A 109,599-nucleotide genomic window follows, 5' to 3' on the forward strand; every position below is an offset into this window, starting at 1 on the left:
GCGCCGCCTTCGGCAACGACGCCCGCTGGCAGTCCCTGACGATCGATGAGGATACCGGCTCCGGCTATGACCGCCAGCCGACGCGCTGGCTTCACGCCTTGGCGATCAGGTCGCCGGAGCCTTGACGGAAGGTTGCGGCGGTCTACCTGTTCTGGACCATGACCCGCCGCAAACTCCTCTCCTTCGTCGGCCTCGGTGCGCTGCTGGCTTCGACCGGCGCCGCCTGGGGCGCGATCTCCCGCTCACGCAATCCCTATTACCAGGGCCCCGTCAGCGACCATTTCAACGGGCTCGTCTTCAGCGACGGCCGCCCGGTGACCAAGGGCCTCGCCGATGTGCTGCGCTGGCAGACCGGCAAGCGCGAGCGCGAGGCTTTTCCCCTCGCCTATCAGGCGCCCCCGCAGGACAAACCGTCCGCCAGCGTCGACGGCATCAGGGTCGTCCATCTCGGCCATGCCTCCTTCCTGTATCAGGTGGCCGGCCTCAACCTGCTGATCGACCCCGTCTATTCGCTACGCGCCAGCCCCTTCTCCTTCATCGGTCCGAAGCGCGTGAATGCGCCGGGCGTCGCCTTCGCCGACCTGCCGAAGATCGACGCTGTGCTGGTCACGCATAACCATTACGACCATCTCGACATCGAGACGCTGGCGCTGCTGCATGCCAGAGACCAGCCGCGCATGATCATGCCCCTCGGCAATGACGCGATCGTCCGCGCCCGCATTCCCGATGCCCGCACTGAGCCGCATGACTGGAACGACCGGCTCACACTCTCGGACAAGGTCGCGGTCACGCTGGTGCCGAGCTACCACTGGTCGGCGCGCGGCGCTTTCGACCGGCGCATGGCCTTGTGGTGCTCCTACATCTTGGAAACACCGGCCGCGAAGATCTTCCATATCGGCGATACCGGCTACCATGACGGCTCGTTGTACCGGGAACTGGGGAGCCAGCACGGGCCGTTCGACCTCGCCGTGCTGCCGATCGGCGCCTATGAGCCGCGCTGGTTCATGTCGGACAATCACATGAACCCCGACGAAGCGGTCAAGGTCATGCTGGCGCTAGGTGCCAGGCAGGCGATCGGCCATCACTGGGGCACCTTCCAGCTCACCGACGAAGGCGTCGAGCGCCCGCCTGAGGCGCTGAAGGCAGCGCTGGCAGAGGCCGGGCTGCCGGAAGAGCGCTTCCGGCCGATGCGGCCGGGTTTGAGCTGGAGCGCGTGACGGCACGCACCGCCGTCATTCTCGGGCGAAGCGCAGCGCAGACCCGAGAATCTCTTTAAAGCGAGGCGCGAGGAGCCTCCGCGGGCATGAGATGCTCAGGGCTCAAGCCCGAGCATGACGGCAGGCGACGATCTCACTTCGGCTGGACGTAGATGTTGATCTCGAGGTTAGGGTCGCCAGGGTCCCTGAGATCGCTGACATACTCTTCCAGGAAAGCGTCCTTCACGGCGATGCTCTTGGCTTCGAGATAGGCCGTGATCGTCTCGTAGGTGGAATCGATGTCGTCATAGGGAGCGACATGCTGGAAGCGCAGCGCCTTCCCAGCCGGTGACGCGCTCAGCTTCACCCCAGGCCCCAGCGCGGGAGGCGGGCCTCCGGCCGGCACCGCGACGGGCAGCATCGCCTCGAAACGAAAACCGTCATCGGTCGTCTCGACAAAGAGCGACAAAGGCCGACCGGCAACCGGCAGACCCGCCTTTTGGGCCTCGGCACGCAAGGCGTTGAAGCTCTCCGACAGCCTCTGGAAACCCTGGTCCCAGCTCGCCTGCCCCGACAGCAGCAGGACGGGCTTTGCGGCCAGCGTGACCTCCTCGATATCGCTGGAATCGCTGCGCCTGCCGGCGAGCGTCGCATTGGGGTCGGGCACGCCGGTCTGCTGCTGCACGGGCGGCAGGGGCTGGCCCGGCGGCGGCAGGGTCGGCGGCGGCTGCACAGGCTGCGGCTCGACCGGTCCGGGTAAAGTCGGCGCGGGCTGCACCGGCTGCGGCACCACCGGGTTCGGCGCCGGCGGAGCCGGCTGGACCGGTTGCGGCCCCGGCTGGGAATCCGGCACGGGCGCGGGCGGCGTCTGCGCCGGAGCGGACGGCATCTGGGCTGGACTGGCGCCGGGCGGCGGGGCAAGCGGCGCCGATTCGACGGCGGTCGGCGGTGCGATGCGCGCCTGTGCGAGGACCATTCCGCTCGGCAGGCTCGTCAAGCCGGCGAGCGCCAGAGCACAAATCCGGGAATACCGCCGAGAATCACGCATTGTCACGGCCCTGAGTTTCACGCGATTCGCGCCCTTGCGGCGCAACATAGAATGTCCACCTTGTCTCAGGAACGGGGACGAGGGTGGCTTTTTCACGTCGCCTCGGCCATAGACCCCTTATTCACGGGACGTGTGACCAAATGAACGCTCTGGCCAATCGCCGGTTCCTGAAGATGAACGGGCTCGGCAACCAGATCACGGTGCTGGACCTGCGCGGCAGCAAGCACCTCATCAGCGAAAGCGAGGCCCGCGCCATCGCCTCCGAGCCGCGCGCCCGCTTCGACCAGCTCATGGTTCTGCACGATGCTGTCACGCCCGGCACCGACGCCTTCGTGCGGATCTACAACACCGACGGCTCCGAAGCCGGCGCCTGCGGCAACGGCACGCGCTGCGTCGCCTGGGCGATGATCGCCGACCCGCAGATGGGCGATGCTACCAAGAGCCATCTCGCACTCCAGACCAAGGCCGGCCTGCTGCCGGCAGTGCGCGAGGGCGAGACCCTCTTCACCGTCGACATGGGCGCGCCCCGCCTCGCCTGGGACCAGATCCCGCTGGCCGAGCCCTTCGAGGATACCAGCCGCTTCGAATTGCAGATCGGGCCGATCGACAACCCGATCCTGCACACGCCCTGCGCCGTCAACATGGGCAATCCGCACGCGGTCTTCTTCGTCGAGGACCCCTATGCCTACAATCTCGAGCAGATCGGCTCGCTGCTTGAGAACCACCCGATCTTCCCCGATCGCGCCAATATCGAGCTCGCCGCGGTGAAGGCGCCCGACCACATCGTGCTGCGCGTCTGGGAGCGCGGCGCCGGCATCACTCAGGCTTGCGGCTCGGGTGCCTGCGCGGCGCTGGTTGCGGGCGTGCGTCGTGAACTCACCGCCCGCAAGGCCACCGTCAGCCTGCCCGGTGGCGATCTCGCCATCGAATGGCGCGAGCGCGACGGCCATGTCCTGATGACCGGCCCGGTCGAGTTCGAATGGGAAGGCACGCTCGATCCGGCCCTGTTCGATCAGGCGGCGTGATGGCCCTGGAGCATTTTCAAGCGAAGTGGCGCCGGTTCGCGTGAAGAAAATGCGACCAAACAAGAACCCAGAGCATGTCCACGTTTCTCCGAAACGTGGACATGCTCTGGAGGTCGTCACTTTCGGCTGCCGCCTCAACATCGTCGAGAGCGAGGCGCTCAGGCTCCAGGCGGAAGCCGCCGGGCTGAAGGATGCCGCGATCGTCAATTCCTGCGCCGTCACCGCCGAGGCGACCCGGCAGGCGCGGCAGGCCGTGCGCCGTCTCAAGCGCGAGCAGCCGGACAGGCCCGTGATCGTCACCGGCTGCGCCGCGCAGATCGAGCCCGCCCGCTTCGCCGATATGCCGGAGGTTGACCGCGTCCTCGGCAATGACGAGAAGCTGCGGGCCGAGAACTGGGCGGCTCTTGCCCGCTCCAACAGCCTCGGCCACCCCGACACGGCCACGGCCGACAAGCTCGATGTCGGCGACATCATGGCCCGCACCGTCCTGCGCGCGCCCGTCACCGGCCGTTTCGCCAGCCATACGCGCGGCTTCGTCCAGGTCCAGAACGGCTGCGACCACCGCTGCACCTTCTGTGTCATTCCTTTCGGACGCGGCAATTCGCGCTCGCTCGCCATCGCCGACGTCGTCGCGCAATGCCGCACGTTGCTCAAAGCGGGCGCCCGCGAGATCGTGCTGACCGGCGTCGACCTCACCAGCTATGGCCGCGATCTGGCCGACGAGCCGACGCTGGGCGCACTTGCCGGCGCGATCCTGCGTGCCCTGCCCGAGCTGCCGCGCCTGCGCCTCTCCTCGATCGACGCCGTCGAGGTCGACAATACCTTGCGCAACTTGCTCGCGACCGAAATGCGCCTGATGCCGCATCTGCATCTCTCGCTGCAGGCCGGCGACGACCTCATCCTCAAGCGCATGAAGCGCCGCCACAGCCGCGATGATGCCGTCCGCTTCTGCGCGGAGATCAGGGCCTTGCGTCCCGATATCGTCTTCGGCGCCGATCTCATCGCCGGCTTCCCGACCGAGGACGAGGCGATGTTCGCCCGCTCGCTCGATCTCGTCGCGGAATGCGGGCTCAGCTTCGTCCATGTCTTCCCTTACTCGGCCCGCCCCGGCACGCCGGCTGCGCGCATGCCGCAGCTTTCGGGAGAAATCGTCTCGGAGCGTGCTGCGCGGCTGCGTGCGACAGCGGGCGCGGCACAAGCACGCCATCTCTCGGAGCGCATCGGCCGGCCCCTCAGCGTCCTGACCGAACGCGGCAATACGGGCCGTGCAGAGGATTTCACGCTGGTTCGTTTCGCCCGCGATATCGCACCGGGCGAGATCCTGCCGGTCACCGGCCACGCGGCCGACGGCAAGGCGCTTCTCGCGGCCTGACCAACCGCGTCATTCTCGGGCGAAGCGAAGCGCAGACCCGAGAATCTCTCGCAGGATAAGGCACCTCTTCCGGCCAGAAATGCTCGGGTCAAGCCCGAGCATGACGAGCTTGTTCGACCGAGGATTGGTGGATCGGAAAAGAATAGCCGCCTCGGTCGCCGATGGGAGGAGGAGTGACCGAGGCGGCAGAGCCATGCCCGGAATGGCAGACCCACTTCTTAGACGCAGCAACCCGCCAAAAGGTTCAAAGCCTCACGCGACCACGGATCCGCGCACGCGCTGGACCTGATTGTTGCAATATCCCCGTGGGTTCCAGACCGGCTCCAGCGGCTGGACGCTGCCCTCGGCATCGCGCGCCCGCGCCATGACGACGAACGGTCCTGATGGTTCGGCGGCGACCTCCACCTCGAAGCGTCGCCAGGCAAAGCGTCCCTCGCCGGCCTGCAATTCGACATCCTGCCAGCTTTCGCCGCCGTCGCTGGAGATCGCGACCGCTTCCAGCGCAACGGCACCGCTCCAGGCGAAGCCCGCGACCTTCAATCGTTCGCCCTGCTTCGCCACGAAGCCGTCTGATGGAGCTGTGATCAGCGACTTGACCGGCATGTCGGTGATGACAGCGAAATTCTCAGGGTCGAGGGGCTGGCCGGGGTGCACCGGCCGGATCGGCATCCGATAATCCGTCCCGCGCATCTTCTCGCCGTCATGCTCGATATCGCGCAGGGTGATCCGGTCGAGCCATTTCTGCCAGGCTGATCCGGGATAGCCCGGCGCGACGATGCGCAAAGGCCCGCCATGCAGGCGCGGCAAGGGCTCATCATTCATGGCGAAGGCGATCAGCGTTTCAGGAGCCACCGCCTTGGCCATCGGCAGGCCGCGCGAGAGCGCCGCCTTCTCCGGCTTGCCGATCTGACGGTCCGGCGCGTGATGCGCGGTGTAGACCGCGCTCTGCTTCGGGCCGGCATGCTCCAGCACATCCGCCAGCCGCACGCCCGTCCAGCGCGCGCAGCCGACGGCACCGAGCCGCCATTGCAATCCATCCGTCGCGGGCGAGAAGCGCGAGCGGCCATTGCCGGCGCATTCCAGCACCGCGGTGACCGTGACGGTTTCGAAGCGCTGGCGCAGGCCCTCGACGGTCCAGACCGCCGGGCGCTCGACCTCGCCATCGATGGTCAGCGTCCACTCGGTACTGTCGTCGATCTCCGGTAGATGGCCGTTATTGCGGATGAAGAAGGAATCGACCGGCGTGATCGACTCGTCGAGCAGCGCGAGCGCCGGCTCGGCATTCAGCGCCTCCTCCTCGTAGACATGGAGGCCGGGCTTCAGGCGGCGCAGCAGCGGCAGTTCGACGAGGCGATGAGGCAAGCGGCAACGATCTCCGGTGACGCGTGGCGGTCACCCGCCCACGCGAAAGCCGACAGAGATGGCACGATGCTCGCCCGCCTGTCGACCGTCCCCCCAAGGTGAGAGCTTGCTCCTACAGCCCTCATCCTGAGGAGCCATTCTCTTGGAATGGCGTCTCGAAGGATGCTCCAGGAGGCTCCGGAAGTTCTTGGAGGCGTCAGCGCTGGGCAACGACCTCCTCGCGCAGCGCACGGCGCAGCACCTTGCCAACATTGGTCTTCGGCAGGCTCTCGCGGAAGAAGATCTGCTTGGGCACCTTGTAGCCTGTCAGGTTCTCCTTGCAGTAGGCGCGCAGCGCATCGGTCGTCAGGGTCGGGTCCTTGCGCACGACGAAGGCGGTGACCGCCTCGCCCGAATGCTCGTCCGGCAGGCCGATCACGGCCGATTCCAGCACGCCCGGATGCGAGGCCAACACGTCCTCGACCTCGTTCGGATAGACGTTGAAGCCGGAGACCAGCACCATGTCCTTCATCCGGTCGACGACCTTGACCTGCCCGTCCGGCAGCATGACGCCGACGTCGCCGCTGCGGAAATATCCGTCCGCCGTCATCGCCTTGGCGGTTTCGTCCGGGCGGTTCCAGTAGCCGGCCATCACCTGCGGCCCGCGGATGCAGATCTCGCCCGCCTCGCCCATCGGCATGTCGTTGCCTTCGGCGTCGCGGATCGCGATCTCGGTCGAGGGGATCGGATAGCCGATCGTGCCGCTGAACTCGGTCAGGTCCGGCCGGTTGATCGTGGCGATCGGCGAGGTCTCCGACAGACCGTAACCCTCGATGATCGGGCGGCCGGTCACGGCCTTCCACTGCTTGGCGACCGCGGCTTGCGTCGCCATGCCGCCGGCGACGGCGAAGCGCATCTCCGAGAAATCGACTTGCCTGATCTCGGGATGGTTGGCGAGCGCGTTGTAGAGCGTGTTGACACCGGAGAAGAGCGTGAAGCGGCTCGCCTTCAGCGTCTTGATGAAGCCCGGGATGTCGCGGGGATTGGCGATCAGCAGGCTCTTGGCGCCGATGCGCAGCATGAACATGCAGCAGCAGGTCAGAGCGAAGATGTGGTAGAGCGGCAGCGCCGTCACCATGACATGCTGGTAGTCGCTGCGGCCGAGCGGCGGCTCCAGCACCCATTCCAGCCAGAAGCCCGCCTGCTGAACATTGGACGCGACATTGCGATGCGTCAGCGTCGCGCCCTTGGCGACGCCGGTCGTGCCGCCGGTATATTGCAGGAAGGCGACATCGTCCGGGGCGACCGTCACCGGCGCCATCCGGGCGCCACCCTGCAGAACCTGCTGGAAGCCGACCGAGCCCGGCAGGTTGTAGGGCTTCACCACCTTCTTGATGCGGCGCGCGACGAAATTGACGATCTTGCCCTTGAAGCCCATCAGGTCGCCGGCCGTGGCGACGACGATGGCGTCGAGCTTCAGGTTCGGCTTCGCCTCCTCGACGACATGGGCGAAGTTCTCGATCACCACGAGCACCCGCGCCCCGGCATCGTTGACCTGATGTGTCAATTCACGCGCGGTGTAGAGCGGGTTGACGTTGACGGCGGTGAAGCCGCCGAGCAGCACGCCGAAGAGCGCCGCCGGATAGGCCAGGATGTTCGGCATCATCAGGGCGACGCGGTCGCCCTTCTTCAGTCCCTGAGCCTGAAGCCAGCCGGCGAAAGCCTCGGCCGCCTGACGGGTCTCGGCGAAGGTGATCGTCTTGCCGAAGCTCTCGAAGGCCGGGCGGCTGGCATAGGTCGAGCAGGCGGAACCGATCAGGTCCACCAGCGTGCCGACCTTGGCGTCGTCGAGTTCTGGCGGAACGGCCGGTGGATAATGCGCTAACCAAGGTCGCGAGGCATTCCTGGCCTGCGTGGCGCCGGTCGCGGTCATTCTTCCCTCCCTCTCGCCCGGTTGGCCGCCTCGCGACGGGTTCCGGTGCATTTTCATGATCGTACAGTGCGGAACAGCGGCCGGGAGCGCAAGCTCCAGCCACCATGAGCTGTCGAATGTTCACATCTAAACAGTCCGCACGGCACGAAATCAAGCCCGATCCCGGAGCCAGGGAATGGCTCCCGGAGGGAAGGCGGGCCTGAATTCCCGGTTCAGCGCGCCTGCGCGAGGGCGAGCGCCTGGGCGGAGACCACGGCCTCGGCCGGCTTGCCGGCAAGTTCCGCAAGATGGTCGAAGCGCGCGCTGAACGAGCCGACGCCAGACGTGGCCGAGCGTAGCTCGACGATCAGCCCGGTCATCTCCGCTTCCGGCACCAGCGCCTTGATCTGGTCCCAGCCGCGCCAGCCGGGGCGCGTGTCGTAGCCGAGGATCTGCCCGCGCCGGGCGGAGATCAGCGCCGAGGCCCGCGACATCGCCTCCGAGGGAATCACCACGTCGACCGAGAGGATCGGCTCCAGCAGCACCGGCTTCGCCTGCGGCATTGCCTCGTTCATGGCGAGCCGCGCCGCCTGCCGGAACGCCATGTCGGAGGAATCGACGGTGTGGTAGGAGCCGTCGGTCAGCGTCACCGCGACATCGACGATCGGGAAGCCGAGCGGTCCCTTCTCGCAGAAATCGCGCATGCCGGCCTCGACCGAGCCGATATACTGGCGCGGCACGACGCCGCCGGTGATCCGGTCGACGAACTGGATGCCCTCCCCGCGCGGCAGCGGCGCGACCTCGATCACGACGTCGCCATACTGGCCATGGCCACCGCTCTGCTTGCGATGCCTGCCGCGTGCGCCGGCCTGGCCGCGGATGGTTTCGCGATAGCCGACCTGTGGCGTCTTGTTGAGCACGGTGACGCCATAGCGTCCGGCGAGCTTCTCCAGCGCGACGCGCAGATGCATCTCGCCCTGGCCGGACAGGCGGGTCTCGCCGAGTTCCGGCACCTGCGTGACCGCCAGCGCCGTATCCTCCTCCGTCAGGCGCTGCAGCGCCGCCGCCAGCCTGACATCGTCCTTGCGCTCCTTCACCGCGATGGCGAAGGCATGCACGGCTTCGGGCGGGGCGACCGCGCTGACCACGCTCGCGCGGGTCTTGCCGAGCATAAAGGCCTCGCCCGTCGCGATGCCGTCGAGCTTGGCGAAACCCGCGACATCGCCCTCCTCCGCCGCGGGCTTGCGGCTCTGCTCGGCGCCCTTCAGGGAGACGACGCCCGCGATACGGGCCTCGACGCCGCTCGATGAGGTCACGACATCGCCTTCCGCCAGCCGGCCGCGCATCACCCGCGCCAGCGAGACCTTGCCGCCCTGGCTCGAATGCCAGGTCTTCATCACCTGCGCGAGCGGCGGGCCCTCCGGCAGGATGCCGGCCCGACCACGGGTTTCCGCCAGCCCCGGCGCCTCATGCCTGAGCGCCTTGAGCAGCCGGGTCACGCCATTGCCGCGCTCGGCCGCACCGATCAGCACCGGCACGACATGTCGATGCTGCAACTCGCGGGCCAGATCGTCGAAGACGCGGTCGCGCGGCGGCTCCATGTCGCCGAGCAATTCTTCCATCAGTTCGTCGTCGTAGTCGGCGAGCCGCTCCAGCATCGAGAACCGCGCTTCCTTCTCGCGGCCGGCTTCGTCGACGGCCAAGGGCACGATCTCGCTCGGCGCATGCTCGCGGTAGATAAAGGCCCGTTCCAGGGCGAGATCGATGAAGCCGATCGCGATGCCCTTCTGCCAGATCGGGATCTGGCGCAGCAGCAGCGGCGTGCGGGAAGCGCGCTGCAGGATGGCGAGCGTTTCGCGCACCCGGCGCGAGGCCGTGTCGATCTTGTTCAGGAACAGGAAGCGCGGGATGTCGGCTTCCTCCAGCTCGCGCAGCACGAGCTCCAGCGCCGGCGCCTTGCGGTCATCCGCCTCGCAGACCACGACAGCCGCATCGACCGCCGGCAGCACGTGGCGCATCTCGTGCAGGAACTCGACCGAACCGGGGCAATCGATGAAATGGAAGGTGTCACCGAGGAAATCGACGCTCGCGACGGTGGGCTCCGTGCTCATCTGGTGGGCGCGGGCTTCCGGCGCCGCATCGCCGACCGTGTTACCGCCCTTGACCGTGCCGGTGCGGGTCAGCGCGCCGCATCGCATCAGGATGCTCTCGAGCAGCGTCGTCTTGCCGCTCTGGAAGGGGCCGACGATCGCGATGCATCGCGGCCCCGCGCGTCGGGTGCCGTTTGCGGAGACTCCGTTCTGTGCGGATGCGGGCATGGCTTCCTCCTTCGGGACTGGCCACGATGGAGGAGAAGGTCTGGCAACCCCGGCTCCGGCGCGGCGGAAAGCCGGCGGGAACCGCGAATGCGCTCACGCCGGATGGGCGGCGGTCGCTCGGGCCCGACAGGGTCGGGCGGCCGTCGGAGAGGCAGTTGGACGGAGGTTCGCGCCGATCGGGAGCGGACGCAAGGGCTTTGTCGGCGGTCGCGATAACGAGCAGCGATATTGCTCAGTCAGGCCGTTTCGCGCCCGCGGCGGGGTTGCTTTGATGCATCGGCTGGCCGGCCGGCGCCGTCTCTCGGCCGTATTCACGATTTTGGGGCGTTTCGGCTGCGGGCGCGCCGCCGGTTACCGGGCGATTGGCGCCGGGCGCTTGCTGCGTCGCGCCGGAGCCGGTTCCCTGCTGCGGCGCCATGCCGCTCGATCCCGAGCCGCTACCGGTTCCTTCTTGGGCCGTTGAGGGCGGCGAAGGCGTCTGGGCCTCGGCCATCCCCGTCGCGGCCAGCACGGCTATTGCAACCCCTACTGCATATGATTTCATCGCTTGTCCTCCCGGCTGCCTCGCACGGAGGACCATGGCCGACCAACGCCATCGGGCCGGACACGGTTCCGGCGGGAACCCGGAAGGCCGCCAGACATTCTACGAGGCGGACGGCCGCTACGGCCGTGATGGAGCATGGAGACAGCCGATGCCCGAGAATGCCTCGCAGACGGAATTGGACGAGCGCATCGCCCTTCTCCGGCGCAACATCGCCGAACTGATGGAACAGGCGACGGGCGCCTCCGGCGCGGCCGTCGAGGAGGCCCTCGCCGATCGGCTCAGCGAACAGCAGGACATGCTCAACGAGCTGCTGAAGCAGCGCGAGGCTAAGGGCTAGCTGCCCCTACCCGTCGTCAGAGGTTGCGCCGCTCGCCGCGCAGTGTGGCGAGCCCGATACCGGCCGCATCGAAGCCGCCATCGACCGCCAGCACCTGCCCGGTGATATAGGTCGACCGGTCCGAGCAGAGGAAGAAGATCGCCTCGGCCAGCTCCTCCTCCAGCCCATAGCGGCCGAGTGGCACGGCATCGCGATAATCCGCGCGGATTTCGGGGCTGTGCACCGCCTTGGCCATAGCCGTCTCGACCGGCCCGGGCGCGACCGCGTTGACGCGGATGCCAAGCCCCGCGAGCTCGACGGCCTGCTGCTTGGTGAGATGCGCGAGCGCCGCCTTCGAGGTGCCGTAAGCGACCCGCAGCGTCGAGGCGCGCAGGCCCGAGATCGAGGTGATGTTGACGACGGCGCCACCGCCATTGTCGGCCATCGCGCGCGCAGCGAGCTGCGTCGCCAGGAACGGGCCGGTGAGATTCACCGCCATCACCCGCTGCCACTCGTCATGGCTGGTTTCCAGCAGGGGCTTGAACACCGCCGTACCGGCATTGTTGACGAGGGCGTCGAGCCGCCCGAAGCGCTTGGCCATGCCGGCGAAGGCCGATTCGAGCTGCGCCGGCATCGCTACGTCGCAGGTCAGCACCAGCACCCGCTCGGGCGTCGCGATCTCGGCCGCCGCCCGCTGGAGCCCAGCCCCGTCGATATCGAGCAGGCCGACCTGCCAGCCTTCAGCCAGGAAGCGCTTGGCCGTAGCGAGGCCGATTCCGCGCGCGGCGCCGGTCACGAGGGCGGTCTTGATAACGGGATCGGTCATGGCATCTCGTCCGATGGCGTGTCGCTTCCACACAGGCTATGCATGCCGGCAGCGTGGCCAACAAGCCGGGATTGCCGCTCGACAAACCCGCCGCGCTCCTGTATGGCCCCGCACTCAACTGAAAACAGCGAGCCGAAAGCCCGCGCTTCCGCGCGAATACGGCCATGGAGAGACCCATGAACATCATCGAACAGATCGATGCCGAGCAGATTGCCAAGCTGAGCGAAGGCAAGGCCATTCCCGCGTTCCAGCCCGGCGACACCGTGCAGGTCAACGTCAAGGTCAAGGAAGGCGAGCGTAGCCGCGTCCAGGCCTATGAAGGCGTCGTGATTGCCCGCAACGGCGGCGGCCTCAACCAGAGCTTCACCGTCCGCAAGATTTCCTATGGTGAGGGCGTCGAGCGCGTCTTCCCGCTGTTCTCGCCGAACCTCGACTCGATCAAGGTCATCCGCAAGGGCAAGGTGCGTCGCGCCAAGCTCTATTACCTGCGCGATCGTCGCGGCAAGTCGGCCCGCATCGCCGAGCGCGTCGATGCCAAGCCCGCCAAGGGCCAGAAGGGCGCCGGCAAGTAAGCCGAACCCTCAGCGCCGAAAGCATCGGCACAACGAGATTGGAACGCGGTCCTTCGGGGCCGCGTTTTTTCTTGCCTGAAGGCCAAGGACGGCACCCCGATCCACCAGCTTTTTCCGGAACCGCAGCGTCATCCCGGCTTGTCCCGGGATCCATCGAAGGGTTCCGGCGCTCTACGATGGATCCCGGATCTGCGCTGCTACGCAGCTTGTCCGGATGACGCGGCGGTTCCATCGCGCTGAAATGCAAAAATTGCATATCAGAAACATAGTTTTACGGTTGATATGCACTATAAGCACATATAAGTATGATAATCATTAGCATGCTATTTATGTTGGTGCTATGGACCTAACCCAGCTTCAGGCCGCGTTCACCGGCGAGCTTGCCGCCGTCAACCGCAAGCTGCGCGCGCTCGTCGACGACCGTGCGCGCGACATGGGCCTGACCCTCTCGCGGGCACGCCTGCTGATGGAGCTCGCCAAGGCGGACGGGCCGATCCAGTCCGATCTCGCAGGCCTGCTCGACATCGAGCAGCCGACGCTGGTCCGGCTCCTCGACGGGCTGGAGCGCAACGGCATGATCGAACGCCGCGCCGTCGAGGGCGATCGCCGCGCGCGCCGCGTCTTCCTGACCGAGACCGCCCGCGCCCAGGCGCAGGACATCCTCGACTTCCTCGCCGAGCTGCGTGCCGGCATCCTGCTGGGCATCGCGCCGGAAGAGCTGGAAGCGGCGCTTGACGTCCTGCGCCGCACCTCGCGCAATATCGCGGCAGGCCGGAGCGCCGCCCCGTGAGCACGCCTGAACCATCCGCCGCGCCCGTCGCGCCGCCTCCGCCGGCCGGACTGACGATGCCGCCGGCCCGGGCACTCGCCTATATGCTGGCCTCGGTGACGCTGGCCATGACGCAGCAGATCGGCGCGAACCTCGTCAACACCAATGTCTACCAGATCCAGGGCGAACTCGGCGCCACCCTCGCCGAGACCAACTGGCTGATCGCCGCCTATATGGCGCCGAACGTCTCTCTCTCGATCGCCTTGATCAAGATCAGGATGCAGTACGGCCTGCGCAATTTCGCCGAGATCAGCCTCGCCGGCTTCGTGCTCGCCGCCTTCCTGAACCTCACCGTCGTCCACGACCTGCCCTCGGCCGTGATCGTGCGCTTCATGAGCGGCATGGCGGCGGCGCCGATGTCCTCGCTCGCCTTCTTCTACATGATCGAGCCCTTGCCGCCGCAGAAGAAGCTCACCGTCGGCCTGTCGCTGGCGCTGACCAACACCACGCTCGGCATCCCCGTGACGCGCCTGATCTCGCCCTGGCTGCTCGATCTCGGCGGCTTCCATGGCCTGACGCTGTTCGAGATGGGCCTCGCCATGGTCGCCTTCGGCTTCGTCTATGCGCTGCCGCTGACCACACCGCCGCGCGTCAAATGCATCGGCCCGCGCGATATCATCAGCTACATCCTGATCGCGATCGGCTTCGGCTCGATCGCCGTCGCGCTCAGCCTCGGCCGGATCTACTGGTGGTTCGAAGCGCCCTGGCTGGGCTGGCTCCTCGCCTGCGCCGTCATCTGCCTGACGCTGGCGGTGATCGCGGAGCTGCACCGCGACAGCCCGCTCATCGACATCCGCTGGCTGACCAGCCCGACGACGCTGCATTTCGCCGGCGCGCTGCTGCTGATGCGCGTCGTGCTGGCCGAGCAGACCGTCGGCGCCTCCAATTTCTTCCAGGCGCTCGGCATCCAGAACGAACAGACCCTGTCGCTCTACGGCGTGATCCTCTGCGCGATCCTGGCCGGCGGCGTCACCTGCGCGCTGCTGCTGCGGCCCGGCCGGGAGAACTGGTTCTACGGCACGGCCCTCGCCTGCGTCGCGCTCGGCGCCTGGCTCGACAGCGGCGCCACCAGCCAGACCCGGCCCCACGATATCTGGCTGAGCCAGGCGCTCGTCGCCTATGGCTCCGGCCTCTTCCTGCCCGCCGCGATGGCGCAGGGCATGGGCGGCGCGATCGCGCGCGGCCCGATCTATATCCTGAGCTTCATCACCGTCTTCCTGTTCACGCAGAGCATCGGCGGGCTGCTCGGCTCGGCGGTCTTCGGCAGTTTCATCACGCTGCGCACGACGTTTCACTTCAACGTGCTGGCCGAGCATTTCGTCCTGTCCGACCCGTTCTTCGCCCAGCGCGTCAACCAGTTCGGCGGCATCTACAGCCATGTCCTGACCGACCCGACGCTGCTGCGGGCGGAGGGCGTGACGCTGCTCACCCAGCGAGCCTCCCAAGAGGCCATCGTCCTCGCCTATAACGATGCCTTCATGCTGATCTCGGCCATCGCCAGCCTCGCGCTGCTCGGCCTGCTCTCTCACCTCGCCTATCTGCAACTGCGCAAGCGTGCGGCTCCTCCCGCCGCTCAACCAACTCCCTGACCGTCCAGCCCCGCCATGTCCCGCATCCTCCGCTCCGTCTCGACCTATGTCGCGCTCGCCATCGGCCTCGTCGGCCTCGGCATCATCCTCTACGCCTGGCGGCTGCCGCCCTTCGCCAGCGCCGTCGAGATGACCGAGAACGCCTATGTGCGCGGGCAGGTCACGATCATCGCGCCGCAGCTCGCCGGCTATGTCGCGGACGTGCCGGTGCAGGATTTCGCCACGGTAAAGAAGGGTGATCTGCTTCTGCGCATCGACGACCGCATCTTCGCCCAGAAGCTGGAGCAGGCCCGCGCCGGCCTCGCCGCCCAGCGCGCCGCGCTCGCCAATTCCGATCAGTCCCGCGCCGCAGCCGAAGCGCGGCTGCGCGCGGCCGTCGCCAATGTCGCCAGCGCCGAGGCGGCGCTGCGTACCGCCGAGGCGAACTGGGGCCGCATCGAGCCATTGCGCGAGCGCGGCGTCGTCAGCCAGACCTCGACCGACCAGAGCCAGCAAGCGCTCGACCAGGCGCGCGCCGCGATCACCGCGACCAATGCCGCCGTCGATGTCGCCCGGCAGGACATCCAGACCGCCATCGTCAACCGCCAGTCGCTGGTGGCAGCGGTCGAGGGCGCCGAGGCGGCCGTCCATCTCGCCGAGATCGACCTGAGAAACACCCGCATCACCGCCCCGCAGGACGGGCGGCTGGGCGAGGTCCAGGCCCGGCTCGGCCAATATGTCTCGGCCGGTACGCAGTTGATGGCGCTGGTGCCGAACCAGGTCTGGGTCATCGCCAATTTCAAGGAGACGCAACTTGCCGGCATGCGCACCGGCCAGCCGGTGAGCTTCACCGTCGATGCGCTGCGCCACGCCCGCATGACCGGCACCATCGAGCGCTTCTCGCCGGCCGCCGGCTCCGAGTTCAGCGTGATCCGGCCGGATAACGCCACCGGCAACTTCATCAAGATCGCCCAGCGCGTGCCGGTGCGGATCGCCGTCGATCCCGGCCAGCCCCTCGCCGAGCGGCTGGCGCCCGGCATGTCCGTTGTCGTCAGCGTCGACACCTCCGCATCGCGCTGATGGCGCGGCGCGAAAGGTCAGTCGTTGGTGTCGAGGTCGGTGAACAGGAACCCGGCCGGCGTCCGCGTGAAGGTGAAGATGCTTCCGCCGCAGATGACGGAGTAGGCGTCGTTCCTGTTGCCATCGACGGCGTAGACGGGCTTTGTTCGCTGGAGGCAGGCTCGGTTCTTGGCCGTGAAGTCGCGCGGATAGGCCTTGGCGCGGAACTGCGCTGCGTCGCGAACGGTATCGTCGGCCATGAAGGGCAGTTGCGTCATGGTTGCGACGGCTCCCGCATCATTCGCCTTCAGCGCCGCGCGGAATTTCGCGATGAAGCCGTCGAATTCCTTCTGCACGGCCGGAGGCGCTTTCCCCGGAACCTGCGCGAAGGCCTGAGCAAACTGCAGAAGAACGGCCGCAACCGCGATTGCCGAAATCCTCATGCGTCCACTCCCTTTGGTCGGAAACCCCGTGAAGATGCAGGCCAGTGCGAGAGATGCTATCGCAACGTCACAGCTGGCTCCAGAGAAGGCTGTGCGCCGGCACGCACGGTCATCTCGGCGCCGCCACCCTTGCGTCACGCCAATGGCGCGGCTGCAACGGCATCGATTGTCCGTCTTGATTGGAACTGCTAAACAGTAGCCATGTCGCCGTGTGAGCATCATTTGCAGCGCTTCAGCGCCGTGCAGGGAGAGGGCCATCTGCCGCCCCTGCCGACGACGCAGGACTTTGCCGCGCTGCATGACCATGCCCGTTTGCCCTGGCGCTTTTTCGGCCGCTTTACCGCCTCCATTGCCGCAGGCCTTACCGGCGCCTGAGACCGGCCGCTTCCGCGCGGCCGGCGACAGGCGAACCGTTTTTTGCGTGCCGGCGCGAGCAAGCCGGCGCATGATCTCCAAAACCGATTTCAGAAGACCGAGACCAAGCCATGACTGCGACCAAAGGTCCCCAGACGCTCTACGACAAGATCTTCGACGACCATGTCGTCGACCGGCAGGATGACGGCACCTGCCTGCTCTATATCGACCGCCACCTCGTCCATGAGGTGACGAGCCCGCAGGCCTTCGAGGGCCTGCGCATGACCGGCCGCAAGGTCCGCGCACCTGAGAAGACGCTCGCCGTCGTCGACCACAACATCCCGACGACCGACCGCACCAAGGGCATCGCGGAAGAGGAAAGCCGCATCCAGGTCGAGGCACTCGCCAGGAACGCCCGCGACTTCGGCGTCGAGTATTTCAACGAGCTCGACAAGCGCCAGGGCATCGTCCACATCGTCGGCCCCGAACAGGGCTTCACCCTGCCCGGCACGACGATCGTCTGCGGCGACAGCCACACCTCGACGCATGGCGCCTTCGGCGCGCTGGCGCACGGCATCGGCACCTCCGAGGTCGAGCATGTGCTCGCTACCCAGACGCTGATCCAGAAGAAGGCGATGAACATGCTCGTCCAGGTGGACGGCACGCCTGCGCCCGGCGTCGGCGCCAAGGACATCACGCTCGCGATCATCGGCGAGATCGGAACCGCCGGCGGCACCGGCTCGGTCATCGAATATGCCGGCGAGGCTATTCGCGGCCTGACCATGGAAGGCCGCATGACGGTCTGCAACATGTCGATCGAGGGCGGCGCCCGCGCCGGCATGGTCGCGCCGGACGAGAAGTCCTTCGCCTATCTGAAGGGCCGCCCCAAGGCGCCGCAGGGCGCCGCCTGGGATGCAGCCGTGCGCTACTGGGAGACGCTGCGCACCGACGAGGGCGCGCATTTCGACCGCGTCGTCCGTCTCGACGCCGCCAACCTGCCGCCGATCGTGTCCTGGGGCACGAGCCCCGAGGACGTGATCTCGGTCACCGGCGCGGTGCCCGATCCCGAGCTGATCACTGATGAGGTCAAGCGCGCCTCGAAGAAGCGCGCGCTCGAATATATGGGCCTGACCGCCGGCACGAAGATCACCGACATCCCGCTCGACGTGATCTGGATCGGTTCCTGCACCAATGGCCGCATCGAGGACCTGCGCACGGTTGCGAAGATCGTCGAGGGCAAGAAGCTCCATGAGAGCCTCGACTACGGCATGATCGTTCCCGGCTCCGGCCTGGTGAAGGAACAGGCCGAGGCCGAAGGTCTCGACAAGATCTTCATCGCCGCCGGCTTCGAATGGCGCGAACCCGGCTGCTCGATGTGCCTGGGCATGAACCCCGACCAGCTCAAGCCCGGCCAGCGCGCCGCCTCGACCTCGAACCGCAATTTCGAGGGCCGTCAGGGCTATCGCGGCAGGACGCATCTCGTCTCGCCGGCGATGGCGGCGGCGGCGGCCCTCACCGGCCGCTTCGTCGACGTCCGCACGCTGGGCTGAGACGGACAGGCGGGGAACTGACCATGTCGAACGATCCCCGCGAAGCCGGCCGCGCCGCCGAATCCAAGGCGGCGCTGGACCGGGTCAAGCGCGACAGCGAAAGCCTACTCGGCTCCTCGATGGGCCGGGCAGCCGATCACTTCTCGGGCGCCGATGCGCCCGAGGGCGACAAGGTCGAGCTCTGGGGCCGGCGTATCGGCCGCTCCCTCTCGCTCCTCGGCGTCATCGTGCTGGCCTGGTGGCTCGGCCACCAACTGAAATTCTGGTGATGGGCAAGGCCGTGGACGCCAGGGTCACGACAACAGCAGAGATCGACTGGGACGGCGTGAAAGCGCCGTCGCGGGAGGCGTTCGAAATTCTGGCGCAGGCCGCCTTCGACCGCCTGCCGGAGGAATTCCGCGCGCTCTGCTCGGATGTGATCTTCAACGTCACCGAGTTTCCCGAGGACGACGTGCTGAAGGAGCTGGAGGCGGAAAGCCCGTTCGACCTGCTCGGCCTGTTCAGCGGCGTCGGCCTGCCGCAGCAGGGCTATGCTCCGCAGACCGGCCAGATGCCCAACACCATCCACCTCTATCGCCGTCCGATCCTCGACTACTGGGCCGAACATGACGAGAGCCTCGGCTCGATCGTCACCCATGTCATGATCCACGAGATCGGCCACCATTTCGGCTTCTCCGACGAGGACATGGAAGCCATCGAACAGGCAGCGGAGCGCTAGGCGATGCTGGACGAACTGATCCGCAACCTGCCCGGCCTGATGCTGGTCTACTCGGCCTTCATCCTCGCGGTCGCGAGCCCCGGTCCGAGCAATCTCCAGATCATGGCAACCTCGATGGAGCGCGGCCGCAGCGCCGGCTCCACCCTGGCGCTCGGCGTCACCGCGGGCTCCCTGACATGGGGCATCCTGGCCGCGATCGGCGTCACCGGGCTGATCGTGGCCCATCCGGGCGCGCTCTACGCCATCAAGATCGTCGGCGGCCTCTACCTGCTCTTCCTCGCCTGGCGCTCGGCCCGCTCGGCGATGCGGGCCGAGATGCCTCCAGCAAAAATAGTGGCTTCGGGGCGCCGCACCTTCCTGCGCGGCTATCTCATGCACATCACCAACCCGAAGGCGATCCTGAGCTGGACGGCGATCATCGCGCTGGCCCTGCGGCCCGATACGCCGCCGGTCGTGCTCTACGCCATCATCATAGGCTGCATGCTGATCTCGCTCGCGATCAACCAGTTCTATGCCGTGCTGTTCTCGACGGCATCGATGATCGCGGGCTACCGCCGTATCCGCCGCCGGGCCGAGGCCTGCCTCGCCGCCTTTTTCACCTTCGCCAGCTTCAAGCTGCTGACATCGCAGCTCTGAACCCCTTCACCGCCATAACCGCAAGAACATCGCCAAAAGGCCCATCGGAGCTTCCGCCATGCAGCCCTTCACCACGCTGACCTCGACCCCCGCCCCCATGAAGGTGGTCAATGTCGATACCGACATGATCATCCCCAAGCAGTACCTGAAGACGATCAAGCGCACCGGCCTCGGCACCGCGCTGTTCTCGGAGATGCGCTACAAGGACGACGGCTCGGAGAACCCCGATTTCGTGCTGAACCAGCCGGCCTATCGCAAGGCCGAGATCCTCGTCGCCGGCGACAATTTCGGCTGCGGCTCGTCGCGCGAGCACGCGCCCTGGGCTCTGCTCGATTTCGGCATCCGCTGCGTGATCTCCACCAGTTTCGCCGACATCTTCTACAATAACTGCTTCAAGAACGGCATCCTGCCGATCAAGGTCACGCCCCAGCAGCTCGACATGCTGTTCGACGATGCCGAGCGCGGCTCCAACGCGACGCTGACGATCGATCTGGCCAGCCAGACGATCAAGGGCCCGGATGGCGGCGAGATCAAGTTCGAGATCGACCCCTTCCGCAAGCACTGCCTGCTGAACGGCCTCGACGATATCGGCCTGACCATGGAGAAGGGCACGAAGATCGACGCCTACGAGGAAAAGCTGAAGCAGCGCGCCTGGGCGTGAGATCAGGCATCATTCGCTGATTTCACTCGGAAACACGCCGTCATCCCGGGCTTGACCCGGGATCCATTCCGGAACGCTTACGAGCGAGCTTCAGGCATGGATCCCGGATCTCCGCTGCGCTGCGTCCGGGATGACGATGTCTCGCTCAATTTAGTCAATCGCTAAGCAACCAGCCCCTGCACCGACCTGAGATCGCCGGTCTCCGGGAACACGGTCTCGGCCAGCACGGGGCCGGACACGCCGAAGAGTTCCGATACCACGCCCTTGGCAACCGCTCGGATATCCGTCGTCGGCTTGAGGTCGCGGTTCTGGTAGAGCTGCTCGGGCTTCAGGCCCGGCCAGTCCGCGACGATCCGGCCGCCCTTGACCCCGCCTCCGACGAGGAAGGCGACGGTGCCGGTGCCATGGTCGGTCCCCGTCGTGCCGTTGACAGCCGCGGTCCGCCCGAACTCGGTCGCGACCATCACCACCGTATCCTTCCAGACCGGACCGAGCCCCTGCTCGAAGGCGGCGAAGGCACCGTCGAGCCCGCCGAGCAGATTGGCGAGACGCCCCTTGGCGCCGCCTTCGTTCGCATGGGTGTCCCAGCCCTCGAAAGCGAGCGCCGCGATGCGCGGCCCGTCATCCGCTCCGACCAGAGCCGCCGCGCCCTCCGCGATGCGGCGCATGCCCTCGGCCGTGTCCGGCCCGCCGCCGCCCTTCTGCTCGCCGGCCATGCCGCGCCGCTGCGCCAGCCCTTCGGTCTCGATCGCCTGCGCCAGCGCGCGCGCCAGTCCTGGGTCGCGCTGGCCGTAGAGATCGGCGAGCCGCATCGTCAGGTCGCTGCCGGCGCGCGCCATCCGTGGCGGCGCCCAGCCCAGCACAGGCGCATCGCCACGCACCACCAGCGGCGGCACGACGCCGACGCCGAGCACGCCCTTGCGCGAGATGCCCTCGCCGGCCGGCAAATTCGCGATCAACCGGTTGAGCCAGCCGGTCTGGGTCGCGCCCGCCCCTGGCTGGCCGCTTTCCAGCACATCCTGACCGTCGAAATGCGAACGTTCGCGATAACCCGTCGCCGCTGCATGGACGATCGTCGCCTGCCCCTGCTTGTAGAGCCGCGCGAGGTTCGGCATCGCCGGATGCAGGTAGAAGAAGCCGTCAAGCGGCAGCGCCGCCTCCGGCCCGTCCTTGGCGAGCGCGATGCCCTCGCGCAGGCCGGCATAATCGGGATCGCCGATCGGCGGCACGGCAGAGAGCCCGTCGAGCGCGCCGCGCAAGATCACCAGCAGGAAGCGCGGATCGCGCGAGCCCGCCGCCGCATAGGCGAATTTCGGCACGAAGGACCAGGCGAAGAGAGCGCCGGCCTCACCAAGGATGGCGCGGCGCGACGGCGTCATCCGTTCGCAATCATCGTCGTCGTGATCGACCATCGGCGTCACCTCCGCTGGAATTCGGGCGACATCAGCAAGAGCGCGAGCGCCTGCGGCTTGCTCTCGGCCCGCGCCACCGCCTGCTTCGTCTCGGGCGAGAGCAGCGGCCCCAGCACGTCCTCGCAGAGCACGCGCGGATCGGCGACAGAACCCGCCACCTGCCGCCCCCATCCGGCAGCGACATCGACGCGCGTCTTCAGCCCCTCGGCCGAAGCCCAGGCCGCATTGTCGTCGGCGTAGCCATTGGGGCCGGATGGCTGCCAGAAGGGTTGCCCCATCACGCCGGCCGGTCCGATGATCTGGCCGAAGTCGGGTTTGCGGCCGAGCGCGCGGTAGGAAGCGAGCAGGAATTCCTGCGGCGAGCGGATCTTGCTGGCCGGCGCGCGCCAGGCGGCGTCATCCTCGATCAGGACGCGATAAACCGTCGGCAAGTCGCCGCCGCTCTGCCGGAATGTCAGGGCGAGCTTCTCGACCAATGCGCGCGGTGGCGCATCGGCCACGAAATGACGGACGAGCTTCATCGCGATGAACCTGGCCGTCGCCGGATGGCGCGCGAGATCGGTCAGCGCGGCGATGCCTTGCGCCTTGCCCGGCTGGTCGTAGCGGCGCCCCAGCAGGGGCGTCACGCCGGGCTCGTGCAGGCCGGCATTGAAGGCGAAGGAGCCGGGAAAGCCGAGCACGCCCTCGCGCCCGACCACCGTCCAGCCCGTGATGATCCGGGCGAGATTGGTCACGTCCGCCTGGGCATAGCCGCCGGAGACGCCGAGCGTGTGCAGCTCCAGGATCTCGCGGGCGAGGTTCTCGTTGAGGCCGCGCCCGCGACGGCGCCCGGCCGGTGAGTTCGGGCCGACCGACTGGCGGTTATCGAGGAAATCCAGCATCGCCGGATGGCTTTCCGCTGCGATCAGCATGTCCTCGAAGCGGCCGAAGACATGCGGGCGGATCGCCTCCCGCTCATAGGCGCCGGCCATGATCCGGCTCATGTTGCTCTTGGTCGCACCGATGCAGAAATGGTTCGACCAGAACATCACCAGCCGCTCGCCAAAGCCGGTCTCGGCCGCGAGCGCGAGATCGACGCGCGCCTTCACCTCGTCGCGATAGGTCCGGTACGGCAGCGCCGGCTCGTTTGCGGGCTTCGGCGCGGGCGCCATCTGATTCTGGGCTCCCACCGGAGCAGCCTGCGGCACGGCATTCGCGACCTGCATGTCTGGTGCCGGGGCGGCGACACGGCGCGCCTCACGCTCGCGCTTCTCCTGATCCTCGAAATCATAGAGCGCCTTGCCGATCTCGGCCGCGCCGGAAAAGGTCACGCCCTCAGGCTGTGCGACGCTGCCGGCCGCGATCTCGGCCAGCAGCCTGTCGCGAACCTGGGCACGCGCCGCCTCGCCCTGTCCGGGCTTCGGCCCGAGGCCGAACCGTTGCAGTGCAATCGCCCCTGCCTTCAGCTCGCCCGTTTCCGCCATCCGCGAGGCCTCCGCTGGTCGTGATGCGAGGATCGATATCGACTATGGCGAAAAGCCGGCGACTTTCATGACAATTCGGCAATGTTTGGCGAGGCTGGTCTCGAAACAGGCTTAAACAAAGCTTTTCGCTCGGGTTTTAGCGAATGGCTTCCAGCCTCAGCCTCGTTTCGAGCGTGACGTATTGAGCGCGACGGCCTCGCCAATGAGCGCCTTGAAGGCATCCGCGTCCAACGTCTCGCCCTCGCGGATATCGATAGCGCGGCGGGCATTGCCCTCCAGGCTCGAATTGAACAGGCCGGCAGGATCGGCCAGCGAAGCACCCTTCATAAAGGTCAGCTTGACCACGTTCTTGTAGGTCTCGCCGGTGCAGATGATGCCGCCATGGGACCAAACCGGCACGCCGCGCCACTTCACCTCCTCAATGACGTCGGGATCGGCCTCGCGGATCAGCGCGCGCATCCGTGCCAGCGTTGCGCCACGCCAGTCCCCGAGTGCCCCGATCTTCGCGTCGATGAGCTCGGACGCCGCCTGGTCCTGAACCTCGTCCTTCGCCATGACCGTTCCCTCGCTCCAGCGTCTAGACCACCACCGTGACCGCCTCGGCCGCGCGGGTCAGGCCGGTATAGAGCCAGCGCGCCCGGTGCTCGCGGAAGGCGAAGCTCTCGTCGAAGAGCACGACATCGTCCCATTGCGAGCCCTGTGACTTATGCACGGTCAGCGCATAGCCGAAGGTGAACTCGTCGGTATGCTTGCGCAGCTCCCACGGCACTTCATCCTCGGTGCCGTCGAAGAAGTTCGGCAGCACCGAGACCTTCACCGCCTTGCCACCGGCATCGTCCTCCGGCGTGACGCGCATGGTGATCAGCCCCTTCTTCGAGGTCTTGATCTCCTGAACGATCCAGGAGCCACCATTGAGCAGGCCCTTGCTCTTGTCGTTGCGCAGACAGACCAGCTTCTCGCCGGCGACGGGGTTGTTGTCGGTCCGGCCCATCAGCTGGCGGATGCGGGCGTTGTAATTGCGCCGCGTCTTGTTCATGCCGACCAGAACCTGATCGGCGCCCATGACGATCTCGGGATTGATCTCGCCCCGCCGGATCACGCGGCTCGGGCCGTATTCGCCGAGTTCGAGCTGCCCGCCCTCGCGCACGATCATCGACATCCGCACGATCGGGTTGTCCGCCGCCTGCCGGTGGACCTCGGTCAGCATGACATCCGGTTCCTGCTCGGTGAAGAAGCCGCCGCCCTTCACCGGGGGCAACTGGGCCGGGTCGCCCAGCACCAGAACCGGCGTGCCGAAGGAAAGCAGGTCCCGGCCCAATTCCTCGTCGACCATCGAGCATTCGTCGATGATGATCAGCTTCGCCTTGGCCGCCGCGCTGTCGCGGTTGAGCGCGAAGATCGGGCTCTCCTCGTCGACGCCGCGCGAGCGATAGATCAGCGAATGGATGGTCTGCGCGCCATGGCAGCCCTTGTTGCGCAGCACGAGCGCGGCCTTGCCGGTATAGGCGGCGAAGACGACATCGCCATCGACCGCCTCGGCGATATGGCGCGCGAGCGTGGTCTTGCCGGTGCCGGCATAGCCGAACATGCGGAAAAGCTGCGGCTCACCGGTCTGCAGCCAGCGCGCCACGGCGGTCAAAGCCATATCCTGCTGGGGCGACCAGCTCATCGCGGAACCATCATTAAAAGAGGCATGGCGCAGATGGGGCCGAGTCGGGCCGCGAGGCAAGCCCGGCGATGCCGGAACCGCTCAGGCGGCGCGCAACCGCCTGACGAAAGCCTCGGCCTCGGCCTGGAGGGCGTTGATCCGCTGGTCAAGCTCCCTTGCGCTCGCCGCGCCGGTATCGGCCTGGCCGACGGTCTGGAGATTGGCGGCGGCGATCTCGCCCATCGCCAGCGCGGCCGTGCCGGTCACATCGGATATCCGCGCCACGGTCTCGCCGAGCGAGCCGAGCAGCTCGACATGCGAACCGACCATGGTCGCGATCTCGGTGCCGGTCTGCTCAACCGCCGCGACGCTGGCCCCGATCGCCGACACAGCTTCGGCGGCATGGGACAGGGCCTCGTCGGCCTGCGCGATCCGGCTGACGATCCGCCCGGCAGCATCCGATGCCTGATTGGCGAGCGTCTTCACCTCGGCGGCGACCACGGCGAAGCCGCGGCCATGGGCCCCGGCACGCGCCGCCTCGATCGTCGCGTTGAGGGCCAGCAGGTTGGTCTGACGCGCGACCGCATCGATGATGCCCACGACATCGCGGATCTGGGCCGCGTTCTCGGTGAGACGCGTCACCAGCGCATGGGTGCCGGCCGCCTCGCGGGTCGCGTCGGTTGCCATTTCCGAGACCCGCCGGACTTCGGCATTGATCTGGCCGACGACGAAATCCAGCCGCAGGGCCGCCTCGCTGGAACGCCGCGCATCGATCCCCGCGCCATCGACGGAAGCCGCCGCCGTCTCGGTGCTCCGCGAAATCTGGTGGACGCGAACCGCCGCGTCCTGCAGCGCCATGCGCAGGACTTCGCTCGACCGGCCGATCTCGCCGAGCAGGACGCCGAGCCGCGCCTCGAACTCGTCGGCGATTCCCGCAAGCTCGGCATTGCGGAGCTGTTCCAGGCGCCGCGCATCGTCGGCCTCGCTCTCGCGCGTCACCAAGGTCGCCCTGACCTCGCTGAGCTGACGCACGACGCGGGCGAGCTGGCCGATCTCGTCGGCGCGGTCGCGATGCGGCACGTCGATGACCCGATCCGATGCCACCGCCTGCCGGATCGCCTCCATCAGATTGCGCAAGGGCCTGGTCAGCTGGCTGCGCAGCATCAACAGCGCGAGAAGCGCGCCTCCGAGCGGCAGCAGAACCGCGAAGAGAATCGTCCGGAAGCGCACGGCCTCGGCCCGCGCGGCGGCGCGCAAGGAGGCATCGCTGGCCCGCTTCGCGAGCTGATCGCGCAGCGCGGCGGTCGTCGCGACGATTTCATCGACATTGGCCCGCGCCTCCTCGGCGCCGGCCTCCAGCAAGGCGGCCTTGGCCGAGACGCGCTGGCCGATATCGACGATGCCATGCTGGAAGGCGATGAAGGTCTTGATCCGCGCATCGAGCGTCGGGTTCGCGTCGCGCAGGTTCGCCGGCAGGGCCGAGATCAGATGCGCACGCGCCGCATCGACCAGATCGATGGCGGCGTCGAGCTTGCCGAGCATCACCTCGACCTCCTGCCGGGAACTGTCCGCATCGACCCGGCTGAGTAGTGCAGCCGCCGCGATCCGGCTGGACAGAAGCGAAGCGCTGCCGGCAAGGCGGATATCCGAGAAAGCGCCGGCATCGATGCGCCGGGCCTCGTCGAAGCCGCGCAAGGCGCTGGCGAGGCCGAGCGCCCCGGCGAGACCCAGCAGCGCGAAGAAAATCATGATCTTCGCCGTCAGTCCCAGTCGCCGCATCGTAGCCTCGGTCTCGTAGTCCCTGTCCATCTGACAGAGGCGAACGAACACGAGGTTAACGCGGAGCAAGATGACGTAACGATATCAATAACTTAGCCGGATACGTAATAATCCTCCACACCGCCGCGCGAGGCCTGTCCCGGCGCGATTGCGAGGGATCGCGGGCCGGCCTAGCTTCACGCCATGAGACGCCGCGCCAAACGAATCCTCCTGCTCTGCCTCGGCTTGGCCTTCATCGGCTATGCCGCCTTCGTGCTGTCGCCCTGGCCGTCGGCGCTGCTGACGCGCCTCGCCTTCAGCTATGGAGCATCGAAGACCACGGCCGCGCTCGCCCCGCATGTCCCGGCCGGCATCCGCGAGCAGCGCGATATCCGCTACGGCGGCGCCGAGGACGAGAAGCTCGACATCTATCTTCCGCCGGGGGGCCGCATCGAACCTGGGCGCCCGACCATCGTCTGGATCCATGGCGGCGCCTTTGTCGCCGGCGACCGGCAGGACGTGGCGCCCTATCTCAAGATATTGGCCGGGCGCGGCTTCGCAGCGGTCGCGATCGGTTACACCCGTGCGCCGACGGCCCCTTATCCCGGCCCCGTGCTCCAGGCGAATGCCGCGCTCGGCTTCCTGCAGCGCGAAGGCCAGCGCCTCGGGATCGATCCCACGCGCATCGTGCTGGCGGGCGATTCGGCCGGCGCTCATATCGCCTCCCAGCTCGCCGCCGGCCTGACGGGCAAGGACTACGCGGAACTGCTCGGCCTGAAACCTGCCGTCGAGGCGGCAGCGCTACGCGGCACGGTCCTGTTCTGCGGCGCCTTCGATCCAACGGCTTTCGAGCTGACCGGCCCCTTCGGCGGCTTCATCCGTTCCGTACTTCTCGCCTATTTCGGCACGTCGAATCCCTTCGACAGCGAGCGCATCACCGAGGCTTCCATACCGCGCTATGTCACGGAAGCCTTCCCGCCGAGCTTCATCTCGGTCGGCAATGGCGACCCGCTGGCGCCGCAATCGGTGGTGATGGCGCAGGCCGTGCGCGACCGCGGCGTCAGGGTCGACACCCTATTCTTCCCGCCAGAGGCCGAGCCGAAGCTGCCGCATGAATACCAGTTCGATCTCGGCCGCCCGGAAGGGAAGCAGGCACTGGAGCGGCTGACGGCCTTCCTCAGTGGGCTCTCCCGCTGACAGCCGATTTCGCGGTCACAATACCAGCCTGAGCAGCGGTCGCCCCGGCTTCTGCCGCGCAACTTCGACGAAGCCGGCGCGCAGGAGCGTGCTTTCTGCGCCGACATAGAGCCCCTCAGCGCTGCGCCTGTCCTCATTGTCCATAGCCGCGGCCTCGATCAATCGCGCGCCGCTATCGCGCGCGAAGGCCATCGCTCCATCAAGCAGCGCACCTGTGACGCCCTTGCCGCGAAAGCCCTTGCGCACGAAGAAGCAGGAGGCCGCCCAGTTACGGGCATCCTCCGCAGGTGCATCAGGCAGCGGCGTCGAGGCGCGGCGGGGATTGTTCCATTCGGGGATGTCGGCACGCGGCCCGACCTGCAGCCAGCCGACGGCCTTGCCCTCGGCATAGGCGAGCACGCCGGGCGGCGGCCCCTTCTTCACCCGGTCCTCGAATAATTGCCGCGCCCCCTCGCCCAGCAACGGCTTGCGCAATCGCTGCGGCATGCGGAAATGATTGCACCAGCAGCCATAGCAGGGCCCCTGCGGGCCGAAGAGGTCCTCCAGATCGCCCCAGCGCTCGGGCGTCAGCGGCTCCACGACAAAGCCCGTCCGGTCCATCACTATCTCCCGATCCGCAGCAAGGCGGAGCATCTGGACAGGTCATCAAGATCGGCAGATCACTATGCGACACTGCCGGAGACCAGCGCCATGTCGCTCGAAACCTATTCCGCCTATCTCATCGCCTGCATCGTCATCATCATCGTTCCCGGGCCGACGGTCACGCTGATCGTCGCCAACAGCCTGAAGCACGGTACCCGCGCCGGCCTCCTCAACGTGGCAGGAACCCAGTTCGGGCTTGGCATCATGGTCCTCGTCGCCGGCATCGGGCTGAGTTCGGTCGTCGCCGCGCTCGGCCATGGGTTCGAATGGCTCCGGCTGGCCGGCGCCGCCTATCTGATCTGGCTGGGCTGGAAGATGTTCCGTTCGGCGGGCGCCGATCTCGACGGCACGGCTCCGACGAAGCCGCCGCGCGGCGGCTTCTTCCTGCAGGGCGCGCTGGTCGCCCTCAGCAACCCGAAGACGCTCCTGTTCTTCGGCGCCTTCTTCCCGCAGTTCCTCGATCCCGCGCGCGACCACGCCACCCAGATCGCGATCATGGGTACGACCGCGCTGGTCTTCGCTGCGCTCAGCGATGGCGCCTATGCCCTGCTCTCGGGCAAGGCCGGGCACCTGCTGTCGCGCAATCGCGTCCGGCTTTTGTCGAAGCTCAGCGGCGGCTTCCTGGTCGGCGGCGGGCTCTGGCTCGCCTCGACGCGGGCGAGCTGAGGCCGTCTGCCGTCACCAGGCGATCGCCTCGCCGGTGTAATCGCGGAAGCTGTTGGTCTGCGCCATGCCGGAGGCGTCGATGGTGCGGATCAGCCCGTTGGCACTCTCGGCCGGCGTGATGTCGGCGCCGCTGCCGCCCATGTCGGTCTGCACCCAGCCGGGATGGAACAGCATCACGCTGACATCGCGCGAGCGCACGCTGTTGCCGAACACGACCATGGCCATGTTCACTGCCGACTTGGACGAGCGGTAGATCAGCGCATTGCCCGGATTGGCCGCGATGGAGCCCATGCGGCTGGAGATCGTCGCGATCTTGCGGCCCTGCCCCGCCTCGACATTCGGCAGGAAGGCCTGCGCCACCCGGATCGGCGCGTAGACATTGACCTCGAAGACCTCGCGCCATTCGTCGAAATCGACATCGAGCCCGCTCTGCCGATCACGCGGACCGTAAAGGCCCGCGTTGTTCAGGAGCACATCGATGGGCTGCCCGGCGAGCGCCTCCTTGGCCGCCGCGACGCTGGCATCGGAGGTGACGTCGAGCTCCACCGGAATCAGCGCCGCCGGATGCTCGGCCGCGAGTTCGGCCAGCGCCCCGCCCCAGGGATTGCGCGCCGCCGCGATCACGCGATCGCCCCGGCGCAGCAACTCGATGGTGATGGCAAGTCCGATGCCTCGATTGGCGCCGGTGATCATCCAGGTCTGGGGCATGTCCGTCTCCATGGTCAGAAGACGGACCTAAACCTCAAGCCCCGGCTTTTCCATAGCCCCCGGCCGTCGGGGTGATCACGGTCACCGCCTCGCCCGCCTGGAGCAAGGTCTGGTCCGAGGGCTTCAGCTCCTCGACAGCGCCGGAAAGCCTGCGCACCAGCGTCTTGCCGAGTTCACCCGCCTCGCCGCCATCGACGCCGAAGGGACGGACCCGGCGATGCGAGGCGAGGATCGCGCAATCCATCGTCTCGCGGAAGCGGATGGTGCGCGAGGTGCCGTCGCCGGCGGTCCATTCGCCCTTGCCGCCCGAGCCCTTCCGGATGTGGAAATCCTCCAGCACGACCGGGAAACGCGTCTCCAGGATCTCCGGATCGGTCAGGCGCGAATTGGTCATGTGGACATGCACGCCCGATGTGCCATCGAAGCCGGGGCCAGCCGGCGAGCCCGAACAGATCGTCTCGTAATACTGGTACTGGTCGTTGCCGAAGGTCAGGTTGTTCATCGTGCCCTGCGAGCAGGACATCGCCTTGAGCGCGCCGAACAGCGTGTTCGTCACTGCCTGCGACACCTCGACATTGCCCGCGACGACCGCGGCCGGATAGCGCGGCGCCAGCATCGAGCCCTCCGGCACGACGATCCTGATCGGACGCAGGCAGCCTGCATTCATCGGGATCGCGTCATCGACCATGACGCGGAAGACGTAGAGCACGGCGGCGCGGGTGACGGGCGCTGGCGCGTTGAAATTGTCCGGCCGCTGCTCGGAGGTGCCGGTGAAATCGACCGTCGCCTCGCGCTTCTCGCGATCGATGGTGATCTTCACCTTGATCGCGCAGCCCTGGTCCATCGGATAGGTGAATTCGGAATCGTGCAGCTTGGTGAGCAACCGCGCCACGCTCTCGGCCGCGTTGTCCTGGACATGGCCCATATAGGCCTGCACCACGTCGAGCCCGAAGGAGCCGATCATCTTCTTCAGCTCGGCCAGGCCCTTCTCGTTGGCGGCGATCTGCGCCTTGAGGTCGTTGACGTTCTGCACGACGTTGCGGACGGGATAGCGCGCGCCGGTCAGGCGCTTGACCAGTTCCTCCTCGCAGAAGCGGCCCTGATCGACGATCTTGAAATTGTCGATATAGACGCCCTCTTCCTCGATATTGGTCGCCAGCGGCGACATCGAGCCCGGCGCCGTGCCGCCGACATCGGCATGGTGGCCGCGGCTCGCCACCCAGAACAGGATCTCCTTGTCCTCGGGGTCGAAGACCGGCGTGCAGACGGTGATATCCGGCAGATGCGTGCCGCCATTATAGGGCGCGTTCAGGCAGTAGACGTCGCCCGGCTTGATCACCGGGTTGTTGGCGATCACCGTCTCGACCGAACGGTCCATCGAGCCCAGATGCACCGGCATATGCGGGGCATTGGCGACGAGCGCGCCGGTCTGGTCGAAGACCGCGCAGGAGAAGTCGAGCCGCTCCTTGATGTTCACGGAATAGGCGGTGTTCTGCAGCGTCACGCCCATCTGCTCGGCGATCGACATGAACAGGTTGTTGAAGATCTCGAGCATCACCGGATCGGCCTTGGTGCCGATCGCCGCCTGCTGGATCAGCGCCTTGACGCGGACGAGCACGAGATGGTCGCGGGCCGTGAGCTTGGCGCTCCAGCCCTCCTCGACGACGACGGTCTGGTTCGGCTCGATGATGATCGCAGGTCCGGCGACGCTCTGGCCGGGCTTCATCGCCTCGCGACGGACGATCGCCGCATCGTGCCATTGGCCCTTAGCGAAGAAGCGCGTGCGCTCGGCCGCGACCGGCTCGCCGGCCTGCTCACCGGCCGCGGCCTCTTCGAATTTCGCACCGCCACCGACGGCCTCGACCTCGACCGCCTCGACGACCAGCGCCTTGGTCTCGTCCATGAAGCCGAAGCGCGCCTTGTGCGCGGTCTGGAAGGCCTCCTGCATCACGGCGCGCGTGCCGGCAGGGACTGCGATTGCGGTATCGGTGCCGGAATAGCGGATATGGGCGCGCACATGGATCGCGATATCGCTCTCGGCGACGCCCTGCCCTGCGACTTCTGCCTTCGCATCAGCGGCGAGCTTCGTGGCGACAGCTTCGATCGCGGCCTTGGCCTCGCCGTCGAGCGCGACGTCCAGCGCCGATGTCCGCGTCGAGCGGATTTCGGCGAGCCCCATGCCATAGGCTGAGAGCAGGCCGGAGAACGGATGCAGCAGCACCGTCTTGATGCCGAGCGCGTCCGCCACAAGGCAGGCATGCTGGCCGCCGGCGCCGCCGAAGGAGTTCAGCGCATAACGCGTGATGTCGTAGCCGCGCTGGACCGAGATCTTCTTGATCGCCTCGGCCATGTTGGCGACGGCGATCTGGATGAAGCCGTCGGCGACCTCCTCGGGCGAGCGCCCGTCGCCGACCTCAGCCGCTAGCACCGCGAACTTGTTGCGGACGATGCCGACATCGAGCGGCTCGTCCTGCTGCGGCCCGAAGATCGCCGGGAAATAGGACGGGATCAGCTTGCCGACCATGACGTTCGCGTCGGTCACCGCGAGCGGCCCACCGCGACGATAGGCGGCGGGACCAGGATTGGCGCCGGCCGAATCCGGCCCGACACGGAAGCGTCGCCCATCGAAATGCAGGATCGAGCCGCCGCCGGCCGCGACCGTATGGATCAGCATCATCGGCGCGCGCATGCGCACGCCGGCGACCTCGGTCTCGAAGGCACGCTCATACTCGCCGTCGAAATGCGCGACGTCGGTCGAGGTGCCGCCCATGTCGAAGCCGATCACCTTGTCGAACCCGGCCGAGCGGCCGGTCTCGGCAAGGCCGACCACGCCGCCGGCCGGGCCGGACAGGATCGCATCCTTGCCCTGAAACAGCTCGGCTGCCGTGAGACCGCCCGAGGACATCATGAACATCAGGCGCGCGCCGGTGCGGGCGATATCGAGCTCCTCGGAAACCTGCTGCACATAGCGGCGCAGGATGGGCGAGAGATAGGCATCGACCACGGCGGTGTCGCCGCGCCCGACCAGCTTCACCAGCGGCGAGACCTCGTGGCTGACGGAAACCTGCGGGAAGCCGATATCGCGCGCGATCCGGGCCGCGACCTGCTCATGCGCCGTGTAGCGGTAGCCATGCATGAAGACGATCGCGACGGCGCGGAATCCGGCATCGTATTGCGCCTGCAGGGCGCTGCGGATCGCCGCCTCGTCGGGCGCGCGCTCAACCGTGCCGTCGGCCAGCACGCGCTCGTCGATCTCCTCGACCGCATCATACAGCGCCTCGGGCAGGATGATCTGCTTGGCGAAAATGTCCGGCCGCGCCTGGTAGCCGATGCGCAGCGCATCGCGGAAGCCCTTGGTGGTGACCAGCAGCGTGCGATCGCCCTTCCGCTCAAGCAATGCGTTGGTAGCGACGGTGGTGCCCATGCGCACCTCGCCGATGGTCCCGGTGGGGATCGGCTCGCCTGCCTTCAGGCCGAGATGTTCGCGGATGCCCTGCACGGCCGCATCGCGATAGGCGCCCGGATTTTCCGAGAGCATCTTCCTGGCATGGAGATTGCCAGCCGGATCGCGGCCGATCACGTCGGTAAAGGTGCCGCCGCGATCGATCCAGAAGTCCCAATGAGCCGCCGACATAGACCCTCTCCCCCTTGGACAAGCCGGGATCGCCCGACACTGACAAATCATCGATAAATCGTCGATGAGTTGTTGACAAGGCGATTCTGCCGGCTACGATCCCGATTGTGGCTGGAACATGGCTGAGGGGCCGGGCCGGCGCGAAAGCGGAGGATGCGACGATGCGAGCAATCCTGGCAACCGGGCGCGAGGGTGCGCCCATCCGGTGGGAGCGCCCCACCCCATGATCCGTCGAACACTCGATGCGCTCTATCTCTGGGCCGGCTACGCCGCCGGCGTCTTCCTCGTCCTGATCTTCGTGCTGATGATGGTGATGTCGGTCGGCCGCGAGATCGGCCTCAACATCCCGGCCGGCGACGATTTCACCTCATGGTGCATGGCCGCCATGGCCTTTCTCGGCCTCGCCCACACCTTCAAGTCGGGCGACATGATCCGCGTCGGTCTATTGATCGACCGCTTCCAGGGCCGCAAGCGCTGGTGCTTCGAGGTGTTCTCGCTGATCCTCGGCCTCGGCTTCTCCGGCTTCTTCGCCTGGCACGCCGCAGTCATGACCTGGCAGTCCTGGCAATTTAACGATGTCGCCGGCGGTGTCGTGCCGATGCCGCTCTGGATTCCGCAGCTCGGCTATTCCGGCGGCCTGATCATCCTGTTCATCGCGATGCTCGACGAGTTCGTCCATGTCGTGATCCGCGGCCAGGAGCCGCGCTACGAGAAGCCCCCCGCGAAATCCGACGAGGAAATCGTCGAACGCGCCATGGCGAGCGGGGTTTGATCCGATGGCAATGATCGAAATCTCCGGCCTGCTGCTGCTCCTGCTCGCCGTTTTCCTCGCAGGCGGCGTCTGGATCGCGATCTCGCTGATGGCCTGCGGCTGGGTGGCGATGCAGTTCGTCGGCGGCGGCATTCCCGCCGGCTCCGTGCTGGCGACGACCATCTGGGGCAACAGCGCCTCCTGGACGATGGCCGCGCTGCCGCTCTTCATCTGGATGGGCGAGATCCTCTACCGCACAAGGCTCTCCGAAGAGATGTTCCGCGGGCTCGCTCCCTGGCTCAACTGGCTGCCCGGCCGCCTGATGCACGTCAACGTGCTGGCCTGCGGCATCTTCGGCTCGGTCTCCGGCTCCTCCGCCGCAACCTGTGCCACCGTTGCCAAGATCGCCCTGCCGGAGCTGAAGAAGCGCGGCTACAACGAGAAGCTCTCGCTTGGCTCGCTGGCCGGCGCCGGCACGCTCGGCATCCTGATCCCGCCCTCGATCACCATGGTGGTCTATGCGGTGGCAGCCAACGTCTCGATCATCCAGATCTTCCTCGCCGGCTTCCTGCCCGGCCTGCTCGTGATGGCGCTCTATTCCGGCTACATCATCGTCTGGCACCTGCTGCATCCCGAGCAGTCGCCGCCGCGCGAGCCGAAGATGCCGCTGCGCGAGAAGCTCAGGGAATCGGCGCAGCTCATCCCCTGCATGCTGCTGATCCTGCTGGTCTTCCTCTCACTGCTGCTCGGCTGGGCGACGGCGACGGAATGCGCCGCCTGGGGCGTGCTCGGCTCCTTCGGCATCGCCTGGTGGTCGGGCTCGCTGACCAAGGAAGCCTTCTGGCAGAGCGTGATGGGCACGACCCGGATCACCTGCATGATCATGCTGATCCTGGCCGGTGCCTCCTTCATGTCGACCTCGATGGCCTATACCGGCATCCCGACGGCCCTGGCCGCCTGGGTCGATTCGCTGCACCTCTCGCCCTACGCCCTGATCGCGGCGCTCACCGTGATGTACATCATCCTCGGCGCGGCGCTCGACGGCATCTCGATGATCGTGCTGACCACCGCCATCGTCATCCCGATGATCAAGGCGGCGGGTTTCGACCTCGTCTGGTTCGGCATCTTCCTCGTGCTGATCGTCGAGATGGCGGAGGTGTCACCGCCGGTCGGCTTCAACCTCTTCGTGCTGCAGACGATGTCCGGCAAGGACTCGAACACGGTCGCGCTGGCGGCGCTGCCGTTCTTCTTCCTGCTCGTCGCAGCCGTCGCGATCATCACGATCTTCCCGCAGATCGTGATGGTCTTGCCTCAGATGGCCTTTCCGCCTCAATGATACCGCATCAAAACCAAGGGAACGGAGCCAAGACCATGTATCGCAAGGACTTCATCAAGGGCCTCCTCGTCGCCGGCGTCGCTGCCGCCGCCCTGACGCTCAGCGCCGCTTCGGCCTCGGCCCAGACCAAGTGGAACCTGCCGGCCGCCTATCCCAACGACAATCCGCATACGGAAAACCTGGTCCTCTTCGCCAAGGACGTCGAGGCGGCCACGTCAGGCAAGCTCTCGATTACGGTCCATGGCAACGCCTCGCTGTTCAAGGCGCCCGAGATCAAGCGCGCGGTCCAGACCGGCCAGGCCCAGATGGGCGAGGTCCTGCTCTCGCTGCATGAGAATGAGCACCCGGTCTACGGTATCGACGTCGTGCCGTTCCTGGCGACGTCCTTCGCCGATTCCCGCAAGCTCTACACGGCCTCCAAGGCCGCGATCGAAAAGAAGCTCGACGCTCAGGGCATCAAGCTCCTCTTCATGGTCCCCTGGGCGCCGCAGGGCGTCTACACCAAGAAGGACATCAACACGATCGAGGACATGAAGGGGCTGAAATGGCGCGCCTACAACGTCGGTACCTCGCGCCTTGGTGAATTGCTCGGCATGCAGTCGGTCACGATCCAGGCGGCGGAACTGCCGCAGGCTCTGGCGACCGGCGTGGTCAATTCCTTCATGTCGTCGGGCGGCACGGGCTACGATTCCAAGGTCTGGGAATCGCTGACCCACTTCTACGACACGCAGGCCTGGATCCCGAAGGACGCGACCTTCGTCAACAAGGCGGCCTTCAACGCGCTCGACAAGGCGACGCAGGACGCGATCCTCAAGGCTGCCGCCGCCGCCGAGGAGCGCGGCTGGAAGATGTGGCAGGAGAAGGCCGGCTGGTACATCGAGCAGCTCAAGGCCAAGGGCATGAAGGTGCAGGCGCCCTCGCCGGCGCTCGCCACCGGCTTCAAGAAGGCCGGTGAGCAGCTCACCGCCGACTGGCTGAAGAAGGCCGGTGCCGAAGGCCAGGCCATCGTCGACGCCTACAAGAAGATGTAACGGCCGCCTTCGGCCCCAATCCAGACGGGGTTTCCCTTTCCATCAGGAGAGGGAAACCCCGAACCGCTTCCGGATCGAACCGTGCCCGCATCGCCTCCTCCACCCGACGACCTTGGCCCGATCGTCTCTTCCGGCCATCTCGCGTCGGGAGCCCTCCCGGCGCTCTCGGAATTCGAGTTCGCGCTGAGCATGACGGTGCACGCCTTCCAGCGCTGGATGATCCGCTGCATGGCGGCAGCCGGCATCGCCGATCTCTCGCCGCTCGATGTGCTCGTGCTGCACAACGTCAATCACCGCGGCAAGGCCAAGCGCCTCGCCGATATCTGCCTTGTCCTCAATATCGAGGACACGCATCTGGTGAACTACTCGCTGAAGAAGCTCGAGCGGCTGAAGCTGCTCAAGGGCGGCCGCAAGGGCAAGGAGAAGACCGTCGAGGTCACCCCGGCCGGCGAGGAAGCCTGCCGGCGCTACGCCCAGATCCGCGAGCAGCTCCTGGTCAAATCCATTCGCGCCACCGGCGCCGATCCGGCCCGGCTCTCCGAGATCGCCGCCGCGATGCGCTCGCTCTCCGGCCAGTACGACCAGGCGGCGCGGGCGGCGGCGAGCCTCTGATAAGCCTGGACCGTCAGCTCTGGCCCGGCTCGGGCAGGTCGGCATAGCGCCCGGCATAATCCGCATCGAGCGCTTCGAAACGCGACCAGAACCCGCGCCGCGGTGCGCCCGTGAGCGCGTCCTCCAGCAGGCACAGATGCATGTGCCAGCCGCCGGAGACGCTGGTCATCTCCGCCTTGCTCGGCAGCTTGCGATGCGTCAGCACCAGCAGGACCTTCTCGCCCTTCGGCAGGAGCTCGAACTCGACCTCCGATTCCGGCTCCCCGCCGCCGCCCCAGGTGAAGGCGATGAGCCGGGGCGGCTCGTAGCGCGTGATCGTCCCGGTCGAGCGCACGCCGTTCTCATGCACCTCGCGATAGGCTTCCGGCGGTGCCTCGTCGGTGATGTCAGAATGCTTGAACAACATCTCCGTGCGGCCGCCGACGCGCAAGTCGAAGGCGCCCGAAGCGAGCCACTGCCCGCGCTTCTCCGACTCGGTGAGATACGACCAGACCCGTTCCACAGGCCCCGGCAGCAGGCGCTCGAAGCGCACCGCGCCGCTTTCCAACACGACGCCATATTCGTTCATCGGGTTTCTCCCTCGCCCGGTTCGGGCTTTGCGAGTTCCTGTTCCAGGATATCGAGGTGGCGGCCCCAGAAGCGCCGGACCTTGCCGAGCCAGGCGTCGAACGCTTCGAGCCCCGCCGGATCGAGCCGATAGATCCGCTGCTGCCCCCGGACCTCCACCGTCACCAGCCCCGCCTCTCTGAGCACCTTGAGATGCTGCGAGATCGCCGGCGCGCTGGCGCTGAATCGGGCCCCGATTTCGCCTGCCGACAGCGCTCGCTCGCCCAGCATCTCGACGATGCTGCGACGTGTCGGGTCGGCAAGGGCAGCGAAGCGATCCATAGCCTATTACTTCGCCATTCACTTAATTAAGTCAATACTTAATATTTGAGGGTCATGGGGGCATGCGGAAACGCGGATTGCCACGCGCCCCGGACTCCGCCAGTGGTGACGCGCCTCTGGAACCCTTTCGCCTGCCATGACAGCCCGCAACGCCTCGCTCGTCGGCATCGCCATGATGCTGCTCGGCATCCTGCTGTTCTCGCTCAACGACGTGATGGGCAAATGGCTGGTCGCCACCTACACGGTGGGCCAGCTCCTCGTGGTGCGCAGCCTCGCGGCGCTCGTCGTCATCCTGCCCTTCGTCTTCAAGCAGGGCGTGCAGCGGACATTGCGGCCGGAGCGCCCCGGCCTGCAGGCCTTGCGCGTTCTGTTCAGCTCAGGCGAGGTCGCGCTGTTCTATCTCGCCGTCAGCTACCTGCCGCTCGCCGACACCATGACGATCTGGCTGGCCGCGCCGGTCTGGGTGGTGATCCTCGCTGCGCTCCTGCTCGGGGAACGCATCGACGGCCGGCGCTGGCTCGCCATCGCATTGGGCTTCGCCGGCGTCACCATCTCGCTCAATCCAAGCGGCGCCAGCCTGTCGATGCCCGCGCTGATCGCGCTGCTCGGCAGCTTCCTCTTCGCCGCGATGATGATCGCCGGCCGCCAGCTGCGCGGCACGCCCGATGTCACGCTGGTCGCCTGGCAGACGCTCGGCGCCCTCCTGATGGGGCTGGCCCTGCTGCCCTTCGGCTGGGTGACGCCGAGCCTGAAGGATACCGCCCTGCTCGGCCTGCTCGGCATCGTCGCGATGGGGGCCCATATCTGCGTCACCCGCTCGCTCAAGCTCGCGGAAGCCTCGGTCGTCGTGCCCTATCAGTACACCCTGATCGTCTGGGCGCTGGTCTTCGGCTGGTTCATCTTCGGCGACTGGCCGACGCCCGCCATGCTCTGCGGCGCGGCGCTGATCGTCGCGGCGGGCCTCGTCCTGCTCATCCTCGAACGCAAGGCCGCGGCGGCGCCCGCCGTGCTCGAAGCGACCGGAGCCGGCGCGCCCTGACGGGGACCCCGACCCCGCACGGCCTCAATAGAGCCGCGTGCGATAGCCTTCCTCGAGATTGCGATCGGCCTCGTCGCCATCGACCGCCTTGGTCTGGTCGGCGATGATGCGGCCAAGCGTCGGGAAGGAGTGTCGCGGCACCTGCGTCGCCGGATCCCACAGCTTCGAGCGGATCAGCGCCTTGCCGCAATGGAAATAGGCTTCCTCGACCTCGACGATCAGGCCCGTCACCGGCGCGCGCTCCTGCATCGCGGAGGGAGCCAACAGCTCCGCATCGCGCGTCGCCCGCCCCTTGCCGTTGACGCGCAGGGTCTCGGGAATTCCAGGCACCATGAAGACGAGCCCGACGCCCGGCGCCGACAAGATATTCCCGAGTGAATCGACCCGGTTGTTGCCGCGCCGGTCGGGGATCAGCAGGGTCTTGTCGTCGAGCACGCGCACGAAACCCGGCCCGTCACCACGCGGGCTGGCGTCGGCATTGCCCTGCGCGTCGCTGCTCGCCAGGACGAGGAAGGGCGAGAGCGCGATGAAGTCCTTGCAGAACTGGTCGAGCCGGCGCAGCACCTTGCCCGTCGCCAGCGGATGGACGGGCCCGATATGGCCGCGCAGGGCTTCCTCATCCTCAATGCGCGCCGCCGGATCGTCGAAGCAGTCCATGATGTCGTTTCCCCGTGTTTCTGCCGCCAATCTGTCCGATCACGGCGCCTCGCGCCAGCGCGGGAGGTTTCTGCCGGCCAGCCTTTGCCCGCATGGCGCTGCATCGCGCGCATGCGCCTTGACCGGTGACCGGCACATCGCCATCGTGCGCGGCATCTTCGCCCTCTCATACGAGGCCTGATTCCATGCGCCGCGCCCTGCTGCGAACCGCTCTTGTTTCCATCGCCTGCCTTGCGGGCTTTGCCGCCAACGCGGCAAGCGGCCGCGTGGTCCATCCGCTGGACCGCGCAGAGAACCGCACCTTCCCGATGTACGGCAACCTTCCGGGCTGCGACGATCCGGCGGTGCTCGGCGAGGTCACCAACCGCTTCAATTCGCGCGAGAGCACGTTCTGGGGTCCGCTCCAGGCTGTCTCCTATGACCGCATCGGGCAGATCGGCTTTCGCAGCTGGGGAGATGACTTCATCCCGCGGCGCTTCTGCAGCGGCCGCGTTCTGCTGAATGACGGCAAGTTCCGCCGCGTCGATTACTCCGTGCGCGAGAATCTCGGCCTCTTCGGCCTGACCTGGAACGTCAACTGGTGCGTCAACGGCCTCGATCGGCAGCGCACCCACGCACCCGACTGCAAGATGGCGCGCCCCTGATCGCAGGCTCTCCGATGTTGAAATCGCTGGCAATCGCGGCTCTGGCGCTGTTCGGCTTCGCCGGGGCCGGCCATGCGCAGGATTTCGGCCAGCGCGGCGGCACGCCGGGCGATTTCGATTTCTACGTGCTGGCCCTGTCCTGGTCGCCGGGCTTCTGCGAGCTCGACGGCGACCGCTCGCGCAACCGCGAGCAATGCGGCGAAGGCGCCGGACTGCGCTTCGTCGTGCACGGACTCTGGCCGCAGAACGAGCGCGGCTATCCCAGCGAATGCGGCCCGGCCGGCCGCACACCCTCGCGAATCGCAATGGAGCAAGCCGAAGGCCTGTTCCCGACCGAAGGCCTCGCCCGCTACCAGTGGCGCAAGCACGGCACCTGCACCGGCTCCAGTCCGAGCGACTATTTTCGTGACGTCCGCCGCGCCCGCGAGAAGGTGGTCATCCCGCCAACACTCGCCAAGGCCGAGCGCGACCAGACCTGGACCGCGATCGATCTCGAACGCGCCTTCGCCGCCGCCAATCCCGGACTGCGTCCGGACATGATGTCGGTCGCCTGCAAGCGCGGCGTGCTGCAGGAGGTGAAGATCTGCTTCACCCGTGATCTCCGCGATTTCCGTTCCTGCCAGCAGGTTGATCGCTCCGGCTGCCGCGCCCGCGAGTTCACCGTCGTCGCGCCGCGCTGATAACCGAATGTGGCAGGACTTTGCCGCTTCCGGTCGGGAGCGGCTTCCTCTACCAACGGCAGCATGAACTATCGCCATGGCTTCCACGCCGGAAACTTCGCCGATGTGCTGAAGCATGTCGTTCTGACGCGCATCCTGCTGCATCTCAACGCCAAGCCGACGCCCTACCGCATCATCGACACCCATGCCGGCAGCGGCCGCTACGATCTCGATTCGGAAGAGGCTTTGCGGACCCATGAATGGAAGGACGGCGTCGCGCGGATCGACCGTTCGCCGCTATCCCCGGCGGTCGAGGCCTTGCTCGCTCCCTATCGCGCCGCGCTGGAAGGCGCTCGCGCGCTCTATGGCACCGGCGCCTATCCCGGCTCGCCCTGGCTCTGCCGCCACGCGATGCGGCCCGATGACCGGCTGGTCGCCGCCGAGCTCCACCCCCCGACCTACAAGAAGCTCTCGGAGGCCATGGGTCGCGACAAGCGCTGCAAGCCGCTCGCCATCGACGGCTGGACGGCATTGCGGGCCAATGTGCCGCCGAAGGAGCGCCGCGGCCTTGTCCTGATCGACCCGCCCTTCGAGGAGAAGGACGAGTTCGCGATGCTCGCCGACCAGTTCATCGCGGCGCATCGCAAATGGCCGACCGGAATCTATGCGCTCTGGTATCCGATCAAAGGTAGCAGCGGCATCGGATCGCTGATGGATGCGGTGCTCGATGCCGGAATCGGCCGGCTCCTGCGCCTCGAAATGGATGTCGACCGCCCCGAAGCGGCCGGCGGCCTCAGCGCCACCGGCCTGCTGATCGCCAACCCGCCCTGGACGCTGGCCGAGGAGGCCGAAATCCTGCTTCCTGCATTGACCGAGCGGCTCGCCCAGGGGCCGCGCCCGCGCTATCACTGCGAGGCGATCCGCCCCGACGGCTGATCGACCACTTTATCGCTCCGCCTCAAGGATATCGCCGATGCTCGTCCTGCGCTCCTCACCCGCCTCCCCGTTCGGCCGCAAGGTCAAGATGGCGGCCCTCGAACTCGGGCTGATGAGCAAGATCGAGATCGTCGCGGCCGATACGACCGATCCGACGGAGGTGCTGCGCCAGCAGAACCCGCTCGGCAAGATTCCGACGCTGGTGCTGGAGGACGGCACGACGCTGTTCGATTCGCGCGTCATCGTCGATTATCTCGACCATCTCAGCGGCGGTAAGCTGATCCCGGCCGGCGAGGCCCGCTTCGTCCAGTTGCGCTTGCAGGCTCTCGCCGACGGTATCTGTGATGCGGCGCTGCTCAAGGTCTATGAAGGGCGCTTCCGTCCGGAGGAAGCCCGCAACGCCAACTGGGTCGCCCATCAGGACGGCAAGGTCGCGCGTGGACTGGCCGCGCTCGAAGCTGCGCCGCCCGCCTTCCCGGAGCGCCCGCGTGTCGGCGAGATCGCGCTCGCCTGTGCGCTGGGCTATCTCGACCTGCGCTTCGAAGGCTCCTGGCGCGCCGCTCATCCGAAGCTCGTCGCCTGGCTCGACGATTTCGCCGCCCGCGTCCCGGCATTCGAGGCGACACGCTTCAAGGGCTGATCGCGCCGAATAGCGGCGACAGCTCACGCAAATGATGAAAGCCGGCGACTCAGGTCGCCGGCTTTTTTCTTGGGCCCGCTCAGGCGTCGGTGCAGCCTTGCCCGCCGGCAACAAAAAAACCCGGTGGCCTAGGCCACCGGGTCCGTTCTGTCTCCGGAAGGAGAGGATCAGAACTTGTAGCTGAGACGGGCGCGGACGACCGAGAAGTCGGTGCCGACCTTGGTGCCGGTGTTCAGGATGCTCTTCTCGCCCAGGTCGACGTACAGGTACTCGACGCCGGCGATCAGGTTGTTGGTGATGGCGTACTCGAGGCCAGCGCCGACAGCGTAACCGCCGGTGTGGCTGCGGTCCGACGAGAACGCCAGAGCCGGGATCGAGGTCTTCACGTTGCCGTAGGCCCAACCACCGGTGATGTAGGGCATGAACCGGTCGAAGGCGACGCCAACGCGAGCGCGGACCGTGCCGAAGTAGTCGGTCTTGACGCGGACGAGGCCGAGGTTGTTGCCGCTGCTGAGATCGGCAGCCTGCAGGTCAGCCTCGAGGCCGACGACGAACTGGCCCATCTGGTAGTTGTAGCCGACCTGGCCACCGCCGACGAAGCCGTCGAGATCGCCGACATTGGCGAAGCCGTTGGCGTTCACGTTGCCCCAGCCGTAGCCGGCGTTGGCGCCGACGTAGAAGCCGGTCCAGGTGAAGGCGGGAACGTAGACCGGAGCCACAACCGGGCCCTTGCGCGACGGCAGGTCAGCGGCCGAAGCGGCGCCAGCGGCGACGAGACCGAGCGCGGCAACGCTCGCAAGCAGATACTTCTTCATGACAAACTCCTTAGTCGTCGCTGTCGCCGGGAAAACCCGGCGGTTGATTTCGATGAACCCGTTATAAGACCGGGAGCCGGCTTTGTCTGTTGCATCGGAAGCACATCTGCCTTGCAGACCGCGGCAGAAATGCGGCACGAATGCGATAACTGAACGCAAATAGGTAAAACCAGGTTAACCAACCAGCGACTAGCCACCATGGTAAATCGAATACTAACAGTAGTTCGACCCCACGCCGCCCTAGGAACATGGCCCGGCCTACAAACGCGGCTGCTTATCCAAGGTTCCCGCGGCGATTGCGGCTTTTTTCGCCTGTCTTGCCGCTCCGTCCCGCCCGTGCTTAAGCCTTGAGACGACAGGAACCGAAGAAGAACCGTGCTGCCCCTCTCGATTTTCATCATCGCCCAGAACGAGGCGGACCGGATCGGCCGGACCATCGAAGCGGCGCGGGCGCTGAGCGACGACATCGTCGTCGTCGATTCCGGATCGAGCGACGGCACCCAGGCCCTGGCCGAGTCGCTCGGCGCTCGCGTCATCTTCAACGCCTGGCCGGGCTACGGCCAGCAGAAGCGCTTCGCCGAGGACCAATGCCGCCACGACTGGCTGCTCAATCTCGATGCCGATGAAGTCGTCCCGCCGGACCTTGCCGCCGAGATATCCGCTCTCTTCGCCAATGGCGCGCCGACGAAGGACGCCTACAAGGTGCGAATCGCCGAGATTTTTCCCGGCGAGGGCGCACCGCATCGCTTCGCCTATGCGCTCGCCCCCGTGCGCCTCTACCGCAAGAGCAAAGGCCGCTATTCGGCCTCGCCCGTGCATGATCGCGTCGATCTCGCCGCGGATGCGCAGGTCGGGCGCCTGCGCGGGACCGTGCATCATTTCTCCGTCCGCTCGCTGGGCGAACAGATGGACAAGCTCAATGCCTATAGCGACGCGCAGGCCGACGACCTCGATGCACGCGGCGGCACGCTTTCCGTCTTCCGGCTGGTCGCCGAATTCCCGGCCAATTTCCTGAAGGCCTATATCGGGCGGCGCCATGCGCTGCGCGGCATCTACGGCTTCATGACCGCGATGAACTACGCCTTCTATCGCTATCTGCGCGTCGCCAAGCACTGGGAGCGTCGCCTTCAGCGGCGCGCTTCCGCCCAGGCGACGACGCACCCTGCGAAGCGCGAGGACCGCGATGGCTGAGGTTGCGCTCGTCACGGGCGGCGCCCGCCGAATCGGCCGCGCCATCGTCGAAAAGCTGGCAAGCACCGGCTATGCCGTCGCGATCCACCACGGCGACAGCCGCGAGGATGCCGAAGCTCTGTTGAGACAACTTGAGGCGAGCGGGGCGAAGGCCTGCCTTTTGACCGCCGATCTCGTCGACCCCGCGGCGGTCGCGACCCTGATTCCCGCGGCCGAGGCGGCGCTCGGCCCCGTCACGCTTCTCGTCAACAACGCCGCGAGCTTCCTTGCCGACGATGTCCGATCGCTGGATATCGCCACCTGGAACCGTCAGTTCTCGATCAACCTGCGCGCCCCGTCCCAGCTGGTGGGCATCATGGCGGAGCGCCTGCCGGCCGGCGCGACAGGCGCCGTCGTCAATATCGTCGACCAGCGCGTCTGGAAACTGACGCCACAATATTACTCCTACACCCTGACCAAGGCCGCGCTGCTCACAGCGACCCGGACCCTGGCGCAGGCGCTGGCCCCGCGCATCCGTGTTAATGCCGTCGGCCCCGGCCCGACCTTCCCGAACAGCTATGATGGCGCGGACCGGCTGGAGCAGGAAGCCGCCGGCACCCTGCTCGGGCACAGGATAGCGCCTGAGGAGATCGCCGACGCTGTGCTTTATCTCGCCCGCGCCAGTTCCGTGACCGGCCAGATGATCGCCGTCGACGCCGGGCAGCACCTCGGCTGGCGCACGCCCGACATCATCGGCTGATTCGCTAGAGAGCGCCTTCGGCGCGATAGGGCGCGCGGCCGCTGGCCAGCGCTGCATCCAGCAGATCGAGCCGGTCCTGCCCCCAGAACACCTCGCCATCGAGCACATAGCTCGGCGCGCCGAAGACGCCGGCCTCGACGGCCTGGCCCAGGGTCTCCTCATAGCGGAGCTTGACTGAGGGCCCCTCGGCCGCGTCGAGCAAGGCCGTCCCGTCGAAGCCTGCCCGCGCCGCGCAGGCCAGTAGCGCCTCGGGGCGGCTCATGTCCTCGTCCCGCGCCCACAAGCCGGCCATCACATCGTTGATGAAGGCGTAGGGGTCGCCGCCCTCGGCCCGGATCGCGATCGTCATGCGATCGGCCGATGACGGATCGAACGGAAAATGCTTCGGCTGCAGCACGAGCGGCAGGCCCCGCGCCGCGCGCCAGCGCTGGAGGTCGAGCAGCCGATAGCGCTGCCTGACCGGATGCCGCTTCGGCAGCGGCAGGCCGCCAGTCTCGTCGAACACCGAGCGCAGCGGCATCGGCCGGTAGTCGATCGCGCAGCCATGCCGCCGGGCGATCTCGTGAAAGGCCGCATTGCCGAGATAGGTCCAGGGCGAATGTAACGAGAAGTAATAGGTAATCGAACGGGACAAGATCGCCTCGCGGGCTTTTGCAGACAGCGACAGCATCGCCGCCGCCCGGCCCTTCGTGCAAGGCCGTAGCCGTGCGCCTTGCGCAGCCCGGCCCCCGCGAGGAGCCAGGACCTCACAGAACCGCCAGAGGCCGGTCAGGCGGCCTTGTTCTTCAGCGCGCCGATGATCGCGGTGAGAATCGCGCCGCCGGCACCGCCCGAGATCAGGTTGGTCAGGATGCCGCCGACGCTGAGATTGCCGCCCTGCGCCGCCGCGCTGATCGCCGGCAGCAGAAGCGGGATCAGCTGCCCGAGCACGCCACCGCCCACGAGCCCGGAAATCGTGTTGCCGAGCGTCCCGAGGTCGAAGCTCGGGCTGGCCTTACCGGCCGCATTGCCGCCGATCGCACCGGCGATCAGGTTCATCAGAAGCTGTTCCATCTCGGCCCTCTGCATCTCGATGCATCGCCCGAAGAACGCGTGCCTGAAGGAAGCGATGCGTTTCCCCGGCCAGGGGAACGATGCGCCTGCCGAAGCCGTGCGACAAGCCGCCGCACCGCTCCATCAACTGCTATCGGCTCAGTCGAGCGCGATCGCCGCGATCAGGCGGCCGTAATCGGGTTCGCCGCGATGGGTCGTGCGCCGATAGCTGAAGAAGCGCTGCTCGTCGCCATAGGTGCACAGGCCCATATCGACGAACCGGCCGATTCCCGCCTCCTGCGCCTTGAGCCCGATGAAGGCCGGCAGGTCGAACATCGCATGCGCAGCGCGCTCGGATGGCGTGAAGAAACGCGCATAGGTCCGGTTCTCGGCCTTGAAGCGCTCGCTGAACTCCGGGCCGACCTCATAGGCCTTGGCGCTGATCGTCGGGCCGAGCACGGCGGTGATGCGCTCGCGCCGGGCGCCGAGCTTCTCCATTGCCGTCACCGTCGCACCGACGATGCCGATGAAGGCGCCCTTCCAGCCGGCATGGGCGGCTCCGATCACCCGCGCCTCGCCATCGGCAAAGAGAATCGGCCCGCAATCGGCGGTAGAGACGCCAAGCGCGACATGCGAGGCGGAGGTCACCATCGCGTCGGCCTTGGGGCGATCGCCCGGCCAGGGGCCCGTCACCACTTCGACATCGGCCGAATGGACCTGGTAGAGGCTGATCAGGTTTTCCGGCGCGACTTCGAGATGGCGCGCCATCCGTGCCCGATTCTCGGCGATCGCCGCCGGATCGTCGGCGGAGCCGAGCCCGCCGTTCAGCGACGCGTAGATTCCGGTCGAGGCGCCGCCTTCACGGGTGAAGAAGGCGTGACGGATGCCGGCTTCTCCGGCGAGCTCGCAGGCGGTGATGAACATGAAGCAGGTCCGGTTGCGCGAGGCCGCGAGCGGCCCGCTGGGTTCAGCCCCGATCTGGCAGCCGATGAAGGTCAAATCCGGGCAGGGGCGGCAGGTTCCGCTGCGATAGCGCGAGAACCTTGAACAAATCGCCCATGCCGGTCTCGCCTTGCGCGATCAAGCGGTCGAAGGCGACCGAAATCGCCGCGCGCTGGTCGGGATTCGCCTTGAGCGACAGCGCCTGCGCCCGCTGCGGAAGCCCGAGTGCCAGCAGGACATCGCGCTGCGTAGCCGGGCCGTGTAGCGCGGCGCCGGCCTTGAGAGCGGCCTGCCCCATCCGCTCGAAATCGACATGGACGGTGAGATCCGCCTCGCCGGGCTCCGCGAGCGGAGCGACGAACTCATGCCGTTTCATCGCCTGCAGCGTGTCGCCGAAGCCGGAACGCGCCGAGCCGTAATCGATGAGCAGTGCCGCCCCGCCTGCCGAAGCGAGATGGCCGGCGAGCTGCGCGACGATATCGAGCGCGATCGAAGGCTGCTCGAACACATTGCCGATGGGCGCGGCGATGTTCAGCCCGCTCTCGCCCGCTGCGGACAGGCCGAAGGCGAGATCGCCGTCATCGCCGAGCCCGACCAGCCGCTCGCGCCAGCCTTCCGCCGTCATCACGAACTGGTCGAGCGGCAGGGCGTCCAGGAACTCGTTGGCGACCACGATGACCGGGCCGTCAAGCGCGCCGACAACCGTATCGTGCCAGACCGGCTCGAATGCCTTCAGCGCTGCCGCCTGCCGGCCGCGCAGCACAGGACTGGTTTCGACGAGATGGATCGATAGGGCCGCATGGAAGCCCGGCACGATTCGCGTCGCCCGCAGCATGTCGGCCATCAGCGTCCCGCGTCCCGGCCCGAGTTCGACGAGTCGGAACCGCGCGGGCGCGCCCATAGCCTGCCAGGCATGGGCCACCCAGAGACCGATAAGCTCGCCGAACATCTGGCTGATTTCGGGCGCCGTGGTGAAATCGCCCTCGCCCCCAAGGGGATCGCGCGTCATGTAATAGCCATGGCGCGGATGGCCGAGCGCCAGCGCCATGTAGCGGCCGATGCCGATCGGCCCTTCCTGCCGGATCAGGTCGACGATCTCGGCCTTGAGCGTGGTCAAGCCCGCGCCTCGCCGGGCGCCTCGTGCTTGCTGCGCAGCACCAGCCACAGGCCGGCGAAAAACACCGGTAGCGAGAGCAGCATGCCCATGGTGATGCCGCCCGAAAGAGCATCGACCGATGTCCCGAACAGGAAGCCGAGCTGCGGATCGGGCTCGCGGAAAAACTCGCAGACGATCCGGGCGACCGCATAGCCCATGCCGAAGACGCCCGCGACGAAGCCCGGCCGCCTGAAGCCACCGAAGCGGACCAGCACGTTCACAAGGATGAAGAGCAGCAGCCCTTCACCGAAGGCCTCGTAGAGCTGGCTCGGATGGCGCGGCAGCGGCCCGCCATTCGGGAACACCATGGCATAGGGGAAATCGGGCGCCGGCCGGCCCCAGAGCTCGCCATTGATGAAATTGGCGATGCGCCCGAGCAGAAGTCCGATCGGCACCACGGCCGCCGCGAGATCGAACACCGAAAGCGCCGGATAGCCACGCCGCTTCGCGAAGAGCCACAGGCCCAGCGTCGCGCCGATCAGGCCGCCATGGAAGGACATGCCGCCCTGCCAGATCGCGAAGATGTCCTGCGGACGTTCGAGATAGCGCGCGAGATCGTAGAACAGCACGAAGCCGATGCGCCCGCCGAGCACGACGCCGAAGGCGACGAAGAGCAACATGTCGTCGAGTTCGATGGCTTGAGGCCGCGCCCGCCCGCCCCACAGGCCGTCGGCAGCGACGAGCTTGCGCGCATACCACCAGCCGCCGAGCAGGCCGACGACATAGGCAAGCCCGTACCATTTGATCGCCAAAGGCCCGAGCTGCACCGCGACGGGGTCGATCATCGGGAAAGGAATGGCGAAGACGGGCATGGCAAAGTCCGGTGGCGGGCGCGGCGAGATGGCCGCGCGCCCGCTGAATGGTCAAGGAAAAAGGCTGGCGCGTGGCGCTCGCTCAGAGCTTGACGATCAGCTTGCCGAAATTCTTGCCCTCCAGCAGGCCGATGAAAGCCTCCGGCGCGTTCTCCAGCCCGGTGACGATGTCTTCCTTGTATTTGACCGCGCCCTCGGCGATCCAGCGCGCCATCTCCTCGCGGAAGGTCGGTCCCTGCGCGGCGGCGAATTCGCGCTGGATGAAGCCGCGGATCGTCAGGCTCTTCGACAGCACCTGCCGCATCATGCCCGGCAGACGGTCCGGGCCTGGAAACTCGCCGCTCGCGTTGTAATGCGCGACGAGGCCGCAGACCGGGATGCGCGCGAAGGTGTTGAGCAGCGGGAAGACCGCATCCCAGACATGGCCGCCGACATTCTCGAAATAGACGTCGATGCCATCCGGACAGGCCGCGGCGAGCTTGGCCGCCATATCGGGATCGCGATGGTCGATCACCGCGTCGAAGCCGAAGGTCTCGCGCACGAAGGCGCATTTCTCAGGACCGCCGGCGATGCCCACCGCCCGCGCGCCCTTGATCTTAGCGATCTGCCCGACCGCAGAGCCGACCGGACCGCTCGCCGCCGCGACCACGACCGTCTCGCCCGGCTTCGGCTGGCCGATAGTGAGCAGGCCGGCATAGGCGGTGAAACCGGGCATGCCGAGCACGCCGAGCGCCGTCGTCAACGGTGCGGCTTTGGGATCAAGTTTGCGCAATTGCGCAACGTTCGCCACGGCATAGGACTGCCAGCCGGAATGCGAGAGCACGATATCGCCCGGCTTGAAGGCCGGATCGCGGCTCTCGATGACCTCGCCGACGGTCCCGCCCTCCATCGGCTGCCCGATCTCGGTCGCGGCGGCGTAGGATTTCGCCGCGCTCATCCGCCCGCGCATATAGGGGTCGAGCGAGAGATAGAGGATCTTGAGCAGCACCTGCCCCTCGGCGGGCGCCGGGATGGCGGCATGCTCCAGCCGGAAATTCTGCGGCGCCGGGCGCCCCTCGGGCCGGGAGGCGAGAACGATGCGAACGCTGTCGGGCTGGGACATGGGTTTCAATCCTCGATGATGAAGGGCGTGGGCCTGTCCCTCTCATATTGGCGCAGCCTGAAGCGGACGGCAGTCCCCTCGCCCTGCATTCGCAGCCGGCGCGAACGCGTCGATGACATGGCAACGCGATTGCCGGGCTTTGCTCAGCCGCGGTCGCGCCGCTCGCGCAACCGCTCGAAGGCCGCAGGTTTCGATCGCACCCGCCACGTCGCAATGACAGCGTCGGCATTGGCGTCCCGATCCTGCATCGCATCCACCTCGGTATCGTAGCGGCAATAGGAATGGATGCGGTGGAAGTCGCGCCGGGCGTCACCGATCGGCCTGTCGCCACGTTCGCGCTCGCGCCGCTCGAGTTCCTCCAGCGCGCAATGGACGCCGACGAAGAACACGTCATGGCCGGCGAGCGTATCCGCGAGCCGCAGCAGCCAGGCCTCGCTCTCCATGATGTGCTCGACGATGAGGTCGTTGCCGGCCTCGACATAGGCGAGAAGCGAGCGCTCGAAGCCGAGGAAGAAGGCTTCCCGCATGGCTCGCCAGTCGAACTCGCCGCTCTTGATCCGAGCGCTCGGCAGAACGCCGGCATCGCGCAGGTGATCGATCGAGATGTGCCAGAACGGCGTATCGATCCGCGCCTGGAGGGCGCGCGCCAGCGAGGACTTGCCGCTGCTCGACGCGCCGTTGAGCAGGATAATGCGGCCGGGCGCGGGAGAGGAATCGTTCATGGCACGCGCTCTTCCCGCCGGGCACAGGCCGCGTCGGCCGAAATGCAGACGGGCGGCACATCCTGATGGCCGCCCGTCTGAAACCTCGTCAAGGGAAGAACGTCAGAGCGCCTTCGCGGCAGCCCGACTCGGGCGCTTCGAAGCGACCTTGCGAACCGGGGCGGCCGCCTTGGCCGCAGCTTCCTCGGCGTCTCTGGCCAGCCGCAGGGCCCGCAGCTTCTCGGTCTTGAGGCGGGCCTGACCGGCCTCATCCTCGACCGCCTGCCAGGCGTCGAGCGCTTCCTTGCGGCGCTGTTCGGTCGCCGAGACGGCCTCCTGCGCCCGAGCAGCGATCTCGTCCAGCTTCATGCTGCGGCTCGACATGCGAAACTCCTACTCAATGGCGCTGATCGGCCTTCCGCCAATCAGACGGCGGACGGCGGACGCGGGGCGCCGGGACGGGCCTTGCCGACCGGCAGCTTCCGCTTCGGCGCCGGCAACAGACCCTCGCGCTGCGCCTGCTTGCGGGCGGCCTTCTTGGCGCGGCGAACCGCCTCGCCCTTCTCGCGGGCCCGGCGCTCGGACGGCTTTTCGAATTCGCGGCGCTGCTTCATCTCGCGAAACACGCCTTCGCGCTGCAGCTTCTTCTTCAGGACGCGCAGCGCCTGCTCGACATTGTTGTCCCGAACGAGAACTTGCATGGTCATCCTTTCCAGAAAGCACAAAGGGCCGGGCTTGTTGGTCCCGACCCTTCACTTAACCGTTGGTGCGAAACGTCGTGTCGTGGCGCCGGTACATCCGCGGCGGCCTCAAAGCGTCGTCGTCCCGCTCCGGAACGGTTACTCAGCCCGCAGGTTGTCGGCCGAGCTCTTGCCCGAACGCTTGTCCTGAACGATCTCGTACGAGATCTTCTGCCCGTCGCGCAGATCGCGCAGACCGGCACGCTCGACGGCGCTGATGTGGACGAAAACGTCCTGCCCGCCATCGTCAGGCTGAATGAAACCGAAACCCTTGGTGGCGTTGAACCACTTGACAGAACCAGAAGCCATAGGTGCCTCCCGCAAACATGTTTATCCAAGCCCCATGGAAAACATGCGGCGGCGAATTCGATCAGAGGAAGAAAATCATCAGCATGTCGCGCTCAAGCGTCGCGAGCGGCCAAGTCATCAGGCCTAAATCGAAACCAAGAGATAGGCCTTGACCACCCCGATGTCAAATCGACAACGAAAAGGCGCCTTTGGGAAAACCAAAACGAGCATCGCGTCACGCAAGGAACAACGTTGGAGGAACGATCGTCAATAGCGGCTCGACATTTGGTTTTATCAGCTGGCGGATAGCGGCCAATTCGCGGGCAGGACAGCACCTCTCCTGACATGACGAAGCCGCTCCGGCATCCTACATGGAGACCGAGAAGACGCAGGCCCAAGACGCCGCAGGATAGAGTACGCAAGCGCATGAGTCGCGAACGCCAGGACGATCTGCCCCAGGACGAGTTCGAGGACGAGGAGGACACCCTCCCCGGCGCCGAGCCCGCGCTCGTCCTCGCGGAAGCCGCGCCCGGCGCGCTCAAGGCCGGCATCGAGGTCATCCAGCAATTCGCCAAGCACTTGCCGAACCGGCCCGGCGTCTACCGGATGTTCGATCGTGCCGGCGAGGTGCTCTATGTCGGCAAGGCCAAGAGCCTGAAGAATCGCGTGACCTCCTATGCCCGCGGCATGGCGCATACCAACGCCGTCGCCCGGATGATCGCCGAGACGGCGAACATGGAGTTCGTCACCACCGGCACCGAGACCGAGGCGCTGCTGCTCGAGTCGAACCTGATCAAGCAGCTCCGGCCGCGCTACAACGTGCTGCTGCGCGACGACAAGTCGTTCCCCTATATCCTGCTGACCGGCGACCATGACGCCCCCGCGATTCTGAAGCATCGCGGCTCGCGCCAGCGCAAGGGCGACTATTTCGGCCCCTTCGCCTCGGTCTGGGCGGTGACGCGCACCATCGACGCGCTGCAGAAGGCCTTCCTGATCCGCACCTGTGCGGATTCCTTCTATGAGAACCGCACCCGCCCCTGCCTGCTCTTCCAGATCAAGCGCTGCGCCGGCCCCTGCACCGGCGAAATCTCGATCCCCGAATACCAGGGGCTGGCCAGCCAGGCGCGCGACTTCCTCTCCGGCCGCTCCTCGGCCGTGAAACAGCTGCTCTCGGCACGGATGCAGGAAGCCGCCGAAGAACTCGAATTCGAGAAGGCGGCGCGCTATCGCGACCGCCTCGCCGCGCTTTCGGCCGTGCAGGCCGGGCAGGACATCAACACGCAGGGCGTCGAGGAGGCCGACGTCTTCGCCATCGACGAGCAGGCCGGGCAGTTCTGCGTCGAGATCTTCTTCTTCCGCAACCACCAGAACTGGGGCAACCGCGCCCTCTTCCCGCGCGCCGACCGCTCATTGACGCCGGCCGAGGTGCTCGCCTCCGTCGTTGCGCAGTTCTACGACGACAAGCCGCCGCCGCGCCTCGTGCTGCTCTCACACCCGGTCGAGGAGATCGAACTGATCGGGCAGGCGCTCTCGGCCCGTGCCGGCCGCAAGGTCGAGGTGGCCCATCCCAAGCGCGGCGAGCGTGCCGACCTGATGGCCCATGCCGTCAAGAACGCCCGCGAGGCGCTTTCGCGCAAGCTCGCCGACAATGCCGGCCAGAGCGCGCTGCTCGCCGCGCTCGGCGCTGCCTTCGGCATGGAGACCGCCCCGCGCCGGGTCGAGGTCTACGACAACTCGCATATCATGGGCACGAATGCGGTCGGCGGCATGATCGTCGCCGGCTCGGACGGTTTCGTGAAGAACCAGTACCGCACCTTCAACATCTCGACCGACACCATCGCCGGGGACGATTTCGGCATGATGCGCGAGGTGCTGACACGGCGGTTTGCCAAGCTGGCGAAGGAAGAAGGCATAACCCTCAGCCCTCATCCTGAGGAGGTCGCGTCAGCGACCGTCTCGAAGGATGCTCCAGAGGGCGACGGAGCCTCAGCGATCATCCTGCGAGACGCGCCTGAAGGCGCTCCCCAGGATGAGGGCTCGCGTGGGAAAAGCCGCAAGGTGGCGAAGCCACGGAAAGACGATGACGGCTTCCCCTCCCGTCCCGATCTCGTCATCGTCGACGGCGGCAAGGGCCAGTTCACCGCCGCGCTCAAGATCATGCAGGAGCTCGGCGCGGCCGACATCCCGCTCGTCGCCATCGCCAAGGGGGAGGATCGCAACGCCATGCGCGAGACCTTCCATATGGAGGGCCGCGAGCCCTTCAAGCTCCAGCCGCGCGACCCCGCGCTCTATTTCATCCAGCGCCTGCGCGACGAGGCGCATCGCTTCGCCATCGGCACCCACCGCGCCAAGCGCAAGCGCGAGACGATGAAGAACCCGCTCGACGAGATCCCCGGCATCGGGCCCTCACGCAAGCGGGCGCTGCTCTTGCACTTCGGCACCGTGAAGGCGATCCAGCGCGCCAAGCTCGACGACCTCATGCGCACGCCCGGCGTGAATGCCGCCACTGCCAAGGCTGTGCATGATTTCTTTCATGATGCGTAGAGCATCGCGCGAAAACGCGGAAAACCGGCGTTTCGCTGAAGCAATGCTCCATGACGTTGAAAGCGAGGCCGTTTTTCGCCTTCGGACGTCCCCGTTGAAAGACGACGCGGTCGCGAAGTTCTGCCACATTCACGCTGTTGCGTGTTGACGCTACTGCTGCCGCCTTGCTTTGGTGCATCTCGTGACGATTCTTCCAGACGCCATCAGGCGGCGCGGCCCCTGGTCGCTGCCCAACCTCCTCACCTACGGGCGGATCCTGGCGATCCCGGCCCTGGTGGCGATCCTGTTCTGGCCGCGCGACGACTGGATGCGCTGGCTCGCCCTGGGAATCTACACCGTCGCCGCCATCACCGATTATCTCGACGGCTACATCGCCCGCGCCTGGAGCCAGCAATCCGCGATCGGCCGCATGCTCGACCCGATCGCCGACAAGCTGCTCGTCGCCGCCCTGCTGCTGATGCTGGTCTATACCGGCCAGATCGAGGGCTGGACGCTCTGGGCCGCGATCGTGATCCTCTGCCGCGAGATCCTGGTCTCGGGCCTGCGGGAGTTCCTGGCCGATCTCAAGGTCAGCGTGCCCGTCAGCAAGGTCGCGAAGTGGAAGACGACGGCGCAGCTCTTCGCGCTCGGCTTCCTCATCGCTGGCCCGGCCGGCGACAAGGTCCTGCCCGGCAACACCACGATCGGCATCGTGCTGCTCTGGGCCGCGGCGGGCCTGACGATCTATACCGGCTGGGACTATTTCAACGCCGGCATCCGCCATCTCGTCGCGGAAGACGAGCGCGCGCCATGAGCACCGCAGCCGCCATGGCAGCGGCGGGCACGCGCCCGGTCCGCATCGTCTATTTCGCCTGGGTGCGCGAGCGCGTCGGACTGCCCGAGGAGACGCTCGACATCCCCGTCGATCTCGCCACCATCGCCGATCTCGTGCGCTGGCTGAAGGCGCGCGGCGAGGGCTACGAAGCCGCCTTCGCCGACGAGGCCGTCGTGCGGGCCGCGCTCGACCATGTCCATGCCAAGCCGCAGGCCCGGCTCGGCGCCGCCCGCGAGATCGCCTTCTTCCCGCCGATGACCGGCGGCTGAGGCCGTGACGTCCCCCCTCATCCGCATCCAGCGGGAAGATTTCTCGCTGCAAGACGAGATCGACGCGCTCTCGGCCGGCCGCGCCGATATCGGCGCCGTCGTCTCCTTCACCGGGCTATGCCGCGACGAAGCCGGCACGCTCGCCGCGCTCGAACTCGAGCACTACCCCGGCATGGCCGAGGCCGAGATCGCCCGCGTCGCGGCTGAAGCCTCCGCGCGCTGGCCATTGCTCGGCCTCGTCGCGATCCATCGCTACGGGCTAGTCAGGCCGGGCGAGCAGATCGTGCTGGTGCTGGCGGCTTCGGCCCATCGCCGCGCCGCGTTCGAGGCGGCCGATTTCATGATGGACTATCTCAAGACCCGCGCCCCGTTCTGGAAGCGCGAGCACCGCGCCGACGGCACGCTCGGCGGCTGGGTCGAAGCCAAGGCGGATGACGACGATGCGGCGGAACGCTGGAAACAGGATTCCTGACGGCTGGAAGGGCGCCGCGCTCGGCGCTGGCCTCGCTCTTGCGCCGGCCCTCGCTTTCGCAGCCGCACCGGAGCCGAAGACCTTCCGCGATTGGATGGCCGGCTGCGACAATCTCAAAAGCTGCACCGCTCTGTCGCTCCCGACTGAGGCGGCCGACCCGGTCGCTTACCTGCGCCTGGAGCGCTCGGCCGGACCGGACATGCCGGCCGAACTGACCCTGCGGCTGCGCGGCGACTGGAAGACCCCGCCCCGGTCGGTCCAGCTCAAGCTCGATGGCGCGCCCTTCCCTGCCGGCGGCAAGGCAATGCCGGCGGAAACCGATGGCGACATGCTGTCCCTGACCTTCAAACCGGCCGAGGTCACGGCGCTTGTCGAGGCTGCCCGCAAGGCCACGAAGCTCTCCATCGCCGCTCCGCAGGTGGCGGCCGAGGTTTCGCTATCGGGCGCGGTGGCGGCCCTGCTCTGGATCGACGAGCAGCAGGGGCGCCTCAACACGACCTCCGCCCTGATCCGCAAGGGCAGCGGCACGAACATACCCGCCGCCCCTGCCATGCCGGTCGTCATCGTGAAGCCCGCAAGCGCTGCGCTGTCGGAGAAGGACGGCAAGGCGCTCGCTGCCGCGCTGCGCAAGGAACTCAAGCAGCGCGACCCCGATGGCTGCGAGGACGACGAGACACTGATCAGCATCGACGAGGCCTGGACGCTCGACGGCACGCACAGCCTCGTTTCGCTGGCTTGCTCGCGCGGCGCCTACAATGTCTCGAATGCGTTCTGGATGATCGAGCGTGGCGACGCGAAGACGGCCAAACCGGTGGCCTTCGCGCAAGGCGACGGCGACGCGAAGAACACGCTGGTGAATGCCGAGTTCGACCCGAAGAGCGGCCGCATCACTTTCTTTGCCAAGGGACGCGGCATCGGCGATTGCGGCGCCGCGGGTGGCTATGCCTGGACCGGCAGCGCCTTCGTCCAGACCGATCTCAGCCTGATGGGCGAATGCCGCGGCATCGGCTCCGAGGACTGGATCACGCTGTATCGCAGCGAGATCAAGTAGGGAGCGTCATTCCCGGGCGGAGCCAAGCTCGGCCCGGGAATCTCATGACGAGAAGTCAATGATGTCCGAGATGCCCGGGTCGAGCCCGGGCATGACGGCAAGGGCTCACGCCGCTTTCGTCTGCGGGCGCACCGCGGCCGAGTAGTCTTCCATGATCACCTTGCCCATGTTGCCGGTGATGAAGTTGTACGGGCCGATCTCGGAGACCAGCGTCACCTCGGCGGCCGAGCCGGTGATGAAGCACTCGTTGAAGCTCTCCAGCTCCTCCGGACGGATGCGCCGCTCCACCACCTCGAAGCCGCGCTGGCGGCACAGGTCGATCACCGACTGGCGGGTGAGCCCGTTCAGAAAGCGGTCGGCCAGCGGCGTATGGATCACGCCGTCCTTGATGAAGAAGATATTGGCGCCGGTGCATTCGGCGACATTGCCTTCCCAGTCGAGCATCATCGCATCGGCATAGCCGCCGCGCTCGGCCTTGTGCTTGGAGAGCGAGCAGATCATGTAGAGGCCCGCCGCCTTGGCATGAACCGGCGCGCAGGCCGGGTCCGGCCGGCGGTAATCGGCAACGTCGAGGCGGATGCCCTTCAGCTTCGCCGCCATGTCGAACATGCTCGGCCACTCCCAGACCGCGATCGCGGTATGGATCGTGTTGTTGCGGCCGGACACCGCCATCATCTCCGAGCCGCGCCAGGCGACCGGGCGGATATAGGCGTCCTTCAGGCCGTTCTCCTTGAGGCAGAGGTACTTGGCCTCATCGAGCTCGGCGACCGAATAGGGGATCGTGAAATCCATGATCTCGGCCGACTTGTGCAGGCGCTGCGAATGCTCGGTGCTCTTGTAGATCACGCCGTCATAGGAGCGCTCGCCCTCGAAGATGCACGAGCCGTAATGCAGCCCATGGGTCAGTACGTGAATCTTCGCGTCCTTCCACGGCACGAGCTTGCCGTCGAACCAGATGACGCCATCGCGCTGGTCGAAAGGAATGACTGACATGGACCTTCTCCTGGGTGCTTGTTTCCGGAACTCCGGCACAGCCGTTTTCGGAACGCAAGCCTGTGTCTAAAGCTGCGCCGCAGCGATACGTTTTGAAATAATCGTTCGCTCAGCGCCCTTGACCGGTAATCTTCCGTCTGAGATATGTCAATAAGGCTGACCCAAATTTTTGGAAGCGCGTTTTGGTCCCATCTCCTTCCGACGCCGAAGACCTCCCGCTCAGGCCCTCTTCCGAGGCGGTCCCGCATGACCTGATCGAGCTGCTGTTCTTCGCCTATCGCGACTTCGTCGGCGACCCCGACCGCATCCTCGCCGATTACGGTTTCGGCCGCGCGCATCACCGCGTCCTGCACTTCGTCCAGCGCCGGCCGGGCCTGACCATCGCCGAGTTGCTCGACATCCTCCAGATCACCAAGCAGAGCCTCAATCGCGTGCTCAAGGAACTGGTCGAGAAGGGCTATATCGAGCAGCGCACCGGCCGGCAGGACAAGCGCCAGCGCCATCTCCACACCACGCCTTCGGGCCAGGACCTGGCGCTGCGCCTCGTCCGCCTCCAGGCCAAGCGCATCAATCGCGCGCTTGAAGGGGCAAGCCCCGAGACCGCCGCCATCGCCGCGCGCTACCTCGCCGCCCTGATCGATCCGGCTGAACGGCCGAAGGTGGAGCGACTTCTCGACAAGCCTTAGCGGCGACCGGCTCCCTACGTTATGCTATGGGAGCCCAGCACCGCGAGCGCGCCGGCTAAGACCGGCGCAGGAGAAAGGCGCGAGATGATCGCAACCGAGACCCTGGCGAAGCCGGCCCGCAAGCCCCTGCCTGACGAGGCCCCGCATATCCTTGTCGTCGACGACGACCGGCGCCTGCGCGAATTGCTTGGCCGGTTCCTCAGCGACAACGGCTACCGGGTGACGACGGCGGCCAATGCAGCGGAAGCCGACACGCGACTCGGCAATCTCGTCTTCGACGCGATCGTGCTCGACGTGATGATGCCCGGCGAGAACGGCTTCGACTTCGCCCGCCGCTTCCGTGGCGGCTCCGCCGTGCCGATCCTGATGCTGACCGCCCGCGCCGACGGCAAGGACCGCATCAACGGCCTCGAAATCGGCGTCGACGACTATCTCTCCAAGCCGTTCGAACCGCGCGAGTTGCTGCTGCGGCTCGGCAACATCCTGAAGCGCACGCTGGTCGTCGAGGCCGCGCAATCCGGCACACGGCCCGATTTCGTCCGCTTCGGCCCCTTCATCTACGGGCTGGCGCGCGGCGAATTGCGCAAGGGCGAGGAGACCATCCGCCTGACCGAACGCGAGCGCGAGATCCTGACCGCGCTGGCCGAGCGCGCCGGCGAGGTCGTGCCGCGCGAGGAACTGGCCGCGCAGGGCTCGGCCGCCAATGACCGCACCGTCGATGTCCAGATGAACCGCCTGCGCCGCAAGGTCGAGCGCGACCAGACCGATCCGCTCTATCTCCAGACTGTGCGCGGCGTCGGCTACAGGCTGGTGACGGACCGGACGTGACGCCGCTGCAACCCGGCAGGAAAGGCCCGTCCGCGCTGCGCTCCGCCGCACGTGCGCTGGCGCGCGCCTACGCCGGGCTGGAGCATGCGGTCGAAAGCCTCGGGAAGGCCGTGCGGCCAATCGTCAAGCGCATCGGCCGGCCCTTGCAGATCATAGCGCGCTATATGCCCAAGGGGCTCTACCCGCGCGCGCTGGTCATCGTCATCGCGCCGGTCGTGCTGCTGCAATCGGTCATCGCCTATGTTTTCATGGAGCGGCACTGGCAGACGGTGACGCAGCGCCTCTCCTCGGCGGTCTCCGCCGACATCGCCATGCTGATCGATGTCTACGAGAGCTACCCGCAGGATGCCGACACCACGACGCTGTCGCGCATCGCCGCCGAGCGGCTCGGCATGGACCTCGACATCATCCCCGATTCGGATCTGCCGGCGCCGGGCCCGCGCCCGTTCTTCTCGCTGCTCGACAACGCGCTCTCGACCGAGCTCAGCCAACAGGTCGCCCGCCCCTTCTGGCTCGACACGGTCGGCCGCTCCAGCCTGATCGAGATCCGCATCAAGCTCGGCAAGGACGTGATGCGCATCCTGACTCGGCGCAACTCCGCCTATGCCTCGAACAGCCATATCTTCCTGCTCTGGATGATCGGCACGTCGCTGATCCTGCTCACCATCGCGGTTTTGTTCCTGCGCAACCAGATCCGCCCGATCCTGAAGCTCGCCGATGCGGCGGAGGCTTTCGGCAAGGGGCGCGACGCCGATTTCCGGCCGCGTGGCGCCCGCGAGGTCCGCCGTGCCGGCAACGCCTTCATCGAGATGAAGCGCCGCGTCGAGCGCTCGATCGGCGAGCGCACGACGATGCTGAACGGCGTCAGCCACGACCTGCGCACCATCCTTACCCGCTTCAAGCTCTCGCTCGCCCTGATGGAGCGTTCCTGGGAAATCGAGGCGCTGGAGAAGGACGTCGACGAGATGAGCCGCATGCTCGAGGATTATCTCGCCTTCGCCCGTGGCGATGCCGGCGAGACCGCGATCGAGACCGATATCCGCTCGCTGCTGGAAGAGTTGAAATCCGATGCCGAGCGGCAGGGCCACCAGACCGAACTGACGGTGATCGGCGATCCGCTCGTCGTGATTCGCCCCGACGCCTTCCGCCGCCTGCTCACCAATCTCGTCTCGAACGCCGCCCGCTATGGCGACCGCATCGCGATTCGCGCGACCCATGACGCGCGCTACCTGATCGTGATGGTCGACGATGACGGCCCCGGCATCCCGCCCGACCAGCGTGAGGACGTCTTCCGCCCCTTCTTCCGGCTCGACGAGGCTCGCAATGTCGATGGCGGCGGCACGGGTCTCGGCCTCGCCATCGCGCGCGACATCGCCCGCGCCCATGGCGGCGACATCATGCTCGCCGATTCACCGCTCGGCGGCCTGCGGGCGACAGTGCGGTTACCGGTCTAGAGCCGCGCGGTTTCGCTCGACAGCCGCGAAAGTCGAGCGCTAGTCTCCTGCTGACGCAAGGGGAGGCCGGGCATGCGGTTCCTGAGACGATCTCTGGCTTTCCTCGCAGCGGCCCTGCTGCTGACGGCATCGGCAGCCCAGGCCGAGGAGGTCGTCGATCTCGGCAACGGCTTCGTCGGCAACGGCCGGGCGCTGCTCAACAAGCCGGCCGGCAAGGCACGCGCCGGGCTCGTGCTTCTCACGGGCGGCGACGGCAATATCGGCATCGGCTCCGACGGCAGCGTCGCGCGTGGCGGCAACTGGATCGTGCGCACCCGGGGCGCATATGCCCGCAGCGGCATTGCCAGCATCACGCTCGATGCCGGCGCCGACCCGGCCAAGGCCGTGGAATACATGCGCGGCATCGCACCCCGCGTGGTGGTGGTGGCGATGAGCCGGGGCGCCCTCAAGGTCGCCGATACGCTATCGGCACGGCCGGACGGGGTCGTCTTCGCCTCCTCCATTCTGGACGGCGCGCGCGGCATGATCGGCGATCCCGGGCGGCTGCCGCCGACGCTGATCATCCACCATCGGCAGGACAGCTGCCGCCTGACGCTGCCGGACTCGGCCGTCACCTTCCAGCAATGGACCGGCGGCAAGGCACGCCTGATCTGGATCGACGGCGGCAGCTCGACAGGCGATCCCTGCCAGGCCCGCGCCTATCACGGCTTCATCGGTCGCGAGGGTCAGGTCGTCGCCGCCATCACGAGCTTTGCGGGCGCGCTGCGCTAGCCGAGGCACCGATCGGGGCAAGCTCCGGCAGTCGCGCCACCGCATGATCGATGAAGGCGCGCACCCGCGGTGCCGGCTGTCGACCACCCGGCACCACGAGCTGGACCGGCAAGGGCGGCGGCTCGAATTCAGGCAACAACCGCACCAACGTTCCCGCAGCGAGATCGTCCGCCGCCTGATAGGACAGCACCCGCGCCAGCCCACGCCCGGCCCGCGCCGCGATCAGCACCGACTCCACCTCGTTGACGATCAGGCGCGGCGTCAGGACGACGGCGCTTCCCGAACGCGGCCCGCCGAAGCGCCAGGTCAGCGTCTGGTTGGCAGCGACGCTCGCGATGGTCTCATGCGCGGAGATATCGGCCGGGCGCCGCAAGGGCGGGCAATTCGCGAGATAGGACGGCGCCGCGACGAGGATGCGCCGGACCTCCCCGACCTTCCGCATCAGCAGGCCGGAATTCGGCAGCGGCCCGATCCTGACTGCGAGCTGCAGATCTTCCTCGATCAGGTCGAGATTGCGGTCCGCCAGCACGAGCTCGACCTGCACCTGCGGGTAGCGATCGAGGAACTCGCTCACCAACGGCGTGACATGCCGCCGACCGAAGGAGAGCGGCGCCGTGATGCGCAACAGGCCGCTCACCGGCTCGGCCGCAGCAACGCCCAGCGCAGCCTCATAATCGGCGAGCAACCGCCGGGCCGTTGCTGCAAGTTCCCGGCCGGCATCGTTCGGCGTCAGGCGCCGCGTCGTCCGCGCGATCAATTGCGTCCCAACCCGCTCCTCCAGCCCGGCAAGAGCCCGCGTCACAGCCGGGCGCGACTTCCGCAAACGCCGTGCCGCGCCGGCCAGGCTGCCGGCATCGACGATCGCGACGAAAATCGCCAGCTCCTCGATCCGGTCCATCGCATCGTTCCGGAAATTGAAATTCTAAGTTCAACCGATAGCAGATTTCGGCATTCTTGCGAAACGATCATGATGCCCCGCAAATCAGGAGCATTGCCATGCCGTCGCCAGAGATCATCCTCCACGGAACGCCTCTTTCAGGTCACGCCCATCGCGTCGAGTTGCTGCTGCTCGCGCTCGGCCTGCCCTATCGCAACGAGCCGGCCCCGGCTGATGTCCGGCGGGGCGAGGCCTTCCGCAAGCTCAACCCGCTCGGCCAGATTCCCGTGCTGCAGGATGGCGACCTCACCTTCGCCGACAGCAATGCGATCATGGTCTATCTGGTCCGGCGCTATGCCCCGGACAGCGCATGGTTGCCGCTCGATCCGGTCGGCGCCGCCCATGTCCAGCGCTGGCTCTCGATCGCCGCTGGCGAGGTCATGCACGGCCCCTCCATCGCCCGCCTCGTCACCCAGTTCGGCCTGAAGGACGACAAGGCCCGCGCGCAGCGGATCGCCGCCCGGCTGCTGACGTTCATGGAAGAGCATCTCATGACACGCGACTATCTTGCGGCCTCCCAGCCGACGATCGCCGATCTCGCCTGCTATTCCTATGTCGCGCATGCGCCGGAAGGCGGTATCTCGCTGAAGCCCTATCCGGCCGTGCGCCGCTGGCTCGCTCGCGTCGAGGCCCTGCCCTTCTTCAAGCCGATCCCGCCTTCGCCCCTGCCGCCGGAGCTCGACGACGATGCTGCCTGACGGCCCCTTCCATGCCGGCGAGCTGGCCGCGCAGGCGCTGGCCGGCGTCGCCTCGCGCGGCGCTGGCATCCGGAGCTTCATGCCGGATCAGCACCGCATCTTCTTCGGACAGTTGCCCTGGCTCTTCGCCGGCATGCTCGACCGGGACGGCTGGCCCTTGGCGACGGCGCTGGCCGCTTCTCCCGGTTTCGTGGAAAGCCCGACCCCAACTGCGTTGACGATCGCGGCCCTGCCCTCGAAGGATGATCCGGCCTTTGACGCGTTCCAGCCGGGCAGCCCCATCGGCCTGCTGGGCCTCGAACTGGAAACCCGCCGCCGCAATCGCGCCAATGGCCGGGTCGGGATCGTTACTACAGACGGCGTTACCGTCGAAATCGAGCAGAGCTTCGGCAATTGCGCGAAGTACATCCAAGTCCGCAATCGGGTTCAGGATGGAAAGGAACTCGCCTCGCCAGCCACCAGCCTGTCAGGCCTGAATGCGGAGGCGCGCGCGCTGATCGCGGGAGCCGACACGCTCTTCATCGCCAGCGCCGCGGCGCTTGAGGCCGAGACCGGCGGCGTCGACATCTCGCATCGCGGCGGCCGGCCCGGGTTCGTCCGCATCGATGGCGACACGCTCACCATCCCCGACTTCGCCGGCAACAACTACTTCAACACCTTCGGCAATCTGCTGCGGGAGCCGCGCGCCGCGCTGCTCTTCGTCGATTTCGCGACGGGCACGCTGCTGCAATTGCAGGGCGAGGCGGAGATCGTCTGGCAGGGGCCGGAGCTGGCGCAACTCGATGGCGCCGAACGCTTGTGGCGCTTTCATGTGAAGCGCGGCTGGCGCCGGCCCAGCGCGCTCCGCTTGCGCTGGTCGGCACCGGAATTCGCGCCGACCACCTTGGAGACCGGCCTGTGGCCGGTGGCCGCCTAGAAAAGCCTGCCGCCGATCGGGACTTCATGCCCCGGCCCGATCAGGACGACTTCACCCTCGGCATCGGGGATGCCCAGCGTCAGCACCTCGGACATGAACTTGCCGATCTGGCGCGGCGGGAAATTCACCACCGCGAGGACCTGCCGGCCGGGAAGCTCTTCCGGCCGGTAGTGCTTCGTGATCTGCGCCGAGGATTTCTTGCGGCCGATCGTGCCGCCGAAATCGATCACGAGCTTGATCGACGGCTTGCGCGCCTCAGGATAAGGCTCGGCCTCGACGATCGTTCCGACACGGATGTCGACCTTCAGGAAATCGTCGAAGCCGATCTGTGCGGCCGGGGCGGAAGGCTCGCTCAAAACTCCGCCCAACCGTCGTCGCGGGCACCGGTCTTGGGCGCCGCAGCAGCGCCGTTAACGGCCTTGGCGCGCGGAACCGCCGGGCGCGGCGCCGCAGCGACGGCCGCCCGCATGGTCTGCGAGATCGCCTTGAGCCGGGCGACGTCGCCGCCGAGCTGGAAGCGCGCGACCAGCGAGGAGAGCCGGTCGGCTTCCTGCGACAGCGAATGCGCGGCGGCGGTCGACTGCTCGGCCATCGCGGCGTTCTGCTGCGTCGCCTGGTCCATCTCGCCGACGGCGGAGTTGACCTCCTGGAGGCCCGAGGCCTGCTCCTGCGCAGCGCCCGCGATCTCGGCGACCAGCGTGGTGACGCGCGTGATCTCGGAGGCCATGCGCTGGAGCGCGCCGCCGGTCTGGCCGACCAGCGTAACGCCCTTCTCGACCTCGATGGTCGAGGCGTCGATCAGGGTCTTGATCTCCTTGGCGGCGGAGGCGGAGCGCTGCGCCAGAGCCCGCACCTCGGAGGCGACGACGGCGAAGCCCTTGCCGGCGTCGCCGGCGCGTGCCGCCTCGACCGAGGCGTTGAGCGCGAGCAGGTTGGTCTGGAAGGCGATCTCGTCGATGACGCCGACGATCTGCGAGATTTCCTGCGCGGACTTCTCGATGCCGCCCATCGCCGTCACCGCATCGCGAACGATGCTGGTCGACTGCTCGGCCTCGGTCTTGACCTGCTCCGTCGCCTGGTTGGCGAGACGGGCGCTCTCGGCGGTCTGGCGGACGGTGGCGGTGAGTTCGTCCAGCGCGGTGGCGGTCTCCTCGACGGAGGAGGCCTGCTGCTCGGTGCGGCTGGCGAGATCGTCGGCCGCCTGGCTGATCTCGGTCGAGCCCGCCTTCATGCTCTCGGTATTGGTCGCGATCTGCCGCATCGCGTCCTGCAGCTTGGCGATGGCGCCGTTGAAGTCGTCCTTCAGCTTGACGTACTCGGCGGTGAAATTGTCCTCGATCCGGTAGGTCAGGTCGCCATCCGAGAGATGCTCCAAGCCCTGGCCCAGCGCATGGACCACATCGGCCTGCACGCGGGCATGCTCGGCGCGATCGGCCTCGTTGCGACGGCGCTCGCCATCGGCGGCGTGGCGGTGGCCAGTGGCCTCCTCCTCCATGCGGATCTTGTCGGCCTCCATCGCCTCCTTGGCGAGGGCGGCGTCGCGGAAGACGACGAGCGTGCGTGCCATCGCGCCGATCTCGTCGGGCCGCTCCTGATGCGCGATCGGGGTGTCGAGCTGGCCGGCAGCCAGGCCTTCCATCGACCCGCGCACGGAGTGCAGCATGCCGGAAGCGCGGCGGCTGAGCACGATCACGAGGCCGAGCATGATGAGGCCGAGCGGCACCAGAACCTTGGCGACGCCGCCGACCATGCCCATGAACGCCGCATCGACGTCATGGACATGCAGGCCGGAGCCGACCACCCACTGCCATTGCGGAATGCCGATGATGTAGGAGATCTTGAGCGAAGGCTCCTTGTCGCCGGGCTTGAGCCAGCCATAGTCGACGAAGCCCTCGGTCTTCGCCTTGGCCAGCGAAATCATATCCTGGACGAAGAACTTGCCGTCCGCGTCCTTGAGCGGCTTCATGTCCGTCGACTGGATCTTCTTGTTCGCGTGCAGGACGCTGATGCCGTCGTAATTGATCAGGAAGTAATAGTTCCCGCTGTCGAAGCGCGCGCTGTCGAGCGCAGCCATCGCCAGCTTCTTGGCCTCGTCTTCCTTCAGCTCGCCGCTCTGGACGCGCGCCAGATAGCCTTTGACCGTCGTCGCGGCCGACTCGACGGCGTTCTTCATCTCCGCCCGCTTGAGCGTGATCATCTCGTTGCGGGCTGCGTTAAGCGTATAGCCGACGCTGCCGACGGCGATCAGCACGGCCAAGGCGGCGATCAGGCCGAAGGAACGGCTGATCGAGAGGGTAGCAAGCTTCCGGGTGAACGACATTCGCGTATCCTGCGCGGATGGGGATTCCCCTCATTCGCGCAAAATGGCTAAGGCACGCTTAACGTTGACCCGATTTCGCCACATTTCGTCGCAGGCAGCGCGAGGCTGCCTCCGCGCTCAGATCGCCGGCGCGTAATCCTCGTTATCCTCGCCGCGCTCCGACGCCCGCTCGCGCCGACGCCCCTTCAAGGGACGCCCCGAGCAGATCGCGCGCGCCAGCCCGCGGAACGGCGCCGTCAGCCGGTGTACGTCCTCGACACGGGCCATGATGCGCCCGGCCGTCTTCAACTCGCGGTCGAGCCGCGCCATGGTCTTCGACAGCTCCGGCTCGTCATCGTCGAGCCAGGCCTCGGAGACCCGCGCCATCAGCAGCACCGCACCCTGCACCCGCAGGTGCCCAAGCGCGTCCTCGGTCGGGATGCCGGCCGAGGCGAGCATGTAGCGCCAGGAATTGACCGCGCCGCGATTGAGCGCCGCCAGCGCCAGCGGATCGCGGCGAATGACCGGCGCGATCTTGCGCAGGCCGGCCTTGTAGGGCGCCATCGCATCGAGCCGGCGCATCACGAGGTCGAACAGCCGCTCCGTGACCGGCTCGCCGGCCAAGTCGTCCGAGGCATTGGCGAGGACAGCATCGTCGACGATGCGGGTCACGCCGCCCAGCATCGCAAGCTTGGACGGGAACAGCCCGCGCAACTGCGCCAGCGTCAGCCCGGCCTCGGTCGCGATATCCGGCAGCTCGATCTGATCCCAGGGCCGCTCCGTGGCGAGCTTCATCAAGGCATCGACCGCGCGACGGCGCGGATCGACCGCTGGCGCGGCCTCGGACTGGGTGGAAACGGGTTTGCGGGCCATGGGACAGCTCCTCTCGCTTCGCGTCGAGAGGAGGTTAGGCCGCTATCGTGGCGGGTGGAAGGCGGTTCAGCCCGAAAGCTCGCCGGCGCGACGTTTGGCAGCAGCCACGGCCTTGCGCATGAGCGGCTTCATGCCGTCCTCGGCCATCAGCACCTCGAGCGCCGCAGCGGTGGTGCCGCCGGGTGAGGTCACGTTCTGGCGTAGCGTGCCGGGCGGCAGCGGCGACTGGAACAGCAATTCGCCCGCGCCTTCCACGGTCGCCCGCGCCAGCCGCTCGGCGACATCGGCCGGCAGGCCGGCATCCTTGCCCGCCGCAGCGAGGCATTCGACGAGATGGAAGACATAGGCAGGGCCCGAACCCGATACGGCGGTCACCGCATCGATCAGCCTCTCGTCGTCGAGCCATTCGACCTTGCCGATGCTGCCGAGCAGAGCGTCAGCGGTGGCGCGCTGGGCGGCGCTGACGCCCTTACCGGGCGCGGCTGCGGTGGCGCCGCGCTGCACGGCCGCCGGCAGGTTCGGCATGGCGCGGATGATCGCGCCGGCATTGGGCAGGCGCGCCGCGAGATCGCCCAGCGTCTTGCCGGCGAGGATCGAGATCAGCAGCGTCCTGGGATGGATGAAGGCCTGCACGGCTGGAGCCGCCGTGTCGAGCATCTGCGGCTTGGTCGCCAGCACGACGACATCGGCGGCGGGAATCTCCTTGGCCGAAGGGTTGACCCTCATGCCCTTCTCATTGGCGAGCGCGACCATCTCATCCGACGGCTTGGGATCGATCAGGCTGATGCCCTTCGGATCGATACCGATGCGCAGCCAGCCCTCCAGCATGGCCCCGCCCATCTTGCCCGCGCCGATGAGAACGAGCGATTGCGGCAGGGAAGCGGTCATGGCGGTTCTCATCGCTTGAAGACAGGGCACGCGCCCGGACTTGCTCCCGGGCAGCACAGGACCAGAGCCCGCAAGGGCTGACCAGGTCAAGCCCGGTCAAGGCGGCGGCGCGGCGGCTCACGCCTCGCCGACCGTCTCCAGGATCGCGCCTTCCATGCCTTCCTTCGCGGTCTTGCCGGCCCAGACGACGAACTGGAAAGCCTGATAGTAGCGCTCACAGGCTTCGACGGCGGCCTTGACCAGCGCGATCGCCTGCTCTTCGGTCGGCTCGGCCCCGCCGGAGAGCAGCAGGGCGTGGCGGTACATCACCACGCTTTCGCTGCTCCAGAGGTCGAAATGGCCGAGCCAGAGCTGCTCGTTGACGAGGCTGACGAGCTGCAGCACCTCGCCGCGCCGCCGCTCCGGCACCTTGAGGTCGAAGGCGCAGGCGATATGCAGCGCCTCCACCTCGGCGAGCCAGGTGACCGCGACCTGGTATTCCGACCAGCCGCCGGTGACGGCAACGGAGAGTTCGTCCTCGCTGTCGCGATCGAACGCCCAGTCATTGAGCGCGGCGAGGCGTTCGAACAGGTCGAGAGGATTGGAAGGCCGATCCAGCTCGGCATCCATATCGAGGTCCATCATGCCCTAGGGTCCACCTTCCGGATGCTGGCGCATCCGGCGCGTTCGAGAAGAGGAACACGGCGACTGGAAAGCCGAAGGAACGCAACACACCTCCGGAACCCCTCATACGGAGGCGTTCCCATCCGGCGCGGCAGGATGAATCCGCCCGACGAATCAATTCTTTCCACCGACGATAGCGCAGGCGCTGTGACGCTCCCAACACGGCGCCAAGCTCCGCGGATTCGGCCGGCGGGCTCAATCCCCTGGAAGGGCTGTCCACAGCACATGGCTGTGGACATGACTTCAGGGCAGTCAGGCCTTGCCGAGCTTCTCCTCTAGCGCCTGCAGCCGCGCGGCGAGCTTGTCGTTCTCCTCGCGGGCGATCAGCGCCATCTCGCGCCCCGCCTCGAACTCTTCGCGGGTGACGACGTCGAGATCGCGCAGCAGCCGCTCGATCTGGGTCTTCACCACGGTCTCGACCTCGCGCCGCACGCCCTGCGCCGCGCCGGCGGCATCGGTGGCAAGACGGGCGATATCGTCGAGGATGCGGTTGCCGGGGTTCACCATGGTTCTCTCCCTTCGGGATGAAGCTCTCTGGTGAACAGCCTATAGGCAGCCTGCGCTGAGCCCGCAATTGCGACCCGATGTCGGGCTTGCCCGCGCGTCGTCGGCGCGCTCACATGGGCGACCGCTCCGGAGGACTTGCGCCATGGCCCTGCATTTCACGCCAGCCGAATTCGCCCGCCGCCGCGAAGCCCTGCTGGCGGCGATGCAGAAGGACCGCCTCGACGCACTCTTCCTGTTCCAGCAGGAATCGATGTTCTGGCTGACCGGCTACGACACCTTCGGCTTCTGTTTCTTCCAGTGCCTCGTCGTCAAAGCCGACGGCAGCATGGCGCTGCTGACCCGCTCCGCCGATCTCAGGCAGGCCCAGCAGACCTCGAACCTCTCCGATATTCGCATCTGGAAGGACGGCCGCAACGCCGATCCCACAGTCAACCTGCTCGCGCTGAGCCGCGATCTCGGGCTTGCCGGGAAGCGCATCGGCGTGGAGTTCGAATCCTACGGCCTCGTCGCCTCGAACTATCGCAAGCTCGAAGCCCGCTTCTCCGGACAGGTCGAACTCACCGACGCCTCGTTGATCGTGACCCGCCTGCGCGCCGTGAAATCGGCGGAAGAGATCGCCTATGTCCGGCGCGCCGCCGTGCTCGCCGATGCAGCCGACCGCGCGGCGCTCGACGCGATCCGGGCCGGCGCCGACGAAGGCGAGATCCTCGCCGCCCAGCACAATGCGATCTTCGCGGGCGGCGGCGACTATCCCGCCAACGAGTTCATCATCGGCTCCGGCCGCGATGCCCTGCTCTGCCGCTACAAGTCCGGCCGGCGCCGGCTAGACGCCAACGACCAGATCACGCTCGAATTCGCCGGCACCGACCGGCACTATCACGTCGCCGCCATGCGCACCGTCGTCATCGGCGAGCCGCGTCCTCTCCACCGCCCCTATCACGCCGCCGCCCGCGACGCGCTCCTCGCCTGCGAGGCCGAATTGAAGCCCGGGCGCACCGCAGGCGACGTCTTCGCCGCCCATGCCCGCGTCTTCGACGAGCACGGCCTCGCCCAGCACCGGCTCAATGCCTGCGGCTATTCGCTGGGCGCCAAGTTCACCCCGTCCTGGATGGACTGGCCGATGTTCTACGAGGCGAATGATTGGCCGATCGTGCCGGGCATGGTGATGTTCGCCCATATGATCCTGATGGATTCCGCCAGCGAAACCGCGATGTGCCTGGGCCGGACCTATCTGGTCGGAGAAGGCGGTGCGGAGGCGCTCAACCTGCCCGATCTGGACCTCGTCATCCGTTGAGCTTAGTAAGGGCGCGCAGGGAATCTCGAAGCAGTCCACAGCCCAAAGGGCGGGAGGCGTCATGATCAACCGTTTTAGCGGCCTCGCTTTGGGGCCGGTTTTCGCGCTGGCGCTCGCCGGCTGCCAGGAAACCACCCAGACCGCGGCCCGCCCGCGCGTCGACGCGCCCGGCGTCCCGGTCTCGGTCCAGAGCATCTCCGGCGCACCGGAAAACGTCACCACCAGCTTCGCCGGCCTGCTCGGCGAGGCGGCGGCCGAGCGCAAGATGGAGATCGTTCCCGGCAACAAGCCGGCGCGCTTCCGCGTCAAGGGCTATCTCACGGCCCAGCCGACCGAGGACGGCCAGACCTCGCTCGCTTTCGTCTGGGATGTCTATGATTCGACCAAGCAGCGCGCCCAGCGCGTGCAGGGCGAGAGCATCGGCAAGCGCAGCGGCGGTTCCGATCCGTGGGCCGGCATCGACCAGACGATCGTCGCCAAGGCCGCCTCCGACTCGATGGACGCGATCGCCGGCTTCCTCGTCACCGCGCCGGGCGTCGAGACGCTCACGGTCAACGACAAGGCAGCGAAACCCGCGAGGGCGGGCACCCGGGTCGCCGCGACCAGCGACAAGAAGAGCTGAGCCGACAGGCGCAGCCCGCCTCATGGCGACGCTGCGGCAGTGGTTTCCGGGTCACGGCGCGTCGCCCTGCGCTTTTTGACCACCGATATTGCACTGCAACGGTCGACTCCATCCGACCGCGCTGTTAAGAGCCGTTCGAATTGAGCCGGCAATGCCGGCCCTCCCTGCTCAGCCTTACTGCAACGGTGCGCTACGGCATGGCCTCCCACTTCAAAGTCGTCGCCGGCAACTCCAATCGTCCGCTGGCCGAGGCGATCTGCCACCATCTCAGCATCCCGCTCGCCAAGGCCTCAGTCCGGCGTTTCGCCGACATGGAGGTCTTCGTCGAGATCCAGGAGAACGTGCGCGGCCAGGATGTCTTCATCATCCAGTCGACCTCGTTCCCGACCAACGACCATCTGATGGAGCTGCTGATCATCACCGATGCCTTGCGCCGCTCCTCGGCGCGCCGCATCACGGCGGTGATCCCCTATTTCGGCTATGCCCGTCAGGACCGGCGCGCCTCGGGCCGCACCCCGATCTCGGCCAAGCTCGTCTCCAACCTGATCACCCATGCCGGCGTCGACCGCGTGCTGACGCTCGATCTCCATGCCGGCCAGATCCAGGGCTTCTTCGACATCCCGACCGACAACCTGTTCGGCGCCCCGCTGATGGCGCGCGACATCAAGGACCGGCTGGAATGGAAGAACGCCATGGTCGTCTCGCCGGACGTCGGCGGCGTGGTCCGCGCGCGCGCGCTCGCCAAGCGCATCGATGCCCCGCTCGCCATCGTCGACAAGCGCCGTGACCGGCCGGGCGAGTCCGAGGTCATGAACATCATCGGCTCGGTCGAGGGCCGTTCCTGCATCCTGATCGACGACATCGTCGATTCCGGCGGCACGCTGGTGAACGCGGCCGATGCGCTGCTCGAGCAGGGCGCCAAGGAAGTCTTCGCCTATATCACCCATGGCGTGCTCTCCGGCGGCGCGGTCGCCCGCATCGCCGGCTCCAAGCTCAAGGAGCTGGTCATCACCGACTCGATCATGCCGACCGAGGCCGTGAAGGTCGCGCGCAATATCCGCGTCATCTCCATCGCCGGCCTGATGGGCGAGGCGATCGAGCGCACGGCGAGCGAGACCAGCGTGTCGAGCCTGTTCGACTGAGAGGTTCGGCTTGGGCAACTCACGCGCCCTCGTCCTGTTCTCCGGCGGCCAGGACTCCACCACGACGCTCGCCTGGGCGCTCGACCGCTTCGACGCGGTCGAGACGATCGGCTTCGACTACGGCCAGCGCCATCGCATCGAGATGGAATGCCGCGAGACGATCCGCGCCAAGCTGCCGGGCCTGTCCGCCCGCTATGCCGAGCGCCTCGGCCCCGACCATGTCGTCGATCTCAAGGCGCTGGGAGCGATCTCCGAGACCGCGCTCACCCGCGAGACCGAGATCGCCTTTGCGGAGACCGGCCTGCCGACGACCTTCGTGCCCGGCCGCAACCTGATCTTCCTGACCTTTGCCGCAGCGCTGGCCTATCGCCGCGACCTCAAGCACATCGTGCTCGGCGTCTGCGAGACCGACTATTCCGGCTATCCCGACTGCCGCGACGACACGATCAAGGCGATGCAGGTCGCGCTTGGCCTCGGCCTCGATCGCAGGCTCGTGCTGCACACGCCACTGATGTGGCGCGACAAGGCGCAGACCTTCGCGCTGGCACGCACCATAGGAGGGCAGGCCCTTCTCGACCTCGTGATCGAGGACAGCCATAGCTGCTATCTCGGCGACAGGACGACCCGGCATGACTGGGGTTACGGCTGCGGCCATTGCCCGGCATGCGATTTGCGATCAAAAGGCTTCGCGGCCTATCTCGAAGCCCCCGACGATACTGGACTTATTCCATGACCCGTGACCGCCAGCGCCAGACGGAGGGCTTCATTGCCCTGGCCCTGTTCGCCCTGACCATTCCGGCCGCCAACTGGCTGATCGGCAATGCCGGCGCGGTCTGCGTGCCGAATGGTCCCTGCCTCGTCCCGGTTTGGCCCGGCATCATGGCGCCGAGCGGCGTCCTGATGGTCGGCCTCGCGCTCGTGCTGCGCGATATCGTCCAGCGCCGCCTCGGCCCGCTCGCCGGCCTCGGTGCCATCGCGGTCGGCACGCTGATCTCGGCCATGCTCGCCCCGCCCGCCATCGTGCTCGCCTCGGTCGCGGCCTTCCTGCTCTCGGAGCTGGCCGATTTCGCGGTCTATACGCCGCTGCAGCGCCGGCGCTTCGTCACGGCCGTCTTCGCCTCGAGCGTGATCGGCCTCGTCGTCGACAGCCTCGTCTTCCTGCATCTCGCCTTCGGCAGCCTCGACTTCCTCGCCGGCCAGATCATCGGCAAGGCCTGGATGGTACTGCTCGCCCTGCCGCTGATGCATCTGCTGCGCCGACGCGACGAGAGGCTGGGCCTCGTGGCCGCCTGAGAACCGGAAAGCGCGGCGCCGCATAAACTTTGCAGCCGCGCCTCAATCTGACCTTAAGGCATTTACGGTAGGGAACGGGTTCTTCGGCGAGCACTCAGTCGGATAATCCGTGATCAGACCTTCGGGCCGCCTGCAGGCTCTTCAGAACGATATTCTTGAAGATATCGCGCGCGGCGAACCCCTGGTCGCCTGCATGGAGCGGCTGTGCCATCGTGCCGAGGCGATCTCGCCCGGCGTGATCTGCTCCGTCGTCACCGTCGACGACCAGGGTTGTCTGCAGCCCCTCGCCTCTCCCAGCCTGCCGTCCCATTATGTGAGTTGCATCAAGGGATTGCCTGTTGGACCCAATGTCGGCTCCTGCGGAACCGCGGTCTTCCGCGGGGAGCCCGTCGAAGTCACCGATATCGCCACCGATCCGCTCTGGGCGCCCTATACCGGGCTTGCCCTGCCGCTCGGCCTGCGCGCCTGCTGGTCGACGCCGATCAAGGCCCGTGACGGCCGCGTCGTCGGCGCCTTCGCCTTCTATTTCAACCGCCCCCGTCGCGCCCAGTTGCTCGAACGCCAGATCGTCGCGACCTGCGTCCATCTCTGCGCCATCGCCATCGAGCATGACGAGGTCCGCACCCGTAATCACCGCCACGCCTATTTCGACACGCTGACCGGCCTGCCGAACCGCAGCCAGTTCAACGGCGCCATTGCCGAGATGAGCGCCGCCGGCCGCCGCTACGGGCTGATGCTGATCGACATCGACCATCTCAAGCTGGTCAACGATACGCTCGGCCACGCCGCCGGAGACGCCCTGATCGCCGAGGTCGGCGCGCGGCTCGGCACGGCGCTCGCCGGCTGCCTGACCTGCCGGATCGGCGGCGACGAATTCGCCGTCCTGATCCCGGATTGCGAGGGGCCGGCGCGGATGCGCTCCCTCGCCTCGGCCGCCACGGCCGCGATGGCTCTCCCCCTCGACCATGACGGCCACAGCGTCGTTCCGAGCATCACCATCGGCGGCGCCATCGCCGGCGAAGACGGGCTCGACAGCGTCACGCTGCGGCAGAATGCCGATCTCGCGCTCTACCACGCCAAGGAAACCCGGCGCGGGCGCTATGTCCGCTTCCGCAGGCGCCTGCGCAGCGCGATGATGCAGCGCATCCGCGTGCGCCGCGACGTCGATGGCGCACTCGGCGATGAACGCATCATTCCCTATTACCAGCCGGTCATCCGCCTCGACACGACCGAGGTCGTCGGCGTCGAGGCCCTCGCCCGGATGCGTCTCGACGATGGCCGCATCGTCACCGCCGGTGAATTCCAGGACGCGCTCCGCGACCCCAAGATCGCCCACCGCACGACCACCCAGATGCTGACGGCAGTTGCCGCCGACATGGCGGAGTGGCGGGCGAGCGGCCTCAATTTCCAGCATGTCGCGGTCAATGTCACCTCGGCCGACTTCCAGAAGGGCGACCTGGTGCAGCGCGCCAACCGCATCCTGGAGAAGGCCGGCGTCCCGATGCAGCACCTCGTGGTCGAGGTCACCGAGCAGGTCTTCATGGGCGGCCGCAAGGACGGCGTCGCGCGCACCATGGAGGCTTTGCGCGCCTGCGGTTCGCCGGTCGCGCTCGACGATTTCGGCACTGGCTTCGCCTCGCTCACCCATCTGCTCGATTTCCCGATCGACATCATCAAGATCGATCGCTCCTTCGTCGGCTCGATCGATAGCGGCGCCCGCAGCGAGATCATCATCGAGGCGCTGCTGACGATGACCCGTCGCCTCGGCATGAAGATCGTCGCCGAGGGCATCGAGCGACAGGCACAGGCCGAGCGACTCACCGAATTGGGCTGCCTCCTCGGCCAGGGCTATCTGTATTCGCCACCGGTTCCGGCCTCGGTCATCCGCGAATGGCTGCTGCGCTTCGCCCAGCCGGCGCAGGCGACGCCCCCCGCCGAAGGCAAGGTCGCGAACGCAGCCTGAGCCGGGCTTGAGATCGCGGCGATTTTCGCCTATGAGCACCCCTGCGTTCGGCTGACACCCTTGGAGGCTCTGAACGCACCAGCCCAATGGCCGCCACGAGGCGGCCTTGTCATTTACAAGTCAAGGACATCCAACATGACCGCCGTGAAGCAAATCGAGGCTTCGGCGCGCGCACAGGTCGGCAAGGGGGCCGCTCGTGCTGTTCGCCGCCAGGGCCAGACGCCTGCCGTGATCTATGGTGGGGGCGCTGCTCCCGAAGCCATCGCGCTCGACGCCAACAAGACCCGCCAGCTGATTTTCGGCGGCCACTTCCTGACCACGATCTTCGAGATCACCGTCGCCGGTAAGAAGCAGCGCGTCATTCCGCGCGATTACCAGCTCGACCCGGTCAAGGATTTCCCGATCCATGTCGACTTCCTGCGCGTCGCCAAGGGCCAGACCGTCACGGTCCAGGTTCCGGTGCACGTCGTCGGTCAGGATAAGAGCCCGGGCGTCAAGGCCGGCGGCCTCGTCCAGATCGTCGAGCACGCGCTCGACGTCACCGTCGAGCCCGACAGCATTCCGGAGTCGATCGACGTTTCGGTCGCCGGTCTGAACATCGGCGACTCCGTCCATGCCGACGCGATCAAGCTCCCGGCCGGCGCCAAGCTCTCGGTCGGCGCTGACGCCACGATCGTCACGGTCTCCGCGCCGACCGTCGAGGCCGAGCCGGCCGCCGACGCTGCCGAAGCTTCGACCGAAGCCAAGGCCTGATGAAACGGCGCCAGCCGGCGCCGCTTCCGTCTGGAACGCTCACGAGACGGCCGGGTCAGCCCGGCCGTTTTGCTATGTATCGATAAGCCTGCCGGAGTCCCGCCATGCTGATCTTCGCCGGCCTCGGCAATCCCGGCGCGCGCTATGCCCGCAACCGGCACAATATCGGCTTCATGGCCGTCGACGAGATCGCGCGCCTGCATCGCGCCTCGCCCTGGCGCGCCCGCTTCCAGGCCGAGGCTTGCGAGGCGACGATCGGCACTGAGAAGGTCATCCTGCTCAAGCCGCAGACCTACATGAACGAGTCGGGCCGTTCGATCGGCGAGGCCGCGCGCTTCTTCAAGATCGCGCCCGCCGATGTCGTCGTCTTCCATGACGAGCTCGACCTCGCACCCGCCAAGCTGCGCGTGAAGCTCGGCGGCGGCAATGCCGGCCATAACGGCCTGCGCTCGACCACGGCGGCCATCGGCAACGACTATCGCCGCGTGCGGATGGGCATCGGCCATCCCGGCGACAAGGCGCTGGTCCACGCCTATGTGCTCAACGATTTCGGCAAGCCGGAGCAGCCCTGGGTCGATGACCTCTGCACGGCCTGCGCCGACCACGCCGCCCTGCTCGCGGCCCATGACGACACCGGCTTCCAGAACAAGGTCCATCTCTTCATGGATGCGCGCGGCCACGCCGCCGTGAAGCGCCTCGGCGAAAAGAGCGACGACTGATTTTCCCTGATAAGAAAACGTGGGTCATCCCGGACGGAGCGCAGCGGAGATCCGGGATCCATGCTTGAGCTTTGATCGGAAGCGCTCCGGAATGGATCTCGGGTCAAGCCCGGGATGACACCGGTGGTTCCAGAGCTATAACGGCAGCTTCGCTCCCGCCTTCGCCACCGTGACGCGGCTCGTGCTGTAGCTGCCATCGGCCTGCCGGCTCGCCGTCATCGCGACCTGCGCGCCGGGCTTGAGTTCGCTCGCCTCGGCAGGCGCCGCCATCAGGATCGTCGCTTCCGGCGTGATCGCGACCTTCTGCTCGCCGCCCGGATAGCTCAGCACGAGATTGGCGCCGTCGACCCGCGAGACCGTCTCCGCCACCGTCGCATTGGTCATCGTCGCATCGGGCAGCACGCCCCAGGGCCGGTGCCCCTCGCCCGTGCCGCGCATCGCCTCCGGGAAGATCACGACCTGTACGGCGAGCAGCGTGCCGTCAGCCTGAGGTTTCGCGCCGACGCCGATGAAACTGCCCTTGGCGATATCCGAGGTCTTCGCCGCGACCATGCCGCCGACGGAGAAGCCCGGCGCCAGCGCGACCTTGATCTCCCGGCCGTCCGCGGCCTTCAGCTCCAGAGTCGCTCCTTCCATGCGCTCGACCGTGCCGCGCAACCGCGTTCCCGGTGCCTGAGCGGCGGCCATACCGCCGACGAGAGCAAAGACCGACAGGGCGAGCGCGAGGCGAATGCGGTTCATGGCGAGGCTCCGAACGATGCGGGCAGGCAACCCGCCCGATCCAGCACCTGCCCCCGTCCAGCCGCCATGCACGTTCGCGTGAGGCACACGGCCGCCATAAGGCGCGCGGCACTTGTCTTTATCGCGCAAGCCCCCCAATAAGGCCGCAACTTTCAAAGCTTCACGCCCGGCGGCAGCTACCCGCCACGGGCAACGGAACAGGCGATCCATGGGTTTCAAATGCGGTATCGTCGGCCTGCCGAATGTCGGCAAGTCGACCCTCTTCAACGCGCTGACGCAGACGGCCGCGGCCCAGGCTGCGAACTACCCGTTCTGCACGATCGAGCCGAATGTCGGTGACGTCGCCGTGCCCGACGAACGGCTGGAGAAGCTCGCCGCCATCGCCGGCTCCAAGGAGATCATCCCGACGCGATTGACCTTCGTCGACATCGCCGGCCTCGTGCGCGGCGCCTCGCGCGGCGAGGGCCTCGGCAACCAGTTCCTCGCCAATATCCGCGAATGCGACGCCATCGCCCATGTCGTGCGCTGCTTCGAGGATGGCGACATCACCCATGTCGAGGGCAAGGTCGCCCCGATCAACGACATCGAGATCATCGAGACCGAGCTGATGCTGGCCGATCTCGAAAGCCTCGAGAAGCGCGTCCTGCCGCTTGAGAAGAAGGCAAAAACCGGTGACAAGGAGGCCAAGGAACTCGCGGATCTGATGAACCGCTGCCTCGCCCTGCTGCGCGAGGGCAAGCCTGCCCGCCTCGTCCAGGTCGCCGCCGACGAGCGCAGGACCTTCGAGACGCTCGGCCTGCTCTCCTCCAAGCCCGTACTCTATGTCTGCAATGTCGAGGAAGCCGCCGCCGACAAGGGCAATGCCTTCTCCGAACAGGTGAAGGCCCGCGCGGCGGAAGAAAATGCCGTCGCTGTCGTGGTCTCGGCAAAGATCGAGAGCGAGATCGCCGTGCTCCCGACCGCCGACCAGAAGGATTATCTGGAGGCCGTCGGCCTCGACGAGCCCGGCCTGAACCGCGTGATCCGCGCCGGCTACGCCTTGCTCCATCTCGTCACCTATTTCACGGTCGGCCCGAAGGAAGCCCGCGCCTGGACGATCGAGAAGGGCACCAAGGGGCCGCAAGCCGCAGGCGTGATCCATACCGATTTCGAGAAGGGCTATATCCGCGCCGAGACCATCGCCTACGAGGACTACATCGCCAACAAGGGTGAGTCCGGCGCGCGCGAGGCCGGGAAGTTCCGGCTCGAAGGCAAGGACTATGTCGTCGCCGATGGTGACGTGCTGCATTTCCGCTTCGCGAACTGAGAAAGCCGGCGATGTCGTATTTCGAGGATTTCGTCCCGGGCCAGAGCGCACGTTCGCGCAGCCTCGGCGTCTCGCAGGACGATATCGTCGCCTTCGCCTCGCGCTATGACGCGCAGGATTTCCATGTCGACCCCGAAGCCGCCAAGACGAGCTTCGTCGGCCGCCTGATCGGCTCGGGCTGGCATAGCTGCTCCCTGCTGATGCGCCTGATGGCGGAGGATTTCCTGCTCGACGCCGCCAGCATGGGTGCGCCGGGCATCGAGGAGGTGAAATGGCTGCGCCCCCTCCTCCCCGGCGACAGCGTCAGCGCCCGCCGCACCGTGCTGGAGAGCAAGGCCTCGCGCTCGCGCCCCGAGATGGGCCTGGTGCGCTTCAAGCTCGAACTGCTGAACCAGCGCGACGAGCCGATCCTCGAACAGACCAACTGGATCATGTTCGGTCGCAAGGGCTCCGGCATCGGCACGCACCCGGCCGGCCCCTGGCTCGACCATGCGCCGATCTACGAGCGCCCGGCCGTCGAAAGCCCGCTGGAAGCCCCCGCCGCGCCACCGGAGCCGCCGCGTTTCTTCGAGGAGCTTTCGGTCGGCGACAGCCACGAGCTCGGCAGCTTCGTCTTCACGCCCGAGGAGATCGTCGCCTTCGCCCGCAGCTTCGATCCGCAGCCCTTCCATATGGATGAGGCGGCGGCGCGCAACAGCTCCTTCGGGAGGCTCGCGGCCTCCGGCTGGCACACGGCGGCCGTCTGGATGGCCTGCATGGTCCAGCATCGCAAGAACCAGCTCGCGGCGGCGCCGGACCGCCCCGCACGCCTCGGCCCCTCCCCCGGCTTCAGGAACCTGCGCTGGACCAAGCCGGTCTTCGCCGGGGACCGGATCACCTATCGCTCCAAGGTGATCGACAAGCGCGAAAGCGCCTCGCGTCCGCAATGGGGCCTGTTCTTCCACCGCAACACCGGCACGAACCAGCACGGCGAAGAGGTCTTCAGCTTCGACGGCTGCGTTTTCGTCGAGCGCAAGCCGGCCTGAGATCAGCCCGCTTTAAGACCAGCCGCCGCGGAGAGAGGCGAAGTCTCGATCCGGTCGCGGCCATTGCGCTTGGCGGCATAGAGCGCCGCGTCGGCATGGGCATAGAGCGCGTCGCCATCGAGCGGCCCGTGGCCGCAGCAGAGCCCGATCGACACCGTCGCAGCCTGCAATTGCGCATCGACCGCCCGCCAGGGCGCCTGCGCCAGCGCCTGCCGGATCGCCTCCGCGACCGCCATCGCCTCGCCCTGTGTCGCATCCGCGATCAGGACGCCGAACTCCTCGCCGCCGAGCCGCGCGACAAGGCGGGCCGCACCGGTCGGCGGGCCGGCGATGATCTGCGCCACCAAGCGCAGGCAGGTATCGCCGGCGACATGGCCGAACTGGTCGTTGATCGCCTTGAAGTGATCGACATCGACGATCAGCAGCGCCAGCGACTGCGGGCGCGCCGCTTCGCTGGCGAGACACTCGATGAAGCGGCGGCGATTGGCGAGACCGGTGAGACCATCCGTCTGCGCGAGCTTGACCAGCTCGGCATTGGCCTCGCGCAAGGCATCCTGCGCGCTGATCAACGCGGCCTGCTGGCGCTTCGCCGCCGTCGTGTCGGCGTGGATGAAGCAGCTCAAGCCCTCCAGCGTGTGCCGGGCGACGACGCGCCGCCAGCGTTGGCCGGGCAATTCGATCTCGAAGGGCGCGCCGTCATAGCGCAGGCCGTTGAGGATGCTGGCACGCAGGCCCGCAACGGCCGAGACGCCGCGCCAGCACTCGCTGACGATCTCGTCGAACTTCAAGCCGACGACCAGCGTGTCGGCCGGGATATCGTAGAGGTCGCGGAAGGCGTCGTTGGTGGCGATGATCCGATCCTCGCTATCGAGGAGCATGGCGCCATCGGGAATGAAGCGCAGCGCCTCGAAAGCGGGCAGCAGCGCGTCGGTCACGGCACCGGTCCGGCTTGGCGCCTCCAGCATCTGCCACATCCGCACCCGCCCGCCGCAGGGCGCCAGCAGCGAGGTCGCGCGTAAGCGCCGGCCGTTATGCAGGAATTCGAAGGCCTGCGTCTGGTTCTCGTGCCGCGCCATGCCCTCGGCGATGTAGCGATCGATATCGTGCATCTCCTCGGGCGCGAGCCTGAGCGTGTAGAAGCGCCGGAGGTTCTCGATATAGGGCTCGCCGGGGTAGATCAGCCCGTCGTCTTCAGGGAAGAAATGCAGGAACGTGCGATTCCAGCCCACGGCACGATGCTCGGCATCGTACTCGCAGACGCCGACCGACAGCACATCGAATGACTCGTGCAGGTAGCGCGAAACGATCATGCGCCACCCTATGGTGGTAGTATTTAACGGAGCGTAAGACGATTGGGGCCAGCTCAACCGACCTTGCCGTAACCCGCGAATTTGGCGCCGACGCGCTCCATCTCGGCCGCATCGAGGATGACCGGCGCGATCCCCGCCGCCAGGATATCGAGATACTGCCCGGCGAGGTTCTCGACCTCCGCGACGATGGTATGAGCACCCGCGAGCGTCTGGCCTAGCGCGATCACGCCATGGTTGGCGAGCAGCACGGCCTTACGCCCCTCCAGCGCCTTCACCGTGTTCTCCGCAAGCTCCGGCGTGCCGAAGGTGGCGTACTCGGCGCAACGGACATCGGCGCCGCCGCAGAGCGCGATCATGTAATGGAAGGCCGGGATGCCGCGCCGCGTGCAGGAGAGCGCCGTGGCACGCGGCGAATGGGTATGCACGATCGCCTGCGCATCCGGGCGCGCCTTGTAGATCGCGACATGGAAGGGCCATTCCGAGGACGGCTTGCGGCTGCCGCCGAGCACCGTGCCGTCGAGCCCGAGATGGATCAGGTCTTCCGGCTTCGTCTGCGCATAGGGCAGGCCCGAGGGCGTGATCAAAAGGCCGTCGCCGAAACGCGCGGAGACATTGCCCGATTTCGACGGGCAGAAGCCCGCCCGGTCGATCGCCTGCGCGACCGCGACGATCTCCTGCCGCAGTTCCTGCTCGGTCATGTCCTGTCCCTGTACGCCAGATCGGGAAAGAGCTGCGCGAGGCCGTCAGGACTGGCCGCGCAGACACCGCGCTCGGTGATCAGCCCCGTGACGAGCCGCGCCGGCGTCACGTCGAAAGCGGGGTTGGCCGCACCGCTGCCCGGCGCAACGACGCGCACGGTCCTGACCTCGCCGTCATCTGCGAGCCCCGAGAGATGCGTCACCTCCCGCGCCGCGCGCTCCTCGATCGGGATATCGGCGAGGCCGTCGCGGATGCTCCAGTCGATCGTCGGCGAGGGCAGCGCCACATAGAACGGCACGCCGTTGTCATGCGCGGCGAGCGCCTTGAGATAGGTCCCGATCTTGTTGGCGACATCGCCGGAAGCCGTGGTCCGGTCGGTGCCGACGATCACCATGTCGACCTGCCCGCGCTGCATCAGGTGGCCGCCGGCATTGTCGGTAATCACGGTATGCGGCACGCCATGAGCGCCGAGCTCATAGGCCGTCAGCGCCGCGCCCTGGTTGCGCGGCCTGGTCTCGTCGACCCAGACATGGACGGGGATGCCGGCATCGTGGGCGAGGTAGATCGGAGCCAGCGCCGTGCCCCAGTCGACCGTGGCAATCCAGCCAGCATTGCAATGGGTAAGGATATTGACCGGCGCGCCGACGGGTTTCCGCGCCGCGATCTCCGCGATCAAGGGCAGGCCGTGCTCGCCGATCGAGCGGCACAGCGCAACATCCTCGTCGCAGATGGCAGCGGCCTCGGCATAGGCCGCCTCGGCACGCGCCTCCATAGACAGTGAAGCCAGGGCGCCGCGCATCCGTGCCAGCGCCCAGTGCAGATTGACCGCGGTCGGGCGGGTCGCGCCAAGCAGCGCGAGTGCAGCCTCCAGCGCCGCGTCTGAGGCATCGGTCCGCATGGCAAGCGCGACGCCATAAGCCGCCGTAGCGCCGATCAGTGGCGCGCCGCGCACGACCATGCTGCGGATCGCATCCGCCGCCTGCTCGGCCGTGCCCAGCGCCACCGTCTCGAAGCGGAAGGGCAAACGCGTCTGGTCGATCACCACGACGCGCCAGCCATCCTGCGCGAGCCAGATCGTCCGGTAATGCTGGCCGTTGATCTTCATGACCGTTCAGTCGCCCGCGAAGGAGACCAGCGTCCGCACAGGCACGCCGAGCCGCCGGATCTTGTCGGCGCCGCCGAGCTCGGGCAGGTCGACGATGAAACAGGCCGCCACGACCTCGGCACCCAAGCCGGCGAGCAGGTTGACCGCCGCCTCCGCCGTGCCGCCGGTCGCGACGAGGTCGTCGACCAGCAGGACGCGCTCGCCCGGCTGCACCGCGTCGCGATGGATCTCGATCTCGTCGGTGCCGTATTCGAGCGCATAGGTCGCGCGCAGCGTCTCGAGAGGCAGCTTGCCCTTCTTGCGCACCGGAATGAAGCCGGCCGAGAGCTGATGCGCCACCGCCCCGCCCAGGATGAAGCCGCGCGCCTCGATCCCCGCGATCTTGGCGATCTTCAAGCCCGCGAAGGGCTGCACCAGCTCGTCCACCGCGCGACGGAAGGCCCGCGCATCGCCGAGCAGCGTGGTGATGTCGCGAAAGACGATACCGGGCCGGGGATAATCCGGGATAGCGCGGATGCTGTCGGCGAGGTTCATGGGCACCGTCTCATACGGATCGACGGACGCCTTGGTCGGACGCCGGGCCGGCTTCGTCAAGGGCGCCGTCATCACGCCACCTTGAGCACCCGTCCTGCGACGGCATCGAGCTTCGCCAGCAGGGCCGGATCGCGGAAGGCCGCCGCCGTCACGATGGCGTTGTCGAGCGCGTTGTGGGAGCCGGCGGGGCATGGCTCGCGCTGCGCCGGGAAATCGGCGGCGAGCCGCGCCACGAGGCGCCGCGCCTTGTCGGCATTCTCATGCAGAACGGCGATGACCGAGGCGACATCGACGGCGCCGTGCAATTCGTGCCAGCAGTCGTAGTCCGTCACCATCGCAACGGTCGCATAGGTGATCTCGGCCTCGCGGGCGAGCTTGGCCTCGGGCATCGCGGTCATGCCGATCAGGTCGTAGCCGAGCCCGCGATAGGTCGTGGATTCCGCATAGGTCGAGAATTGCGGGCCTTCCATCGTGACCAGCGTGCCGCCACGCACGAAGGGCAGTTCCTCGGCTTGCGCCGCCTCCGCGATCCGCGCCTGCAGGGCGGGGCCGACCGGATGGGCGACCGAGACATGGGCGACGCAGCCCTTGCCGAAGAAGGAGTTCTCGCGCCGGCTCGTCCGATCGACGAACTGGTCGACCAGCACGAACAGGCCGGGATAGAGCTCGGCCTTGTAGGAGCCGCAGGCCGAGAGCGATACGAGATCGGTCACGCCCGCCCGCTTCAGCACGTCGATATTGGCGCGGTAGTTGATCTCGGAGGGCGGGATCGAATGGCCGCGGCCGTGACGCGGCAGGAAGACGATCTTCGTCTGGCCGATCCGACCGATCCGCAGAACGTCCGAAGGCTCGCCCCAGGGGCTTTCGATACGCTCCTCGCGCAGGTCGGTCAGGCCCGGCAGATCGTAGATGCCCGATCCGCCGATGATTCCGAGAACGGCTTCGCTCATGGTCGATTCCCTCTTGCGGCGCGGAAGGGACCATCTTTCGATGACGGTCGCAATACGATGGGGCAGGATGCCGTCATGCTCGGGCTTGACCCGAGCATCTCCTGCCGGAGGAAGTTCCGGGATTTCCTTCTGTCCGAGATTCTCGGGTCTACGCTTCGCTTCGCCCGAGAATGACGGGCGTCATAACGAAAAAGGCCCCGTCGCCGGGGCCTTTTACAGAATGATATCCAGCCGGATCAGTGGGCCGCCGAGCCATCCGGCATGCGCGACCACACCTTCTTCTTGGTGTAGTAGAGCAGCCCCGCGAAGATCACGAGGAAGAGCATCACCTGCAGGCCGATGCGCTTGCGCGCCTCGAGATGCGGCTCCGCCATCCACATCATGAAGGCGGTGACGTCGCGGGAGTACTGGTCGACGGTCTCCGGCACCGGCGACTTGCCATCCGGCCCCTTCGGATACTCGACCTGACCGTCCGCCAGCGGCTTCGGCATCGCGATCAGGTGGCCTGGCATGTAGCGGTTGTAGTTCTGCCCCGGCAGCAGGGTAACGCCTGCCGGCGGGTCCTCGTAGCCGGTCAGCAGGGCGTGGATATAGTCCGGTCCCTGCTCCTGATACTGCGTGAACATGTCGAAGATGAAGGTCGGGAAGCCGCGGGTATAGGTCCGCGCCTTGGCCAGCACCGAGAAGTCAGGCGGATAGGCGCCGCCCTGGGCCGCACGAGCGGCCTGCTCGTTCGCAAACGGCGAGGGGAAGCGGTCGGCCGGGCGGCCGGGCCGGTCGAACATCTCGCCGGCCTCGTTCGGGCCATCCTTGATCTGGTAGGTCGCCGCGAGCGCAGCGACCTGGCCCTGCGTGAACTCGGGGCCGCCGGGCTGCGACAGGTTGCGGAAGGCGACGAGGCTCGCGCCATGGCAGCTCGCGCAGACCTCCTTATAGACCTTGAAGCCGCGCTGCAGCTGGGCCCGGTCGAACTTGCCGAACGGTCCAGAGAACGACCAAGTGAGCGCCGGCGGCTTGGGGCCGGCCTCGGCGGCCTGCGCGGCCGGCTGGACGAGCGCCAGCGAGAGGCCGGCGGCGAGCCCGGTCAGGGCGAGACGAAACGATGTTCTGCTCATGGTTCCGTCAGCCCTTGACGCTCGGTTCGGCAGCGGTGGCGGTCGCGACGCTGGCCGCCGACCCGCCCTTGGCGGAAGCGAGCACGGCGTCGGCGATCGAGGTCGGCAGCGCCTTCGGCCGCTCGAACAGGCCGACGACGAAGAGAGCCACGAAGAAGCCGAAATACAGCACGGTGAAGATCTGCGAGGCGATGACGTAGCCGCCCTCAGCCGGCATGGCGCCAAGATAGCCGAGGCCGATGCAGACCACGACGAAGGCCCAGAACAGCTGGCGCCCGATCGGCCGGTAGCTCATCGACTTGACCTTGGAGGTGTCGAGCCAGGGCAGGAAGGCGAGCACGACGATGGCCGCGCCCATGGCGAGCACGCCGCCGAGCTTGTCGGGAATGGCACGCAGGATCGCGTAGAACGGCAGGAAGTACCATTCGGGAACGATATGCGCCGGGGTCGAGGCCGGGTTCGCCGGGATGTAGTTGTCGGCATGGCCCATGAAGTTCGGCTGGTAGAACACGAACCAGGAGAACAGGATCATGAACACGACCATGCCGAAGATGTCCTTCACGGTCGCATAGGGCGTGAACGGCACGGTGTCCTTCTGGACGTTCTTCACCTCGACGCCGGTCGGGTTGTTCTGGCCGACGACATGCAGCGCCCAGATGTGCAGCACGACGACGCCGAAGATCATGAACGGCAGCAGATAGTGCAGCGAGAAGAAGCGGTTCAGCGTCGGGTTGTCGACCGAGTAGCCGCCCCACAGATAGGTGACGATCGTCTCGCCGATCACCGGCAGCGCCGAGAACAGGTTGGTGATGACGGTCGCGCCCCAGAAGGACATCTGGCCCCAGGGCAGCACGTAGCCCATGAAGGCGGTGGCCATCATCAGCAGGAAGATGACGACGCCCAGAATCCAGAGCACCTCGCGCGGGGCCTTGTACGAGCCATAATAAAGCCCGCGGAAGATGTGCACGTAGACGGCGATGAAGAACATCGAGGCGCCGTTGGAGTGCAGGTAGCGCAAGAGCCAGCCGTAGTTCACGTCGCGCATGATGTGCTCGACGGAGTTGAAGGCCATCGACGCGTGCGGCGTGTAGTGCATCACCAGGATGATGCCGGTGATGATCTGCGCCACCAGCATGAACACGAGGATGCCGCCGAAGGTCCACAGGTAGTTCAGGTTGCGCGGGACCGGATAGGACACTGCCGAGTCATGCGCGAGGCGGATGATCGGCAGGCGCGCGTCGAGCCAACGCTCGATACCGGTCTTCGGGACGTAGGAACTGTGACCACTCATGAAGAATGCCTCAAGGCTGTCTCATCTTGGCGGGAAAGCGTCGAGCGCATTGCTCAGCCGATCCGGATCTTGGTGTCGCCGTTGAAGGCGTAGGGCGGCACCGGCAGGTTGAGCGGCGCCGGGCCCTTGCGGATGCGGCCGGAGGAATCGTAGTGCGAGCCGTGGCAGGGGCAGAACCAGCCGTCGTAGTCGCCCTTCGATTCGCCGGGCGCGGTGCCCAGCGGAATGCAGCCGAGATGGGTGCAGTTGCCGAAGATGACGAGGAACTGCTCGTGGCCGGCCTTGGTGCGCTGGGCATCCGTCTGCGGGTCGCGCAGCGTGGCGACATCGACCGCCTTGGCCTCCTCGATCTCCTTCTTGGTGCGATGGCGCACGAAGATCGGCTTGCCGCGCCAGAACAGCTTGATTGCCTGACCTTCGGCGATCGGAGCCAGATCGACATCGACCGGGGCACCGGCAGCGACCGTCTGCGCGTCGGGCGCGAGCTGGCTGATCAGGGGGATGACAACGGCACCGACGCCTACGGCGCCTGCGGCGCCGGTCGCGAGCATCAGGAAATCGCGGCGGGTAGTTCCGGTCGATGTATCGGTCGCGTGAGCCACGATCCAATCCTCTTACACGTCTTGCGAGCTGGAACAGCTCGAAATTATCGCCTCTCGCCCTCATTAGGGGCGCGCCGCGACCGCCGCAATGCGGCGGTGCGTCACCTTCGGCTCTTTGACATGCAGATTGGACGAAGTCTACTGTCGCGAACGCCCCGCTATGCATGGCGCACAGGCGGCGGTGGAAGGCGTCAGACGGCGAGCTTTTCCGGATCCGCAGCGGCCAGGAATCCACCCGACTGGCGCGCCCAAAGCCGGGCATAGAGCCCGCCCCGCGCGATCAGCTCGTCATGGCTCCCGATATCGGCGATCCGTCCGCCGTCGAGCACGATCAGCCGGTCCAGCGCGGCGATGGTCGAGAGCCGATGCGCGATCGCGATCACGGTCTTGCCCTGCATCAGCACCGCGAGTTGCTCCTGGATCGCCGCCTCGACCTCCGAGTCGAGCGCCGAGGTCGCCTCGTCGAGGATCAGAATCGGCGCGTCCTTGAGCAGCACGCGGGCAATCGCGATGCGCTGTCGCTGCCCGCCCGAAAGCTTCACGCCGCGCTCGCCGACGCGCGAATCGAAGCCCTTGCGGCCATCCTGATCGCCGAGGCCCTGGATGAAGTCATGCGCCTCGGCCTGCTGCGCCGCGAGCGCGATCTCGGCCTCGCTCGCACCGATCCGGCCATAGGCGATATTGTCGCCGATCGAGCGGTGCAGCAGCGAATTATCCTGCGTCACCATGCCGATCTGGGCGCGCAAGCTATCCTGCGTGACATGGGCGATGTCCTGCCCGTCGATCAGGATGCGCCCGCCTTCGAGCGGATAGAGCCGCAGCAGCAGGTTCACCAGAGTCGACTTGCCGGCCCCTGACGGGCCGACGAGGCCCACGCGCTCGCCCGGCCTGATCTGCAGGTCGAGCCCCTCGAACAGCCCCTGTCCGCGGCCATAATTGAAGCGAATCTTGTCGAAGCTGATCGCGCCCTTGTCGACGACGAGCGGCACGGCATCGGCCGCATCCGGCAGGTCATGCGGCTTGGCGATCGTCTCCATGCTCTCCTGCACGGAGCCGATATTCTCGAAGATGCCGCGCACGAGATGGATCAGCCAACCCGACATCTGCACCAACCGCAGCACCAGCCCGATCGCGGCCGCGACCGCACCCGGCGTCATCTCGCCCTGGCTCCAGAGCAGCAGCGCGAGCCAGGCCGTCGCCACCACGAGCAGGCTGTTCATCGTCTGCAGGATGACGCTGACGCCGGTGATCAGGCGCGACAGGTTGAGGAAGGAGGCGTTCCACCGCGTCAACGAGTCGCGGACAGCCGAGCGCTCGGCATCGGCCCGCGCGAACAGCTTCACCGTCAGGATATTCGTATAGGAATCGACGATGCGACCCGTCGTCGTCGAGCGCCCCAGCGAATTCGCCTCCGAGCGCTGCTTCGCGCGCGGCACGAAATAGATCAGCAGCGCGACATAGGCCGAAAGCCACAGGATCACCGGCAGCGCCAGCCACAGGCTCGTCTTGCCGAAGAAGCCGATCGCGACCGTGGCGAAGACCAGCGCGTACCAGAGATCGTCGATCACCTCGATCGTCGCGCCGCGGATCGACTGGCCGGCCTGGATGACGCGGGCGGACAGCCGCCCGGCGAAATCGTTCTGGAAATAACCCAGCGCGTGACCGAGCGTGTAGACATGGTTGCGCCAGCGGATCTGGTTGGTGATCTGCGGCACCACCACCTGATCGACGATGGCGTGGTTGGCGAAATAGATCAGCGGCCTGACGACGACGAGCAGGAAGGCCGCGCCCGCCAGGAGCCAGCCATGATCGCGGAAGATCGTCTCGGGCGACTGCGTCGAGAGCAGGTCCACGAACCAGCCGACCATCAGGTACATCGCCGCCTCGATGCCGCTGAAGCCGAGGCCGGTCAGCATGATCAGGGCCATCCAGCCCTTCACGCCCTTGATGTGGTGCCACATGAAGGGCCAGACGCCGCGCGGCGGCGTCTCCCGCTCGTCGAACGGAGCGAAGACGTCGATTCGGCTTTCGAGCCAACGGAAGAGCGGAGCGAACATGCCTGCTTCGCTAACGGGAATGAGAGGGCGGAACAAACGACAATTCGGGATACCGGCTTTCCCGTGCCATCTCTTGTCAGGACTCGGTCGGGCAGGCGTCGCCGCAGACGCAGCTAGGCGCACCGGGTGGCGGGATTAGGGCAAGGGCAAAGAGTCCAACCGCTCGGGAGCGGATACAGGCGATAAAGATCGAATAATCATAAAATCATCACGACGACGTATAGCGCCCGATATCCTTCAGAAACATTCCAAAGGAACCCGAAAGCAACGGGCCCTGTTCTCGGCTGCGTAGACTAACCGCCAAGGAGAGAGCCATGCGGCTGCGAATACTCGGCGCGTTGAGCGCCTGCACACTTCTCGCTGCTTGCAACAGCGTAGCTGAATATACCTCGTTCGATGGATGCGACGGCCTGCGCGGAGCGGCCATGAGCAAATGCCTCAAGCTCGCCGCATCCTATAGCCCCACGGTGAGTTCGCGCGGCGCGATGACGGGGCCTGGTTCGAGCGTCAATCCGGGAAGCCCTGGTGGCCCGGGCACGCCCGGCAACCCGAACAATCCGAACACCCCCGGCGGTCCCGGCTCCCCCGGTGGCGGAACCTCGGGGGGCATTCTCGGCCTCGGGCTCGGCCTGGGCGCCAATGGCGGCGGGCTCGGCGCCAATGCCGGAGCCAATGCCGGGTTGGGCTCGGGCGGTCTTGGTGTCGGAGCCGGCGCGAATGCCGGTTCCGGTGGTAGCGGCGTCGGCGCGGCCGCAGGGGCCAGTGCCAGCAATGGCGGCATCGGCGCCGGTGTGGGCGCCGGGGTGGGCAATGCCAGCACGGGCGGCGTTGGCGCCGGAGCCGGTGCCGGCATCGGCAGCGGCGGCATCGGGGCCGGCCTTGGTGCCGGACTCGGCGACGCCACGGGCGGCCTGGGGGCAGCGGCAGGCGTTGGCATCGGCGGTGACGGGGTCGGGGTCGGCGCGGGCGTCGGCAACTCCTCGGGCGGCCTCGGAGTCGGTGTCGGCCTCAACTGATCCGCAGAACCACGGAACCGGGAGCGCTCGTCGGCGGCAAGCCGTAAAGCCCTCCCGGTTCAACGCCGACCGGCGAGCGCGAGCAAGCCGTACCCATCTGCCGGCCTTGACGTCTCGCAGCGCGACCCGTCATCACCCCGGCATGCTTCGTCTCGCCCTTTTCCAGCCGGACATCCCGCAGAACACCGGGACGATGATCCGCATGGCCGCCTGCCTCGGCCTCGCCGTCGATATCGTCGAGCCGGCCGCCTTCGACGTGTCGGACCGGCATTTCCGCCGCTCCGGCATGGACTATCTCGAACGCGCCGCCGTTGCCCGGCACGATTCCTTTACGGCCTTCGACCAGTGGCGGCGCGAGCATGGCCATCGCCTCATCCTTGCCGAGACCGACGGCGCGATCCCGCTTCCGGATTTCCACTTCCAGCCCGGCGACATCGTCCTGCTCGGGCGCGAATCGGCTGGCGTGACGGGCGAGGCCCGAGCGGCGGCGGACACCAGCCTCCACATTCCCATGCGCGCGGGTTTGCGCTCGCTCAATGTCGCACTGGCGGCAGCAATGGTAATGGGCGAGGCATTACGGCAGACAGGCGGCTTCCCGGGCCGCGATGGAACAGACGATGACCACCTCGAAACCCGCTGAATCCCCGCCCGCCGATCCGGTTGTCGTCGAAGCGCTGAAGTCACGCGCGGCCGCTTGGTTCGAAAGCCTGCGCGATCGCATTTGCACCGCCTTCGAGGCGGTCGAGGACGAGGCCGCCGGCCCCTTCCCGCCCGAGGCGGAGACGGCCGGGCGCTTCGTCCGGACGCCCTGGCAGCGCACCAACCATGACGGCGCGTCCGGCGGCGGCGGTGTCATGTCGATCATGAAGGGTCGCGTCTTCGAGAAGGTCGGCGTCCATGTCTCGACGGTGCATGGCAGCTTCCACCCCGATTTCGCGGCGCAGATTCCGGGCGCGGCGCAGGATCCGCGCTTCCATGCCACCGGCATCTCGCTGATCGCCCATCCCTGGAACCCACACGCGCCGACCGTGCACATGAATACGCGCTTCGTCGTCACCACGAAGCCCTGGTTCGGTGGCGGCGCCGACCTGACGCCGGTGCTCGACGCACGCCGCGATCAGGACGACCCCGACGCGCGCGATTTCCACGCCGCGATGCGCCGGCCCTGCGATGATCACCCGGCGGTGGCGGATTACCCGCGCTTCAAGACCTGGTGCGACGAATATTTCTTCCTGAAGCACCGCAACGAGCCGCGCGGCATCGGCGGCATCTTCTACGACTATGTCTGGACCGGCGATGTCGAGGCCGATCTCGCCTTCACCCGCGCCGTCGGCGAGGCCTTCCTCGGCAGCTATCCCGACATCCTGCGCCGCAATATCGGCAAGCCCTGGAGCGAGGCCGAGCGCCAGGAGCAGCAGGTCCGGCGCGGCCGCTATGTCGAGTTCAACCTGCTCTACGACCGCGGCACGATCTTCGGCCTGAAGACCGGCGGCAATGTCGATTCCATCCTGTCCTCGATGCCGCCGACGGTGCGCTGGCCTTAAGGCCACGCTTGCTCGACCGCTTGGTCGAGCAACGCGAACTGGGCCTCAGCCGAAGCCGGGGAACCGGCTTCGATCCAGCCTCGCCGGGCCGCATCGAGGGCCCGCCCGACGCTCGGTCCGGGCGCGATACCGCGCCCGATGACATCCTTCCCCGTCGGAAGGAAGGGCGGCGTCCGGCCGAGCTCGGCAATGAGCTGCTGCACACCGTCCCTGCCCTCGCCCTCTGCCGACGCATTGAGCAGGACGAGCGCCGCAGCGGCCGCGTCGTTCCCGGCGTCATAGGCGACATGACGCAGCGCCACGATGCCGGGCAGACCCGCTCGGCCGCCCAGAGCCTCCAAAGCCCGTGCGATCCGCTCGATCCGGTCGAACTCCTCGTTCGAAAGCCGCAACCGTTCGCGCAGGCGCAACGCGTCCTCGCCGACGGAAACCGCCAGCGCCGCCAGCCGAAACGCTGGGTGAACACCCGCGCCGTCATCTCCCGCGATCGCGGCGAAGCGCGAGAGATGCGGCACGCCGCCGATCACCGGCATCAAGAGCCCGGCGCCGGCGATCGCTCCGATCGTCGCGACAACGCCGGGCGCCACCAGCAGCTTCAGCACTTCCGCCCGCACCCGTTCGCGCGACAATCCGGCGAGCCCCTCGCGGCCGGCAATGCAGGCGCTCAAGCCCTCGGCATCGGGCGCGCCGACACCATAGCGGGCATGGAAGCGGAAGAAGCGCAGGATGCGCAGGTAGTCCTCGCGGATTCGGGCCGCGGCATCGCCGATGAAGCGCACGCGTCGCCGGGCGAGATCGTCGAGCCCGCCGCAATAATCATGGAGCGTGCCGTCCCGGCCGAGCCCGAGCGCATTGATGGTGAAGTCGCGGCGCAGCGCGTCCGCCACGAAATCGCGGCCGAACACGACCTTGGCCCGGCGCCCATCGGTCTCGACGTCGCGCCGCAGCGTCGTCACCTCGAAGCTAGAGCCGTCCGCGACGAGCGTGACCGTGCCATGCTCGATCCCGGTCGGCACCGCCTTGAAGCCGGCCGCCTTGCCGCGCCGCATCGTCTCCTGCGGCAAGGCGGTGGTCGCAAGGTCGATATCGCTCGCAGGCTCGCCGAGCAGGAGATTGCGCACCGCGCCGCCGACGACACGGGTTTCCTCGCCGTCACCGTCGAGCGCCGACAGCAGCCGCGACAATACCGGCTGGGCTAGGAAGCGCGCGATCTCGCCGGCGCGGTGCCCGCTCATTTGAAGCGGCCGGGCACCAGCACCCCGTTCTCCATATGCGGCGGCTCGTAGGCACCCTTGCTCCGCGGCGCGATCAAGCCACCATAGACCAGCACGGCGATGGCCAGCAGGAAGCCCACGACCGCCAGGCGGAAGACATGCGGGCTCCAGTGCTCGACATCGAAGGGGTTGCGCCGCTTGATGACGAGATAGCCTGCGAAGATGCAGAAGGGCAGGACGAAGAGCAGAACCTCTTCGATGATCGCGCGCAGCATCGCTTCGTTATTCCCGGGCGCGTCATCCGCGCAGACACAAGTTTACATCGCCGCATCGGATTCGTCCGAAAAGTGCATTCCACTTCTCGATCCGATGCTCTAGCCCGCCAGCCGCTCATAGAGATTGCGGATCATGCCGGCGGTCGCGCCCCAGATATAGCGACCCTCGAACGGCATCGCATAGTAGGTGCGGAAATGCCCCTTCCATTCGATTCCCTCGCGCTTGTGGTTGGCGGGATCGAGCAGGAAGGAGAGCGGCGTCTCGAAGGCCTCGTCGACCTCGTTATGGTTGATCGTCAGCGAGAAGGGCGGCTCGACCAGCGCCACCACCGGCACGATCCGATAGCCGGTGCCGGTGAGATAGGCATCGAGGAAGCCGAGCGTGCGAATATGCGAGCGCGACAGGCCGATCTCCTCCTCGGTCTCGCGCAAAGCCGTGACGACCGGCGAGCCGTCGACGGCATCGACCCGCCCGCCGGGAAAGGCGACCTGCGCCGAATGATTGCGAAGCGCCGCGGCCCGCTGCGTCAGCAGCACGGTCGGCCCCTCGGGGCGCGGCACGATGCCGATCAGCACGGCAGCCGGGACAGCGCGCTTCTCATCGGGGATCGGTACGGATGCCGACTGATTCTCATGGTCGCCGCGCGGCCGGCTGATGACATCGCCCAGTAGGGGCGGCTCGGCCCGCAGGCGTTCGCGCGCCAGCGCCGCAAAACCCTCGCTGCTCAGGTTGAGGGCGGTTTCCGATCTCATCAATGCTAGATGCCCTCGATCTCGCTCGCCGGCAGAGCCGGATAGAACTGCCCTGCGGCGGCAACCCCAAACATGGCCTCGCCTTCGACATCCTTTACTTCGCCGAGCGCCAGCAGGTCATAGGTCAGCGCCCGCGTCAGCCGGGCCCAGAGGCCGCGCCGGACATGGACATAAGGTGTCAGCCCGTCCTGTGCAGCCCGCACGAAACGCAAGGCGTGGTCCGGCCCGACGCAGACGAGATCGTCGACCTGCGTCCGGAACGCGAGCGTCCGAGCGTCGCCCTCACCATCGACCTGCATCTCGACGGCCTGGAACGGCGCGTCGTCGACCGTGATTCCGACCTTCTCGACCGGGGTCACGAGAAAGTAATCGTCGCCCTCGCGCTTCAGCACCGAGGAGAACAGCTTCACCAGCGCCGGCCGGCCGATCGGCGTACCCATGTAGAACCAGGTGCCGTCGGCAGCGATGCGCATGTCGAGATCCCCGCAGAACGGCGGGTTCCAGCGCTCCACCGGCGGCAGGCCGCGCGCCTTGCCGCCGCCGAGCGAGGCCATCAGGCGTTCCATCGCATGGCCCGGTCCCGTCATCGAAAGGCCAATCCCCACTTGCTGCGGCATCGTGCTTGCATCGCGTTTCCGCCTTGAACTCCACATAATCGTGAAGCCGAGTTGATGTGTACCATTCCATTCGGCGCTTGAGCCGCCGTGATGGCCCGTCCACACTGAACGGCCGAACGCATCGACGGTTCGCATGGCGGCGCAACGGCCCGCGACAGAGTGAAGGAGACCGACATGGCGGCGCAAGTCCGGGCAAACGAGAGCACTTCGCCGATCGACCTCGACACAGGCATCGTCGAGGCGGCCGAAGCCGCGCTCGGTGCCATCGGCGCGGCGCGCAAGGAGATCGGCCAGGTCATCTTCGGCCAGCAGAAGGTCGTCGATCTCTCGCTGGTGACGCTGCTCTCGGGCGGCCATGGCCTGCTCGTCGGCGTTCCCGGCCTCGCCAAGACCAAGCTCGTCGAGGCGATGGGCACCGTGCTCGGCCTCGCGGCCCGCCGTGTCCAGTTCACGCCCGACCTGATGCCCTCCGACATCCTCGGCTCCGAGGTTCTCGACGAATCGAGCGACGGCAAGCGCCATTTCCGCTTCATCAAGGGCCCGGTCTTCGCCCAGTTGCTGATGGCGGACGAGATCAACCGCGCCTCGCCGCGCACCCAGTCGGCCCTGCTCCAGGCGATGCAGGAGCACCATGTCACTGTCGCCGGCGAGCGCTATGACCTGCCCGCCCCCTTCCACGTGCTGGCGACGCAGAATCCGATCGAACAGGAGGGCACCTATCCGCTGCCCGAAGCCCAGCTCGACCGCTTCCTGCTCGAGATCGATGTCGGCTACCCCGACCGCGAGGCCGAACGTCGTATCCTGCTGGAGACGACCGGCGCCGCCGAATACAAGCCCTCCCCGGCGATGACCTCCGAGACGCTGATGTCGATCCAGCGCCTCGTCCGCCGCCTGCCGGTCGGCGACGCCGTGGTCGAGGCGATCCTCGATCTCGTCCGCTCCGCCCGCCCCGGCGAAGGCGAGGCTTCGGTCACCGACAAGCTCTCCTGGGGTCCGGGCCCCCGCGCGAGCCAGTCGCTGACGCTGGCGGTGCGTGCCCGCGCCCTCGTCGAGGGCCGGCTCGCTCCCTCGGTCGACGATGTCGCGGCGCTCGCCATTCCCGTTCTGAAGCACCGCGTCGCGCTGACCTTCGCCGCGCGCGCCGATGGCGAGACGGTCGAGGGCCTGATCGGCAAGCTCGTGGAACGGCTGGGATAGGCCGATGTTGCGCACGCGCGTCCTGGGTCCTGGCGAAAGGCGGCCATCGCGGCCGGTCCTCACGGAATCGCTCGACCTCGCCGCGCGCCTGCCGCGCCTGATCCTGGAGGCGCGCCGCGTCTCCGCCAGCATCCACGGCATCCATGGCCGGCGCCGCTCCGGCCCGGGCGAGACCTTCTGGCAGTACCGCCCGCTGGTCGCCGGCGAATCGGCCTCGCGGATCGACTGGCGCCGTTCCGCCCGCGACGGCCATCTCTTCGTCCGCGAGCGCGAATGGGAAGCCTCGCATTCGATCTGGCTCTGGATCGACCGCTCGCCCTCGATGGGCTTCGCCTCCTCGCTGGCGATGACCTCGAAGCTCGATCGCGCATTGGTCGCCGGCTTCGCCCTGGCCGAGACGATGGTCGAGGGCGGCGAACGCGTCGGCCATCTCGGGTTGACCCGTGCCTTGGCCTCGCGCCGCATCGTCGAGATGCTGGCGCAGGCGATCCTCGCGGACGAGCGCAACGCCTCCTCCGACCTGCCGCCGGAAGCGCCGCTGCCTCGTTTGGCCGACGCGATCATCATTACCGACGGGCTCTCGCCCGCTTCCGCTCTCGCCCAGCGGATCGCCACGCTCGCCTCGTCGGGCGCACGCGGCCATGTCCTGCTGATCGCCGATCCGATCGAGGAGACCTTCCCCTTCAGTGGACAGGCCGAGCTCTTCGAGCTCGAGGACGGGCTGACCCTGCGCGTCGGCGATGCCGGCGCCTGGGGCGATGAGTACCGCCAGCGTCTCGCCGCCCATCGCGAGGCCATCGCGGAAGCCTGCCGCAAGGCCGGCTGGACCTTGACGCTGCATCGCACCGACCGGCCGGCCAGCGAAGCGGTGCTGCGCATCGCGAGCCTCGTCGCCGCCTCGCGCAGCGCCTCGGGCCTCTGAGGGGAAACGCCGATGCTCAGCGCCCTGCCCTTCAGCTTTACCGCCCCGCTCGCTCTCGCCGCGCTCGCCTTGCTGCCGGCGCTCTGGCTGATCCTGCGCGTCACGCCGCCGCGCCCGCGCCGCATCGATTTCCCGCCGCTCAAGATCATGGCGGACCTGATCGCCAAGCGCGAAACCCCGGCCCATACGCCCTGGTGGCTGCTCGCCTTGCGCATGGCGATCGCAGCGCTCGCCATCCTCGCCGTCGCCGGCCCGGTCTGGAATCCCGTGCGGAATGCCGCCCCTTCGCGCGGCCCGATCCTGCTCCTGATCGATAACGGCTTCGGCGCCGCCACCGACTGGGCCGAGCGCGTCTCGGTCGCCGAATCACGCATCGCCGCCGCGACCCGCGAGGGCCGCCCGGTCGCCGTGCTCGGCCTCGCCGAAGCACCAGCCGCCATCGCATTGGCCGAGCCGCGCATCGCGCTCGATCGCTTGCGCGCGCTCCCGCTCCAACCGCATGCGCCGGATCGTTCCGCGCATCTCCAGCGCATCGAGGCCTTCCTGCAAGGCTCTCCCTCGGCCGAGATCGTCTGGGTTGCCGATGGGCTCGCCGTCTCCGACGATGGCAGCTTCCTCGCGCGTCTGAAGCAGGACGCCGAGGCCCGCCGCCTCGCTGTTCATGCCGCCCCGGCCGCACACCTCGCGCTCTCCGCGCCCGAGAATCTAGCCGGTGCCCTGACCGTCAAGGTGCTGCGCCCGACCCCAAGCGCCGCCGCAACGGGTCAGGTCCGCGCGCTCGATCTCAAGGGCCTGCCGCTCGGCAACGCGCCCTTCGTCTTCGAGGGCAACAACCTCGAAACCACCGCCCGCCTGACCTTGCCGATCGAGGTTCGCAACGCCGTCTCGCGGCTGGAGATCGTCGGCGAGCGCAGCGCCGGTGCCGTGGCGCTGCTCGACGACCGGGCCAAGCGCCGCCGCATCGGTCTCGTCTCCGGCGCGACCGCCGACACCGCGCAGCCGCTGCTGTCGCCGACCTATTACCTCTCCCGCGCCCTCCAGCCCTTTGCCGAGATCCGCGAACCGCGGCAGGGCTCGACCGATCCGATCGGCGAATTGCTGGCACAGAATCTCTCGGTTCTCGTTCTCGCCGATATCGGCGCGCTCGATCGCGAGACGGCCGAGAAGGTCACGAGCTTCGTCGAGCGCGGCGGCGTGCTGCTGCGCTTCGCCGGGGCTCGCCTCGCCGCCGCTTCCGACGACCTGACGCCGGTGCGCCTGCGCCGCGGCGGCCGCACGCTCGGCGGCGGCCTGTCCTGGGAGAGCCCGCGCAAGCTCGCGCCCTTCACCCGCGAAAGCCCCTTTTTCGGCCTGACCATCAGCGACGACATCCGCGTCAGCCGCCAGATCCTGGCCGAGCCGGAGCCCAACCTCTCGCGCAAGACCTGGGCGGCGCTGGAGGACGGCACGCCGGTCGTCACCGGCGAGCGGCGCGGCGACGGCCTCATCGCCATGGTCCATGTCACCGCCGACACCACCTGGTCGAACCTTCCGCTCTCGGGCCTCTTCGTCGACATGCTCCGCAAGATCGTCAATCTCGCCGGGAACGGCCCCGCCGCAGTCGAGGCACAAGCCGACGACGCGCGCGTCGAGACCCTCTCGCCGACCCGCGTGCTCGACGGTATCGGCCAGTTCCGCTCGGCCCCCGCGACCGCCCAGCCGGTGGCGCGCAACTATGCCGGCCGCGCGACGCTCGCCCACCCGCCCGGCCTCTACGGCCCGACCGACGGCTCGCTCGCGGTGAATGCGCTGACGCCGGCCGACACGCTCGCAGCGCTCGACCTCGCCAGCCTCGGCGTCGCCGTGCTGCCGATCGACGAGCCGGTGGCGCGCGACATCCGCCCGCTGCTCCTCGTCCTCGCGCTACTCCTGCTCGTCGCCGACACGCTGGCGACGCTCTGGCTCGGCGGGCGCCTCAGCTTCGCCCGCCTGCGCAAGGTCGCCGCGCCGGCCGCGATCCTGCTCGCGCTCGGCGCCTCCTTCGCGCTGGCGCCCGATACCGCCCACGCCCAGCAGCCCGCCCCGAACGCGCAGGCCGATACCCGCCCGCCGATCCCGCGCGCCCTGCTTGCCAATGGCGCGCAGACGCGGCTCGCCTATGTCGTCACCGGCGAGACATCCGTCGACAACATGTCGAAGGCCGGGCTCCTCGGCCTCAACACGGTGCTCGGCGCCCGCACGGCGCTGGAGCCGGGCGAGCCGGTCGGCGTCAGCGTCGAGCGCGACGAACTCGCCTTCTTCCCGGTGCTGTACTGGCCCATCGTCGCCGGCCGGCCGTTGCCTTCGGCCGAGACGCTGCGCAAGCTCGAAGCCTATATGAAAGGCGGCGGGCTCGTGATCTTCGACACCCGTGACGCCATGAGCGCCCGGCCCGGCGGCGGCACCACGCCCGAGGGCGACCAGCTCAAGCGCATGCTGCAGACGCTCGATATTCCCGAGCTGGAGCCGCTGCCGCGCGACCACGTCCTGACCAAGACCTTCTACATCCTCGACGAGCTCGTCGGCCGTTACGACACCGGCACGACCTGGGTCGAGACCCTGCCACCGGCAGACAGTGACGGGCGCCGCCCGGCCCGCGCGGGCGACAATGTCTCGCCGATCATCATCACCGCCAACGACCTCGCCTCCGCTTGGGCGATTGATCGTCGCGGCGAAGGGCTGGTGCCGCTCTCCGGCGGCGACCCGCGCCAGCGCGAGATGGCGCTGCGCGCCGGGGTCAACCTCGTGATGTACGCCCTCACCGGCAACTATAAGGCCGATCAGGTCCATGTCCCGGCCCTGCTCGAGCGATTGGGACAATAGCCATGTGGAGCGTCTCCCTCGCCCCGATGGTGCCCCTGCCGCTGCTCATCGGCCTCGCCGTGCTCGCGGCTTTGGCAGCCGGTGCGGCCATCGTGCTCGCCGGCCGCAGCGCCATCCTGCGCGCGCTCGCGCTCGTCGTGCTGACGGCGGCGCTGGCCGATCCCTCGCTCGTCTTCGAGGATCGCGAGCCGGTCAAGGACGTCGTCTCCGTCGTGGTCGACCGCTCGGCCTCGAACCGCCTTGCCGACCGCGCGGCCCAGACCGATGCAGCCGTCGCCGAGATCGAGCGGCAATTGCGCGGTATCCCCAATGTCGAGCCACGGATCGTCGAGCTGCGCGACGCGCAAGGGACCAATGATGGCACCCGCCTGTTCGAGGCCCTGTCGTCGAGCCTTGCCGATGTCCCTTCCGAGCGCGTCGCCGGCGCCATCGCCATCACCGACGGTCTCGCCCATGACGCGCCGGCCACGGCCGAGGCGCTCGGCCTGCGCGCGCCGCTGCATGTCCTGACCACTGGCCGCAATGCCGAGATCGACCGGCGCATCGTGCTGGTCGATTCGCCGCGCTTCGGCATCGTCGGCAAGGACCAGATCATTCGGCTCCGCGTCGTCGACAAGGGCGGCCCCGGCCGCGCCGGCCTGACCATCCGCCGCGACGGCGAGATCATCGCCCGCCGCGAGGTCGCGACCGGCCAGACCGTGCAGGTCCCGGTCCGCATCGACCGTGGCGGACCGAACGTCGTCGAGATCGAGGCTCAAGCGATCGACAACGAACTGACGCTGGCGAACAACCGCGCCGTCATCACCATCGAGGGCGTGCGCGACAAGCTTCGCGTGCTGCTGGTCTCCGGCGAGCCGCATCCGGGCGAGCGCACCTGGCGCAACCTGCTCAAGGCCGACGCCAATGTCGATCTCGTGCATTTCACCATCCTGCGCCCGCCGGAGAAGCAGGACGGCACGCCGATCAACGAGCTTTCGCTGATCGCCTTCCCGACACGCGAGCTGTTTCAGGTCAAGATCAAGGAATTCGACCTGATCATCTTCGACCGCTACGCTAACCAGTCGATCCTGCCGCTGCTCTATTTCGAGAACATCGTGCGCTATGTCCGCGACGGCGGCGCGCTGCTCGTCGCGGCAGGGCCGGAATATGCGGGCTCGCAGACGCTGGCGCGCACGCCGCTCGGCCAGATCCTGCCCGCCCTGCCCGATGGCAGCGTCATCGACGAGGCCTATCGGGCCACGGTCAGCGAGCCCGGCAAGCGCCACCCCGTCACCCGCGACCTGCCGGGCTCGGAAGTCTCGCCGCCGCGCTGGGGCGAATGGCTGCGCATGGTCGGCGCCCAGGCGCGGGCCGGCGGCGCCCCCGTCATGACCGGCCCCGGCGACCGCCCGCTCTTGATGCTGGCGCGCGAGCAGAAGGGCCGCGTCGCGCTTTTCCTCTCCGACCATGCCTGGCTCTGGGCCCGCGGCTTCCGCGACGGCGGCCCCTATCTCGACCTGCTGCGCCGCCTCAGCCACTGGCTGATGAAGGAGCCCGAGCTTGAGGAGGAGGCGTTGCGCGCGACCGTCCGCGGCGCCACCGTCGAGGTCGAGCGCCAGACGCTGCGCGACAATCCCGGCCCCATCACCATCACCGGCCCCGATGGCCAGTCGCGCACGGTCACGCTGGAACCCGGCCGCCCCGGCCTGTTCACCGCCCGCATCCCGACCAGCGATCTCGGCCTCTACCGTCTGACCTCCGACAATCTCACCGCCTTCGCCAGCGTCGGCCCGGAGAACCCGCGCGAGCTGATGGAGGTGGTCAGCGATCCCGGCGCACTCCAGCAATTGGCGCAGGCGACCGGCGGCTCCTCGCGCCGCATCGGCCGCGAGAGCGGCTCGGCCGTCAACATACCGCGCATCGTGCCGGTGCGCTCGGGCAGCCAGTTCGCCGGCAATGACTGGATCGGCCTGAGGATCAGCGATTCCGGCATCGTCCGCGGCGTGCGCATCTCGCCGCTCTTCATCGGATTGCTCGGCCTGACCGTGCTGTTCGGCGCGCTCGTCGCCGGCTGGCTCGGCGAGAGCGGCAGGCGCCTCAGGCGTCAGAGCTGAAGCGCATCGAGGTCACCGCCCCACTGCGCTGCTTCAGCACGCCCGCGACCAGCTCCAGCGCCAGGAAGCGCGCCGGATCGGCTGGGCCCGGCAGGACGAGCTGGCCGGGCGGCAGCACCTTGAAGCCGAAGCGGGCGTAATAGGGCGCGTCGCCGATCAGCAGGATCAGGTCGTGCCCGGTCTCGCGCGCGGCCTCGATCGAGCGGTTCATCAGCGCAGCACCGATACCCCGGCCCTCGAAGGCGGGGTCGACGGTCAGCGGGCCCAGCATCAACGCCTTGTGCCCGCCGGCCAGCACCGCCGTCACCTTCACCGAGCCGACGAGGAAGGTGCCGACATGGGCGGCGAAGGACAGGGCGTGGTCGGGCGGCACACCCTCGCGCAGGCGGAAGGCCGTGCGGGCGAAGCGGCCGGGGCCGAAGGCGCGCTCATGCAGGCGCTCGATCGCGGCGGCGTCCACGGGGAGTTCGTGGCGGATGGTCAGAGGCAGGGATGTCATGATGATCGACGTGTAGCGCGGGAGGCGGATCGGCTGAGCGAGGGCAGGCGCGTGCGGGCGCATGACCGGAAGGGCGCATTCAGCGCGCCGGTCGTCGCAGGTCTCGCAGGCTCAGCCGGATCATCATGACAGCGCCTCTAGCAGAGCATCCGAGCGGCGTCCATCGATCTTGTGTCGATCCTTTGCAGAGACTTGCCGGCCTCGCCGGATTGGTCTCAACTCCGGTCTCCAGCGGGGGAACAGATCACGGAAGCCGAAGGCGCTCTCGCCTGTCGGAGCGGAGGAAACCGATGCCCGGATTGAAGCCACTCGCCCCTGCCCTGCTTCTGGCAGCCCTCTGCCTGCCCGCTTTCGCGCAGCAACCGACCCCACCGAAGGAGCCCGTCCGGGACGAGTTCTTCTGGCTCGGCGAGATCAACAAGGCGAGCACGGTTATCAATGCCGAGCAGGGCCTGCTCGACCGGGCGCTGGCGCCGAAACTGGCGCAGGGCATCGCCAAGGTTATCGAGGCCGGCAACCAGCCCGGCGCGAGGCGGCCTTCGACCGTCATCACCTTCGAGCCGCTGATGATCAAGGAAGCCGGGGTCGAGGTCACGCTCATCCATGCCGGCCGTTCCAGCCAGGACATGCACGCGACCTACAGGGCTGCGATCATGCGCGACCGGCTCCTGACGCTCGCCGGTGAGCTCAACCGCGCGACACGGACCATGGTCGAGCTCGCCGCGGCCCATCGCGACACGATCGTGCCCAACTACACCAACGGCGTCGCCGCCCAGCCCAACAGCTACGGCCATTACCTGCTCGGCCTCGTCGCCGGGCTCGATCGCGACGCGCAGCGCATCCGCGAGACCTATGCTCGCGTCGATCGCTCGCCGATGGGCACGACCGTGCTCAACGGCACGAGCTGGCCGCTCGATCGCCAGCGCATGGCGGATTATCTCGGCTTCGCCGGCCTCGTCGAGAACGCCTATGACGCCTCGCAGATTGCGGCTGCCGACCTGCCCGTGGAGGTCGGCGGCATCGTCACCGGCATCGCCCTGCATGTCGGTGGCTTCATCGAGGACGTGATGACGCAATACGCGCAGTCGCGGCCCTGGATCATCCTGCGTGAGGGCGGCGGCAACACCTATGTCTCCAGTGCCATGCCGCAGAAGCGCAATCCGGGCCTGCTGAACGGCACACGCGAGGACGCCTCGACCGCGCTCTCGCTGGCGATGGGGCCGGTGTTCCGGGCGCATAACATCCCGCCCGGCATGCCCGACGCCAAGGACGCCAGGACCAACAGCGCCATGACCGACAGCGCGACCAAGGCTCTGCAGGGCCTCGACCGCATCCTGAAGGCACTCGCCATCGACCCCGAACGCGCGCTTGAAGAGCTCAACAGCGACTGGACGGCGTCGCAGGAGCTCGCCGATGTCCTGATGCGGAAATACAAATTGCCCTTCCGCGCCGGCCACCATTTCGCGTCGGAGGTTGTGGACTACGCCAAGCTCAACAACATCAAGCCGACCGATTTTCCCTATGCGCAGGCGCAGGCGATCTACCGCAAAGCGGCGCCGGAGATGGGGCTCGCCGCAGCCGATCTGCCGATGAGCGAGGCCGAGTTCCGCTCGACGCTGGATCCCCTGGCGATCATCAGGAACCGCGCCACCTCGGGCGGCCCGCAGCCGGCCGAGATGGACCGGATGCTGGCGGAGGCCAGGCAGCGCCTCGACCGGCAAGATACCTGGGTCAAGGAGCAGCGCGGGAAGATAGCGGCGGGGCTTGCCAAGCTCGACGCCGATTTCGGCACATTGGCGAAAAGCGCGAACTGAACGCGGGCCAGCCGCCCTCACCAATCCGTCGCAGGCGGCTGCCCGGAGACAACCTCCGCAAGCCGCCGCCGCGTGGCCGGCGTCGTCCCCTCCGGCAGGTGGTCCAGCGGAAAGAAGCCGGCTTCGGCGATCTCGCGATCGGGCTGTTTCGCATGCGCGATCGAAAACGAGTGGACGACGAAGAGCGCGACATGATCGCGCCGCGAGATGCGTCGGTTCAGGAAGAGGCCATGCAGACTGGGGCGCTGATCGAGGACAACGCCGGCCTCCTCCGACAGCTCCCGCTCCAGCGCCTCCAGCATCGTCTCGCCGACCTCGACGCCGCCGCCTGGCAGATACCAGCCGGGAATATAGGTATGGCGTACCAGACAGACCTCGCCGCGCTCGTTCAACACGACGGCGCGCACGCCGAAGGTCATGCCTCGCGCGAAGCGGAAATAGATATGCAACAGCCGGCTGAGCAGGCGTTGCCCAAGCGAGCGCGGCTTCTCCAGATCGATCTCGGCTGGTGGGGGCGTCGCTGATTGCATCCGATCGAGTCTCAAGGGCGAGTTAATTGTCTATGCAAAAACCGCATGACGGACCGTCAAGTACATCAGTTGTTCTGCCACAAACGCGCCCCAAATGAGGCAGATATCGCTGCCCAATCACAGGACACCAGGACCATGCTGCTCTCTTTCATCATCGCTCGCTTCAAGGCCAAGCCGGCCTATGTCTGGAAGCCCGCCGTCACCATGACCGATTCCCGCATCGTGTCGGAACTGACCGGCGCCGCCAACTAAGGTCTTCGGACCCTTCCGCAGTCCAGGCGCGCCATCGGCGCGCTTGACTGACGGCCTCCTGCGGGGGCAAGCGCTAGAGCGTGTTCAAGCTCGCGCATCTGTCCGACCCGCATCTCGGCCCGCTCGCCGGGTTTTCGTTGCATCAGCTCTTTGGCAAGCGCGCGACCGGTTACGTCAACTGGCGTCGCAAGCGCAGGCACGCCCATGACATGGATATCCTGGCGCGCATCGTCGCCGATATCCACGCGCATGCGCCCGACCATGTCGCCTGTACCGGCGATGTCGCGCATATCGGCCTGCCCGACGAATTCAAGACCGCCATCGCCTTCCTCGACGAGCTCGGCCCGCGCGAGAAGGTCAGCTTCGTGCCGGGCAATCACGATGCCTATGCGCGCTCGTCATTGAAGCCGCTGGCAGGCCTGCTCGCCCCCTGGATCGCCGATGACGAGGGCAAGGCCGGTTACCCCTGGTATCGCCGCCGCGGTCCGGTTGCCTTGATCGGCGTCAACAGCGGCGTGCCCACCTTGCCGCTGATGGCGACAGGTCGCGTCGGCAGCGAGCAGATCGCCCGGACCGAGGCGCTGCTGGACCGCGCCCGCGACGAAGGCTTGATCCGCGTCGTGCTGATCCATCACCCGCCTTATACCGGCGGCGCCAAGCGCGGCCGCGAGCTGGTCGATGCCGCCGCTTTCGAGGCCATGCTGAAGCGCAAGGGCGCCGATCTCGTCCTGCACGGCCATAATCACAGCTTCTCGCTGGCCTGGCGGCCGGGCCTGCGTCGCGACGTGCCGATCGTCGGCGTGCCCTCGGCCTCGATCGGCCCGCGCGGCCATGGCGAGCTCGGCACCTGGCACCTGTTCCGCATCGAGGGCGACGCGGCCCAGCCGCGGATCACGCTGGAGCAGCGCGGCTTCGAGCTGGACGGCACCGTCATCCTCCGCCAGGAGATCGCGCTGCACACAAAACCCGTCTGACGCGATGCCGCGTGGTTTCCGAAGCGCCGTTTACCGGTCTTTCACGGGCTGCGCTTAGGATTCCCTTGCGGAAGGAATGCGCCATGTTCGCTGGGACGCTCGGCAGAAGCCAGTTCTTCGTCAGATCCTGCCTGGTCGGCATCACCGAAGCCGTCCTGCTCACCATCTGCGTCGCCCTGCAGTACGAGGCGTTCCTCGGCCCTCCCGGAGAAGGGCGACACCGGCTTGCGGCGACCACCTTCCTCGTCAGCGCCTTCTTCGGCTTCAAGCGCATCGGCTACGCCATCCGCCGCAATCGCGATGCCGGCGGCGGCGATATCTTCCCCGGCCTCTATGCCATCGGCATCTGCACGGCGCTCGTCCTGCAGACCCAGGCGCTGATCGTGCGGACGAATGACAGCCCGTTCAACAGCACGACATATGCCGGGATTCTCGCCTTCATCCTGATCGGCATGTGGCTCTACCTGCTGTTCGCAGCCTCCGCTCCAGGCGCCACAGCCGCGAGCAGCACGTTTTCCTCAGGCTTCGGTCGCGCCAGCGAGGACGACACGGCCGCCGCCCCCTCCCATCTCTCGCTCGCCATGGAACAGGCGATCGCCGGCACCAAGCCGATTCCGGCGGCCCCAGTGCCGCCCCGGCCGCAAGGCTTCCTCGGATCGGTCCGGCGGCCCCCGCCGCCGCCCCAGCGCACCCAGTTCGGCCGGCGCGGCGTCAAGTAATCCGTCTGCGATCAGACGCAGCGTCCGCCGTCGACGGCCAGCACCGAGCCCGTCACCATGTCGGCCTCGTCCGAGCACAGGAACAGCGCTGCATTGGCGATATCCTGCGGCGTCGAGAACCGGCCCCACGGGATCGAGGCGGTGAACTGCGCGCGGCGCTCCGGCGTGTCCTCGCCCATGAAAGTGGCGAGCAGCGGCGTCTCACCCGCGACCGGCGCGATCGCGTTGACGCGGATCTTGTCCGGCGCGAGCTCCACCGCCATCGACTGCGAGATCAGATTCGCGGCCCCCTTCGAGCCATTGTACCAGGTCAGGCCCGGACGCGGGCGCACGCCGGCCGTCGAGCCGATGTTCAGGATCACGCCGCCGCCATGCTGCCGGAAATGCGGCACTGTCGCGCGCGCCATCAGATAGATCGACTTCACGTTCACCGCGAAGATCCGGTCGAACTCCTCCTCGGTCACCTCGGTCATCGGCTTGTTGCGATGGGTGGTGCCGGCATTGTTCACGACGATGTCGAGCCGCCCGACCTTGGCGAGAATCTTCTCGACCGCCTTGTCGACGCTCTTGGCCTTGCCGACATCGCAGGTCACGGCGAAGGCCTTGCGGCCGATCGCCTTGGCGGCTTCCTTGGCCTTGTCGCCATTGATGTCCAGCACCGCGACGCGCGCGCCCTCGCGCACGAAGGTCTCGGCGATGCCGAAGCCGAACCCTTGCGCTGCGCCGGTCACCAGCGCGGTCTTGCCCTTCAGTCTCATGGTCGCTCCTCGTGCTCTGCGATTGCGCGATGTTTGAAACGATTGAGCGCCCCGGTAAATGCGCTTTCGTGCGCAGGCCGATACGGAAATCGAATGGCGGGACCTTAGGCCCCGATCTCCTCGCGCAGCATCTCCAGCTCCAGCCAGCGCTCCTCGGCCTCGCCGATCTCGCGCGCGACCTCCTCCAGCCGCGCCGTCGCCTTGGCGAAGAGCTTCGGATCGCGCGTGTAGAGATCGCCGGCGACCGCCGTGTTGAGCTTCGCGGCCTCGGCCTGCAAGGCGTCGATCTTCTTCGGCAGCGTCTCCAGCGCATGCTTCTCGTTGAAGGAGAGCTTGCGCTTGGAGGCGGATGCGGCCGGCACCGACGCTGCAGCCTTGGGCGCAGCGGGCGCCGCCTTCTCGACAGGCCGTGCCTTCGCCCCGACACCGCGGCCGCGCTGCGCCAGCATGTCGGAATAGCCGCCGGCGAACTCCGTCCAAACGCCATCGCCATCCGAGATCAGCACGGAGGAGACGACGCGGTCGATGAAGTCACGGTCGTGACTGACCAGCAGGACGGTGCCCTGATAATCGGCGAGCAGCTCCTGCAGCAGGTCGAGCGTCTCGAGGTCGAGATCGTTGGTCGGCTCGTCCAGCACCAGCAGGTTCGAGGGCTTGGCCAGCGCCCGCGCCAGCATCAGCCGCCCGCGCTCGCCGCCGGAGAGCGCGCCGACCGGCGTGCCACGCTGGATCGGCTGGAACAGGAAGTCCTTCATATAGGAGATCACATGGCGCGGCTGGCCGCCCACCATGACCTGGTCCGAGCCGCCGCCGGTCAGGACGTCGCCGAGCGGCGTTTCCGGATCGAGGCTTTCGCGACGCTGGTCGAGCGTCACCATTTCCAGCGCCGTGCCGAGTTTCACCTTGCCGGAATCGGGCTTGAGTGCCCCGGTCAGCAGGTTGATCAGCGTGGTCTTGCCGGCGCCGTTCGGCCCGACGATGCCTATCCGGTCGCCGCGCGCGACGCGCAGCGACAGGTTCTTGACGATGGTGTTGTCGCCATAGGCCTTGGCGACATCGATCGCCTCGATGACGAGCTTGCCGGAGGCCTGCGCCTCGCTCGCCTCCAGCCGGACATTGCCCTGCGCCGCGCGGGCCGTGCGGCGCTGGTCGCGCAAGGCATGCAGCTCGCCGAGCCGGCGCTGGTTGCGGGTGCGCCGGGCGCTGACGCCATAGCGCAGCCAATCCTCCTCGCGGGCGATCTTGCGGTCGAGCTTGTGGCGATCAAGCT

General features: G+C 67.3%; 113 protein-coding genes (1 of these 113 only partly in view). 58 read left to right on the plus strand and 55 right to left on the minus strand.

The features are described from left to right. Positions 1-158 precede the first annotated feature (158 nt). Complete coding sequence (locus tag AC3WMA_RS07405; RefSeq protein WP_492284765.1) at positions 159-1,217, plus strand: MBL fold metallo-hydrolase; 1,059 nt, start codon at positions 159-161, stop codon at positions 1,215-1,217. Positions 1,218-1,350: 133 nt separating this feature from the next. Here AC3WMA_RS07405 and AC3WMA_RS07410 read toward each other — a convergent pair whose 3' ends face one another. After that, positions 1,351-2,172, minus strand: a complete 822-nt coding sequence (locus tag AC3WMA_RS07410) for a GyrI-like domain-containing protein (RefSeq protein ID WP_492284766.1) — start codon at positions 2,170-2,172, stop codon at positions 1,351-1,353. Between the two features lie 212 nt (positions 2,173-2,384). Between AC3WMA_RS07410 and dapF the strand changes: the two genes are divergently transcribed. Together dapF and mtaB are read left to right on the plus strand one after the other, a co-directional pair. After that, a complete protein-coding gene (gene dapF / locus AC3WMA_RS07415) occupies positions 2,385-3,269 on the plus strand; it encodes a diaminopimelate epimerase (protein WP_492284767.1) in 885 nt (294 codons plus the stop codon). A gap of 49 nt (positions 3,270-3,318) precedes the next feature. Beyond that, complete coding sequence (gene mtaB, locus AC3WMA_RS07420) at positions 3,319-4,641, plus strand: tRNA (N(6)-L-threonylcarbamoyladenosine(37)-C(2))-methylthiotransferase MtaB (RefSeq protein WP_492284768.1); 1,323 nt, start codon at positions 3,319-3,321, stop codon at positions 4,639-4,641. A gap of 252 nt (positions 4,642-4,893) precedes the next feature. Here the strand turns inward: mtaB and AC3WMA_RS07425 are convergent, their stop codons facing one another. The 4 genes from AC3WMA_RS07425 to AC3WMA_RS07440 all read right to left on the minus strand — a co-directional run bounded on the left by AC3WMA_RS07425 (position 4,894) and on the right by AC3WMA_RS07440 (position 10,630). Next, positions 4,894-6,003, minus strand: a complete 1,110-nt coding sequence (locus tag AC3WMA_RS07425) for a sulfite oxidase (protein WP_492284769.1) — start codon at positions 6,001-6,003, stop codon at positions 4,894-4,896. A 196-nt stretch (positions 6,004-6,199) separates the two neighbouring features. Then, complete coding sequence (locus AC3WMA_RS07430; RefSeq protein WP_492284770.1) at positions 6,200-7,915, minus strand: AMP-binding protein; 1,716 nt, start codon at positions 7,913-7,915, stop codon at positions 6,200-6,202. 212 nt (positions 7,916-8,127) lie between these two features. Then, positions 8,128-10,212 carry an elongation factor G gene (locus AC3WMA_RS07435; protein WP_492284771.1) on the minus strand — a complete coding sequence of 695 codons (2,085 nt, stop codon included), beginning with the start codon at positions 10,210-10,212 and terminating at the stop codon, positions 8,128-8,130. 232 nt (positions 10,213-10,444) lie between these two features. After that, positions 10,445-10,630, minus strand: coding sequence for a hypothetical protein (locus AC3WMA_RS07440; RefSeq protein ID WP_492284772.1), 186 nt, complete (start codon positions 10,628-10,630; stop codon positions 10,445-10,447). 274 nt (positions 10,631-10,904) lie between these two features. On the opposite strand from AC3WMA_RS07440, the gene AC3WMA_RS07445 reads away from it, so the two are divergent. Then, positions 10,905-11,093, plus strand: coding sequence for a hypothetical protein (locus AC3WMA_RS07445; protein WP_257731384.1), 189 nt, complete (start codon positions 10,905-10,907; stop codon positions 11,091-11,093). Positions 11,094-11,109: 16 nt separating this feature from the next. Here AC3WMA_RS07445 and AC3WMA_RS07450 read toward each other — a convergent pair whose 3' ends face one another. Then, positions 11,110-11,898 (minus strand): SDR family NAD(P)-dependent oxidoreductase, encoded by a 789-nt coding sequence (locus tag AC3WMA_RS07450; RefSeq protein ID WP_492284773.1) that lies wholly within the window; start codon positions 11,896-11,898, stop codon positions 11,110-11,112. A gap of 176 nt (positions 11,899-12,074) precedes the next feature. Here AC3WMA_RS07450 and rplS point away from each other — a divergent pair, with 176 nt between their 5' ends. The 4 genes from rplS (at position 12,075) to AC3WMA_RS07470 (ending at position 15,947) form a co-directional block, all read left to right on the plus strand. Beyond that, entirely contained in the window at positions 12,075-12,470 is a 396-nt protein-coding gene (gene rplS / locus AC3WMA_RS07455; protein ID WP_257731382.1) for a 50S ribosomal protein L19, read from the plus strand. A 340-nt stretch (positions 12,471-12,810) separates the two neighbouring features. After that, a complete protein-coding gene (locus tag AC3WMA_RS07460; protein ID WP_492284774.1) occupies positions 12,811-13,260 on the plus strand; it encodes a MarR family winged helix-turn-helix transcriptional regulator in 450 nt (149 codons plus the stop codon). Positions 13,261-13,316: 56 nt separating this feature from the next. After that, positions 13,317-14,888, plus strand: a complete 1,572-nt coding sequence (locus AC3WMA_RS07465) for an MFS transporter (protein ID WP_492286069.1) — start codon at positions 13,317-13,319, stop codon at positions 14,886-14,888. Positions 14,889-14,903: 15 nt separating this feature from the next. After that, entirely contained in the window at positions 14,904-15,947 is a 1,044-nt protein-coding gene (locus AC3WMA_RS07470; protein WP_492284775.1) for an HlyD family secretion protein, read from the plus strand. A gap of 17 nt (positions 15,948-15,964) precedes the next feature. Here AC3WMA_RS07470 and AC3WMA_RS07475 read toward each other — a convergent pair whose 3' ends face one another. Next, entirely contained in the window at positions 15,965-16,816 is an 852-nt protein-coding gene (locus AC3WMA_RS07475) for a hypothetical protein (protein WP_492284776.1), read from the minus strand. Between the two features lie 38 nt (positions 16,817-16,854). Between AC3WMA_RS07475 and leuC the strand changes: the two genes are divergently transcribed. Genes leuC through leuD form a run of 5 tightly spaced genes read left to right on the plus strand, consistent with a single transcriptional unit; the run spans position 16,855 to position 20,288 of the window. Next, entirely contained in the window at positions 16,855-18,273 is a 1,419-nt protein-coding gene (gene leuC / locus AC3WMA_RS07480) for a 3-isopropylmalate dehydratase large subunit (protein ID WP_492284777.1), read from the plus strand. Between the two features lie 23 nt (positions 18,274-18,296). Beyond that, entirely contained in the window at positions 18,297-18,542 is a 246-nt protein-coding gene (locus AC3WMA_RS07485; RefSeq protein WP_377839604.1) for a hypothetical protein, read from the plus strand. After that, entirely contained in the window at positions 18,542-18,991 is a 450-nt protein-coding gene (locus AC3WMA_RS07490) for a metallopeptidase family protein (RefSeq protein WP_492284778.1), read from the plus strand. Before AC3WMA_RS07485 ends, AC3WMA_RS07490 begins: the two co-directional genes overlap by 1 nt. A 3-nt stretch (positions 18,992-18,994) precedes the next feature. Next, positions 18,995-19,627: a LysE family translocator gene (locus tag AC3WMA_RS07495; RefSeq protein ID WP_492284779.1), complete on the plus strand. Its 633-nt coding sequence runs from the start codon at positions 18,995-18,997 to the stop codon at positions 19,625-19,627. A gap of 58 nt (positions 19,628-19,685) precedes the next feature. Next, a complete protein-coding gene (leuD, locus tag AC3WMA_RS07500) occupies positions 19,686-20,288 on the plus strand; it encodes a 3-isopropylmalate dehydratase small subunit (protein ID WP_199088048.1) in 603 nt (200 codons plus the stop codon). Between the two features lie 161 nt (positions 20,289-20,449). On the opposite strand, the gene AC3WMA_RS07505 is transcribed toward leuD, so the two are convergent. The 5 genes from AC3WMA_RS07505 to AC3WMA_RS07525 form a co-directional block, all read right to left on the minus strand. Next, entirely contained in the window at positions 20,450-21,700 is a 1,251-nt protein-coding gene (locus AC3WMA_RS07505; RefSeq protein WP_492284780.1) for a DUF1501 domain-containing protein, read from the minus strand. A gap of 5 nt (positions 21,701-21,705) precedes the next feature. After that, the gene (locus AC3WMA_RS07510) at positions 21,706-23,163 is read right to left on the minus strand and encodes a DUF1800 domain-containing protein (RefSeq protein WP_492284781.1); all 1,458 of its coding nucleotides are present in this window, start codon (positions 23,161-23,163) and stop codon (positions 21,706-21,708) included. A gap of 156 nt (positions 23,164-23,319) precedes the next feature. Then, positions 23,320-23,718 (minus strand): DUF1801 domain-containing protein, encoded by a 399-nt coding sequence (locus AC3WMA_RS07515; protein ID WP_492284782.1) that lies wholly within the window; start codon positions 23,716-23,718, stop codon positions 23,320-23,322. Between the two features lie 22 nt (positions 23,719-23,740). After that, positions 23,741-24,832: an ATP-dependent DNA helicase gene (locus tag AC3WMA_RS07520; RefSeq protein ID WP_492284783.1), complete on the minus strand. Its 1,092-nt coding sequence runs from the start codon at positions 24,830-24,832 to the stop codon at positions 23,741-23,743. Between the two features lie 81 nt (positions 24,833-24,913). Beyond that, the gene (locus AC3WMA_RS07525) at positions 24,914-26,560 is read right to left on the minus strand and encodes a methyl-accepting chemotaxis protein (RefSeq protein WP_492284784.1); all 1,647 of its coding nucleotides are present in this window, start codon (positions 26,558-26,560) and stop codon (positions 24,914-24,916) included. Between the two features lie 213 nt (positions 26,561-26,773). Between AC3WMA_RS07525 and AC3WMA_RS07530 the strand changes: the two genes are divergently transcribed. Continuing rightward, complete coding sequence (locus AC3WMA_RS07530; RefSeq protein ID WP_492284785.1) at positions 26,774-27,766, plus strand: alpha/beta hydrolase; 993 nt, start codon at positions 26,774-26,776, stop codon at positions 27,764-27,766. Between the two features lie 15 nt (positions 27,767-27,781). On the opposite strand, the gene AC3WMA_RS07535 is transcribed toward AC3WMA_RS07530, so the two are convergent. Then, complete coding sequence (locus AC3WMA_RS07535; RefSeq protein ID WP_492284786.1) at positions 27,782-28,366, minus strand: GNAT family N-acetyltransferase; 585 nt, start codon at positions 28,364-28,366, stop codon at positions 27,782-27,784. A gap of 90 nt (positions 28,367-28,456) precedes the next feature. On the opposite strand from AC3WMA_RS07535, the gene AC3WMA_RS07540 reads away from it, so the two are divergent. After that, positions 28,457-29,074 (plus strand): LysE family translocator, encoded by a 618-nt coding sequence (locus tag AC3WMA_RS07540; protein WP_492284787.1) that lies wholly within the window; start codon positions 28,457-28,459, stop codon positions 29,072-29,074. A gap of 12 nt (positions 29,075-29,086) precedes the next feature. Here AC3WMA_RS07540 and AC3WMA_RS07545 read toward each other — a convergent pair whose 3' ends face one another. Next, complete coding sequence (locus AC3WMA_RS07545; protein WP_492284788.1) at positions 29,087-29,782, minus strand: SDR family oxidoreductase; 696 nt, start codon at positions 29,780-29,782, stop codon at positions 29,087-29,089. 34 nt (positions 29,783-29,816) lie between these two features. After that, positions 29,817-33,416: a hydantoinase B/oxoprolinase family protein gene (locus AC3WMA_RS07550; protein WP_492284789.1), complete on the minus strand. Its 3,600-nt coding sequence runs from the start codon at positions 33,414-33,416 to the stop codon at positions 29,817-29,819. Between the two features lie 223 nt (positions 33,417-33,639). On the opposite strand from AC3WMA_RS07550, the gene AC3WMA_RS07555 reads away from it, so the two are divergent. The 4 genes from AC3WMA_RS07555 to AC3WMA_RS07570 all read left to right on the plus strand — a co-directional run bounded on the left by AC3WMA_RS07555 (position 33,640) and on the right by AC3WMA_RS07570 (position 37,146). Then, entirely contained in the window at positions 33,640-34,188 is a 549-nt protein-coding gene (locus AC3WMA_RS07555) for a TRAP transporter small permease (RefSeq protein ID WP_492284790.1), read from the plus strand. Positions 34,189-34,192: 4 nt separating this feature from the next. Continuing rightward, entirely contained in the window at positions 34,193-35,503 is a 1,311-nt protein-coding gene (locus tag AC3WMA_RS07560) for a TRAP transporter large permease (protein ID WP_492284791.1), read from the plus strand. A 35-nt stretch (positions 35,504-35,538) separates the two neighbouring features. Beyond that, a complete protein-coding gene (locus tag AC3WMA_RS07565) occupies positions 35,539-36,534 on the plus strand; it encodes a TRAP transporter substrate-binding protein (protein WP_492284792.1) in 996 nt (331 codons plus the stop codon). Positions 36,535-36,615: 81 nt separating this feature from the next. Then, the gene (locus AC3WMA_RS07570) at positions 36,616-37,146 is read left to right on the plus strand and encodes a winged helix DNA-binding protein (protein WP_492284793.1); all 531 of its coding nucleotides are present in this window, start codon (positions 36,616-36,618) and stop codon (positions 37,144-37,146) included. A gap of 13 nt (positions 37,147-37,159) precedes the next feature. Here AC3WMA_RS07570 and AC3WMA_RS07575 read toward each other — a convergent pair whose 3' ends face one another. Further along, a complete protein-coding gene (locus AC3WMA_RS07575) occupies positions 37,160-37,714 on the minus strand; it encodes an SRPBCC family protein (RefSeq protein WP_492284794.1) in 555 nt (184 codons plus the stop codon). Further along, positions 37,711-38,034: a metalloregulator ArsR/SmtB family transcription factor gene (locus AC3WMA_RS07580; RefSeq protein ID WP_492284795.1), complete on the minus strand. Its 324-nt coding sequence runs from the start codon at positions 38,032-38,034 to the stop codon at positions 37,711-37,713. Before AC3WMA_RS07580 ends, AC3WMA_RS07575 begins: the two co-directional genes overlap by 4 nt. A 136-nt stretch (positions 38,035-38,170) precedes the next feature. Here AC3WMA_RS07580 and AC3WMA_RS07585 point away from each other — a divergent pair, with 136 nt between their 5' ends. Next, on the plus strand, positions 38,171-39,073 hold the full coding sequence (locus AC3WMA_RS07585; RefSeq protein ID WP_492284796.1) for a DMT family transporter: 903 nt from the start codon (positions 38,171-38,173) through the stop codon (positions 39,071-39,073). A gap of 24 nt (positions 39,074-39,097) precedes the next feature. Here the strand turns inward: AC3WMA_RS07585 and AC3WMA_RS07590 are convergent, their stop codons facing one another. After that, a complete protein-coding gene (locus AC3WMA_RS07590) occupies positions 39,098-39,730 on the minus strand; it encodes a pyridoxamine 5'-phosphate oxidase family protein (RefSeq protein WP_492284797.1) in 633 nt (210 codons plus the stop codon). Between AC3WMA_RS07590 and AC3WMA_RS07595 the strand changes: the two genes are divergently transcribed. The 5 genes from AC3WMA_RS07595 to AC3WMA_RS07615 all read left to right on the plus strand — a co-directional run bounded on the left by AC3WMA_RS07595 (position 39,729) and on the right by AC3WMA_RS07615 (position 42,609). Then, positions 39,729-39,911 (plus strand): hypothetical protein, encoded by a 183-nt coding sequence (locus AC3WMA_RS07595; protein WP_492284798.1) that lies wholly within the window; start codon positions 39,729-39,731, stop codon positions 39,909-39,911. The two genes, AC3WMA_RS07590 and AC3WMA_RS07595, sit on opposite strands and share 2 nt — an antisense overlap. A gap of 4 nt (positions 39,912-39,915) precedes the next feature. After that, positions 39,916-40,374, plus strand: a complete 459-nt coding sequence (locus AC3WMA_RS07600; RefSeq protein ID WP_492284799.1) for a hypothetical protein — start codon at positions 39,916-39,918, stop codon at positions 40,372-40,374. 14 nt (positions 40,375-40,388) lie between these two features. Beyond that, positions 40,389-41,054: a ribonuclease T2 family protein gene (locus AC3WMA_RS07605; RefSeq protein WP_492284800.1), complete on the plus strand. Its 666-nt coding sequence runs from the start codon at positions 40,389-40,391 to the stop codon at positions 41,052-41,054. A gap of 63 nt (positions 41,055-41,117) precedes the next feature. Continuing rightward, on the plus strand, positions 41,118-41,969 hold the full coding sequence (locus AC3WMA_RS07610; protein WP_492284801.1) for a 23S rRNA (adenine(2030)-N(6))-methyltransferase RlmJ: 852 nt from the start codon (positions 41,118-41,120) through the stop codon (positions 41,967-41,969). 37 nt (positions 41,970-42,006) lie between these two features. Then, positions 42,007-42,609: a glutathione S-transferase gene (locus tag AC3WMA_RS07615; RefSeq protein ID WP_492284802.1), complete on the plus strand. Its 603-nt coding sequence runs from the start codon at positions 42,007-42,009 to the stop codon at positions 42,607-42,609. 167 nt (positions 42,610-42,776) lie between these two features. On the opposite strand, the gene AC3WMA_RS07620 is transcribed toward AC3WMA_RS07615, so the two are convergent. Next, positions 42,777-43,424: an outer membrane protein gene (locus AC3WMA_RS07620; RefSeq protein ID WP_492284803.1), complete on the minus strand. Its 648-nt coding sequence runs from the start codon at positions 43,422-43,424 to the stop codon at positions 42,777-42,779. Between the two features lie 375 nt (positions 43,425-43,799). Here AC3WMA_RS07620 and AC3WMA_RS07625 point away from each other — a divergent pair, with 375 nt between their 5' ends. Then, positions 43,800-44,615, plus strand: coding sequence for a glycosyltransferase family 2 protein (locus AC3WMA_RS07625; RefSeq protein WP_492284804.1), 816 nt, complete (start codon positions 43,800-43,802; stop codon positions 44,613-44,615). Beyond that, entirely contained in the window at positions 44,608-45,354 is a 747-nt protein-coding gene (locus AC3WMA_RS07630) for an SDR family oxidoreductase (protein ID WP_492284805.1), read from the plus strand. The genes AC3WMA_RS07625 and AC3WMA_RS07630 overlap by 8 nt, the downstream gene beginning before the upstream one ends. 4 nt (positions 45,355-45,358) lie before the next feature. Here AC3WMA_RS07630 and AC3WMA_RS07635 read toward each other — a convergent pair whose 3' ends face one another. The 10 genes from AC3WMA_RS07635 to AC3WMA_RS07680 all read right to left on the minus strand — a co-directional run bounded on the left by AC3WMA_RS07635 (position 45,359) and on the right by AC3WMA_RS07680 (position 52,148). Further along, the gene (locus tag AC3WMA_RS07635) at positions 45,359-45,988 is read right to left on the minus strand and encodes a 2-hydroxychromene-2-carboxylate isomerase (RefSeq protein ID WP_492284806.1); all 630 of its coding nucleotides are present in this window, start codon (positions 45,986-45,988) and stop codon (positions 45,359-45,361) included. Positions 45,989-46,122: 134 nt separating this feature from the next. Further along, positions 46,123-46,407, minus strand: coding sequence for a hypothetical protein (locus AC3WMA_RS07640; RefSeq protein WP_492284807.1), 285 nt, complete (start codon positions 46,405-46,407; stop codon positions 46,123-46,125). A gap of 138 nt (positions 46,408-46,545) precedes the next feature. Beyond that, a complete protein-coding gene (gene pgeF / locus AC3WMA_RS07645; RefSeq protein ID WP_492284808.1) occupies positions 46,546-47,310 on the minus strand; it encodes a peptidoglycan editing factor PgeF in 765 nt (254 codons plus the stop codon). Positions 47,311-47,353: 43 nt separating this feature from the next. Next, positions 47,354-48,445, minus strand: a complete 1,092-nt coding sequence (locus AC3WMA_RS07650; RefSeq protein ID WP_492284809.1) for a class I SAM-dependent methyltransferase — start codon at positions 48,443-48,445, stop codon at positions 47,354-47,356. Then, entirely contained in the window at positions 48,442-49,296 is an 855-nt protein-coding gene (gene lgt / locus AC3WMA_RS07655) for a prolipoprotein diacylglyceryl transferase (RefSeq protein WP_492284810.1), read from the minus strand. The genes AC3WMA_RS07650 and lgt overlap by 4 nt, the downstream gene beginning before the upstream one ends. 82 nt (positions 49,297-49,378) lie before the next feature. Further along, positions 49,379-50,398 (minus strand): NADPH-dependent curcumin/dihydrocurcumin reductase, encoded by a 1,020-nt coding sequence (gene curA / locus AC3WMA_RS07660; RefSeq protein ID WP_492284811.1) that lies wholly within the window; start codon positions 50,396-50,398, stop codon positions 49,379-49,381. 143 nt (positions 50,399-50,541) lie between these two features. Then, positions 50,542-51,120, minus strand: coding sequence for a chloramphenicol phosphotransferase CPT family protein (locus AC3WMA_RS07665; protein ID WP_492284812.1), 579 nt, complete (start codon positions 51,118-51,120; stop codon positions 50,542-50,544). A 102-nt stretch (positions 51,121-51,222) separates the two neighbouring features. Then, complete coding sequence (locus AC3WMA_RS07670) at positions 51,223-51,483, minus strand: hypothetical protein (protein WP_492284813.1); 261 nt, start codon at positions 51,481-51,483, stop codon at positions 51,223-51,225. Between the two features lie 41 nt (positions 51,484-51,524). Then, positions 51,525-51,800: a 30S ribosomal protein S21 gene (rpsU, locus tag AC3WMA_RS07675; protein ID WP_492284814.1), complete on the minus strand. Its 276-nt coding sequence runs from the start codon at positions 51,798-51,800 to the stop codon at positions 51,525-51,527. A 138-nt stretch (positions 51,801-51,938) separates the two neighbouring features. Further along, positions 51,939-52,148, minus strand: coding sequence for a cold-shock protein (locus AC3WMA_RS07680; RefSeq protein ID WP_293806237.1), 210 nt, complete (start codon positions 52,146-52,148; stop codon positions 51,939-51,941). 405 nt (positions 52,149-52,553) lie between these two features. Here AC3WMA_RS07680 and uvrC point away from each other — a divergent pair, with 405 nt between their 5' ends. The 5 genes from uvrC to AC3WMA_RS07705 all read left to right on the plus strand — a co-directional run bounded on the left by uvrC (position 52,554) and on the right by AC3WMA_RS07705 (position 57,277). Continuing rightward, positions 52,554-54,671, plus strand: coding sequence for an excinuclease ABC subunit UvrC (gene uvrC / locus AC3WMA_RS07685; protein ID WP_492284815.1), 2,118 nt, complete (start codon positions 52,554-52,556; stop codon positions 54,669-54,671). 181 nt (positions 54,672-54,852) lie between these two features. Beyond that, entirely contained in the window at positions 54,853-55,464 is a 612-nt protein-coding gene (gene pgsA / locus AC3WMA_RS07690) for a CDP-diacylglycerol--glycerol-3-phosphate 3-phosphatidyltransferase (protein WP_257731334.1), read from the plus strand. Next, entirely contained in the window at positions 55,461-55,754 is a 294-nt protein-coding gene (moaD, locus tag AC3WMA_RS07695) for a molybdopterin converting factor subunit 1 (protein WP_492284816.1), read from the plus strand. The genes pgsA and moaD overlap by 4 nt, the downstream gene beginning before the upstream one ends. Before the next feature lie 4 nt (positions 55,755-55,758). Further along, the gene (locus AC3WMA_RS07700; RefSeq protein ID WP_492284817.1) at positions 55,759-56,226 is read left to right on the plus strand and encodes a molybdenum cofactor biosynthesis protein MoaE; all 468 of its coding nucleotides are present in this window, start codon (positions 55,759-55,761) and stop codon (positions 56,224-56,226) included. After that, on the plus strand, positions 56,195-57,277 hold the full coding sequence (locus AC3WMA_RS07705) for a DUF1176 domain-containing protein (RefSeq protein ID WP_492284818.1): 1,083 nt from the start codon (positions 56,195-56,197) through the stop codon (positions 57,275-57,277). Before AC3WMA_RS07700 ends, AC3WMA_RS07705 begins: the two co-directional genes overlap by 32 nt. 105 nt (positions 57,278-57,382) lie before the next feature. Here AC3WMA_RS07705 and AC3WMA_RS07710 read toward each other — a convergent pair whose 3' ends face one another. After that, complete coding sequence (locus AC3WMA_RS07710) at positions 57,383-58,270, minus strand: branched-chain amino acid aminotransferase (RefSeq protein WP_492284819.1); 888 nt, start codon at positions 58,268-58,270, stop codon at positions 57,383-57,385. Between the two features lie 182 nt (positions 58,271-58,452). Here AC3WMA_RS07710 and AC3WMA_RS07715 point away from each other — a divergent pair, with 182 nt between their 5' ends. The 4 genes from AC3WMA_RS07715 (at position 58,453) to AC3WMA_RS07730 (ending at position 62,009) form a co-directional block, all read left to right on the plus strand. Next, positions 58,453-58,956, plus strand: a complete 504-nt coding sequence (locus tag AC3WMA_RS07715; RefSeq protein ID WP_492284820.1) for a MarR family winged helix-turn-helix transcriptional regulator — start codon at positions 58,453-58,455, stop codon at positions 58,954-58,956. An 84-nt stretch (positions 58,957-59,040) separates the two neighbouring features. Beyond that, positions 59,041-59,784, plus strand: a complete 744-nt coding sequence (locus tag AC3WMA_RS07720; protein ID WP_492284821.1) for a response regulator — start codon at positions 59,041-59,043, stop codon at positions 59,782-59,784. Between the two features lie 56 nt (positions 59,785-59,840). Then, positions 59,841-61,238 carry an ATP-binding protein gene (locus AC3WMA_RS07725; protein ID WP_492286070.1) on the plus strand — a complete coding sequence of 466 codons (1,398 nt, stop codon included), beginning with the start codon at positions 59,841-59,843 and terminating at the stop codon, positions 61,236-61,238. Between the two features lie 72 nt (positions 61,239-61,310). Beyond that, positions 61,311-62,009 carry an alpha/beta hydrolase gene (locus tag AC3WMA_RS07730; protein ID WP_492284822.1) on the plus strand — a complete coding sequence of 233 codons (699 nt, stop codon included), beginning with the start codon at positions 61,311-61,313 and terminating at the stop codon, positions 62,007-62,009. Here the strand turns inward: AC3WMA_RS07730 and AC3WMA_RS07735 are convergent. Then, positions 61,981-62,907: a LysR family transcriptional regulator gene (locus AC3WMA_RS07735; RefSeq protein WP_492284823.1), complete on the minus strand. Its 927-nt coding sequence runs from the start codon at positions 62,905-62,907 to the stop codon at positions 61,981-61,983. The two genes, AC3WMA_RS07730 and AC3WMA_RS07735, sit on opposite strands and share 29 nt — an antisense overlap. A 98-nt stretch (positions 62,908-63,005) precedes the next feature. Here AC3WMA_RS07735 and AC3WMA_RS07740 point away from each other — a divergent pair, with 98 nt between their 5' ends. Then, a complete protein-coding gene (locus AC3WMA_RS07740; RefSeq protein ID WP_492284824.1) occupies positions 63,006-63,644 on the plus strand; it encodes a glutathione S-transferase in 639 nt (212 codons plus the stop codon). Continuing rightward, positions 63,634-64,560 (plus strand): pyridoxamine 5'-phosphate oxidase family protein, encoded by a 927-nt coding sequence (locus AC3WMA_RS07745; RefSeq protein WP_492284825.1) that lies wholly within the window; start codon positions 63,634-63,636, stop codon positions 64,558-64,560. The genes AC3WMA_RS07740 and AC3WMA_RS07745 overlap by 11 nt, the downstream gene beginning before the upstream one ends. Here the strand turns inward: AC3WMA_RS07745 and AC3WMA_RS07750 are convergent. The 6 genes from AC3WMA_RS07750 to AC3WMA_RS07775 all read right to left on the minus strand — a co-directional run bounded on the left by AC3WMA_RS07750 (position 64,557) and on the right by AC3WMA_RS07775 (position 69,790). Continuing rightward, the gene (locus AC3WMA_RS07750; protein ID WP_492284826.1) at positions 64,557-64,916 is read right to left on the minus strand and encodes a tRNA-binding protein; all 360 of its coding nucleotides are present in this window, start codon (positions 64,914-64,916) and stop codon (positions 64,557-64,559) included. The genes AC3WMA_RS07745 and AC3WMA_RS07750 overlap by 4 nt on opposite strands. Continuing rightward, positions 64,913-66,880, minus strand: a complete 1,968-nt coding sequence (locus AC3WMA_RS07755; RefSeq protein WP_492284827.1) for a methyl-accepting chemotaxis protein — start codon at positions 66,878-66,880, stop codon at positions 64,913-64,915. Before AC3WMA_RS07755 ends, AC3WMA_RS07750 begins: the two co-directional genes overlap by 4 nt. A 117-nt stretch (positions 66,881-66,997) precedes the next feature. Further along, positions 66,998-67,732 carry a TetR/AcrR family transcriptional regulator gene (locus AC3WMA_RS07760; RefSeq protein WP_492284828.1) on the minus strand — a complete coding sequence of 245 codons (735 nt, stop codon included), beginning with the start codon at positions 67,730-67,732 and terminating at the stop codon, positions 66,998-67,000. Positions 67,733-67,798: 66 nt separating this feature from the next. Continuing rightward, complete coding sequence (gene proC / locus AC3WMA_RS07765) at positions 67,799-68,620, minus strand: pyrroline-5-carboxylate reductase (protein WP_492284829.1); 822 nt, start codon at positions 68,618-68,620, stop codon at positions 67,799-67,801. 117 nt (positions 68,621-68,737) lie between these two features. Continuing rightward, positions 68,738-69,244, minus strand: coding sequence for a type III secretion system chaperone family protein (locus tag AC3WMA_RS07770; protein WP_492284830.1), 507 nt, complete (start codon positions 69,242-69,244; stop codon positions 68,738-68,740). Positions 69,245-69,535: 291 nt separating this feature from the next. Further along, positions 69,536-69,790, minus strand: a complete 255-nt coding sequence (locus AC3WMA_RS07775) for an accessory factor UbiK family protein (RefSeq protein WP_492284831.1) — start codon at positions 69,788-69,790, stop codon at positions 69,536-69,538. Positions 69,791-69,932: 142 nt separating this feature from the next. On the opposite strand from AC3WMA_RS07775, the gene AC3WMA_RS07780 reads away from it, so the two are divergent. The 8 genes from AC3WMA_RS07780 to pth all read left to right on the plus strand — a co-directional run bounded on the left by AC3WMA_RS07780 (position 69,933) and on the right by pth (position 77,576). Next, positions 69,933-71,084, plus strand: coding sequence for a M24 family metallopeptidase (locus AC3WMA_RS07780; RefSeq protein ID WP_492284832.1), 1,152 nt, complete (start codon positions 69,933-69,935; stop codon positions 71,082-71,084). 61 nt (positions 71,085-71,145) lie between these two features. Then, positions 71,146-71,706 (plus strand): hypothetical protein, encoded by a 561-nt coding sequence (locus AC3WMA_RS07785; protein WP_492284833.1) that lies wholly within the window; start codon positions 71,146-71,148, stop codon positions 71,704-71,706. 197 nt (positions 71,707-71,903) lie between these two features. Beyond that, positions 71,904-72,848 (plus strand): ribose-phosphate pyrophosphokinase, encoded by a 945-nt coding sequence (locus AC3WMA_RS07790; protein ID WP_492284834.1) that lies wholly within the window; start codon positions 71,904-71,906, stop codon positions 72,846-72,848. A gap of 10 nt (positions 72,849-72,858) precedes the next feature. Continuing rightward, complete coding sequence (gene queC / locus AC3WMA_RS07795) at positions 72,859-73,581, plus strand: 7-cyano-7-deazaguanine synthase QueC (RefSeq protein WP_492284835.1); 723 nt, start codon at positions 72,859-72,861, stop codon at positions 73,579-73,581. Next, a complete protein-coding gene (locus AC3WMA_RS07800) occupies positions 73,578-74,141 on the plus strand; it encodes a VUT family protein (RefSeq protein ID WP_257731316.1) in 564 nt (187 codons plus the stop codon). The genes queC and AC3WMA_RS07800 overlap by 4 nt, the downstream gene beginning before the upstream one ends. Positions 74,142-74,250: 109 nt before the next feature. Continuing rightward, the gene (locus AC3WMA_RS07805) at positions 74,251-76,104 is read left to right on the plus strand and encodes a putative bifunctional diguanylate cyclase/phosphodiesterase (protein WP_492284836.1); all 1,854 of its coding nucleotides are present in this window, start codon (positions 74,251-74,253) and stop codon (positions 76,102-76,104) included. 135 nt (positions 76,105-76,239) lie between these two features. Continuing rightward, positions 76,240-76,857 (plus strand): 50S ribosomal protein L25/general stress protein Ctc, encoded by a 618-nt coding sequence (locus AC3WMA_RS07810; RefSeq protein WP_492284837.1) that lies wholly within the window; start codon positions 76,240-76,242, stop codon positions 76,855-76,857. Positions 76,858-76,961: 104 nt separating this feature from the next. After that, positions 76,962-77,576, plus strand: coding sequence for an aminoacyl-tRNA hydrolase (pth, locus tag AC3WMA_RS07815; RefSeq protein WP_492284838.1), 615 nt, complete (start codon positions 76,962-76,964; stop codon positions 77,574-77,576). A 135-nt stretch (positions 77,577-77,711) separates the two neighbouring features. Here pth and AC3WMA_RS07820 read toward each other — a convergent pair whose 3' ends face one another. After that, positions 77,712-78,317, minus strand: coding sequence for a hypothetical protein (locus AC3WMA_RS07820; protein WP_492284839.1), 606 nt, complete (start codon positions 78,315-78,317; stop codon positions 77,712-77,714). Between the two features lie 208 nt (positions 78,318-78,525). Between AC3WMA_RS07820 and ychF the strand changes: the two genes are divergently transcribed. Together ychF and AC3WMA_RS07830 are read left to right on the plus strand one after the other, a co-directional pair. Further along, positions 78,526-79,623: a redox-regulated ATPase YchF gene (ychF, locus tag AC3WMA_RS07825; RefSeq protein ID WP_492284840.1), complete on the plus strand. Its 1,098-nt coding sequence runs from the start codon at positions 78,526-78,528 to the stop codon at positions 79,621-79,623. Between the two features lie 11 nt (positions 79,624-79,634). Beyond that, positions 79,635-80,648 carry a MaoC family dehydratase gene (locus tag AC3WMA_RS07830; protein ID WP_492284841.1) on the plus strand — a complete coding sequence of 338 codons (1,014 nt, stop codon included), beginning with the start codon at positions 79,635-79,637 and terminating at the stop codon, positions 80,646-80,648. A 2-nt stretch (positions 80,649-80,650) separates the two neighbouring features. On the opposite strand, the gene AC3WMA_RS07835 is transcribed toward AC3WMA_RS07830, so the two are convergent. From AC3WMA_RS07835 to AC3WMA_RS07875, 9 genes are all read right to left on the minus strand, one after another. Then, positions 80,651-81,958, minus strand: coding sequence for a sensor domain-containing diguanylate cyclase (locus AC3WMA_RS07835; RefSeq protein WP_492284842.1), 1,308 nt, complete (start codon positions 81,956-81,958; stop codon positions 80,651-80,653). 53 nt (positions 81,959-82,011) lie between these two features. Beyond that, positions 82,012-82,656 carry a class II aldolase/adducin family protein gene (locus tag AC3WMA_RS07840; protein ID WP_492284843.1) on the minus strand — a complete coding sequence of 215 codons (645 nt, stop codon included), beginning with the start codon at positions 82,654-82,656 and terminating at the stop codon, positions 82,012-82,014. Next, entirely contained in the window at positions 82,653-83,762 is a 1,110-nt protein-coding gene (mtnA, locus tag AC3WMA_RS07845) for an S-methyl-5-thioribose-1-phosphate isomerase (RefSeq protein ID WP_492284844.1), read from the minus strand. The genes AC3WMA_RS07840 and mtnA overlap by 4 nt, the downstream gene beginning before the upstream one ends. A gap of 6 nt (positions 83,763-83,768) precedes the next feature. Next, on the minus strand, positions 83,769-84,296 hold the full coding sequence (locus AC3WMA_RS07850) for an adenine phosphoribosyltransferase (RefSeq protein WP_257731306.1): 528 nt from the start codon (positions 84,294-84,296) through the stop codon (positions 83,769-83,771). 71 nt (positions 84,297-84,367) lie between these two features. Next, positions 84,368-85,246 (minus strand): S-methyl-5'-thioadenosine phosphorylase, encoded by an 879-nt coding sequence (locus AC3WMA_RS07855; protein WP_492284845.1) that lies wholly within the window; start codon positions 85,244-85,246, stop codon positions 84,368-84,370. 236 nt (positions 85,247-85,482) lie between these two features. Continuing rightward, entirely contained in the window at positions 85,483-86,361 is an 879-nt protein-coding gene (locus AC3WMA_RS07860; protein WP_492284846.1) for a cytochrome c1, read from the minus strand. Positions 86,362-86,368: 7 nt separating this feature from the next. Beyond that, positions 86,369-87,652 carry a cytochrome b gene (locus tag AC3WMA_RS07865; RefSeq protein WP_492284847.1) on the minus strand — a complete coding sequence of 428 codons (1,284 nt, stop codon included), beginning with the start codon at positions 87,650-87,652 and terminating at the stop codon, positions 86,369-86,371. A gap of 53 nt (positions 87,653-87,705) precedes the next feature. Then, the gene (gene petA / locus AC3WMA_RS07870; RefSeq protein ID WP_492284848.1) at positions 87,706-88,254 is read right to left on the minus strand and encodes a ubiquinol-cytochrome c reductase iron-sulfur subunit; all 549 of its coding nucleotides are present in this window, start codon (positions 88,252-88,254) and stop codon (positions 87,706-87,708) included. A gap of 191 nt (positions 88,255-88,445) precedes the next feature. Continuing rightward, positions 88,446-90,311: an ABC transporter ATP-binding protein gene (locus AC3WMA_RS07875; RefSeq protein ID WP_492284849.1), complete on the minus strand. Its 1,866-nt coding sequence runs from the start codon at positions 90,309-90,311 to the stop codon at positions 88,446-88,448. Positions 90,312-90,736: 425 nt separating this feature from the next. On the opposite strand from AC3WMA_RS07875, the gene AC3WMA_RS07880 reads away from it, so the two are divergent. The 3 genes from AC3WMA_RS07880 (at position 90,737) to hemF (ending at position 92,871) form a co-directional block, all read left to right on the plus strand. Then, entirely contained in the window at positions 90,737-91,327 is a 591-nt protein-coding gene (locus AC3WMA_RS07880; RefSeq protein ID WP_492284850.1) for a hypothetical protein, read from the plus strand. A 142-nt stretch (positions 91,328-91,469) separates the two neighbouring features. Continuing rightward, positions 91,470-91,967: a tRNA (cytidine(34)-2'-O)-methyltransferase gene (locus AC3WMA_RS07885; protein WP_492284851.1), complete on the plus strand. Its 498-nt coding sequence runs from the start codon at positions 91,470-91,472 to the stop codon at positions 91,965-91,967. Continuing rightward, positions 91,945-92,871, plus strand: a complete 927-nt coding sequence (gene hemF / locus AC3WMA_RS07890; protein ID WP_492284852.1) for an oxygen-dependent coproporphyrinogen oxidase — start codon at positions 91,945-91,947, stop codon at positions 92,869-92,871. The genes AC3WMA_RS07885 and hemF overlap by 23 nt, the downstream gene beginning before the upstream one ends. Here the strand turns inward: hemF and AC3WMA_RS07895 are convergent. The 4 genes from AC3WMA_RS07895 to AC3WMA_RS07910 all read right to left on the minus strand — a co-directional run bounded on the left by AC3WMA_RS07895 (position 92,868) and on the right by AC3WMA_RS07910 (position 95,700). Beyond that, positions 92,868-94,106: a CCA tRNA nucleotidyltransferase gene (locus AC3WMA_RS07895; protein ID WP_492284853.1), complete on the minus strand. Its 1,239-nt coding sequence runs from the start codon at positions 94,104-94,106 to the stop codon at positions 92,868-92,870. The genes hemF and AC3WMA_RS07895 overlap by 4 nt on opposite strands. Next, positions 94,103-94,360, minus strand: coding sequence for a DUF6111 family protein (locus tag AC3WMA_RS07900; RefSeq protein WP_492284854.1), 258 nt, complete (start codon positions 94,358-94,360; stop codon positions 94,103-94,105). The genes AC3WMA_RS07895 and AC3WMA_RS07900 overlap by 4 nt, the downstream gene beginning before the upstream one ends. Positions 94,361-94,459: 99 nt before the next feature. Then, complete coding sequence (locus tag AC3WMA_RS07905) at positions 94,460-95,113, minus strand: CoA pyrophosphatase (protein ID WP_492284855.1); 654 nt, start codon at positions 95,111-95,113, stop codon at positions 94,460-94,462. A 5-nt stretch (positions 95,114-95,118) separates the two neighbouring features. Beyond that, positions 95,119-95,700 carry a DUF1285 domain-containing protein gene (locus tag AC3WMA_RS07910; protein ID WP_492284856.1) on the minus strand — a complete coding sequence of 194 codons (582 nt, stop codon included), beginning with the start codon at positions 95,698-95,700 and terminating at the stop codon, positions 95,119-95,121. Positions 95,701-95,904: 204 nt separating this feature from the next. Between AC3WMA_RS07910 and AC3WMA_RS07915 the strand changes: the two genes are divergently transcribed. The 4 genes from AC3WMA_RS07915 to AC3WMA_RS07930 are packed head-to-tail and all read left to right on the plus strand — an operon-like array spanning position 95,905 to position 102,783. Continuing rightward, entirely contained in the window at positions 95,905-96,927 is a 1,023-nt protein-coding gene (locus tag AC3WMA_RS07915; protein WP_492284857.1) for an AAA family ATPase, read from the plus strand. 4 nt (positions 96,928-96,931) lie between these two features. Then, entirely contained in the window at positions 96,932-97,849 is a 918-nt protein-coding gene (locus AC3WMA_RS07920; protein WP_492284858.1) for a DUF58 domain-containing protein, read from the plus strand. 12 nt (positions 97,850-97,861) lie between these two features. Further along, positions 97,862-100,690, plus strand: a complete 2,829-nt coding sequence (locus tag AC3WMA_RS07925; RefSeq protein WP_492284859.1) for a DUF4159 domain-containing protein — start codon at positions 97,862-97,864, stop codon at positions 100,688-100,690. Between the two features lie 2 nt (positions 100,691-100,692). Continuing rightward, positions 100,693-102,783, plus strand: coding sequence for a hypothetical protein (locus AC3WMA_RS07930; protein WP_492284860.1), 2,091 nt, complete (start codon positions 100,693-100,695; stop codon positions 102,781-102,783). On the opposite strand, the gene AC3WMA_RS07935 is transcribed toward AC3WMA_RS07930, so the two are convergent. Next, positions 102,767-103,282, minus strand: coding sequence for a GNAT family N-acetyltransferase (locus AC3WMA_RS07935; RefSeq protein WP_492284861.1), 516 nt, complete (start codon positions 103,280-103,282; stop codon positions 102,767-102,769). The genes AC3WMA_RS07930 and AC3WMA_RS07935 overlap by 17 nt on opposite strands. Positions 103,283-103,572: 290 nt before the next feature. Here AC3WMA_RS07935 and AC3WMA_RS07940 point away from each other — a divergent pair, with 290 nt between their 5' ends. Then, positions 103,573-105,096 carry an argininosuccinate lyase gene (locus tag AC3WMA_RS07940; RefSeq protein ID WP_492284862.1) on the plus strand — a complete coding sequence of 508 codons (1,524 nt, stop codon included), beginning with the start codon at positions 103,573-103,575 and terminating at the stop codon, positions 105,094-105,096. 17 nt (positions 105,097-105,113) lie between these two features. Here AC3WMA_RS07940 and AC3WMA_RS07945 read toward each other — a convergent pair whose 3' ends face one another. After that, positions 105,114-105,626: an NUDIX domain-containing protein gene (locus AC3WMA_RS07945; RefSeq protein WP_492284863.1), complete on the minus strand. Its 513-nt coding sequence runs from the start codon at positions 105,624-105,626 to the stop codon at positions 105,114-105,116. Positions 105,627-105,958: 332 nt separating this feature from the next. On the opposite strand from AC3WMA_RS07945, the gene AC3WMA_RS07950 reads away from it, so the two are divergent. Both AC3WMA_RS07950 and AC3WMA_RS07955 read left to right on the plus strand, forming a co-directional pair. Then, entirely contained in the window at positions 105,959-106,852 is an 894-nt protein-coding gene (locus tag AC3WMA_RS07950; protein WP_492284864.1) for a metallophosphoesterase family protein, read from the plus strand. Positions 106,853-106,935: 83 nt separating this feature from the next. Then, a complete protein-coding gene (locus AC3WMA_RS07955; RefSeq protein ID WP_492284865.1) occupies positions 106,936-107,571 on the plus strand; it encodes a hypothetical protein in 636 nt (211 codons plus the stop codon). 11 nt (positions 107,572-107,582) lie between these two features. On the opposite strand, the gene AC3WMA_RS07960 is transcribed toward AC3WMA_RS07955, so the two are convergent. Further along, entirely contained in the window at positions 107,583-108,329 is a 747-nt protein-coding gene (locus tag AC3WMA_RS07960; protein ID WP_133562802.1) for a glucose 1-dehydrogenase, read from the minus strand. 104 nt (positions 108,330-108,433) lie between these two features. Next, positions 108,434-109,599 carry the 3' portion of an ABC-F family ATP-binding cassette domain-containing protein gene (locus AC3WMA_RS07965; protein ID WP_492284866.1) on the minus strand. Its footprint extends 643 nt past the window's final position, so the window shows 1,166 of its 1,809 coding nt (coding positions 644-1,809); its start codon lies off the right edge, out of view; its stop codon occupies positions 108,434-108,436.

The sequence above is a fragment of the Allobosea sp. FW305-C-101 genome (genome assembly GCF_058783685.1).

What these genes read in the sequence shown, in the direction of transcription:
- AC3WMA_RS07405 (WP_492284765.1), top strand. Translation starts at nt 159, where the DNA reads ATGACCCGCCGCAAACTCCTCTCCTTCGTCGGCCTCGGTGCGCTGCTG.
- AC3WMA_RS07410 (WP_492284766.1), bottom strand. Translation starts at nt 2,172, where the DNA reads ATGGTCCTCGCACAGGCGCGCATCGCACCGCCGACCGCCGTCGAATCG.
- dapF (WP_492284767.1), top strand. Translation starts at nt 2,385, where the DNA reads ATGAACGCTCTGGCCAATCGCCGGTTCCTGAAGATGAACGGGCTCGGC.
- mtaB (WP_492284768.1), top strand. Translation starts at nt 3,319, where the DNA reads ATGCGACCAAACAAGAACCCAGAGCATGTCCACGTTTCTCCGAAACGT.
- AC3WMA_RS07430 (WP_492284770.1), bottom strand. Translation starts at nt 7,915, where the DNA reads ATGACCGCGACCGGCGCCACGCAGGCCAGGAATGCCTCGCGACCTTGG.
- AC3WMA_RS07435 (WP_492284771.1), bottom strand. Translation starts at nt 10,212, where the DNA reads ATGCCCGCATCCGCACAGAACGGAGTCTCCGCAAACGGCACCCGACGC.
- AC3WMA_RS07440 (WP_492284772.1), bottom strand. Translation starts at nt 10,630, where the DNA reads ATGGCGCCGCAGCAGGGAACCGGCTCCGGCGCGACGCAGCAAGCGCCC.
- AC3WMA_RS07445 (WP_257731384.1), top strand. Translation starts at nt 10,905, where the DNA reads ATGCCCGAGAATGCCTCGCAGACGGAATTGGACGAGCGCATCGCCCTT.
- AC3WMA_RS07450 (WP_492284773.1), bottom strand. Translation starts at nt 11,898, where the DNA reads ATGACCGATCCCGTTATCAAGACCGCCCTCGTGACCGGCGCCGCGCGC.
- rplS (WP_257731382.1), top strand. Translation starts at nt 12,075, where the DNA reads ATGAACATCATCGAACAGATCGATGCCGAGCAGATTGCCAAGCTGAGC.
- AC3WMA_RS07460 (WP_492284774.1), top strand. Translation starts at nt 12,811, where the DNA reads ATGGACCTAACCCAGCTTCAGGCCGCGTTCACCGGCGAGCTTGCCGCC.
- AC3WMA_RS07465 (WP_492286069.1), top strand. Translation starts at nt 13,317, where the DNA reads ATGCCGCCGGCCCGGGCACTCGCCTATATGCTGGCCTCGGTGACGCTG.
- AC3WMA_RS07470 (WP_492284775.1), top strand. Translation starts at nt 14,904, where the DNA reads ATGTCCCGCATCCTCCGCTCCGTCTCGACCTATGTCGCGCTCGCCATC.
- AC3WMA_RS07475 (WP_492284776.1), bottom strand. Translation starts at nt 16,816, where the DNA reads ATGCGCCGGCTTGCTCGCGCCGGCACGCAAAAAACGGTTCGCCTGTCG.
- leuC (WP_492284777.1), top strand. Translation starts at nt 16,855, where the DNA reads ATGACTGCGACCAAAGGTCCCCAGACGCTCTACGACAAGATCTTCGAC.
- AC3WMA_RS07485 (WP_377839604.1), top strand. Translation starts at nt 18,297, where the DNA reads ATGTCGAACGATCCCCGCGAAGCCGGCCGCGCCGCCGAATCCAAGGCG.
- AC3WMA_RS07490 (WP_492284778.1), top strand. Translation starts at nt 18,542, where the DNA reads ATGGGCAAGGCCGTGGACGCCAGGGTCACGACAACAGCAGAGATCGAC.
- AC3WMA_RS07495 (WP_492284779.1), top strand. Translation starts at nt 18,995, where the DNA reads ATGCTGGACGAACTGATCCGCAACCTGCCCGGCCTGATGCTGGTCTAC.
- leuD (WP_199088048.1), top strand. Translation starts at nt 19,686, where the DNA reads ATGCAGCCCTTCACCACGCTGACCTCGACCCCCGCCCCCATGAAGGTG.
- AC3WMA_RS07505 (WP_492284780.1), bottom strand. Translation starts at nt 21,700, where the DNA reads ATGGTCGATCACGACGACGATGATTGCGAACGGATGACGCCGTCGCGC.
- AC3WMA_RS07510 (WP_492284781.1), bottom strand. Translation starts at nt 23,163, where the DNA reads ATGGCGGAAACGGGCGAGCTGAAGGCAGGGGCGATTGCACTGCAACGG.
- AC3WMA_RS07515 (WP_492284782.1), bottom strand. Translation starts at nt 23,718, where the DNA reads ATGGCGAAGGACGAGGTTCAGGACCAGGCGGCGTCCGAGCTCATCGAC.
- AC3WMA_RS07520 (WP_492284783.1), bottom strand. Translation starts at nt 24,832, where the DNA reads ATGAGCTGGTCGCCCCAGCAGGATATGGCTTTGACCGCCGTGGCGCGC.
- AC3WMA_RS07525 (WP_492284784.1), bottom strand. Translation starts at nt 26,560, where the DNA reads ATGATTTTCTTCGCGCTGCTGGGTCTCGCCGGGGCGCTCGGCCTCGCC.
- AC3WMA_RS07530 (WP_492284785.1), top strand. Translation starts at nt 26,774, where the DNA reads ATGAGACGCCGCGCCAAACGAATCCTCCTGCTCTGCCTCGGCTTGGCC.
- AC3WMA_RS07535 (WP_492284786.1), bottom strand. Translation starts at nt 28,366, where the DNA reads ATGGACCGGACGGGCTTTGTCGTGGAGCCGCTGACGCCCGAGCGCTGG.
- AC3WMA_RS07540 (WP_492284787.1), top strand. Translation starts at nt 28,457, where the DNA reads ATGTCGCTCGAAACCTATTCCGCCTATCTCATCGCCTGCATCGTCATC.
- AC3WMA_RS07545 (WP_492284788.1), bottom strand. Translation starts at nt 29,782, where the DNA reads ATGCCCCAGACCTGGATGATCACCGGCGCCAATCGAGGCATCGGACTT.
- AC3WMA_RS07550 (WP_492284789.1), bottom strand. Translation starts at nt 33,416, where the DNA reads ATGTCGGCGGCTCATTGGGACTTCTGGATCGATCGCGGCGGCACCTTT.
- AC3WMA_RS07555 (WP_492284790.1), top strand. Translation starts at nt 33,640, where the DNA reads ATGATCCGTCGAACACTCGATGCGCTCTATCTCTGGGCCGGCTACGCC.
- AC3WMA_RS07560 (WP_492284791.1), top strand. Translation starts at nt 34,193, where the DNA reads ATGGCAATGATCGAAATCTCCGGCCTGCTGCTGCTCCTGCTCGCCGTT.
- AC3WMA_RS07565 (WP_492284792.1), top strand. Translation starts at nt 35,539, where the DNA reads ATGTATCGCAAGGACTTCATCAAGGGCCTCCTCGTCGCCGGCGTCGCT.
- AC3WMA_RS07575 (WP_492284794.1), bottom strand. Translation starts at nt 37,714, where the DNA reads ATGAACGAATATGGCGTCGTGTTGGAAAGCGGCGCGGTGCGCTTCGAG.
- AC3WMA_RS07580 (WP_492284795.1), bottom strand. Translation starts at nt 38,034, where the DNA reads ATGGATCGCTTCGCTGCCCTTGCCGACCCGACACGTCGCAGCATCGTC.
- AC3WMA_RS07585 (WP_492284796.1), top strand. Translation starts at nt 38,171, where the DNA reads ATGACAGCCCGCAACGCCTCGCTCGTCGGCATCGCCATGATGCTGCTC.
- AC3WMA_RS07595 (WP_492284798.1), top strand. Translation starts at nt 39,729, where the DNA reads ATGATGTCGTTTCCCCGTGTTTCTGCCGCCAATCTGTCCGATCACGGC.
- AC3WMA_RS07590 (WP_492284797.1), bottom strand. Translation starts at nt 39,730, where the DNA reads ATGGACTGCTTCGACGATCCGGCGGCGCGCATTGAGGATGAGGAAGCC.
- AC3WMA_RS07600 (WP_492284799.1), top strand. Translation starts at nt 39,916, where the DNA reads ATGCGCCGCGCCCTGCTGCGAACCGCTCTTGTTTCCATCGCCTGCCTT.
- AC3WMA_RS07605 (WP_492284800.1), top strand. Translation starts at nt 40,389, where the DNA reads ATGTTGAAATCGCTGGCAATCGCGGCTCTGGCGCTGTTCGGCTTCGCC.
- AC3WMA_RS07610 (WP_492284801.1), top strand. Translation starts at nt 41,118, where the DNA reads ATGAACTATCGCCATGGCTTCCACGCCGGAAACTTCGCCGATGTGCTG.
- AC3WMA_RS07615 (WP_492284802.1), top strand. Translation starts at nt 42,007, where the DNA reads ATGCTCGTCCTGCGCTCCTCACCCGCCTCCCCGTTCGGCCGCAAGGTC.
- AC3WMA_RS07620 (WP_492284803.1), bottom strand. Translation starts at nt 43,424, where the DNA reads ATGAAGAAGTATCTGCTTGCGAGCGTTGCCGCGCTCGGTCTCGTCGCC.
- AC3WMA_RS07630 (WP_492284805.1), top strand. Translation starts at nt 44,608, where the DNA reads ATGGCTGAGGTTGCGCTCGTCACGGGCGGCGCCCGCCGAATCGGCCGC.
- AC3WMA_RS07640 (WP_492284807.1), bottom strand. Translation starts at nt 46,407, where the DNA reads ATGGAACAGCTTCTGATGAACCTGATCGCCGGTGCGATCGGCGGCAAT.
- pgeF (WP_492284808.1), bottom strand. Translation starts at nt 47,310, where the DNA reads ATGTTCATCACCGCCTGCGAGCTCGCCGGAGAAGCCGGCATCCGTCAC.
- lgt (WP_492284810.1), bottom strand. Translation starts at nt 49,296, where the DNA reads ATGCCCGTCTTCGCCATTCCTTTCCCGATGATCGACCCCGTCGCGGTG.
- curA (WP_492284811.1), bottom strand. Translation starts at nt 50,398, where the DNA reads ATGTCCCAGCCCGACAGCGTTCGCATCGTTCTCGCCTCCCGGCCCGAG.
- AC3WMA_RS07665 (WP_492284812.1), bottom strand. Translation starts at nt 51,120, where the DNA reads ATGAACGATTCCTCTCCCGCGCCCGGCCGCATTATCCTGCTCAACGGC.
- AC3WMA_RS07670 (WP_492284813.1), bottom strand. Translation starts at nt 51,483, where the DNA reads ATGTCGAGCCGCAGCATGAAGCTGGACGAGATCGCTGCTCGGGCGCAG.
- rpsU (WP_492284814.1), bottom strand. Translation starts at nt 51,800, where the DNA reads ATGCAAGTTCTCGTTCGGGACAACAATGTCGAGCAGGCGCTGCGCGTC.
- AC3WMA_RS07680 (WP_293806237.1), bottom strand. Translation starts at nt 52,148, where the DNA reads ATGGCTTCTGGTTCTGTCAAGTGGTTCAACGCCACCAAGGGTTTCGGT.
- uvrC (WP_492284815.1), top strand. Translation starts at nt 52,554, where the DNA reads ATGAGTCGCGAACGCCAGGACGATCTGCCCCAGGACGAGTTCGAGGAC.
- moaD (WP_492284816.1), top strand. Translation starts at nt 55,461, where the DNA reads ATGAGCACCGCAGCCGCCATGGCAGCGGCGGGCACGCGCCCGGTCCGC.
- AC3WMA_RS07705 (WP_492284818.1), top strand. Translation starts at nt 56,195, where the DNA reads ATGCGGCGGAACGCTGGAAACAGGATTCCTGACGGCTGGAAGGGCGCC.
- AC3WMA_RS07710 (WP_492284819.1), bottom strand. Translation starts at nt 58,270, where the DNA reads ATGTCAGTCATTCCTTTCGACCAGCGCGATGGCGTCATCTGGTTCGAC.
- AC3WMA_RS07720 (WP_492284821.1), top strand. Translation starts at nt 59,041, where the DNA reads ATGATCGCAACCGAGACCCTGGCGAAGCCGGCCCGCAAGCCCCTGCCT.
- AC3WMA_RS07730 (WP_492284822.1), top strand. Translation starts at nt 61,311, where the DNA reads ATGCGGTTCCTGAGACGATCTCTGGCTTTCCTCGCAGCGGCCCTGCTG.
- AC3WMA_RS07735 (WP_492284823.1), bottom strand. Translation starts at nt 62,907, where the DNA reads ATGGACCGGATCGAGGAGCTGGCGATTTTCGTCGCGATCGTCGATGCC.
- AC3WMA_RS07740 (WP_492284824.1), top strand. Translation starts at nt 63,006, where the DNA reads ATGCCGTCGCCAGAGATCATCCTCCACGGAACGCCTCTTTCAGGTCAC.
- AC3WMA_RS07745 (WP_492284825.1), top strand. Translation starts at nt 63,634, where the DNA reads ATGCTGCCTGACGGCCCCTTCCATGCCGGCGAGCTGGCCGCGCAGGCG.
- AC3WMA_RS07755 (WP_492284827.1), bottom strand. Translation starts at nt 66,880, where the DNA reads ATGTCGTTCACCCGGAAGCTTGCTACCCTCTCGATCAGCCGTTCCTTC.
- AC3WMA_RS07760 (WP_492284828.1), bottom strand. Translation starts at nt 67,732, where the DNA reads ATGGCCCGCAAACCCGTTTCCACCCAGTCCGAGGCCGCGCCAGCGGTC.
- proC (WP_492284829.1), bottom strand. Translation starts at nt 68,620, where the DNA reads ATGACCGCTTCCCTGCCGCAATCGCTCGTTCTCATCGGCGCGGGCAAG.
- AC3WMA_RS07770 (WP_492284830.1), bottom strand. Translation starts at nt 69,244, where the DNA reads ATGATGGACCTCGATATGGATGCCGAGCTGGATCGGCCTTCCAATCCT.
- AC3WMA_RS07775 (WP_492284831.1), bottom strand. Translation starts at nt 69,790, where the DNA reads ATGGTGAACCCCGGCAACCGCATCCTCGACGATATCGCCCGTCTTGCC.
- AC3WMA_RS07780 (WP_492284832.1), top strand. Translation starts at nt 69,933, where the DNA reads ATGGCCCTGCATTTCACGCCAGCCGAATTCGCCCGCCGCCGCGAAGCC.
- AC3WMA_RS07785 (WP_492284833.1), top strand. Translation starts at nt 71,146, where the DNA reads ATGATCAACCGTTTTAGCGGCCTCGCTTTGGGGCCGGTTTTCGCGCTG.
- AC3WMA_RS07790 (WP_492284834.1), top strand. Translation starts at nt 71,904, where the DNA reads ATGGCCTCCCACTTCAAAGTCGTCGCCGGCAACTCCAATCGTCCGCTG.
- AC3WMA_RS07800 (WP_257731316.1), top strand. Translation starts at nt 73,578, where the DNA reads ATGACCCGTGACCGCCAGCGCCAGACGGAGGGCTTCATTGCCCTGGCC.
- AC3WMA_RS07810 (WP_492284837.1), top strand. Translation starts at nt 76,240, where the DNA reads ATGACCGCCGTGAAGCAAATCGAGGCTTCGGCGCGCGCACAGGTCGGC.
- pth (WP_492284838.1), top strand. Translation starts at nt 76,962, where the DNA reads ATGCTGATCTTCGCCGGCCTCGGCAATCCCGGCGCGCGCTATGCCCGC.
- AC3WMA_RS07820 (WP_492284839.1), bottom strand. Translation starts at nt 78,317, where the DNA reads ATGAACCGCATTCGCCTCGCGCTCGCCCTGTCGGTCTTTGCTCTCGTC.
- ychF (WP_492284840.1), top strand. Translation starts at nt 78,526, where the DNA reads ATGGGTTTCAAATGCGGTATCGTCGGCCTGCCGAATGTCGGCAAGTCG.
- AC3WMA_RS07830 (WP_492284841.1), top strand. Translation starts at nt 79,635, where the DNA reads ATGTCGTATTTCGAGGATTTCGTCCCGGGCCAGAGCGCACGTTCGCGC.
- AC3WMA_RS07835 (WP_492284842.1), bottom strand. Translation starts at nt 81,958, where the DNA reads ATGATCGTTTCGCGCTACCTGCACGAGTCATTCGATGTGCTGTCGGTC.
- AC3WMA_RS07840 (WP_492284843.1), bottom strand. Translation starts at nt 82,656, where the DNA reads ATGACCGAGCAGGAACTGCGGCAGGAGATCGTCGCGGTCGCGCAGGCG.
- mtnA (WP_492284844.1), bottom strand. Translation starts at nt 83,762, where the DNA reads ATGAAGATCAACGGCCAGCATTACCGGACGATCTGGCTCGCGCAGGAT.
- AC3WMA_RS07850 (WP_257731306.1), bottom strand. Translation starts at nt 84,296, where the DNA reads ATGAACCTCGCCGACAGCATCCGCGCTATCCCGGATTATCCCCGGCCC.
- AC3WMA_RS07855 (WP_492284845.1), bottom strand. Translation starts at nt 85,246, where the DNA reads ATGAGCGAAGCCGTTCTCGGAATCATCGGCGGATCGGGCATCTACGAT.
- AC3WMA_RS07860 (WP_492284846.1), bottom strand. Translation starts at nt 86,361, where the DNA reads ATGAGCAGAACATCGTTTCGTCTCGCCCTGACCGGGCTCGCCGCCGGC.
- AC3WMA_RS07865 (WP_492284847.1), bottom strand. Translation starts at nt 87,652, where the DNA reads ATGAGTGGTCACAGTTCCTACGTCCCGAAGACCGGTATCGAGCGTTGG.
- AC3WMA_RS07875 (WP_492284849.1), bottom strand. Translation starts at nt 90,311, where the DNA reads ATGTTCGCTCCGCTCTTCCGTTGGCTCGAAAGCCGAATCGACGTCTTC.
- AC3WMA_RS07880 (WP_492284850.1), top strand. Translation starts at nt 90,737, where the DNA reads ATGAGCAAATGCCTCAAGCTCGCCGCATCCTATAGCCCCACGGTGAGT.
- AC3WMA_RS07885 (WP_492284851.1), top strand. Translation starts at nt 91,470, where the DNA reads ATGCTTCGTCTCGCCCTTTTCCAGCCGGACATCCCGCAGAACACCGGG.
- hemF (WP_492284852.1), top strand. Translation starts at nt 91,945, where the DNA reads ATGACCACCTCGAAACCCGCTGAATCCCCGCCCGCCGATCCGGTTGTC.
- AC3WMA_RS07895 (WP_492284853.1), bottom strand. Translation starts at nt 94,106, where the DNA reads ATGAGCGGGCACCGCGCCGGCGAGATCGCGCGCTTCCTAGCCCAGCCG.
- AC3WMA_RS07900 (WP_492284854.1), bottom strand. Translation starts at nt 94,360, where the DNA reads ATGCTGCGCGCGATCATCGAAGAGGTTCTGCTCTTCGTCCTGCCCTTC.
- AC3WMA_RS07905 (WP_492284855.1), bottom strand. Translation starts at nt 95,113, where the DNA reads ATGAGATCGGAAACCGCCCTCAACCTGAGCAGCGAGGGTTTTGCGGCG.
- AC3WMA_RS07910 (WP_492284856.1), bottom strand. Translation starts at nt 95,700, where the DNA reads ATGACGGGACCGGGCCATGCGATGGAACGCCTGATGGCCTCGCTCGGC.
- AC3WMA_RS07915 (WP_492284857.1), top strand. Translation starts at nt 95,905, where the DNA reads ATGGCGGCGCAAGTCCGGGCAAACGAGAGCACTTCGCCGATCGACCTC.
- AC3WMA_RS07920 (WP_492284858.1), top strand. Translation starts at nt 96,932, where the DNA reads ATGTTGCGCACGCGCGTCCTGGGTCCTGGCGAAAGGCGGCCATCGCGG.
- AC3WMA_RS07925 (WP_492284859.1), top strand. Translation starts at nt 97,862, where the DNA reads ATGCTCAGCGCCCTGCCCTTCAGCTTTACCGCCCCGCTCGCTCTCGCC.
- AC3WMA_RS07930 (WP_492284860.1), top strand. Translation starts at nt 100,693, where the DNA reads ATGTGGAGCGTCTCCCTCGCCCCGATGGTGCCCCTGCCGCTGCTCATC.
- AC3WMA_RS07935 (WP_492284861.1), bottom strand. Translation starts at nt 103,282, where the DNA reads ATGACATCCCTGCCTCTGACCATCCGCCACGAACTCCCCGTGGACGCC.
- AC3WMA_RS07940 (WP_492284862.1), top strand. Translation starts at nt 103,573, where the DNA reads ATGCCCGGATTGAAGCCACTCGCCCCTGCCCTGCTTCTGGCAGCCCTC.
- AC3WMA_RS07945 (WP_492284863.1), bottom strand. Translation starts at nt 105,626, where the DNA reads ATGCAATCAGCGACGCCCCCACCAGCCGAGATCGATCTGGAGAAGCCG.
- AC3WMA_RS07955 (WP_492284865.1), top strand. Translation starts at nt 106,936, where the DNA reads ATGTTCGCTGGGACGCTCGGCAGAAGCCAGTTCTTCGTCAGATCCTGC.
- AC3WMA_RS07960 (WP_133562802.1), bottom strand. Translation starts at nt 108,329, where the DNA reads ATGAGACTGAAGGGCAAGACCGCGCTGGTGACCGGCGCAGCGCAAGGG.